The following is a 115,343-nucleotide window of genomic DNA, read 5'->3' as shown; positions in this document are numbered from 1 at the left end:
CTGTTCTGCCGGGTGGGGGCGTTGAGGGTGCAGATTTTAATGCTATAGATACTGTCAACCGTGAGCTTTATGAAGAGCTTTCTATTAAGGCAGATCAATTTACCGTGTACGAAGAAGAGGCTATAGAAATGGAGCCTGATGTATGGGTATTTTTAGCGGTGGCAAACGATAAGAATATAGGACTATCGCTTGGTGACGATAGCCCAGAGGCTTTCAGAAACGGAAATTCTGAGCGCGGATTTTATTATCCTATGTGGCTTCCAGTAGAGAACTTGGCATCTCTAAACTTACGGCCATATCATTTTAGGGACGCTATAGCAGAGGCTATTAGCAAACAATGACCTTCATTAAAAATTTTTCTGACATAGAACATCTAGAACTAGAGCTTGCTGGATATGACTTCTTTAGGCAATATTACAAAAGAGTACCAAGCATAATATCGATAAACAAGAAAGGTCTCTATATAGAATATAGTGACTTATGTGATACCGGCAATCAAACATTATTTCACATTCTTCGTAGTGGCACGGGTATAGATATGTCTGAGTTTTTCAAAGATCTGTCTAGCCTTGCAAACACAATGGGTATTTGGTCTCATGTTGAAGCTGGAGGCACAAAAATTTTTTATATTAATCGATTGCATATGATAGAATCGCCGCAGCTCTTGAAACAATACGAGGAATTTTGTGCGGATGAGTCGCTAAAAAGCGTGAATGACTTAAGCGTCTATATACGAAACGACCTGCTTTATATGGTAAAGAAATACGTTAAAGATATGCAAAAGAACATGAATAATACATACGTTATACCCTCTCAAGGGGATGTTCATGATATGAATATATTTCAAAATGGCTATCTTGTTGATTTTGAGGCGGCTGGATGGAACAGGCTATCTACTGACATATCAACATTTATCCATCACATTATGTGTGGAGGAAACCATTTTGGACCCCTATATGCGAAATGGGCGAATCCTGAGCCTAATCCGCTAAACAGATCTAAAGAAATCACTTATACTGACGGTAGGGCGTGGATAAGACTCAATACATCGCGTCAAAGAATAATTCGTGATTATATGGAGTACTATATAAAAGGCATAGACAAAAGTATTCTTAGCAAAATTAATAGAGAGGTATGTGTAATGATGTCTCTGAGGTTGTTGACTGTTTTTAATGTTGCTGCTATGTCTCCAGAGGATAGAAGTACCATATTTATCCTAGCAAATTACTTTTTCTCGCACTACACCATAGAGGAGTCTGTAAACAGCTGTTGCTTCAGTGATGATACATTTTAATTGCCATGGCAAGAAGTTGTTTCGTGTTTTTGTGGGTGAGGAGTTGAAAAGCTTTTGGTAAGCTGACCCACAAGGGGCGTATATTTTCTCCTGGCTGAAGCTGTTGTTCTTGTCGAGGTACTGAACTATTAATAGACATAGCATAGTATGAAACCTCTTTTGCTACGTGGCCATCACCTGTTGAGAATTCATATATTAGAGTATCAATAAATCCTAGGATCGTTGCGTGGTATCCAGTTTCCTCGAGTATCTCTCGCACTGCAGTGTCACGGCTATATTCTCCGGGTTCTATAGAGCCTTTAGGGAAAGAATATTCCTTGGCTGGCTGTAGTGATTCGATTATAAGAACTTCATTATCTTTAACGATAACCCCTCCCGAACTATAATGGTGAATAATATTTTTTGAAGCCATGTGTATCTAAGTATAGCATAGGATTGTTAGTATTTTCTTAAACACAGCATAAATTTCACGAGGTACTTTTAATAACTTACACTTAGGCGTTTATCCGGGCAATATTTTGACATTTGACCAAAACTCTGCTATATATTTACCTAGAGGTCATTATTAATACACATCTCTGGAGGGCATCTCCAGAGATATTTTATATCAGCCATTCTGCGCCAAATATACATTTACATCAATGGGAGGTAACCATGACAAAAACTACTGTATCCAAAAATCAGTACGCCGATTCGCGCGATTTCATGACAAGCCTACTGTTTCGCAAATGGACTATCGCAATTATTCTTTCGCTTGGTGTTGAGACTAAGCGCTATTCTGCATTGCACCGTTCTCTTCCGGGAGTGACTCAAAAAGTACTCACCGAGCACCTCAAACAGCTAGAACGCGCCGGCATCGTCCGGCGCTTTTTCTATCCGACGATTCCGCCGCGGGTCGAATATGAGTTAACAAAAACCGGTCTCGAATTATTAAAGCTAACAGACGATATAACTACGTGGTTTGATTCTCACTCTGAAGCGCTACACAAATCTCAGAAAATTTACAATAAGAAACGCGTGACTGTATTGCGGCGATTATAATTTATGATTTTTCTCTATCGCATCCAGTACTTCACGGTGCCGCAATTTTGCTTGTTTTTGCTTACGACTACTCCGTCGCAGCAGCCGATATGGAATGAACAAAATTCCAAAAACAACATAAATCAGCACATACCAAAACGCCACAAAAATCCAAGCAAACATAATGAGCACGGCAGCCACCAAACTAAGCAGCACCTTCACCGCTAGATTGTCCACGTCCGTAATTTTCCAAAGGCGTTTTGCCGAACCGCTAAACGATAGCGGCGAAGATATAACAACCTTTTCGGATTTTAGTTTGCCCATGCTTTTAGTTTACTTGTATTTTTTATTGGTGTAAAGTTAGCAGTCAAATATCATTTTTAGTAAGTTCGTTAATTTAATTTTTGACTCAAACTAAAACATAACTCTACCTCTATAAATTTAACGAACCTCCCGGAAACTAACACACTGACACCACTATAGCAGACTTTTAAGTGCCGTCTTGCCAAGTAAATTAATGCCTGCTAACGTAAAAATAACAGAGGTAAACACAAAAGTTCACGCTCTGGTGAAAGGGAGTTTATGGTGTCAAGAAAAACATATTGTTTGGCGGCAATATTTATCGCAGCTGGAGTGCCGTTTGTGTTGGCGAATGTAGCACTAGCTGCGCCAGCGGGTGTCAGTAATGTCGAAAATTTTATACGAAGCGTCATCCAAGTGGTGGCGGGACTAGCCGGTTTGGTGGCGACCGGCTTTTTTGTTGCTGGCGGCTTTACTTATATCACTAGCTCGGGAAATCCTGAGCAGCTCGACAAAGCAAAGCGCACTATCACGTGGTCAGCAATTGGTCTGGCGATTGTCATTGCGGCGTTTGTTTTGGCGAACATCGTAACGACCTTAGCGCGACAAGCCTTCGGAGGATAACCCGTCCATGTTCGACTTTGTCGATATTTTCACTAGCAATTTAGTATTCTTTGCCGATGCGGCTGGCGCCATAAAAACCGTGCGCGACTATGTTTTGCCGACAGCCAAAATCTTATCGGGCATTGCGTCGCTGGCTTGCGCTTTCTTTTTGGCGCATGCTGGCTATATTTACATAACCAGTAGCGGCAAACCAGACCGCATGGAGCACGCTAAAAGTATCGCCAAGAAAGCGGTGATCGGGCTGGTCATCGTACTGGCTGCCGTGACAATAGTTTCTATCCTTAATGGTTCGTATCAAGCGGTGCAAAATCCAAATGACGCAAACCTACCGAACCTACAGGCAGTCACGCCCAAATCAGAAAACAACGGCTTGATCGAGATGATCATCAAAGCTGTGACGGGGCTATTGTCGTCGATCATTAACGCCATAGCCTCGCCATTTTTGAGCGCGCTAGAATTTTTCACCAAATCGACGCCGTTGATGGCGAGCAATAAAGCCGTGTTTAATCTATGGCTAGCGATTGTCGGCATCGCTGATGTGCTGTTAATTTTAGTTGTGGCGCTAGTCGGATTTCAGGTCATGAGCGCGTCGAGTTTTGGTTTTGACGAAGTTGAAGTCAAGCACCTACTGCCACGCATAGCGCTGATATTTTTGCTGATGAACACCTCGATATTTTTGATTGATGGCATCATTAGTTTATCCAACGTTCTCATCTCGGCAGTCAACCAAATTTCGGGTGCATCGACCGTCTGGAGTACGCTCATCAAAGTTGTCGAAAAAACGTCTGGTCAGGGCGTGGCGGCGCTGCTGATCATGGTGGCTTTTCTGATTTGCTCGGTCATATTGTTGGTGTATTATGTTATGCGTTTAATCACTTTATTTATCGGCACTGTTCTGTCACCGCTGGTGAGCATGTTGTGGTTAGTGCCGGGGTTTCGTGATTTTGCCGAAACTTCGATGAAGACGTTCTTATCAACAATTTTCGTTTTGTTTGTCCATGTGGTTATATTGCAATTAGCGTCGTCGCTGTTTTCTGGTATGGCGACTAGCGGCAGTAACAATGCATTTCCCGACACCTTGATGGCGATGGTAGCAGGCATAGCAACTATTCTGACTTTATTAAAAGTTCAAGGCGTGATGATACAATTTAGTTTCGTTAGTATGGGTGCGCGCAATCTAAAGAAGCTGGGTGGTCAGTTTATGAACGGCGTCAGCTACATGACAGGCACTGGCTCGAAAGTGGCGCACAAAACGACCCAGCGCGTGAAGAATACCACTCACGCCGCCAAAAAAGCCCGGGTTCACTCGACTCTAGAAACGGTGGCGCGCCAAACAAAGTCGCCGATGAAAGTAAGTTATCTGAACAAAAAAGGCGATGCGGAAATCACCTACGCCGTAAATCCGCGTAGCAAAAATAATCCAACCGTTGTTAATATGCCCGAATCAAAACCGCCAAAAACTGGCATGACTTACCGCGCCGGATCAAAAATAAAATCGACCAAACAGCGAGGTAAAAAATCATGAAAACGACAGTCGTTCCCGCGCAGGTTACCACCGTAGAAGATCGGATTATCGGCAAACTTGGTTTTTCGCAAATCATACTTTTGATGGTTCCTGTTTTCTTGAGCGCGGGAGTTTTCGCGCTGCTGCCGCCGGTCATGAACGGTACACTTTATAAATACGTTTTGATTGCGTTAAGTTTGATCGTTTGTGGGATTTTGTCGGTTCGCATTAAGGGTAAAATCATCGCACTTTGGTTGGTGACGGTACTACGTTACAATTTACGACCAAAATATTATTTGTTCAATAAAAACACTACTGCGTTTCGTGATGAGTATAAAAGTACTCCGCGCGAGGATGAAGAACCCATAAATAAACCAGCCGAAAAGCCGCAAAAGCCAGAAAAATTAGACAACATATCAACCATCAAAACCCGCCAAATTATAGATGATCCAACCGCTAATGTTCGTTTTGAAACTGACAAGAAAGGAGGTTTGCATGTTCGGTTTACGAAAGTCAAACGCTAAATCTAGTGCTAGGCGACAGATTGTACTAAAGGGTGTGCGCGACGGAATTTTGTTATTACCGCAGAATAATTATCGGGCAATCTTGTCCGTTTCGGCGCTGAATTTTGAACTGCGTAGCGAGGATGAGCAAGACGCAATTATTGATACCTACGAAAGTTTTCTCAATTCAATTGGTTGGCCGATTCAAATTTTAGTACGTACGCGCGAAATTGATATGGACGGATATTTAGAAGATCTGAACTATCGACTGCAAAGCGAGACGATTCCTGTCTATAAAATTCAACTGAAAAATTACGATGAATTTATTCGTTCGCTCATCACCGACAACAAGATTTTGACGCGACATTTTTATATCATCATTCCTTTTCGACCGACCGACAACAAAGCTGATTTTGATTTAATTCGCGAACAACTCAAACTCCGTATTGATATTATCGCCAAAGGTATGGCGCGGCTCGGTATGCGCGCCGACCAGCTTGATAGCCTCGAATTGCTTGATTTGTTCTACAGTTTTTACAGCCCGACGCAGGCAAAAATTCAACCGCTAACTGAACGCGCTTTGCAAACAATTCACACCGCGCTCATGCGAGACGGGAGCGAAATTAAATGATTAGAAAATCACGTACACCAATATTTATCAAAAGAATCAGCAACGCAATTAGCGCCCCGAAACGCCGTCGTGACCGCCAGCGCGAAGAGCGGCAAAAAGAACTCAATATCACGTTTGGCGAACAAGACACTCTGGATATTTTATCCTACGCTGGGCTGGAAGAAAATGTTGATTATCTTTGCATTGATGGGGTGTACATGCGCACGCTATTCATTTCTGGATATCCGTTCGTAGCGAGTTCGGATTGGATGGACAGCTTGATTCATTTTAATCACGACATCGACATTAGTTATCATCTACACGAAGTAGATGCCCGAGCGGCACTGCCAAAACTAAATCGTAAAATTACCGAACTTGAATCCACGCGCCGGGCGATGATGCGCGAAGGACGGATTGTTGGCTCGGAAATTACCGACCCACTTGAATCGGCGATTGATTTGCGTGATAAAATTCAGCGCGGTCAAGAAAAATTATTCCAAATGGCGATATACATTTGCATCCGCTCTGAGACTAAAGAAGAACTTGATAAAACCACCAAGTTGCTTGAAGCGAATCTATCGGCGCGGCTGTTTTACTCAAAAGTAGCGCGCTATCAGCAGCTGGAAGCTTTGCAGTCAATTTTACCACGCGGCGAAGACCAGCTGGCGCAAAAGCGCAACCTTGATAGTTCCAGCGCCGCCCTGACTTTTCCGTTTATGTCGTCAGAATTAGTACAGGAATCGGGTATTCTTTACGGTGTCAATAAATCAAACAATTCGCTGGTTATTTTGGATAGATTTAGTTTGCATAATGCTAATTCAATCACGTTTGCGCAGTCGGGCGCTGGCAAAAGTTACACTACCAAAGTCGAAATTTTACGCCAACTCATGCAAGGCACGCGCGTCATCGTCATCGACCCAGAGCGTGAATACAAGCGCCTCACCGAATCAGTAAACGGTACATACATAAAATTATCTGCCAAAAGTAAGCAGAAAATTAATCCTTTCGACCTAGCAACGACCGTTCACGAAATTAGTGATCTGTCTGAACATACACAAGACTTAATGGACGTAATCGGTTTGATGGCTGAAAGTCTAATGGCGCGCGAAAAAGCCGCCATCGATAAAGCGGTTTTGAAAATCTACAAAAAATCAAAAACCAAGCAGCCACTTTTAGAAGATTTATATGCGGAACTTCGAAAGTTGGGTCAGTTAAAATTGTGCGAAAAATTAGAAAAATATATTTCTGGCTCGTTGGCAGATGTATTCAATGCGCAAACTAATGTTAAATTAGACAACCGCTTGGTCATTTTCGACATCAAAGATTTACCAGAAAATTTGCGCCAAATTATGATGCTGATTATCTCTAATTTTGTGAAAAATCAAGTCATGGCTAAGCCGGAAAAACGGCTGCTGATTATTGACGAAGGCTGGATTTTGTTACAGCACGAGGAGTCGGCGCGATTCGTGGCGGGGCTGGTGCGTCGAGCTCGTAAATATTACCTCGGTGTGTCGATCATATCACAGCAAGCCAACGATTTTCTCAAAAGTGAATACGGCCGCGCCATCGCTTCGCAAAGCGCGCTGCGAATTTTAATGCGCCAGGATACAACGACTATCAAAGGCGTGGTTAACGAATTTAACCTCAGTGAATATGAGCAAAGCTTTCTGCTCACTTGCGAGCGAGGCGATGCTCTGCTTATCGCCGACCAAAACCATGTTGCCGTTAAAGTTGTGGCAGCCGAAAAAGAGCATCCGCTCATTACAACTAACCCTGCGGAGTTGTATTCATCATGAACGGCGCGGTAGTTTTGTTTACAAATTTTGGTTTCAGCATTAAGAAAATTATAGCTATAATCATCGCTACATTATTGCTTATTTTGATGTTTCCGATTTTAGCTATTTCATCACTTGGCTTACCGGCAATGAGCTTTTTAGCAAATGCACCGAGCGCCAAAGCGGCGGAAGAACGTGGTTTTTATAACGGCGGCGTGATGCCCGGAAACACTTACGCCTGGGGTAACTGTACGTGGTGGGCGTATGCGATGCGCCGGTGGGCAAACAGTCCGATTCCGAACACTTGGGGCAACGCTAATACCTGGGATGATAACGCCAAGCGTGATGGCTACATCGTCAACGATACACCAGCGGCTGGTGCAGTTTTTCAGACTGATGAAGGCCCTTATGGACATGTTGCGTATGTGATAGAAGTTAATCAAATCAGCGGTGATTGGAAAATTTCTGAAATGAACGCGCGCGGTTTAAACGTGGTGTCGCAGCGCACTTTTTCCAAAGAAGTCGCCAAATCGTATAAATTTATTCATAATGAACCAGGAGCACAGCCGTGGAATCCACAGCCGATTACCTCGCTACCGCCTTATGGCTTGGGTCGATAGTTTTAATCGTAATCACGCTTACGATTAGCGCGGTCATTTTGTGGTTGGTGATTCGTTTTGTTTTGAATCGTCGATATTTGCGAACACGAGGCATGGTTTGGCTGGAAATTACACCGCCTGCCACGATCGCCAAAACACCTGAAGCAACCGAGCAACTATTTTCGGTAATTCATGGACATCGGGCGGCGCGCTCACTCAAAGAAAAATTGCTCGGTCGGTCGCCAGTTATGAGTTTTGAAATTACATCAACTAAAGAGCACGGCGTGCGGTATTTGGTGCAGGTCGAACGGCGTCACGCTGCGAACATGCAAAAAGTGATTACCTCCTACATCGCCGACTCAAAAGTTCGCGCAGTTGAGCGGAAGAATAACGACAATTACCAAGTTATTGAATTTCGAGAAACTGGACATTATGTTTTGCCGCTAGCTATAAATTCGACGCTAGAGCAACGCGATCCACTCAGCTATGTGATTGGCGCGATGACTAGACTGAATGATGATGAGGAGATTATTTTGCAGCTTATAGCAACACCAACACGCTTACGCGAAGCAGAGATTTTGTCACATAAAATTCTTGGCAATGAAAATATTTTGCAATATGTTAGCGGCAAAAAACTATCAATGCTCGGCAGATTAGCTAGCTTTTTTGGCAAAATTTCTTCTGGCGCAACCGACCTTGTCGGCGAAGTTCATACTAGCCTGACAACTAGCCACCACGATTATTACAATTTAAAAATCAGACCTTCGCGGCATCAAATCAAGGTGTCGCGAGACGACCGCCCGGCACGCATGCTAAGTGCTTTTGAATTAGAACTAATGGAAACCATGCACCAAAAAGTGACTCGTCCGCTATTTTATGTCAACCTACGCGTCATGGTAAGTAGTCCAGAAACAAAGAGACATATCGCCGCGCTTAAATCCGCGCTGGACGGTTTTAGTACGCCGCCATATCAATCACTCAAAGCAAAGTATCGTCTGCCTATTCTGAACAACCTGCTAATTCTTGCATCCATAAAGCGCCTGCCATCGCTGCATAAAAATAGCTCCATGATCCTCGCTTCAAGCGAACTTGCTAGCTTGTTTCATTTTCCTTCAAGTTATCATAGTAAAACCGACAATCTGATAACTTCGCTCAGCCGCACGCTACCCGCGCCGATTTCACTCAAGCAGTCAGAAGGTTTCGATGTGATTATTGGTGAAAATCATCATCACAATACGGTGACGCCGATTGGCTTGATGGAAGCTGAGCGCGAGCGCCACCAGTACATCATCGGCGGTACAGGTAGCGGCAAAACTACGATGTTGCAATATCAAATTGTGCAAGATATTTGTAACGGCAAAGGCGTGGCTGTAATTGACCCGCATGGCGATATGGCGGAGACGATTTTGCGGCACGTTCCGCCAGGGCGCCTTGGTGACGTGATTTATTTCAATCCCGATGATTTGGATTATCCGATTGGCTTGAATTTATTGGAGTTGACGCCCGGGCTAGGCGGTAGCGAATTGATGCGCGAAAAAGATCTTATCACCGAGTCGGTCGTGTCGATTTTTCGAAAAATATTTAGCGACGAGGATTCGGGTGGGCATCGTATCGAATACATTTTGCGCAACACCATTCAAACCGCACTCACGCAGGAAAATCCCACGCTTTTCACTGTGTTTGATTTGCTAAATGATCCTAAGTATCGCCGCAGTGTTGTCAAAAATCTTGACGATACAAACTTGATAAACTTCTGGAAGAACGAGTTCGGTAAAGCTGGCGACATGCAGAAAGTAAAAATGTCGGCGGGAATTACGGCGAAGATTGGACGATTTTTATTTTCGGCGTCAGCGCGGCAAATTCTCGAGCAGCCAAAATCGACAATTGATTTTGATGATATTATCAACTCGGGAAAAATACTGGTTTGTAATTTGTCTAAAGGCTTGCTCGGCGAAGACACATCTGAGCTATTTGGAATCACCGTACTTGCGAAGCTCCAGCTCGCAAGTCTCCGCCGCGCCCGCATCAGACAGGCGGAGCGGCGGACGTTCTATTTGTATGTCGATGAGTTTCAAAATTTCGCCACGACGTCATTTGTACAAATGCTATCCGAAAGCCGCAAATATCGCGTCTTTATGATCATGGCTGAGCAGTCCACTTCGCAGCAAAGCGACCAGCAAACAGTGAATATAATCCTGGCAAATGTTGGCACGATTATCTGCTTTAGAACCGGCAATCCGCAAGATGAACAGCGTTTGCTGCCGATGTTTAGCCCATATATTGAGCCGGGCGAAATCAGCAATCTGCCAGCGTACAATTATTACGCTCGGCTGGCGGCAGTGCATGCGCAAGAGCCGCTATCTGGGCAGACTTTACTGCTAGAAAGCGAAGGTGATGAGACGGTACGAGATGAAATTGTTAAACATTCACGAAAGGAGTTTGCTAAGAAGCGAGAAGAGACTTTTGAACGAAAAAAGGTTGGCAGAACTGTATCAAGAAAAGCCGCCAAAGCCGATAAGCGAACAAGGAAGCAGTCACAGGTTAAGACGGAGCCGATGATAGATGAAATCTGAGACTTTAGCTAGGCACAAGCAGTATATATTGCTATACTGTAAGTATGAATAATAACATTGCCGTCGTAGACCTATTTTGCGGCGTGGGTGGGTTAACTTGCGGACTAAAAAAAGCTGGACTTGATGTCGTTGCTGGTATAGATAATGACGCAACGTGCCGGTACGCCTACGAAGAGAATAACCATACAAGATTTATTGAAGCAGATGTATCAAAGTTACCAAGTTCAGACGTAGATAATATGTTCGGAAAAGCTGATATAAAGGTCTTGGTCGGCTGTGCACCTTGTCAGAGATTTTCGCGTCACGCCAATAAATACCGCAAAAGTATAGACACCAAGACAGACGTCCGCTGGAATCTATTGAGGTCGTTTGCTCAGTATATTGAAGACATAAAGCCAGATATTGTATCTATGGAAAACGTTCCAGAGCTTCACAAGTACGACATATTTGAAGATTTTCTGAAGAAGCTAGATGAATTAGGCTATTATACGAGCTACAAAATAGTTGACTGTAGTAAATACGGGCTACCACAAAAGCGTCGTCGGCTTGTTCTATTGGCATCAAAACACGGTGAAATTCAGCTAATTCCAGAAACCTCTATAGAGAAAAAACTTACGGTCAGAGACGTATTGTCAGGGCTGCCTGTAATATCTCAAGGACAAATTGACGAAAGTGACCCTCTTCATAGAAGTGCTGGATTAACCGAAATAAATCTTAAGAGAATCAAGCAATCAAAACCAGGCGGCACGTGGCGAGACTGGGACGAGCTACTACTGCCAGAATGCTACAAAAAGCCGTCCGGCAAGTCATTCGGCAGTGTATATGGTCGAATGGAATGGGATAAGCCTTCGCCGACTATTACAACGCAATTTTATTCATTCGGTACTGGTCGTTATGGTCATCCTGAGCAAGATAGAGCGATATCTCTCAGAGAGGGTGCACTGCTCCAGACCTTTCCAAGAGATTATAAATTTTTCGAAGATGTTAATAATGTTGCAATCGGCACAATCAGTAGACATATAGGCAATGCTGTGCCAGTTGATTTAGGGAAAATTATTGGCATGTCTATCAATGATCACTTGGAGAATATAGAATTATGAACGCCGAAAACGATGGTCAATTTACTTTTAATATATCGTTAGCAGTACTAAATAGTCTTGGTAGAAATCTCTATCGAAACTTTATAACCATACTAGGCGAGGCTATATCTAATTCTTGGGATGCAGATGCTGATAATGTCAAAATTATCATAAATAGAGAAAAATCAGAAATGCTCGTTATTGATGATGGCGACGGTATGTCCGCATCTGATTTTAGCGGCAAGTTTTTAAGAATTGGCTACTCAAAACGGACAAATGGGTCAAACTCACGAAAAGGTCGTCCGTATATAGGTAGAAAAGGAATTGGAAAACTAGCCCTCCTTTCGTGCGCTAACCGCGTCGTTATAGTGACGAAAAAAGCTGGTGAGCCAGTCACCGGTGGAGTGATAGACAACAGCGAGCTAGATGAGGCTATACAAGATGACAGAGATCACGAATCATACAATCTAGGAGCGCTTTCTAGTGAAGATATAAAGTTGCTTGACGGAATGGAACAAGGGACTATTATCAAGTTCGTTAATCTTAAGGGCGGTATAGTCAATACATTAGAGAATATACGAAAAGCTATTGCACTATATTTTCGCTTCTCTCTCGTTGATGAAAGTTTCAAGATTTACGTTGATGGTAATGAAATAAATCTAGACGACATAAAAGATTTAACCGATAGGACTCAATTTTTGTGGCCAATTAATAAAAATGATCAAGACTCATTTATTTACACCCTCTCAGCATTAGCAGTGCGGACAGCGGATATTGATATTTATAAGAATGTTAGCGGTTTCATAGCCTCGGTTGAAAAGCCAAAAGACCTAAACATACTAGGAGCTCAAGAAAGAGTTGGAGTAGACTTGTTCGTTAATGGCCGGCTTCGCGAGCGAGACATACTAAAGCATATTCAAAGCGCAAGAGTACCAGAAAGTTATATGTATGGACAGATCCACTATAATGATCTTGACGGAGATGGGATTGACAGATTTACTAGTAGCCGCGAGGGAATCGTGTCTGACGACGCACTATTCCGTGAGTTGCTTGAAGATATAAAGCCGGTTGTTAAATCTATAATTGACCAATGGGATAAGTGGCGTATTGAGATCAAGCAAGATGGAGATAATGATAACCCGCGTTTTTCACAGAAGGAGCGTGCCTCAAAGAAATTATACAACGAGACAGTAAACGAATATAAGCCAGATTTGCCCGATAATTCAGAGCCTATTAAAAGAATAAAGAAATGGATAAATGGGCTTGAAGAGGATGCTACTTTTAACCTTCAATCATATACGGAATGCTTCATATTAGAAAACCTCACTCGAAAGTTAATAAGATATCAATCCATAACTATTGATGATAACACAGATCCTGATTGTATAGCGAGGAAGCAAATCAAGCGTTACCGAGAAATGGAAATAAAGAGGAAGAACAAGAGTAATCTATCTATAGATATACGTCAAGATAACGACGATTTATTCTATCTAGATTTGGAGCGGTTGACCTACTTAGCTTACTTATCGCAAAATAATTATGCAGAAGACAGTGGTATATGTGATGAAAAGGCCTTTATGCCAATTCGTAATGCACTAATGCATACATCAAGGCTTACACAAGATGCCAAAGACAGACTATCGGTAATATATACTAACATTAAGTCAAAAATTAAAAACCTACTCTCTAGCTAGACATCATTGAGTATTAAGAGTCCGAAGATTTTTTATATTTCTCCAAAAACCCCTCAAAATCAAACTCCTCATTCTTGCTAGCGACGTGCGCAAACCGCTGCATGAATTTCAGGAATCCGACCGCGTATTCGCGATTGGCATTTTCTGGGTCGTGAAGTTCCAAGTAGTGGATCGTTTTCCGAATCGTTTCTTCGTCCTCGTACAGACGAAGATTCTTGATCGTGTCCTCGTCGTTCATGATTATCTCACCTCCATAAATTTATTTAAGCCGATAAAATCTATCAACATTTCTGCCTCAAGCACAGATATTGTCCTTCTCATTATCTCACAACTGTCACGATATGAGAAAATGTTTAGGCTGCCTTCGTAAATAATTTCTCTGTCGATGATGGCTAATTTGCGGTGATGTTTAACTGTAAAAAGAACTTCGACACCCGCAGATTGTAGTAAACCTAGGGATTTTTGGGCTTGCAATTTGTATATTTCGTCATGTTCTTCGGGCGGCTTGGTATTGAGTAGTATTTCCACACCACGCTTTTTGAGACTATGAAATAACGGGATAAATTTTTTAACTCGAGCGGTTCTGAGAAACGGGCTTTCGATGATAATGCTTTTTCGTGCCTTTCGTAAGTCGCGCATAAACTGGTCGTCGAAAGTATTTTGGTCGTAGAGTTTTGAGTTTGATTTTCGCAAATTAAACATCACGCTCCTCCAAATCCGGCAAATACACCTCACTATTTTTAATGACCATACCGAGCTCCTTGAAGCGATCACACAGCACAAACAAATCGCGAAAAAGGAGTTCCACATTTATATTGGTTGGCTCACCAAACCTTTTCATACCTGCACTTAGGTGATATAAGATTATAATCGCCCGTTTTCCTTGTAAAAGTTTCTGAGTCGTAATGTATAATGACAGTAAGAGAAAAACATTTCTCAAAAAATGAAAGGAGAACAGCTATGAAAAATGAGGTCATGAAAGTATTTAATGCTTATACAGAAGCATTATCAAAGGGAAATGTTGAAGCAGTTTTTGAAACGATGTCTGATGATATTGTATGGCACATGGGAGGAGAGGGTCCACTTTCAGGAATTGTTAAAGGAAAACAGGCGCTAGGAGAGCGTCTAGGAGAATTTATCAAAAGAAGTAATGGTACATTTAGAGTAATTACAAATTGGGCTGCAAGTAATGACTGTTTTGTGGCCGCCAGTGTCGTTTCTTTAGCTGAAAAAGAAGGTGAAAAACTAAATGATCCCGGCATTGATTTATTTAGAATAGAGGATGGCAAGATACAGGAAGTGTGGACTTTTGCAGAACAACAAGACGAAGAAGATAAGTTTTGGGAATAAGTCAAATTCATCCCTAGTAAAACAATTAAAAAATTATATACAATGATATAACAATTGATTTTTGCTAAAGAATAAAAATCAAATCGTTCTATTTAGGTAAGCCTTTTTAGCGACAGCATGAGCTTTACCATTGATACTCCACCATAGTATGATTTCATTATGACAATTCGACCCTTCCACCCCAAAGACCGCGCCGCAATTGATAAGCTGGCGATCAAACTGCACGCATATTTTGCCCAAGTTGACGATACTGCGGAATCGCTGCCGTTTGCCAGTTCGCGAGACGCGCACGGCTACATGCAGCGGATGATCGACGATAGCGAGGATATGGACGGCGCGATGTATGTTGCCGAGGAGAATGGCCAGGTGGTCGGCTTTATTCAGGGCGTGATTATTGATCATCAGCCTGGTCAAGACGCTGTTTTTGATGCGGTGCACGCGCCGCGAAAAGACGGCTGGATCGGACTGCTCTATGTCGAGCCAGAGCAGCGAGGTAGCGGTATCGGGCGAGCCTTGCTGGATGAAATGAAGCGTTATTTCCAGAGTAAAAATTGCGATACCTTACGGTTAAAAGTACTGAGCGGCAACCAGCGCGCCATAGCGTTCTATGAAAAATATGGTCTTATGGCCCGCGAAGTAGAAATGGTAACAAAACTACGGTAGGTTTTTCGGGATCTCGGCTTGAAGCAGCGCCCCACCGCGCGCTATACTGATACTATGGCCCGCGAAATTCTTACCATTGAGCATCTCAGCAAGACGTACGGCTCGGGTGATAGCGCCACGCGTGCGCTCAAGGACGTCAGTTTTTCGATTCGTCACGGTGATTTTCTGATGATCACGGGGCGCAACGGTTCGGGCAAATCGACCTTTATGCATCAGGTGGCGATGTTGGATCGCCCCGATAGCGGCACAATCTGGTTTGATAGTAGGGGTGATGAGACACCAGCGATAGAGATCACTCAGCTGCCAGAAAAACAGCGAATTGAACTGCGCCTGCGCCAAGTTGGCTATATTTTTCAAGAGTACGCCCTGATCCGCGAGCTCACCGCCCTAGAAAACGTCATGTTGCCGCGGCTAATGTGGTGCTCGGCGAAGATTGCTAAGCAAAAAGCTCTGCAAGAACTAGATCGTGTTAGTTTGAAGGACAGAGCGCGCCATCTGCCATCGCAATTATCTGGCGGCGAACAGCAGCGCGTGGCGATTGCCCGGGCGCTGGTCAATGAGCCGCACATTATCTTTGCCGACGAGCCGACGGCTAACCTAGATACGGTTGCCTCAAAGAATGTTATGGAAACGTTGAAGGAAATTAACGCCAGCGGCATAACCTTGGTGATGATCTCGCATGAAGCTGATGAACTAGCCTATGCCAAGCGGCAAATCGTGTTTGAAAACGGCAAATTAAAAGGCGAGCGTCAGCCCGCAGCCGGGAGACTACTATGAGTCAGTCCCGCAAAACGCAGGAAACGCAAACGCCGCGCCAGCCCAAGAACAATCTGTGGCGCGAGTTCTTGCTGGGCTGGCGATTGATGCGGCAGTACATCGTGCGCGGCCGCAAGTGGACGCTGGGCCTGACGACGCTGCTGGTGGCGGTGGCATTCATTAACCTAGCCTTCATATCGTCGCTGCTAGCTGGCGTCACGTCGGCGATTGAATCGCAGATCAAGAACCTGATGGTCGGCGAAGCCTATATCGATGTCAAAAAGCCCGGCGAGTACATCACCAATGTCGATGATAAGCTGGCCGAGATCAAACGCATCGACGGCGTGACGGCGGCTGACAAAATCCTGGCTGTGCCGGCGGTCTTAGGATATAACGATGACAAGCAGGTACAGGCTCGGATCAATGTCGTTAATCCACGAGACTTTCGCCAAACCCTGGAGGTCGCTAACCGCGTGTCGGACGGAACGTTTTTGGCGGGTGACGACGAGATCGTGCTGGGTAGCCGGCTGCTCGAGAGAGGTTCGCTCGAGGGGGTTAAAGTTGGCGATCGGGTAACGATAAATGTTAACGGTAAAAAGGTCGACGTTAAGGTCGGCGGTATTACCTCGACGAAGTTCTATAATGCAGATATTCAGGCGTACATCTCGCGCGGTTTATGGCGCAAGCTCACCAGCGGCATACCGAGCCATTTGACGGCTGGCGAGAACGATGCCAGCATGATCGTCGTGCGCACCAGCCGCGGCAAGGAAGCGTCGGTGCAACGAGCGCTTACTGACCTGAACTATCCGGGCCTGCGCGTTCACGATTGGCGTGACGGAGCGACGGTTATGGATACGATTACCGGTAGTTTTCAGTCGCTCAACGCCATTATGCTGATAGTCGGCATTATCATTGCGGCGGTGACGATCTTCATCGTGATTTACGTTGACATCATCAACAAGCGGCGGCAAATCGGCATTCAGCGGGCGATTGGCGTCAAGCCGCGAGTGATCGTCTTTAGCTATGTTCTACTAGCGCTATTTTATGCGGTGTGCGGTATAGCGGTCGGCTTGGCAATTTTCCTCGGTGGGCTGGTACCATATGTGGTGGCGCATCCGTTCAGTCTACCAATTGCCGACGTGACACTCAACATATCGTGGTGGGAATTGCTATTCCGTGCTGAGGTTGTGCTAGTGGTTGCTATCATCAGTGGTGCCATCCCCGCCATCATGGCCTCGCGAATGAAGATGCTCGAGGCGATTTTAGGGAAGGGGTAAGCGCCCTCAGGGCGGCCAAATGCGTACCATGCTTGACTTGCCGTGACATGGCTCAATGTGGGTATCATTTTTGCTCGTCTCGGTCTATAATACAAGCATGAAGTGGGCGGGGGATATTTCGCAAGTCGGTGAATTGTCGCGATTTTGGCTGCGGCGACTATGCGAGGCAGCCCTGTTCGTCGGGCTGGTCATCGTCCTCCTCTATGCTTGGGCGCGCTTTATCCCGACCGGTTACCGGCTACCCATCGGCGAAGCCATCACCGACCTCGCCGCCGCCATCAGCGCCCTCGTCAGCCTCGCCGCCCTCATCCTCTGTCTGTGGCTACCGCGCCGAGCCATCACCGCCGCATCCATCGCCGTCTACGGCCTGATCATCCTTGCCGTCGGCTCGCTCGTTGCCACCAGCGGCTTTCTAGCCTCGCCATTCGCCGCCGCTTGGCTCAGCGCTGCGGTATTCGCCGGCTTCTTTGGCTGGCCCGTCGTCCTCGGCACCAGCCTCCTCGTCGTCACCGCCATCACCACCGCCGCCATCACCCAGCACGCCAGCCTCATCGCCACGATTGGCGCCCTATTTTTTGGCCTGGCACCCTTAGCTCTTGGCTTTATCATCTGGCGCCATCAGCCGCGCGTCAGCAAGCTCGGTGATATTTCTGAACTCCGCACCAAATTATCCACTGCCGAGGGCACCTCTGACATTGTCATCAATACTATCGACGACGGTGTGCTGGCCATCTCGCGCGAGGGCAATATCGAGCTAATCAACCCCTCAGCTCAGCGGATCATCGGCTGGAACCAAGGCGACGCCCTCGGCCTCAAATGGCAAAGCGTCATTCAACTCGTCACCGCCGACGGCAAAGACGTCACCGTTACCGAAAACCCGGTCATGCAATCACTGATCAATAATCGGCCGGCACACTCCGACAAATTACTCCTCCGCACTGCCTCGGACAAGCAAATCCTCGTCTCCATCGTCGCCTCACCGGTCGGCAAGGACAACGAAGGTATCATTGTCGTCTTTCGCGACATCACCAAGGAAAAAGCCGAGGAGCGCCAGCAAGCCGAATTCATCTCTACCGCTAGCCACGAAATGCGCACCCCCGTTGCCTCCATCGAAGGCTACCTCGGCCTGGCGCTCAACCCAGCCACCGCCCACATCGATGACAAGGCGCGCGATTTCATCACCAAGGCCCATGCCTCGGCCCAGCACCTCGGCCGACTGTTCCAGGACCTGCTTGATATCAGCCGCGCCGAAGACGGCCGCCTCAAGAACGAGCCACAGATTATCAATATCACTACTTTCGTTGGCGAGATTTTTGAGGGCCTGGCGCCACGCGCCGCCGAAAAAGGCCTCGTCTGCACCTTCCGTCCGGACGCCGCCGCCACTGTCCAGCCAGCATACTACGCCAACGTTGACGCCGATCACCTCCGCGAAGTTGTTTCTAACTTGATCGAAAATGCCATCAAGTACACGCCCGACGGGGAAGTAGTCATAGACATCACTGGCGATGACAAAACGATCACCATCAGCGTCCAAGACAGCGGTATCGGCATCCCCGCCGAAGATGTGCCACACCTCTTTCAAAAGTTCTACCGCGTCGATAATTCCGACACCCGCGAGATCGGTGGCACCGGCCTCGGCCTGTATCTCAGCCGCCGCTTGACCGAGGCAATGTCCGGCCGCCTATTCGTCATCAGCGAATACCGCAAGGGTAGCACCTTCTTCCTCGAGATTCCTCGCACCCGAACCGACGAGGCCATGCGCCAATTACCAACCGTCCCCACACCGGCTGCTCCACCACTAACCGCCGAACCGCCAACCGCTGTCGCCGTCCAGCCGACCGTCCCGATCAACGCTACCCAACCGGACGCCGCCGATACCGTCCTAACTAAGCCGGCCACGCCGCCGGTGCCGCCGCCCAACTTTAGTCCGCTGCCGCTGATGCCCGCACCACCAACTGAGCCAACCGCTCCCGCGCCCGCCATGCCATCCACACCGCCCGACCCAGCCCCCGAGCCTCTTGCCACACCCACACCCCCTGAGCCAACCGCTACACCCACGCCATCAGCACCGCTCGCCACCCCAGAGCCAGCTGCCGCCCAACAAAAACCATAACCACTATAGTATTTTGGTGCAAACTTCGGTATAGTAGAGGTAGTTATGACAAAGATTTTACTAGTAGAAGACGACAAAAGCCTGCGCGAGATTTACGGCGTCAGGTTACTAGCTGAGGGCTACGACATCGTTTCGGCGGGCGACGGTGAAGAGGCCTTGGCTATGGCTATTAAAGAACGCCCGGCCTTGATCGTCAGCGACGTGATGATGCCCAAGATCTCTGGCTTTGACATGCTGGATATCTTGCGCTCGACCACCGAGACACGCGACGTCAAAGTCATCATGATGACCGCGCTGTCATCCGAAGACCAGCGGCAACGTGGTGAAGCCCTCGGCGCTGATCGCTACCTCGTCAAGTCACAAGTCGGCATCGAAGACGTGGTGCGCACGGTCCACGAAGTACTCGGCGATGCACCAGCGGCCGCACCAGTCGCACCAGCTCCGGCCACAGAACCCGCGGCAGCCAACGCACCGTTAGCGGCGCCAGCCACCCAGCAAGACGCTCCGGCAGTCACCTTGCCATCACCAACAGAGATAGCAGCTGCCGACGCGCAGGCTCGACAGTTTTTAGATGAAATTTCTGCTGTTCCCGTCGAGCAACGCACAGTCCTCGAAAGCGATAAGTTCGCCGGGCCAATCGCCACACAAGTTGTCACCCCGGCACCAACAACTCCACCGACTCAGGATGATTCAGCCATCGCACCCGCTCAAGCTAATCCAGACAATTCGACCCCTCCAGCAACTGACCCGGCGCCGTTCGTCTTGCCGAGCGCCGCGCTGGCACCGGCAGCTCCATCCGCACCGCCTGAGCAAACCGCTGACCCGACCGCCGGCGAACCGGTGACACCAGCCGACCCAGCGCCAACTCCAGCGCCCGAGGTAGAGCAACCTCCGGTCTCTGAGCCAGCACCAACGCCACCGGCCGACGCCCTGCCACAGTCAACAGCGCCAGTCTCATCACCATCGCCGCAACCGACCAGCCATGGTGGTGAGCGGGTGATCCAGCCACTGAGCCAAGAGCCACAGCCAGACATGTCCAAGATGATGGAGCAGGAGCTCAGCGACCAGCTCGAGTCTATGCAGGCCTCGCCGCAGCCAACGCCAGATTCAGGCGACTTCACGCTGCCGACGTCTGATGCTATGGCGGGGCCGCACGGCGACCTGACACTAGATGCACTCGAGCCGCTACCGACGCCAGCCGATGACCAGCCGCTTGATGCTGGTACCGCGATCAATGCCGAGCTCGCCAACACGGCATCATCACAACCACAAAATGATGATACGCCATTCGTCCTGCCCACCCCAGCACCGATGCCGACCGACCCAGCTCCAGCGTCCGAGCCAGAGCAGACCGTAGCCCCTGAGGGAGAGCCATCGCCCACAGCACAGCCAGCGACACCCCAGTCGCCGACCAACGCCTTTCCGCCGCAGCCACCGGTAGCCTCCTAGTATGACGACACCAACGCAAACATCCGATTCTACCGATTCATCCGCCCAGCGCCTCAACAAATTCGTGGCGCTGGCACTCGGCGTGTCGCGCCGCCAGGCTGACGAGCTGATCAAGCAGGGCAAGGTCACCGTGAACGACCAGCCTGCCAAGCTCGGCCAACGCATCACCAGAGCCGACATTATTCGCCACGGCGACAAACCACTCACCGCCCAAACCCACCAGCTCATCCTCCTCCACAAACCCGTCGGCTACCTCTGTTCGCGCGCCTCTCAGGGCGGCGTACAGACTATTTACGAATTATTACCAAAAAGCCTTCATCACTTGAAACCCGTCGGGCGCCTGGACAAAGATAGCTCCGGACTGATTCTCCTCACCAATGACGGGGACTTCGCCCACCAGATGACACATCCGTCGTTTTATAAAATGAAGCGCTACTTGGTGACGCTCGACAAGCCGCTCCAGCCATTACACCGGCAAATGATCAACGACTTTGGCGTGCAGCTGCCTGACGGGCCCAGCCGCTTGACACTAGAACGCCAGCACGAGGGTGACGACCACCGCTGGATCGTCCAGATGAGCGAAGGCCGCAACCGCCAAATCCGCCGCACCTTCGCCGCGCTCGGCTACACCGTCACCAAGCTCCACCGGACAGACTTCGGTAATTACACCCTCGGCAGTATCAAACGCGGGGAATTTACCGAAGGGCCACTGACTACCTAGGCCTCCTCAGGCGCCAAAAACGCATATAATACCACATTTTTGCTTCAATTTCATTGACATTTTAGTCTATTAGTGATATATATGTATCAGCTTTTGCTCAAGGCTACGCCTAGGGCGGAAGTCGCCCTTTAGCTTTGAGCTTTTTCAAGAAAGGCGTAATCATGGTCGTCATCGCCCTCGTGGTATTCATGCTTAACCTAATAACTGCGATACACTATCTAACTCTAGCGATCAAGGTCAGCCTCATAGCTGACGCATGGATAATCGCCATCTTTGTTGGCGTGGCGACGCTGAACCTCGTCAGTGCCATAATTATGGCTATGGTCGCCAAGGAGGGATTTGAGAAGAGGAAGGGCTAAGCCCACCGGAAAATAGCTCGCCGTATGTGCTCAATCTGATTGAGGTAGGATTTCTATCTCTCGGGTTGAATACTCGCATACAGCTTGAGCTCATTCGGTGGGCTATTTTCATTGCCTTTCGCCAAAACCCCGTGCTACACTACCAGCATGTGTATGCCCGCTGTTAATCCATTTTCGCCCAGTGTCCCGTATCACTGGCGAGAAAGTCATTTTTATCCTCAACATCCGTTTACGCATCCACAGGATTTCGCGATGTTCATCATCACGCCGGTTCGCGAGCGCAAGGTCTGTCTGCTTGACGAAACACGAGCCTACGTCGCCGAGCCGCACGTCATCCCGCTGGGGCATGAGCCAAAATTTGGGCTGAACGTCTATGCATTAGGCATTGAAGTTGTCATCTTGGCTGGACTCATACTATTCGCCATCATCGCCCGGCGTCAGGCAAAACGCACCGAGAAATCATCAACCAAGCACGCCTGGCGCGGCAGCAGCTACCTGGCATTTTTCCTGGCGGCCCTCTTCGTCGGCTGCATCGTCTACTACTCGCTATACCGCCTCGGCCTGCTTGGCTCCAGCATATAACGCTCATCCTCGCCAAAACCCCACACCTCTGGTATAATAAGCATAATTATGCCTAATAAACTACCTACCGTCGCCATCATCGGCCAAGCCAACGTTGGTAAAAGTTCGCTATTCAACCGCTTGACGCGCGCCCGCACCGCCATCGTCGCCCGCGAAGCCGGCACCACCCGTGACAACGTCGTCGGCAAAGTTTCATATCGCCGGCAAAATAGTGACACACACGCCGAATTCTGGCTCATCGACACCGCCGGCCTCAAACCCGCCGAAGACGAATTCGAAGCCACCATCCAAGACCAAATCGCCGACGCCTCCGCCGCTGCCGACGTCATTCTCGTCATGGTCGACTCCACCGTCTATCCATCAGACGCCGACCGTCAACTGGCCAAAAAAGCCCTCAAAAGTGGCAAGCCCGTCCTTCTCATCGCCAGCAAAGCCGACCTCAAAGGCTCGCTCCACACCGACGAATTCAAACGTCTCGGTATCAAAACCATCATCAAAACCTCTGCCGAGCACAACATTGGCATCTCTGAACTGCTCGACAACATCGCCGATCTCATTCCGCCAGCCACTCAAACCGAAGCTGACGACATCATCCGCATCGCCTTGATCGGCCGGCCAAACGTCGGCAAAAGCAACCTGTTCAACACCTTGGCGGGCAAGCAGCAAGCCATCGTCGCCAACGTTGCCGGCACCACCCGCGACGTCAACCGCGTCCAGGTCCGCTACCACGGCCAGACCATCGAGCTACTCGACACCGCCGGCATCCGCCGCCAAGGCAAACAAGAAACCGGCATCGAAAAGTTCTCCGTCCTACGCACCATGCAGGCCATCAACGAAGCCGACATCTGTTTTCTCTTGATGGATGTTAACGAATTGAACGTTCAATTAGATCAACGCCTGGCCGGCATCATCGACGAAGCAGGCAAGGGGCTCGTCCTGGTTGTCAGCAAATGGGACTCCGTCGAAGGCAAAGACGCCTACACTCACGACGAACTAGCACCGCAAATTAGCTATCATTTCAAATTCACACCCTACGCGCCACTGATCTTCACCTCATCAGTCACTGGCCAAAACGTCGTCAAATTGTTCGATCTGGCCCTCGATATTTACAAGCGCCGCCGCCAAGAATGCAAAACCCGCATCCTCAACGACCTCTTACAAAAAGCCGTCACCGCTCATCCGCCAGCCGGCCTAAAGAACTCACATCCAAAACTGCGCTACATCGTCCAGACCGACACGGCCCCGCCATGGTTTGTCATCTACGGCAGCAACCTGAAATTTGTCCACTGGAGCTACAAACGCTACCTCGAGCGCACCCTGCGCGAAGCCTTCAACTTTGCCGGCACTCCCATCAAACTATCTTTCCGCGACGAAAAGCAACTGAAAGCCAACCGCGAACGCGTCGCCCGCGGCCTAGCGCCAGTCACCAAAGCCTACAAACAGGCCAAAAACGCCGAAAAGGGCATATGATACCACATTTTTGACAAAATCCATTGACATTTTATTCTATTAGTGATATATATAATCAGCTTTTGTTGACGAGTTGAGTGAATCCTTGTCCGAAAGTGTAGTTTGACAAGCAGATGCCAAACGAAACGAGGTACAGCAGCTACAACGACAGCACAAGATGATTAATACTAACCCTTGGAGCAGCAGTATCTCGTTTCGTGACAGAGTTAGCTAAACGGAGGCTAACCGCGAAGTGAGAGATTGTCTTGAAAGGAAAGATATCGTGGCGCAAATTACACGCAAGGATATTGATAGATACCGCGATGACCAAGAAAAATACGAAGCCCAGCAGCTTGCCGAGCGGCGGCGCCAGCAAGAGGCCTTCCTGAAGAAGGTCGGGAAGGAGGCCACCAATCTCGGGCAGCAACTAAAGTCGAGCCCTAGATGGATGCGAACAATCGAAAAACTCCGTAGCGAGGTGCTACACACCCTTGCTACAAACACCATTAAGGGGGTGAAGACTGTAACTACAACAATTCTACTGTCCGACATGCCATGGTGGTGGAGACGGAAGTGGAGCCGTCTTGTGGATAGATGTTGTAGCTCCAACGCCGCCTCTTCGGTGTTGGAAAAGGGCCTCCTGGAGGGAGGCCTGAAAAACTGTCTGGAGACTATCCTACCCCTGAACCGTGTGTACTATCACAGAACAGGAAGCACGAGGTGGGAACTTGTTGTTGAGTTCTTGCCCCCGAAAAACTGACCTCCCGCGAACCTCTGTCAGCTCTGCTTGTCATGTTCGCTCCATAGATGCATGTCTATGCTGATGAGTCGGAAACGACGAAAGCGAACTCGATATAGAAAATACCGTAAATCTAGGCCGGCTTTAAGCGAGCGGGGGCGGCCAATACATGTCTATATCTCTCGATAATCCGCCTCGGTGGCAACTCGCATAATCTTTTGGACAGCCTCAACCATGGAAGCAACTGTCTCAATCTTTGGTTCAAACTGATCTAACTCACGTAGGTTCACCCACCGATACTCAGAATACTCATCATTGAGTATAATTTCACCGCCAATAAACCGGGCATAATAATGTGGCAGCACCATGGCCTGTCCATTAGTTTTGACAAAATATTCATTAACACTGATGCTCGTTACCACCGCAATTTTAGCAGCCGAGCCAATTTCCTCATTTTCTCCCGCCGAAGACCATTCACCAGGCCGTCATCCGTCGACTCCAACTTGCCGCCAATAAACGAGAACACGCCATCATAATCAGCCTCCCCGCGGCGCCTAGCGAGTAGCACGGCAGAGCCGTCTTGACTGAATAGCACTATTTTTTGACAGTACTGAAATAATATTGTATCCATATATCGCCTTTCTCGCCTTACGCTTCCTAGAGTCATCATACCATAGGCACGGGCAGATCTTACAGCTGCCTAGATAACGCCTAGAGTGCGATGGTAGCATTCAGTTGCGACAGGGCAGGGCCGCTCGCCAATCTCTGCTTTTTCCTGTAAAATAAAGGCAATGAAGCTCCACAACACCCTCACTCGCCATAAAGACAAACTACAGCCACTCGACGGACAGACGGTTCGCATGTACACCTGTGGGCTGACGGTGTATTCGCAGCCGCACATCGGCAACTGGGTCGGCTATATTTATTGGGATGTGTTGGTGCGACTATTACGTTGGCAAGATATTCCAGTTGTCCGAACACAAAATATCACCGACGTTGGACATTTGACCAGCGATGATGATAATGGCGAGGACAAGATGGAGAAGGGAGCGCGCCGCGAGGGTAAAACCGCCTGGGATGTGGCCGAGCAGTATATCGCCATTGCCGAGCACGAAGCCTACGAGGTACTAAAGCTGGTGCGGCCCGACCATTTGGTGCGGGCAACGGACTACATCCAGCAGCAAATCAACTTTGCCCGCGGGCTAGATGAGAAGGGATTTTTGTATAAGATTGACGGCGACGGCATGTATTTTGATACGTCACTTCTACCGGATTACGGCAAATTAGCGCGGCTGGACGTGGCGGGCTTGGAGGCCGGCGCGCGGGTCAGCGTCGAGGGCAAGCGCAACATCACCGACTTCGCTGTCTGGAAATTTTCACCGACGGACACCAAACGCGACATGGAATGGGATAGCCCGTGGGGCGTCGGTTTTCCGGGCTGGCATTTGGAATGTTCGACGATTGCTCGGGAAACGCTGGGCGATTCAATTGACATTCACACCGGCGGCATTGACCACATTCCGGTACATCACACCAACGAGATTGCTCAGAGCGAGAGTTTGACAGGGCAGCAATTTGCCCACATCTGGCTACACAACAATCACATCAAGGTGGGTGGCCGCAAGATGAGTAAGTCCTTGGGCAATATCATCACTCTCACTGACATCACTGCCCGCGGCTTTAGCCCGATGGCTTTCAAGCTGGCGATTCTCAGCAAGCATTACCAAACCGAGGGCAATTTCACCTGGGATATTTTGGAGGCAGCCCAGGCGCGGCTGGACCATTGGCGCGGCTATGCGGCGCTGCGACACCAGACGCACGACACGCTGGACGATGACGACGAGAAGGATGAGCAGGAAGGCACGGTGTCGCTGCTGGCAGCGCGACAGGCGCTGGTTGAAAAGTTGAATGATGATTTGGATACGCCAGGGGTCTTGGCGCTGATCGACGAGGCGTTTTCACGGCTGGATCACGCGCCGCTAGAGAAAATTCACCGTGGTGGCTTACTGCAGCTACTCGAGGTAATCGACGAGGTGCTGGGCCTAGAGTTAATGGAAACCACGCCAGATATTGATGATGAAGCCAAGCGGCTCATCCTCGAGCGTCAGCAAGCTCGCCGCGCCAAAAACTGGCAGGCCGCCGACGACATTCGCGCTCAACTCGACGAAAAGGGCATCGCCCTACGCGACACCCCATCTGGTCAAGTTTGGTCGTACCGATAATCTCTCGGTACTTACCTTAGCTGGCTTCCTTGGCGGCTTTTTTGAGCGCCTTTTTTAGCGGCGAGCGGCGAGGCGGCGCCTGCGGCTCGCGATTATGCGCCAGATAATCGTCCATCAGCACCTTGAGCGATCCAGCGATCGGAATGGCCACCACACCACCGACCAAGCCGCCAACATACAGCCCGACCGTCACCGCCACCAAGATCGCCAGCGCCGACAGCTCGACTTTCTTACCCTGAATGACTGGCGCAATAAAATTATTCTCAATCTGCTGGTAGATCACGAAATAGATGAGATAGATGACGCCCGCCGACACACTATTGAGCATCAGCATCAGTCCCACCACCACACCGGCGATCGTTGCCCCAAACATCGGGATCAGGCTGAGTAGGAACACCAGCAGAATCGTCGGCATTGCCAAGTTGGCTGCGATCTCCGGAATGAACCAGCTCATGCCAAACACGAACGCCCCGGCACACAGCGAGCCGATCCCCGACACCGTCAGTTGCCCGACGATGTAGCCAGTCACCACGTTATAAATCTTGCCAACCAGCACCTTGTGGTGGTCGCGCCGCTGCTCGTCCCGATACAGTCGCCACAGCCGCTCCATCCATTCCTGGCCTTCGAGCAACATCAAGAATGTCAGCACCAAGACCAGAAAGGCCGATGCCAAAAATGACGCCAGCGAACTGATACTACCGAGGATATTTGCGCCGAAACTCGCCGCCCAACTGGATGCCTGACCGCGGATATTATTCATCAGCGAGTCAATCTGCGACTGCAGGCCATTCTGCTCAATAAAATTCCTCAGCCCATGCCACTGCTCGTTAACACCATTGACCAACCCCGGCAGCGTCTCGGCAAACTTGGCCGATTGCTGTACCAATGGCGGCACCACAAACCAAATCACACTAGTCAAGATGATAATCAGCAGCATAAACGCCAACGCCGTCCCGCCCAGCCGACTCTTGCCGGGTAGCCACGATGCCAACTTACGCACCGGCGCGTTCAGTGCCAGCGCCAGAAACAACGCCGTCCCGAGCACCATCAGCGCATCCCGCGCCGAATAAATCATCAACCCCGCCAGCCCAAAGCCAATCACCACCAGCCAAAACCGCACAAATGTTTTGGTGTCTATTTCAATGCGTACTTTCATACCCTAAACTTTATCAGCTTTTCGCTTCATCCGCAACGCTGACAGAGACAACTTGCTATCATATGACATCGCGCCGTAGCGGAAAATCCGTACCGCCAGCATCATGATCAGTACCGCAGACACCACCAAGACCGCCACGCCGATCAAGGCCTCAACGAGCGACAAATTGCCGACCGTATTCCTAATCATCAACGGAATTGGTGCCGTAAGCGGGAAGTACGACATAACCATCGAGAACGTTGACTCTGGGTACGAGACAAATACTGACGCGGCATACAACGGCCCAAACAGCAGTATCATCACCAGGCCAACCCACGAACTCGCCTCCTTGGCGGTCGGCATCATTGCCCCCATAGCTACCAACAGACCAGTCAGCATGGTAAAGCTCGCACCAAACAGCGCAACAGCGACAGCGATTCTCGTCGGATCAAACACAATTTGCGATAGATCAAAGTTAGACAGGTGCAGCTGCGAACCAAATCCAAAATAGCCAATCAACACCGGCACAACGATAACCATCCCCTGAATCAGCGATAGAGCGATCAACGCCCAAATCTTGCCGATAATCAACGTTCTGGCCTGCACCGTTGTCAGCAACATCTCCACAGTGCGGTTTTCTTTCTCCTCGACAGTACTCGTCAGCATCTGATTACTAAAGAAGGCAACGAGCATATAAAACAGCACCAGGAAGAACCCTGGCACGATCATCTCGTTCACACCGCCGCTTTCTTTACCGTCTTTATAGGTCTTGAGTGACGAATTAATTTTCTGCTTGATCACTGCCGCTTCCGATCCGGTGACCCTACTATCAACCGACTGATTCAGTAGTGTGCGGACAACCGCCTCGTACTTATTGTTCTCAAAAACCCCCGTATCTTGGCCGTATATCCTGATCGTGTCCTTCTCAAGATTCTTCGGTATATAGAAATAAGCATCCGTCTGACGGCGTTTAACTTTTTCGATACCTTCAGCTTCGGAGTCAACTGATTGGACTTTCATCACCGCCGCGACTTCCGGCTTGATTAGCTTTGAATGATCTGTCATAGTAATGCTAAATTTTTGTTCTTGAAGCTTATCGGCCGCCTCTTTGGTCGCCTGATTTGACCAAATAACAATACCGAAAATCAGCCCAATCATGACCGGAAAACCTAGCGCTATCAGCCAAAAGGTTGGCTTCTTCAAGGTACGCAGCACCTCAAACTTAAACACCATCCCCAAATTATGCATCTTACTCATGACGTACCTCCTGCTTCTCGCCGCCATAAACCTTGACGAAAATATCATCCATTGACGCACCGCCGAACTGCTTTTTCACTTCTGCTAGTGTACCGTACGCCGCCGCTCGACCGTCTTTTAATAGAATCAGCCGATCACATAGCCGTTCGACCTCTTCCATCTGGTGGGTGACAAATATCACCGTCGCGCCAGCCTTACGTCGCTCTTCGATGATGTTCATTAGTAGTCGGCGATTGACTGGGTCAAAACCCTTAGTCGGCTCATCCAAAATGAGTAACTCTGGGTCGCCCATGATGGTCACGCCCAGCTGAATTTTTTGCTGCTGGCCGCCTGATAATTTATCCAGCCGAGTTTTTGCCTTGTCGCTCAAACCAACTCGCTCCAAATAATTCATGGAGAATGTGCGCGCTTCTTCTTTGCCGAGTCCCTTCAATCGACCAAAATAAATCATGGTGTCGATGACTTTTTCTTTTTTGTACAAGCCGCGCTCCTCCGGGAGATAGCCTAACTTAACGCTATCCTCGACCGTGTACGGCTTGCCATCAACCAGTAGCTCGCCAGCCGTTGGCTCGTATAGCCCCAATAGTGCTCTAAGCGTCGTCGTCTTTCCCGAGCCGTTGCTGCCTAAGAATCCAAACACCTCGCCGCGCTGCACCTCAAAACTAAGGTCTTGGATGACCACCTTGTCACCAAACGCCATCTGAAAATGACGAATCTCGACAATCGGTCGCTGCTGTTTTGCTGTGTCTCGTCCCATATATCTCCCTTTCTTTCTGCTTATTATACACTATGTGGGCGGAGCAGGGGGCATAAGGCACTATATCTTATTTTCGCTCTACTCCCTCGGCGCTCCGAGCTATCGCCGCTACAACTTCACGCTCTACTCCGTAATGCATAGCTATACCAACCGCGCAGCGCATGACGTCCTGAATCTCTTTGATGAGATTATCATACTGCGGCTGGCCGTGTTTGCGGCGCTTGACGCCCATACCTTCAAGGTGGTTAACGGCGCTAGCGAGCTCGCCACTCTCCTCGCACAACCGCGATACGCGCTGGAATATGTCAGCACCATGAGGGAACTTCGCATCAAGAGCCTGACAAATGATTAGTAGATTGGTAAATGTTTTATCGTCCAGATGCATTGATTATAATTATAAGCCTATATACTGTGTTGAGCAACTCCAGGTATGAGATGCTCACTATACACACTAGCAAAACATTTTATATAATATACTCATGCGCCTCCTCATCATCGAAGACGAACGAAAGATTGCCCGGATCATTGCCGAGGCGCTGCGGCGTGAGCATCATGCTGTGGACGTGACGCATGACGGGGATGAGGGCTTAAATATGGCGATGAGCGAGCCGTACGATCTACTAGTCGTTGATCGGATGCTGCCGGGACGGAGTGGCACTGATATCGTGCGAGCGTTACGCGGGCAGGGCAAGGATATGCCGATTTTGCTGTTAACGGCGCTGGGGACGACCGAGGACAAGACGTTCGGCCTGGACAGCGGCGCTGATGATTATCTCGTCAAGCCCTTCGCCATCGCCGAACTCACCGCCCGCGTGCGAGCGCTCCTCCGCCGCCCGCCGATTCAGCAACCGGACACGCTCCAGATCGCTGATCTCGTGATCGACCAGACAACGCAATCCGTTACTCGCGCTGGCACCGCGATCGACCTGACCAGCAAGGAGTACGCGCTCCTCGAATACCTGGCGCGCCACCCCGGCCAGACGCTTAGCAAAGACAAATTGATCGCCCATGTGTGGGATTTTGACGCTGATATTTTGCCCAACAACGTCGAGGCCTACATCAAGCAGCTGCGCAAGAAAATCGACAAGCCGTTTCGGTGTCCGCTGATTCACACCGTGCGCGGCTTTGGTTATAAATTGGAGGCTGGCGAGTGAAATTATTTTTCTCGGCAACGCTCAAGCTGGCCGGCTGGTACTTGCTCATTTTGATGACCGTCAGCTTACTATTTAGCGGCATCATCTTTCAAGTTGCCAGCTCCGAGCTCGACGTCCAGCTGAATAACTGGAGTAAGCATCACAAAACCGACAGCCACACCGAAACCACCATCATCCGCGACCACCCGTCAATCTCGACCACCAATTTGCTGATCAGCCTCGGCTATCTCAACCTCATCGTGCTCATCGGCGGCGGCGTCTGTGCCTATATATTGGCCCGGCGGACGCTTGAGCCGATCGAGGCAGCACATGACGCTCAGTCGCGCTTCACCGCCAACGCCAGTCATCAGCTGCGCACACCACTGGCTGTCATCAAGGCCGAGGCCGAGCTAGCATTGTCTGACCGTCGCGCCAGCAAAGCATCACTTCGCCAAACGCTCCAGAGCACACTCGAAGAAACTGACCGTTTGACGCAGCTGACTGAGACACTGCTCAAACTATCGTCTGCCAATCAACAATTAGAAACCACGACTGAGACATTCGACATTACTGACCTCACCAAAAAGCTGATCACTGAACGCAAGGTCGATGCGCGCACCGTACTGATCACCGACGAGGCCATCACCCTGACCAGCCATCGCCTCATCGTCCGCGAACTCATCGCCATCATCCTCGACAACGCTCTGCGCCACAGCCCGCGTAAGTCCCGTGTCCAGGTTGATATCAAGGCTACCCATCACCGGATCACCGTCTGCCTGACGAACGATGGCCAAATCGCGGCGCGCGACTTGCCGCATATTTTTGAGCGATTTTTTTCTGGCGATCAGCGAACCGGTGGCTACGGCCTTGGCCTCAGCCTCGCCAAGCAACTAGCCGGCGCCCTCGGCGGCCAACTCACCGCCGCCAGCCGCAAAGACACGACAACGTTCACGATTTCGCTGCCAAAAACCCTGTAATTTACCTCTGGTGGCGTAACTTTTTTTGACATTTTTACAATTTTTCAGCTAATTTTCAGAATGCCATGGTGTAATAAGTTACGGTGAGGTGGGCCTCACCAGAAAGGGTAAGGATGAATACGACAACATATCTCAGTAAAAAAGGCTTCAAAGAATTACACAAGCAAATCAACGAACTCGAAATCCGCGAAAAAGCACTCTCGGCTGAACTACGCGACATCGGCCGCGCCAAATCTCGCGACGACAAACTCCGCCGCAGCGACATTATCATGAATCTCGAAAACGTCCATGGTAAGCTCACCGAAAAACGCGCTGCGCTCAAGACCGCCAAGCCGCTGCCGCGCAAGCGCGATCGGCTGCGCATCGCCATCGGCTCGGTGGTTGATCTCATCGATCAGCAGGGCCAGCTCTTTCGCTACACCCTCGTTGACAGCCTCGAGGCTGATCCGTCTGACGGCCGCATCTCGGTCGATAGCCCCCTCGGACAAAGCCTCCTCAACCGCCACGCCACCGAAACCATCTCTCTCGGTCTCGGTCGCACCACCCGGCGCCTGCAAGTGGTTGGCGTCCGCTGATACGACCCAAGCGTCCCAATTTGACGCTGACCACGCGCCCCATGCCGCTCGTTTACCACGGGCGGCATTTTCGGTATACTACTTATATGACATCAACGATTCTTATTGTTGAAGACGAACCTACCTTACGCACTGGCACCGAGCAATTCCTACGCCAGCAGGGTTTTGTGGTACTGACGGCGACTAGCGGCGAGGAGGCGCTAAAGAAATTTACTCAGGCAGATATGATTATCCTGGATATTATGCTGCCGGGGATGAGCGGTATCGAGACGCTACACCAGATTCGCCAGACGAGCGATGTGCCGGTACTGATGCTGACGGCGCTACACGATGAGCCGACGCAAATTGCCAGTTTTGACGAGCTGGCGGATGATTATATGAGTAAGCCATTTTCGCTGGTGCTTTTGGAAAAGCGAATTAAGGCGCTGCTTCGCCGCCAACAGTCTGTCAAAAAAACCTTGTGGCAGCGCGGCCTGGCTTCGGTGGATTTTATGGCCTATCAGGGATTTTATGATGATACTGACGCGCACCTCAAGCCCAAGGAAGTGCAGCTGCTTAAACTGCTCGTGGATAATCCAAATATGGTCTGGAGTCGGCAGGCTATCATTGACAAGTTGTGGCGTGATGACGAGGTGCCATTCGACCGAGTGATCGATGTCTACATCAAAAACCTGCGCAAAAAATTGCACCTGGATTGCATCACCACGGTAAAGGGAGTAGGCTATCGCTATGAAGCGGCTTAAATTATTTCCCAAAACGTTTTTGGTGTCAATCGGCCTATTCGCAGTAGTGATCATCCTGGCGCACGCGCTGGTCTACACCTTGATGCCACAATTTTATCTGCAGCAAAAAGAGCGCCAGGCAGCAAATAACCTAGCAATGCTGACCACCGAGCTGCGCGGCAAATCGGCTGAGGAAATGCGCCGTCTCAGCCAGGAATTTGCGAGCATGAAAAACGTCAACATCACGCTGACGATTGACGGGCGTGATCAGTATTTTCAAGGCTTTCAATCCGTCAATATCGTGACAGACAGCGGTAAACCAGTCGATACCAGCGTGGTGAAAATCGCTGACGGACAAACGATCGATCCGCGCTCGGTGATTTTGCGGCAGGGTAGCGTGGCGGATAATCACGGACAAACGGCCAGAATCAAGCTACTGGCCGATGTGGCGCCTGTCACTCAGGCCAAGCTCGCCACGCTGCACGTATTGCCATATACCATGCTCGGCTCGCTGTTGGTGGCGCTGATATTTTCTTACATCTACAGTCGTTTTGTGACGCGGCCGATTCGTAAGATGGCGGCAGTGACCACGACTATGCAGCGACTGGAAAAGGATGTGCACTACCCGGTGAACAGCCATGACGAGATCGGCGTGCTGGGGCGAAATATTAATGAGCTGTATCAAAATTTGTGGCAGACGATTCGCTCGCTGGAGCATGAAAATAAGCGGATCACCCAGCTCGAGAAAGAGAAAATCGCATTCCTGCGCGCGGCCTCGCACGAGTTGAAAACGCCGCTGGCAGCCCTCCGGATCATGCTCGAAAACATGCAACTCAATATCGGCGAATATAAAAATCGCGACCAGTACCTGGCGGAATCGGTGGCGCAGGTTGACCGCTTGGCGGCGATGGTGAATGATGTCTTGCGTTCTGGCAGTGTCGCCGAGCAGGCTTTGCGTCAAGAAAAGCGGCTGAGGGTTGATAAGCTAGTCGCTGAAGTGGTTGACGACTATACACTACTGGCAAAAACGCGCGGCATGACTTTCGAGGTTAATGCAGAGCCGACGACCATTCGTGCCAACCGCGACATGATGCGCCACGTCATCTCGAACCTGGCGTCAAACGCGGTGCGCCACGGCGACGCCGGGAGTGTGATAAAACTTACTTGCAACCAGCGTGAACTAGCCATCGAAAACGCCTGCAAACCACTCACCAAGCAGCAACTCCAGCACATCTTTGATCCGTTTTATCGAAGCAGTGCCGCCACGAAGCAACACACCGACAGCAGTGGTATCGGCCTCTACACCGTGAAAATGCTACTCGACGCCAAAGGTCTAGACTACGACTTCACGCCACACGGGCAGGGTATGCGGTTTGTGGTGAGGTTTTTTGGTTAAATAGTTACAATATTCTTTGTATCGCCTTTTACGATAATCGCTTGGGTATTATTGATAGCACATAAATCAATGTCTGGAAATGTTTGCACAATTTGCTCTGTGACTTTTTTAAACGGCGCAGTCAAATAATGTGGTAGAACATAAAAATCAATGATATTTAGCCCCGTATTATCATCTTGGGAATAATCTTTCGGAATTGGATCCATCTTCTCTATATAAGAGATATCAGGTGCACACACGATAGCACCCGCTGACTCTCCGATGAATAGTTTACCATTCTTAAGTTGTTGTTTTAAAAGTTTGTCTGTGCCAGTTCTTCGCAATTGATCAATAAGGAAAAATGAATTACCACCCGTAAAATAAATAACATCAGCTTCTTCGAGTGATTCTTCTGTCTTTGAAAATTCTTCAGTTGAGATTTCAATTTCTATTAGTCGAGCGCCCAAATTTTTGAATAGTTTACGTGCCGATCTAACATAGCCCGTATAACTCTCGCGTATCGATGCCGTGGGAATAAAGGCAATCTTTTTATTGGCAATCTGCTCTTCTATGATAGATCCAACACTTGAGAAGTGCGAACATAAAAATAAATTCATTTTTGTACCTTTTTTATTAATTTACTATTTCTAAGTTATATTATACCTTACTTTTTGGTGTGAATTTATTAGGGCTAGCTAGTTCTCATCGGCTGATACAAAATAGCCATCGTCAAACATGTCATACCGAAGCACTAGCTGTCTGTACTAAAATTAAACCATGGATGATTCATTTTAGTAGCAATAAAATTGTTGATTGGCTTTTCGCACTGACGATAATTATCAATATTTCCGGAAAAGGTAATTTGTCGCCATCGTCTGCCAGCGACCAAGTGCAGAACTATGTGCTGGGTGGTATCATCGGCGGAGTCATTTATAACAATAGCATTCAGATTCTGAACTACATCGGTATTTTGTGCATATGGTGCGCGCTGGTGCTGACATTGAAATGGATAAAACAGTATAACGTGAAAGCGAAGCAGCTGATCGACGGCAGAGCGTTGACTATCATTGATAATGGAAAAATCAACATTGAGAATTGCCAGAAAGTCGGTTTGAGCGCTCATGACGTATCGTTCAAACTGCGAACTCATCATATCTATTCAACGAGAAAAGTGAAAAGAGCCGTGGTAGAGCAAGACGGCGAATTGATCATCACTCATAAAAAGGAGGAAAATCCGAATTTCCCATTGATAACAGATGGACAACTGCAACTGATATTTTGCATGTAATTGGCAAGGACGAGAAATGGCTGCTCAAAGAAATGAACAAGCAGGGATTGAAGGCGTATAGTGACGTATTTCTGGGGGAGTATGTGGACGGGAAGTTAAACTTGACGGCTTATCAATAATAATATTTACGCTATCAATTGCTGAGTGGGAATATGCTGCGGCACAGCAGACACGTACCCATCCCGCTTATTCGTGCTACAATTGAATTATGAAGAGTATTGACGGCTCGACCCAACAGTGCCCAGCAAATTATCGATATCATCGCCGGAGTCGTCCGTGAGTGAACATGTCTTTGACCGAGAGAAGTGGCAGAGCTTAACGATTTTCGAGCAAATGGGCAACATCGGCTCAGAGGTCGGGCGAGCGTTTACCGCCCGGCGCCGCGGCGATACGGTTGCAATGACCGGCGCCTGGCAGCGCGGCTTGGACTTGTTAGACGCCACCGCCGAACAGCTCGCCCGCCAAAAATCACCAAAACTCCGCGAAGTCCTGCGCGCCCGCGAACTATTCGCCGGCATGGAAGACGAATCATTGGAGGATTACTTTATGTGGTTTGCGGTGGCGGCGCGTAAAGACAGGTAGACACAGCAGCAGATTTTCTCTCACACAGAGACAATTGTATATTTGCGCTCCTATATCTCATCTGTTACAATAACAGTGCTAAACTTCTACAAAGAAGCATATATAAATAATGCTTCGAAACGCTGATGCGGCCATATGCGCAGATAGGTTTCGAAGCTTATTTGTAGAAGTTTAGCGACTAGCATGTGGTCGCTTTTTTGATGACCAAATGTACATAATATAATACGAAAAGAGTGTATTATGCAGGATAATCAAAATAAACTTTCTATTGTTGATCAAGATTCAACGTTGCGTATCTATAATCTTGACTTACGCCATAAAGTCAGAGGTCTTTGGGATGAAAATATACCTCTTATCAACCATACGGTTATCGAGGCTCGGGGTCTGCCTGATGAGTTTCTTAATTCTTCAAAATTATTAAAAGACGCTTGCGATGCTTTCTGTAGAGATACTGGTCTTAGTGTAGTTGAGCGACGAATCCATCAGTTTGAACCTATAGGTAAAACGGTATTTTATGTCCTAGAAGAGAGCCATCTATCAATGCACACGTGGCCAGAAAGTGGATATTTACATATGGATTTGGTAACATGTACTAAAAAAGAAAAAGAACCGCTAGATGTTGCAGCAATTTTTAATAGGCATTTCCAACCATCACACATACGCTATATAAAGTTAAAATACTAAAAGCGAGGAGTTTATGAGCCAAAACAGAGATATTCTATGTAGCGCACTAGAGCTAAACAAGTTACGTCCAGAAGCTGATATGAGCATTGAGCAGTACCTTATGACTTCTGAAAGTATGGCACGACAGGTTGATATGATGAGGCCTGTACTTAATGGTAAGAAGGTTTTGTTCCTTGGGGATGACGATCATCTATCGGTATTATTTGGTAAATATTTGAACGTTTCGCCAGTTGTAGTTGAATACGATGCGCGAATACGTCGTAGTTTGCGAGATAATTACGCAAAGAACAACATTAATAGTTACATAATTGAAGAATACGATGCGAGGAATGCTTTGCCTCAACATATCAAGGCTGACGCATTTTATATAAATCCACCATATTCCTCAAAGAATCGCGGCAAAGGCGCAAAGGTTTGGTTAAGCCGAGTAGCTGGTGCAGTGCCTGTTGGCTCGGTCTCCGTGCTAGTCTATCCGATAGACGAAGACCTACAATGGACACTTGATTGTACACATGAGATTCTACAATATGCATACGACTGTGGTTTAATGGTTGCTAATATAGACAAGGATGTTCACACGTACGGTCATCTGCCAAAAGACCCAGGACTACTTTCGTCAAATATATATTTGTATAAATACAAAGATTGCGTTGCCAAAGAAAATGAGGATATAGACGGTGGCTCACTCTATCGATAAGCCGGGCGACCTATTGGTTGTCTGCGGACTATCAGGGTCAGGTAAGAGTACGCTTGCACGCCATGCTTTACGAATGTTCCCGCAAGAATTGAAGTACATGAATACACTAACCACACGCCCACGCCGCCAAGATGAAGACGATATCGAGTATACTTTTGTTGACGTAGGTACGTATCGTCAAATGAAAGCAGCGGCTAATCGGTGGGACGAGTCGTTAATCTATGGAAACTACTACGGACTAAACCCAGATGATTATATTGCTCAACTAGAGCAGGGTACAAATCTTATCGTATGTTCCACGCCTTCAGATAAAGTTGTCGGAGATATGTCGGACATATACGGCGACTCACTAAAGAGCATACTCGTTAAAACCACGCCAGCCACTTCAGCAGAAAGATTACGCCAAAGAAATATCATGCACGACATGTCTCGAGTTGCTCTTGATGCTGTGATGCTAGATGATGGATTTACGGCGGATTTCTCATTTGATCCATCTGGTAGATTAGAAATAGATACGGCAAACTTTGTAGTGTTAATAGAAAGGATTATTCATGACAAAAAGTAAAACGATTTACTTCATCACCTCCAACCATCGGAAATTCACCAGTCTCCAGAAACTTCTGCAGCCGCTTGGCATTGACCTGCAGAGACTTGACTATGATTTTAATGAGGGGCGAGGACTAGACATTCAGACAATCGCCAAAAGCAAGCTGGCGCAAGCTAAAAAAGCCTTTCCAGACAAGCGCCTGATTGTCGATGACCGCGGCTTTTTCATCCCGGCGCTGAAAGGCTTTCCGGGGCCGTTCGTTAAATTATTACTGGACAGCTTTAGTTATTCCGGAATCATCAAATTGATGCAAGGCGAGACCGATCGCCGGGCTATCTTTTCTTTTGCGGTGGGTTATTTTGACGGCGAAAAAGACCACGTTTTCGTGGCTGATGAAGAGGGCTTTATCATCGATGAACCGCGCGGCGACAACCTGCACGGCTGGACGGAATTATTATATATTTACGGGCATCCGCGCTTTCCCGGGCGCAGCCTGGCAGAATTGAACGACGAGGAATGGAAAAAGTACTTGGCGGCAATTGAAACGGTAGATGGGTTTGTGATGGTGAGGGATTATCTAGCAGAAACACAAAACGAGACAAACAAATGAAAATCTCTCGCTTTTCCCGCCCGCCCATGCTAAAATAAAACCATAACCAACATCCGCGCGCTGCCATCAGCAAGGGGGTGTTTGTAATCCGAAAGGAGGTGGGCAGATGACATAGCTTGCGATAAGCTAGTGTTCCAGCGCGGTGTTTTAGCCGCCTCCAAGTACTAATCTGCGGATTATTGCCTGCGGTTTTAAGGGGTGGCTCTCGCCAGACTAAAACCAACGTGGTACTTTTCGAAAAGTACCGTGATAGTTTTGGAAAACCAACGTGGTGGTTTAGAAAAAGTACCGTGGTACTTTGAAAACTTTGCTATAGTACGTTAATTAACTAACGAAAAGGATAATCAAATGACATTGAAGTATAAATCTGTCAAACTAAAAAATCCAGCCAAACCAACCGAACCGGCTAAATATTATGCCCGCGAGTCGGAGTCCGGCCGTATTGACCTCCCCGAGCTCGCCGATAACATCGCCCGCCATTCTACCACTGTTAGCAAAACAGACATCCAGGCGGTTTTGACCATCCTGGGCGAGGAATTGGCAGCGCTGCTCGCCAAAGGCCACAGCGTCCACTTGGGCGAGCTGGGCTACTTCCATGTCACACTCAAATCCAAAGGCATCCTTGAGGAAAAAGATGTTAATCCCAGCCTCATCGAGGAGGCCAAAGTTCGTTTCGTGGCAGGCTCCGTCCTAGAAAAAGAAATCAAGAACGCCAAATTCGAAAAGGCCCCCGAACCAAAGAAAGAGGCGCCAAAACCAAAACCAGGAGCGTAGACCGTCCAGGGATAATGGATAGGTTAGGGCGCGGGGTGGGTGAATGCTTCGCGCCCTTTCGTGTGTTTTATGGTGATGGAATAGATAATGATGAGTAGCGTAATAATACATAAGCTTAAAGAGTGGGTAGAAACAACCCCTCTAAGAAGTAAAATCAAAAAGCAGGCAGCGATAGCTCGCCAAAATAAAATGAAAAAGATTCTAGAGGATCCGAAGAAGATTCGTTCCGCCGCCCAAGGTGCCGTTAGGCGGCAGCAGAAGTTGGCCGGAATTAGGTAAGTAATTTTGTACCCAAAGAGTTAGCCAACGTCAACTTACTAGCCGTACACCATCAGCAGGGTGTATAATTAATCCTATCAATAAATCATAAACAAAGGAATATATGAATATCAAACCTCTAGACATAGTATCTATGATAGGTATTATTATCGTAGTATCAAGTAGCGCTATCTCTATGCATATTGCCGTAAAAGCAAGCAAGAAGCAAAAAGCTCAGCAAGAAAAAGACGCTAAAACTAAAAAGGTAGAACCAAACAGCCCCGCAGCAAACACCAGCGAACTCCGCGCCGAACTGGATGATTTGAAGAAACGGGTTGCAGTGCTTGAGAAGAAATAGCCAGATAACCCCACCCATTTCACATTCCCTTCACATTCGCCTGCTACACTGACATAGAACCAAGAAAGGAGATCTATGTCATTTATACAACGTGCCTGGTTGTATATCACCAGGAAAAAACTCAAAACGCTGATTTTGCTGGCGATTTTGCTGTGTATGTCGACGATTATGCTGAGTGGATTTGCCATCAAGCATTCGACCGACGCGGCGGCGCAGTCGCTGGACAAAACGCTCAAGGCCGGCTTCACGCTGGGCAATAATCCGCGCACCAATCCGGGAACAGCCCGCGGTTCGGGAACGGTGTCGAACAAAGACATCGACGCGGTGAAGAATCTGGAAGGCGTGACGGATTATGTCAAGCGCCAGAATGCCACGGTCGATTTTATCAATACCAAACTGGTGCCACTACCAAGTGGCGGCAGCGGCTATGACGCCGAGAAAGACAAACAGTTTGGCAATGCCGCCACCATCATTGGTGTCAATAAATCTGAGTCCGAGAAAAAGTTCCGGGCTGAGTCGCTCAAGCTCATCGCTGGCCGGCACATCACCGAGAACGATTCGCACAAAATTTTAGTGCACGAAGATTTTGCCAAGGCAAACAACCTGAAGCTTGGCAATAAAATTAAGTTAAAGGCCAATCAATACGACACCGACAACGAGCATCCATCCAAGGACGAGGTTGAAGTGGAAATCGTCGGTATATTTAACGGCAAAAACCCAAAGCAGGCGACGTACCAGGTGGAACTGTTTGAGAATTTATTCCTGACTGACCTCACGACAACTCGCCAGTTGAACGCGTATACCGAGCAAAATGAGATTTACCAAGACGCCACGTTCTTCACCAAAGGCACCAAACAGCTGGACGAGGTGATGGCGCGGGCACAGAAATTGCCGGTCAATTGGCAAAAGTATCAATTGAATAAGAATAGTCAGGAACTGGCTGGTGTGACTGGTGCGGTGAACGGCGTGTACGGCCTGATCGACGGCATGTTGTGGGCGACGGCGCTGGTTAGTGTCGCGGTGATCGGCATGGTGCTGTATTTGTGGATGAACGAGCGCAAGCGCGAAGCGGGCGTACTCTTGGCGACGGGTGTGCCGCAGTCAAAGATTGTGTTGCAATATATCGCTGAGCTGGTGATGATCGCGGTGCTGAGCTTCGGTGCGTCGTACTTTACCGCAGGGCTAATTGCTCAACAAATGGGTGATCACGTGGTATCGCAGGCGGCGCAGAATGCCACACGTCAAGCTGGCAGTTCCCTCAACGGTGCGTCGCTCGGTGCTGACGCCGACTCGGTGACGTCATCACGCACGCTCGACAAGGTGACAGTTGGTGTGCAGCCGACGGATCTGCTGGCGGTGTGGGGCGCTGGACTGGCGGTGATTATTATCGCGGTGCTGCTGGCTTCGCGGCCGATTACCCAATCAACGCCAAAAGAATTACTAACCGAAGTGGACTAGGGGCGAACGATGACGATTATCAAACGAGCCTGGACGGCTGTGGCACGCAAACGACGTCGCAGCCTGACCATCGCCCTGATCATGACGCTGATTTTCACGCTGCTGATCGGCACGCTGACGGTACAGCAGACGATGGCGCAGCTGAAGCAATCGGTCGAGCGTAATATTCGCGCCGGCTTTAGCATCGCTAACAAGCAACCGTCGGGCGAGGTGCCGATGGACATCACGCAGCGAGTGCAGCGCCTGGACAAGGTCAAAGCGCACAATTTCCAGGCAGAAACCACCGCGGGGCTGCCGGGCAAACAATTGGTTGACGTAGCGGGTAGTGGTGTGCAGCTGGACTCTAACGTGGCTGGCGAGGCGAAGGTGACGGGCGCGACAGATAGTAATCTGCTCGGCGAGTTCACCGGTCGATTCTACCAACTAGAGCAGGGTAAGCACTTGACCGAGCGCGATCAAAACGCGGCCCTGATCCACAAAACCTTCGCCGAGAAAAATAACATCAAGCCTGGCGACAAGCTGGACATCACCAAAGACGGCCGGCGGGTGACGGTGACTGTCGCAGGAATTTTCAGCGGCAAAGGCGAAAAGCCAGCGGTCTTACAGTCCGACATGGCGGAGAATCATCTCATTACTAATTTGGCCGCAGCGCAGCAGCTGACAGGTAGCCAGCAGCTAACGCGAGCGACGTATTTCGCCGAAAATCCGCATCAGCTGAAGTCGTTAACGGACCGCGCTAAAAGCCTACCAAACGTCGATTGGCAAAAATTTAGCCTGACTGACAACGGGGCCGTGTTCGCTGGGGTTCTCCAAAACATCGCTGGCATTCAAAACATTTTGACGATTGCCACCATCGGCGCAGCCGCGGCGGGGCTGGCGGTGCTGTCACTGGTGCTGGTGTTCTGGGTGCGCGGCCGCTTGCATGAAATTGGCATCTTGCTGTCTATCGGCACGTCGAAGCGGCAGATCATCGGGCAGTTCTTGGCAGAGCTGGCTATCATCGCCGCAGTCAGTTCGGTGTTTGCGCTCGCCATCGGCTCGATTGCCTCATCGCAAATTTCTACTGCCTTGACAATACAAACCGACCAAAGCCAGCGTGTAGAAAAAACCGTGGTGCAGGCCGCGCCACCGGCGACCTATCTGCAGGCTTTCACCTTCGGCTACATGGTCGTTCTGCTATCAGCCATCGCTGCCACCGCGCCAATCATGCGCCAATCACCAAAGCAAATTTTAGCAAAATTAAGTTAGGAGTTATTATGTCACTACTTACGTTACGCGATATTATCTATTCATACGCCGACGGCACCAGCAATGTGCTCAACGGCATCAATTATCAATTTGAAAAAGGCAAATTCTACGCCATCGTCGGTAGTTCTGGCGCTGGCAAATCGACCCTGCTGGGGCTGCTAGCAGGATTGGACACGCCGACCGGCGGGCAGATTTTGTTCGACGATGAAGACATCGCTGAGCAGGGTTATTCGCACCATCGCAAGCACAATATCTCGCTGGTGTTTCAGAATTATAACCTGATCGATTATCTGACGCCACTGGAAAACTTGAAATTAGTTAATCCCAAAGCCACCAACGAAACACTGCACTCCATGGGTCTGGATGACGATCACATTCACCGTAATGTCATGAAACTTTCTGGCGGACAGCAACAGCGCGTAGCGATCGGCCGGGCACTTGTGTCCTCCGCACCGATCATCTTGGCGGACGAGCCAACTGGCAACCTGGACGAAACCACCGCCGCCGACATCATCGACATACTGCGCCAGGCCGCCCACGAAAACGACAAATGCGTCATCGTCGTCACCCACAGTAAACAGCTGGCCAAAGAGGCGGATGTGGTGTTGAAGCTGAAGGATAAAAAGCTACGGGCATAGCGTCAGGCCTGGTGCAGCCCACGTCACTTACGGTACGTGGAGCGACCGAATCGACTGACGATGATAGAATCATAAAACCCCCATCTCAAGCAAGAGGTGCGCGAGGCAGAAGCCGGAGGCGCACCTTTTTGCCTGTAATTAACTGTCGCAGAATAGCGACCTCAGCTATACCGGGTACAATGACTACCTACTATTTCAAGCTACGTCCCGAACCTCAAATTTCCCCCAAACCACACTTCACGCTATAATAACCATATGCATTTTTATCAATCATCAAGCGACGAGGCGCTGCGGCGACTTAGTTCCTCGGATGGCGGCCTGAGCGCGGCCGAAGTCCAGCGCCGCCAAAAACGCTATGGCCTCAACATCATCAAAGTCCAATCCGAACCACTCTGGCGCATCATCCTTGAGCCATTTCTCGATATCTTTATGCTCGTCCTGCTCATCGCCGCCATCATCAGCCTCTGGCACGGCGAAGCAATTGACGCCATCATCATCTTCGTCATCGCCGCCATCTCGGCCGTTATTTTCTACATTCAGCGCTTCTCAACTGACCGCGTGCTGCGCAGCCTGTCCCGTCACGACGCCCAAAAAGTCGACGTTCACCGCGTCAATCGTACCACGCGCATCGACGCCAGCCAGCTGGTTCCGGGCGACGTCGTCTCACTAGCCGAGGGCGAGAAAGTCCCCGCCGACATCCGCCTCCTCCGCAGCGCCAACTTGCGGGTGGACGAGGCGCAACTGACCGGCGAATCACTGCCAATCTCCAAACAAACCGACGCACTCACCGGCAATAAAGAAATGTACGAGCAAACCAACATGCTGTTTCAAGGCTCATTCGTCGTTAGCGGCACCGGCACCGGCGTGGTCGTTGCCACCGGCAATCAGACCGAGTTCGGCAATCTCGCCATGCTCTCCAAGCGTGAATCGACCCAAAGCCCAGTCCAACGAAAAATCGACACCCTGATCACCAAAGTCATCGCCGCTGTCTCGGCTATCGCCCTCGTCGCCTTTGGGCTGAGTTTGCTGCGCGGCATGGATGTACTAGAGAGTCTGCGTTTTGTCATGGCCCTAGCGGTGAGTGCCGTGCCGGAGAGTTTGCCGATTGCAATTTCCGTGGTGCTAGTCTTGGGGATGCGGCGGATGGCCGCCAAAAAAGCGCTGGTGCATCAAATGCGCGCCATCGAGACCATTGGTGTCATCACCACCATCGCCACCGACAAGACGGGCACGCTGACCAAGAACAAGCTGACCGTACAGCAAACCTGGACGCCGGACGAGGCGACAGAGAACATCGACCGCATCATCGGGCTGGTGGTCAACCGCGCTCACGCCAAGAGCCACGATCCGCTGGATATCGCCCTCAATGAGTACGCCCGCAAGCAGAGCGCCAGCCCACGCCACGCACCAGTTCGCGACCTGCCATTCAGTCAAGCCCACGCCATGTCCGCCACCGTCTGGCATCATGGCCAGCAGTTTCGCTTGTACGTCAAGGGTGCGCCCGAAGCCATCCTGGCGGCCTGTCGCGTGTCGGCCCGCACCAAAAAGCGCGCCCAGCAAATGCTTGATGAGATGACCGCCCGCGGCTACCGGGTGATTGGGCTGGCGACGGGCGAGCTAGACGAGGCAATTGATGGCTTTGATCAGCTCGGCAAGCAGCGCCTGACACTTGCTGGCTTCGTGGCCGTGGCTGACGTGCTGCGACCAGAGGCGCCGCGAGCTATCCGGGCCGCCCTGAAGGCGGGCGTGTCGGTGCGGATGATCACTGGCGATCATTTCGAGACGGCCTATCAGATTGGCCGGGAGCTTGACATGGTTGAAAATCGCAACGAGGTGTTCGATTGCCGTGACATGGCCAAGTTGTCTGATGATCAGCTAGACGCTATCGTCACCAAGACCAAGGTCTTCTCCCGCGTCATCCCCGAGCAAAAATACCGCCTGCTGACCATTCTCAAAAAGCACCACATCACCGCCATGACCGGTGACGGCGTCAATGACGTGCCGGCGCTGACCAACGCCCATGTCGGCGTGGCCATGGGGTCGGGCTCGCACATCGCCAAAGATGCTGGCGATATCATCCTGCTCAACGATAATTTCAAGACCATCATCGACGCCATGCGCGAGGGCCGCACCATCATCGCCAACATTCGCCGCATGCTGTTTTATCTACTATCAACTAACACTGGCGAGCTGATCACCATGCTCGGCGCGCTGCTCATCGGCATCAAGACGCCGCTGGAGCCAGTGCAAATTCTGTGGGTTAATTTGGTGACCGATACCTCAATGGTCATTCCGCTTGGCCTGGAGCCGGGCGAAAAGCAGGCCATGAACCGCTCGCCCGAAAACCCCGACGCACCGATTCTCAGCCGTCAAATGATCTGGCGGATGGTCATCGTCGCTGCCACCATGTCAGTCATGGCCCTGGCCGTCTATATCTTTTTCGAGAAGCATTACGGCCACGACTACGCGCAGACCCTGGCCTTTATCTCGCTGGTGGTCAGCCAGTGGGCCAATGCCTTCAACGCCCGCTCCGACAGCGAGTCAATCTTCACCCGCCTCAGGGTCATGAATGCCAGTTTTTACGCTGGCATCGGCCTGTCGGTCATGTTACAGCTACTCGTCTTCTTCGGGCCGCTTGGCACAATCCTCCACATCACGCCGATCAATTTCTGGCACGGCGCACTCATCGGCCTCGCCTCGTTCGTCATCCCGATCCTCACCTGCGAGATACACAAGTGGTGGGGCAGGAGGAATGACCATGCCTGAGCTCAAAACTATCCGAGCCGCCTATCGCGTGTCAGTCAAGGGACTGATTTATGATAATAATGGAAAGTTGCTATTCGTCCGCGAGAGGAGCGATACGTGGAATTTACCCGGTGGCGGGCTGGAGCACAGCGAGGGCATAGCCGAGGCCTTGCGGCGCGAGTGCCGAAAAGAGCTGGGCGCCGAGATAGAAATTGCAAGCGCAGCGCCAATCATCATCCCGACATGGAGCAAAAAGTTCGACACTCCGGTGCTCATTATCGCCTACCAAGTTCGCCTCGTGTCGCCACCCACAACCACGACAGATGTCAGCGAGCTGCGGTATGTTGGGGCCGATGAGCTAGGGCAGGTTGAACTTGACTCGACACTGTCGGCCAATATAGATCAGTTTTATACATAGGAACGACCCGTGATAACCGGCGTAATAATACGCGGCGTCGATTGAACCGGAAACCGGAGGAGATTTAGAATAATTACGTGTCTTTGCTTGGCTGGGCCGGAGGGATTCGAACCCCCGAATGCCAGGACCAAAACCTGGTGCCTTACCGCTTGGCGACGGCCCAATACCAAGGATTAGTGTAGCATAATAATCACGTAATTACCAGCCTTGCGATCAAGCCAAAAACGCGCTACAATCATCATATGCATAAGCAGTATGGCTTTACTATCGTCGAAATTATCATTATCATCGTGGTCATCGCGATCCTCGCTACCTTGGGCGGTCTCGTGTGGCGCAATACGTATAACACCGCTCGCGACAACGAAACCAAGTCAAATATTTCAATGCTCAAGGAGGCGATCGAGAAATATCGTTCGGACAACGGCGAATATCCATGGCCGACGATCGCCTGCACCATTTATAACACCGCTAATATGAAGATTTGTAATGGCGGCGAGCTCGGCGCACTTCTCATTCCACGCTACATCAAGCAGCTGCCAAAAGACCACGAAGGTCGCGATTATTGGTATCTCGCAGCCACTGACACGACCCACGCTTCCAGCGTCGTACCGACCCGCTACGCCATAAAGGTGCCGCTCTCAGATGGCACCACCTGCCGCACTGGCCGCAATATGCAAAACGGCTGGTTTGGCGGCGTGCCAGAGTGTAATTTCTAATCTGTTATAATAACTCTTGATGAAACGACAGAGTTTTGAGACGCTGACACTGGAGAAGGTCGTTGGCGGCGGGCAAGCACTAGGAACGCTGACCGACGGGCGCAAATGTTTCGTATGGGGCGGACTGCCTGGCGAGACCGTCACCGTTCGCATTACCAAAAAGAAATCGCACCTTGTCGAAGCAGTTGTCGAGGAAGTAATCTCGCCAAGCCCCGACCGCATCCAGCCGCGCGACCCGGATAGTTATCTTTCGACCAGCCCGTGGCAGATTATGCCACTCGAGATAGAGCAGATATACAAAAGGCAACTGATTGACGACGCCTTTACACTGCACAATGTTGCATTACCGGCAGCGATTGATATTTATTGCAACAATGTTGCATATGGTTATCGCAACAAAGTTGAATTTAGTTGGTATAGCGAATCAGTAGTGTCTCGAGCGGTATCTCAGAAAAAATCTGGGCTTGTCTCGGGTCCCGAATTATTTTCTGATAATAACCAAGAGATAGACGCGGATAGCGACCGTGAAGAGTCGTCTATTGACACGCTTGATTTAGCATTTTTTCGCCGCGGCAGCAAAGGTAAGATTATCGTCAATGGCACAAGTTTGGCACGCCCAGAAATCAACAACTTGGCGCGGGCGATCCGCGATTTGCTGCGCCATAAACACATCTCGGCTCGCCAGCTCAAGACCTTGCTCGTCCGCTGCAATCAGTCAGGAAGTTGCGTATGGCAGTTGTATATCAAAGATCGCTTGCCCGAAATAATTACTGCTGATGAAGCCGCCAAGCTACCAGCTCAGGGTGGGGAAGTCATCTACTCCGATCCGCGCTCGCCAGCCAGCCGCATCACCGAGCGCTTGGCGCGTTTCGGTAACACCACCTTGACTGATGCTATCCTTGGCATACCATTCCGCTACGCCTGCGAAGGCTTTTTCCAAGTCAACATCCCGGTTTACGAGCAGGCGCTGCGCGATATGCGGGAATGGGTACCGTACAATAAGGCGCGCCAAGAGCGCCAGCTGGATCAGTTAGCGGCACATGACAACACCGATAGTCAACAGCGAGCAATATCTCAGAAAAAATCTGGGCAACTTCACGTGGGTCCCGGATTATTTTCTGATGATATTCGAGCTGTCAAATTATCAACCATCGACCTCTACGCTGGCGTCGGCACCATCGGCCTGACCATTGGCGGCGACAACATCACGCTGGTGGAAAGCAACGCCGACGCCGTCCGCGAAATGCAGCGTAACATCACCGAACTTGGTCGCACCGACGCCCGCGCCGTTCTCGCCCCCAGCGAACAAGCCCTCGACTACATTACAGGCAAGGAAATCGTCATCGTCGACCCGCCGCGCGCCGGCTTGCATTCCGACGTTATTGCGACATTGTTGCAACAGCTGCCGCCGTGCATCCTCTATCTCAGCTGCAATCCCGTCACCCAAGCCCGCGACATCGCCTTGCTCCAGCAACGCTACCGCATCGCTTGGCACCGCGGCTACAACTTTTTCCCGCGCACGCCGCATAGTGAGCACTTGGTTGTTCTCGACAAGAAATAAACTAACTCGACGGCGTAGCAATGACTGGAGCTGAATTCTCAAAAACTTGACATAGTATTGTACTACTGATATAATCTCAGCACACTAAAATCCATACGAGAGGAGTTATAGCTATGCCAGGAATACCAAAGCCACCTGAGAGAATGCTGAGCGAAGAGCAAAATAATTCTACAACCCCCTGGGGCATGCTTCAGGAAAATTCTGCGGGTATCAAGGAGGAAGTTCAGGCAGATCCAGAAACACCCGTTGGCACTAACGATCATACCGAAGTCACCCCTGAACCTAGCGAACCTGAAATGTATAGCGGTCCGCTGGAAAAAGCCCCATTGCTTGAGTTGGGCAACGACCTTGCTGATGCCAGAATATTTTTCTCTGATGCAGTAGATATAGCCAAATATGCTATCAGTAACGGCCCAGAAGCACCAGAAGAAGGCCAGCCGGTACTACTTATTTTTGGTGGTGTTTGTGTTCCCGTATATGAAAATTCTGATCCCGAAAAACTAGAGGCAGCTTGGGCGCGAGTTATGCGCGGACACTGTGATCAGCAGATAAAAGTTCCTGATCCGTATAGCGAGCATCCTGTAATAGCAGAGACATATCCACTCGTGATAAAAACTCTGGACGATATACCAGAAAAAGTCCTTGCCGCTGAGGCGCGGGAAGATGAAGCTCGGCGCAACGATGAAGACGATTATGATATTCAGCGGGCAGATACCATTATCAACAGAAAAGAAAAATATGAGGGGCTAAAAGAAAAACTCTGGGACGTAGAAATACGCCTTGCTGGAGCAGCGGCGGCGCAGCTACCACCTAATATCTATGGCGACAGAGATAACCCAATACAAGCAGAGCCATTTACGAGTGAGTTTGAGGCAAGAGGAGTCATGTACAGCTCTTACACATTCCTATTGGCAAAGCTCATGCAAGATCATCTCAACAATAACGAGACTGCAACCGTAGCAGATATTGCCGAAGAGGCCCTAAAAATATTGGATATCAGGGTAAATACCTCAGATCCATTGTTTAATGCAGTAACTGGTTATTTATTGCCAGACTCAGCGTGGGGCTGGGATCATGGTCAAGAGCTATTAGGATGGTATAACGAAGTACGCGAGCGACAAAGTGGATACCGCTCACCTCTTCCGCCTGAAGCCCAGTAACAATTGTACGCTTGATATCAAGTGTTTCTAGGCTATAAGAATCCTAACAAAACGCCGACGTACTTATGTACTTGCCGGCGTTTTGATGTTCTTGAAATACCCACACTCCGACCCGTTCTTATCATGCTGCGCCAAGTTACTGTTATCAGAAAGCACCGGCTACTATTTTCTATAAAAAGTTATCTATGATCATAACAGGGGTGAGAAAAAATATTATACCACATTTTTGACAAAATCCATTGACATTTTGTTCTATTAGTGATATATATATCAGCTTTTGTTGACGAGTTGAGTAGATCCTTGTCCGAAAGTGTATTTTGACAAGCAGAGAAAGTTTTGATTTGAGATGGGATGTTGCGGTGTGTCACAAGAAGCACCAAAACACCCCATCTCGAGTCGACCCATTCGGGTGTCGACCAGTGTTTTTCACACGAGCATCCGCTCGGGTGGGGAGGAAGAGTATTATGCCCAACTATAAGGTTATTTCAATTAGTATAAAGTTCAATAATGGCACTAACCTGCTTAGCGCCATTATTGACGCGAAGATGCTTGCTCAATTGCACGACCGGGAGGGGCAGACTGTGGTTAGGTTCAAGTTCAATAAGCACACCATCCAAGTATGTTCCAATTCCGATCCAATCTCCATAACGAAGGCTCTCATGAAAGCAAAGCAAGGGGGGACCATTGGACCGTGACCTACCTGTACATGACTCAAAAGGAGGTGATTGATAGATATACACTAGTTACGAACTGGCGGGCAAAGTTAACTTTCCTCCACCTTCTGCTTGTCAGTTCGCTCCATAGATGCATGTCTATGCTGATGAGTCGGAAACGACGAAAGCGAACAATTTATTCAAACATCACTAGTTGCACCGCCAAAGCTTCACGGGTAATCTCATCCGCCCGTTCGCCGATGAATACGATTTTTGCCGCCTCCTCAGGCCTGGCATTAGTTAGCTGAATCTGCTGCTCGGTTGCCTCCACATGCTGGCGCGCGCCGTTGTCGTTGATGAAGCAGCCCTTCATTCGCCGTAGGCCATACGCCCTGAACAACTCCGGCCACATGCTTTCCAGCGCCATTGCAGAGATACTCATACCAGAAACATCCAGCACCACATACGTCGGATTATCCGGCACCGCCAGCTCGCCATCGTACGTGTCAAAAAACGCCAGCAGCCCCGACGGCGTAGTTATTTTACTGAAGTCAAACCGACCGTGCGGCGCGCTTAAAACCTTGGCGTAGGGCAGGGCGCGGCGCTTTGTTTCGTACGCGGCCCGCTCGCTATCGTTCAATAAATCTTCCTTGGTCACCAAAATCACGTCTGCTGCTTGCAGTTCAACTTCGTGCGCTGGCTCAATCCCGCGCAAAATCTCGTGCGCATCAATCACATAAAAACTCTGCATCAACTCATACTTATTGAAGATTTGTGCATTAATCAATTTCTCGACCAAGTTCATCGTTCGCGCCACGCCCGTCGCCTCAATAAACACCGGCGCCGGCGAATTCCGGCAAAAGTCCAGCAGCATCCGCGTCAACGCATGCTTCGACGAACAACAAACACAATCGCCAGCCAGCGTCGTCACCATCTCCGCCAATCCCTCCAGCCGATAGCCGTCGACATTTTCATTAGCATACTCATTTTCAATTACCCTTGAGCCCTTATAGTCACTTTGTTGCAATAAGAATTCCAACACGCTGGTCTTGCCGGCGCCCAGCGAGCCATTCACCAAATACAGTGGCACTTTATCAACAACCGCCCGCGCTTCGTCAAACGCCGCATTAACACTAAATTCCAAATCATCATCGCGTTTCGCCATACATCTATTATACGTCATCACAGCCAAGGTGCTATACTAAGACTATGAAAGTCATTCTGGCCCTCGGCAATCCTGGCGACAAGTACACCTACACCCGGCACAACGCTGGCTTTCTAGTAGTTGACCAGCTGGCAGCGGAGCAGGGTGCACAATTTAGCAATAAGCCCAAATTCTTTGCGGATATTGCCGAGCTACGTAATTTTACCATTGATTCAGCCACTAGTGCAAAATCACCTGTCACTATACCGCGAGAAAAAATTCTCCTCGTCAAACCGACCACGTACTACAATGACGTCGGTATTTCCGCGCGGGCGATTTTAGATTTTTATAAACTGGCACTGGATGATTTACTAATTATTCACGATGACACTGACCTTGATTTTGGCAAAATCCGTGTCCGAAAAGGCGGCCGCGACGCTGGCAGCAACGGCTTAAAATCGCTTCATGCTCACATTGGTTCTGACTTTTGGCATATTCGTATCGGTACAGACAATCTACTGCGGCGGCAAGTCTCAACCGACCGTTTTGTTATGATGAATTTTAATAGCGATGAATTAACTATTTTGAAAAATTGGGCCATCCCAACGGTGCAAACAATGATTCATGACTTTTTATCCGATCAAATTTCAGCCATAAGCGTCAAATTATAACCCCGACACATCACTATACCATTACGCCTGCGAAATTAAAAATGCTTATTGCAACAATGTCGCAATAGCAAACGCTTCCGCCCGAAACGAAAAATCCCGAAGACTAACTACCGTCGCCTCCGCGGCACAATTTTCGCCGCGCTCTGTTTTAACCGCCGCTCAGCGCTATGTAATTTTGCCGCGGCTGCTTCTTGTAAATTAATCGCTCGCGCCTCCAGTATACTACTACCAACTGCCAAGCTCACAAACAGCAACCCCAAACCGCCCGTCGCCCACTCCGGCAGCTCCAGGTGAAACAACTTAGCGATCATCATCATACCCAGCGCCATGATCGCCCAGTGCGCGCCATTTTCTAGGTATTTATATTTACCAAGCATGCCCGTCCGCAGCAAATACACCGTCAGCGACCGCACCCAAATCGCTCCAGCACCCAAACCCGCCACGATCAGCAGCACGCTACTAGTGATGGCAAAGGCACCGATGACGCCATCGAAGCTAAAACTAGCGTCCAACACTTCCAGATAGAGCAGGCTAGCGAACGCTGCCCAGCCGACCTTGACCTTAACTGACTTAGCATCATCCTCGTGGAAGAATGAGCCGAACAATTCCAGCCCGATGTGCAGTATAATCCCCAACACCGACGAGATCAGCACCAGCGCCCGATGCGGCGGCTCAACCGTAAAGTATAGCACCGCTGCTACGCTAAGCATCAGACACACCTTGAAATTCTCAAACCGCCCGGCCTTAGCCATCCACGGCTCGACATGGCGCATCCAATGCACGCGCTTGTTATAATCAATGAAATAACTGAGGCCAATCATAATCAGAAACGCGCCGCCAAAAGCATCGATCATCGGCGAGGTTTCATGCAAAATATGACCGTATTCCGCCGGCTTATTTAGCGCCAAATCGACCACTTCCATAAAGCCATGACCGCTCGCCACCATCACGATGATAATCGGCAGCACGAACCGCACCACGAACACCGCCACGAAAATCCCAACTGTCAAGAATACCTTTTGCCAAACCTGGCTCATGCCGGCTAGCACCTTGCTGTTGATCACCGCGTTGTCAAAGCTAAACGTAACCTCCAGCACCACCAGAATCGTGAACAACCACAAGCCATTCAAACCCAGCTGGGTGAAAATCAACCCGCCCAACGCTAGCGTCAACAGCGCCGAAAACCAAAAAATCCGAAATGGGTGATGTGAGTGGAGCCAATGTCTCATACTAATTTTTAGTATAGCATGCTAGGCGGGGAGTAGTATAATAGAAACTATGCCGTCACTACAGACAATATATCAGCGCGCTGGCGCCTGGTTCAAAAACCACAGCGACGCGATCCGATGGACTATCGTCGGCTTGTTTGGCATCGTTGTGATGCAGTATGGTTTACAAATTGACCTCTGGCTAATCGCCCATCCACCGCACACGTGGGTCGAGACGTTGGCGCCATTGGCACAGGATTTTCTGACACTAACCTGCAGCGTCATCGTTGAAGCCACACCGTTTCTCATCATCGGCATCATTGTTTCCGCTCTCATCCGCCGCTTCCTACCGCCAGATCGATTGCTTAAAATCCTCCCCAAGCACACGCTCATTCGCCGCATTCTCCTCTCGCTCGTTGGCATCGCGCTGCCAGTCTGCGAGTGCGGCAATGTGCCAGTCGCCCGCAGCCTCCTAGCGCACGGTCTCAAACCCGCCGACGTCATCAGCTTTCTCTTAGCCGCGCCGATCCTCAATCCGATTACCATCATCGCCACCATGACCGCCTTTAGCTTTGAACCGCGCATGGTCTGGTGGCGCATCGGCTTTGGCTTTCTAATCGTCCAGCTGACCGCTCTGATCGTCAGCTTTATTCACCCGAGGCACGTCCTCCAGCCGTCATTTGCTGCCTCTTGCACCGACCGTCATCCAACGACTTTTCGCCACATCCTCGCTGATTCTCGCAACGAATTTTGGCAGCTCACCACCATGCTCGTCCTCGGCGCCATGATCGCTGCCGCCACCCAAGTCTTCGTCCCGCGCTCCATCATCAACGCCGTCGGCGGCGACATCATCCTGTCGGTCATCGCCATGATCGGCCTCGGCTTTGTCGTCTCTATCTGCTCCAGCGTCGATGCGTTTTTTGCGTTGGCTTATGCCCGTATCTTCACCAACGGCTCCGTCCTCGCCTTTCTGCTGACTGGCCCGATGATCGACATCAAGCTGATTCTCCTCATGAGAAGCACCTTCCGTCCGCGATTTATCCTGCTAGTTATGCTCATTATTTTCAGCCTGTCACTGGCGGCAGGAATCGGAGTCAATCTATATGCGCGCTAAGTTCACCCCGTTGTTACGCGCTGGCGGCGGGCTACTCGCCTGTGGCTACATCATTCTCATCGCCGTCCGCGGCCAGCTCGGCTTTTACATTCATCCGCGCTACCATCTGCTCGCCGTCGTGGCGGCCATGACTGGCAGCATGTTACTAATCCTCGATATCATCTTGCAGCTACGCCATAACCCAGCAGGGAAGCGACGAGCCTCCGCCCGCCCGGCACCCACCAAGCATCCAGAAAAGCCGCGGCGTAAAATCTCTCTACTTTCAATCATCACCGCCGGCATCCTCGCCCTGGCCATCATCCTGCCGCCGCGCCCACTGTCCTCGTCCAGCGCTGCCAATCGCGCCACGTCCGGGCCGACCAGCACAACTGGCCGCTGCGACAAACCGGAGCCGCTTGATGGCAAGCCCGTTTCCATGAACCGCTGGCGTAGCGCATTTGATGACTGTCCGAATGACAGCTTTTTTGACGGTGTAACCATTGACGTCACTGGCTTCGTGGCGCGCGACCCAGGCGGCTTTTACGACAACCGCTACTTCGAACTCTCTCGCTTCGTTATCAGTTGCTGCGCCGTTGACAGCACCCCGATCAGCATTCTCGTCAAGACCCCAGACGCCGAGCGTTACCGCAACAACCAATGGCTACGCCTAAGCGGACAGATCAAGCGTGAGCTATCCGGCGGCAAAGCCGTTTACGTCCTCACCAACCCCACCATCACCCCAACCACCGAGCCAGCCAATCCATACGAATTCCTCGGCGTGTAGCTATGTATCATTATTACGACAATGTCTCAATTGGCTTCCAACGCTCTCACGCCTATGCGGCCTACTTGTACACAAAGACTGAATTAATTACCTCATCTGTCGGATGGTATTCCCCCATCAGCTGCACATTCTCAAGGGCATCAGCGTCAAACCCTGGGTAGAGCAGGGTACGCGCCCCATACGCCCCGCGCGCGATTAGTCGCCCGTCTGGTTTAAGCGCTGGTCGTACATGATCAACAATTGCTTGCTTTTCCGCCAGCGTCTCGCCAGCCAGCCCCGCCACATATATCGCATCATATCGCCCCTCATCCAGCGCCACCGACTGACCCAGACCGGTCACAAATTCACCCGGCCAATCAAGCGCTGTCGCAAGGCCGCGCGATAACTCAATTGCCTCGTCCGACGCATCAATATGCGTAATCCGCGCTCCCGTTAGCTGATGTAGCCACCATCCCGTCAGCGGCAACGGCCCGCTACCGATCATCGCAACCTCCGAGGAGTCACACAGCCACAGCCCAGCTCGCCCCAGTAGTCCAATCTCACGCCGCGTCAACTCTTTATAATTCTCATGATACGGAAACTCTTCCAGCTTTGCCCACGGGTTATCCGCCTTCGTGATACGCCTCGACCAGTGTCGTTCCAGCTCTCCCTCGGCTACCGCGCAGCGCTGCTGCACCTGATGGCGCCTATTCTCATCACACAGCAGTGGATCTTCACCGTGCGCCACCACCGTCTTAACTAATTCAGTAAACGCCGCATTCACTTCCTCAGAAGGTGTGAGCTGCGGCAAGCTCAGCACTCGTTCAATACATTCTTTCATAGCTCATCAGTATGGCGTATTGTGTGGCTTATTGCAATTTTGTCGCAATAAGTGCTACAATTGCGACATGGATACCTTACGCGACATCTTTCGCCAAGCCGACCTTCGCCTGACCAAATCACGCTGCGAAGTCTTTACAGCACTCGAATCCATCGACGTGCCACTGACCATCGCCGAAATTGCCAAGCGCTGCCCGAGCACTAACCGCACCAGCATCTATCGCATCCTCGAAACCTTTCACGAGCTCCACATCATTAACACCATCCACATCGGCTGGAAAGTCCGTTATGAGCTCGCCGAGCCATTTATCAAGCATCATCACCACCTCTACTGCACACGCTGTCATAACGCCGAACCGCTAGAGACACCAGAGCTAGAGCGACTCATTGCCTTGATCGGTCAGCGCCATCACTTCCGTGTCGAGCGCCACCACTTTGAACTCGAAGGAGTATGCCAGGCCTGCATGGCAGCTGGTGATACGCAGCCTGGCTCAACCAAGACGACTAGCCAAGCCTAATCGGTCGCCGGCAGCAGTTATCTCAATTCCAACAAACCACACACGGCCAGATATCTCTCCTACAAACTACACCTCAAGCTTTGCCCGTAGCATATCCCGCTCACGTGTCAGCGTCCGGTAGCGCTTGAACGCACCCATCAGTTCGTTGCGTGCTGTCGCGTCTAGGTCAAAAATCGCGAGCAGCACCGAATCAATTTCTTTGACCGCCCGCTGCGCTTCTGACAAATTCGCCACGCCCGGCACCGTATCGAGGTACTCCTCGCGAATCGCTTCAGTCTTTTTCTCATATAGCGCCAGTCGCTTCGCCGGGCTCTCGGCCGCTTTTTTACTCAGCCGGCCCAGCGCCTTTTCGTACTCCTGTCGCGCTGCCAACACCGTCACATAATCAATATTCAGCCCGAACAGCCGCGCCGCCAAGCCGCCGCGCTCCTGCTCAATCGCCGTCATTTCTCGCTCAATCGCCGCCAAGCGCCTCGTTACCTCGCGCCGCAGTTTCTTGACTTGACGACCGGCCCGCAGCCGCTGCCAGCATCGCACCAGTCCCCGGGCCCGCTTGTCCACCACAGTCATACCAACCTCACCGAGCACCGCCCGGTACAGTTCGTACCTCATAAAATCTTCAACCTGCTGCCGACAGACCTCGATTGGCTGCTGAGTAAACGCCAGCGTCCGCTGATACGGCTTTTTCTCTCGCCTTGACGTAAACTGCGACCCCGCAAAGGCCAGTCGCTCCTCCTCGAGCCGCACCGGTATCATCATGGCGATCAGCCGTTGCTGCGACGACGTTTCAGCCAGCAAATCCTCCTGCAAGGCTTGCTGCAACATTGTCGCATTATGCGCCGAGGTGATCGTCTCTAATCTCGGTAACCATTCGTCCCGCCACGCCGTCAACATGTCATGCATCGTGCGCTTGCTACGATTCAGCACCCGCGCGTCTCGTCGAAATCGTCGCGGCACACGTGCCAAGACGGTAGCCGCTTGGGCTCGAAACACCAACGGGCGCTCTTGGCTTAACTTGACTAAGGTATCGTGCTCAATTATCTGCGTCATATGTATTCACTATACTATTTTAGAGACAAAAAGTCAATATTATGCTCACGCATATTCATCTAATGTTTCGCTTTCTGGCAGGTCACCTCACACTAATTCACGCCCAACCTTCACTTACACGGTGCAAGATCACGCCAAAAACCCAACTAAAAAAGCGCCAGGTAAGGGTGGGCATCACCTGGCGCTTTGTTACCCTTCAACCCACCCGAGCTCCCGTCTCAGTGAAGCGTCGTGACTAAAACTCCAAAAGTCCGCGCCTGATTATAATATCAACACCATCCAGTGCTCACCTTAACAGAGGTCGCCTTCAAAAAAGGGCAGTTAAAGGGGTTAGTATGCGCGTAACGTTGAATCGCAAAAAGTGGAGGGTAAGAATACTTAATGCCATTGCGCGCAACCTAACATATTAGTTAGAATAGGGGGTATAAGGTGCTTTTGATTAGCACTTCGGCTAACCAATCGCTCCTGATTATAGCAAGCATTTGACAACATGTCAATACTTTTTATCACAAAAGTCATGGAAATCAATAGAATCCGTCCAGATGAGCATATTTTTACCCAGAGGTTGGCAAGTATTGCTAATCCGCCGAAAAGCTTGTGTTTTATGGGAAAATTACCAACGAGTGGCGCACCGGTAGTAGCGATTGTTGGTTCGCGCAAACCCTCGGCGTACGGCCGGGAGGTGACCGAGCAGCTGGCAAGCGACCTAGCAAAAGCCGGCTGTATCATCGTCAGCGGCCTGGCGCTCGGCATCGACAGCATCGCCCAGAAAGCCGCCCTGGAGGCTGGCGGCACAGTCATCGGCGTCATTCCCAATGAACTGCCCGACATCTCACCGCAAACCAATTACAAACTAGCCATGAATATCATAAAAAACGGCGGTGCTATTCTATCCGAATGGAAAAAAGGCGACGGTAAAGTTGTCAATCGCTGGAGCTTTTTAGAGCGCAACCGCTTGGTCTCCGGCTTGGCTGACGCCGTCATTATCACCGAGGCAGCCGAGCGCAGCGGCACACTCAATACCGCCGCCCACGCCTTATCTCAAGGCCGCGACGTCTTTGCCGTGCCAGGCAACATCACCAGCCCGCTGTCTGCCGGCTGCAACGCGCTGCTCAAACAAGGCGCCCTCGTCGCCACCACTGCCACGGACATTCTCAACGTCATCGCCCCATCAAACGCTCAATCGGCTACCGACCAAGCCGTCATCCCCCTCGGTGAAACCCCGGCCGAAAACACTATCATCGACTTACTCCGGACCGGCCTCAGAGACGGCGACCAACTACAGCAACAATCCGGTCTCAACCCAGCCGACTTCGCCACGGCACTAACCATGCTAGAGATCAACGGCGTGATCAAGCCGCTCGGGGCGAATAATTGGACTCTTAACTAGTATCAACAATGCGTCTATGCTTGTAACATTATCTACTACGATGCTATGCTAGTCCCAATGAGGAGAGAATTATCAAGGCCCAATACAACCATTGAAACGTGCCATAATCCAGACACCCCTATCGACCCAGAGGTATCAGACGACATACTCACGCTACCCAATATCGTTACTACAGTAGGTGGACTATGCAGCATATACGGCATCCGAAACGCTGACACTATTAAGGGTATCGCCGCCTTGATTATTGGCGAACTGTCGGACAAGGCTGATGGAACACTAGCGAGACGCCTCCATCAGCAATCAAAACTCGGTATCAAGCTTGACCCCATCAGAGATAAAGTGGTCGCCGCCACTGCACTCCTAAAGATAGTAGAAGATGGTCTCGCCTCAAAGACTGTCGTTGCATCTATGACCAGCCTCGAGGCGACCAAAGCAATAGCCACGCTCATAGCGGAACAAAAGCACCGCCAACTCCCCAGCCAGGCCGAACCGCTCCGACCAACACAGGTTGGCCGCATCAGTGGCGCCCTCGTGTCGACCGCGACATTATTATACATACTCAGCGGCTCGGTAGAGTCATTTGGCCACGAGAAAACAGCAAAGGTACTCCGTAGCCTCGGTGACGGAGTATCTAAAATATACTTACCAGTTGCCGGCCTAGCAGCTGCTCAATATATGATACGTGCCGCCAAACTCAGTAAGCAAGTCAAGGAAGAAATACGCCAACAGCAATAAGAGGCTCTCGCGCCCAAACACCCTCGGCGGTTGTGGTTGCGAGGTGATTTGATATAATATAGAGTTATGAAAAATCTCGTCATCGTCGAGTCGCCAGCCAAAGCTAAGACCATTGAGAAATACTTGGGCAAGGATTTTCATGTCTTATCAAGCGTGGGACACATCCGCTCAATCGTCAAAAAAACCAAGGACGGCACGCCGCCAATTGATGTGGCGAATGATTTCTTCGCTATCTACGAAGTCGATCCCGAGAAAAAGAAAGTTATCACCGAGCTAAAGAAAAACGTCAAGGCCGTCGGCAAAGACAACGTCTGGCTGGCCACCGATGAAGACCGCGAAGGGGAGGCTATCGCCTGGCACCTCTGTAAAGTGTTGGATTTACCGATTGAGACAACCAAGCGCATCGTCTTTCACGAGATCACCAAAGATGCCATCACCAATGCTATCAAGAACCCGCGCACTGTCGACATGAACCTAGTGCAGGCGCAGCAAGCCCGGCAAATCCTCGACCGGCTGGTTGGTTTTGAACTCAGCCCGGTAGTCTGGCAAAAAGTACCGGGCGGCAAGTCAGCCGGTCGCGTCCAGAGCCCGGCAGTGCGGCTGCTGGTCGAACGCGAACGAGAAATTATGAAGTTCGAGGGCAGTTCACAGTTCAAGGTGACCGCCATATTTATCCACGACAATCAAGAATCCAAAGCCGAACTCAACCAAAAATTTGATTCCGAAGCAGCCGCCCATGAATTCCTAACTGGCCTCAAGCCAGCCACATTCACCGTCAGCGACATCTCCAAGACGCCCGGCACTCGCAACCCAGCCGCGCCGTTCACGACCTCGACTCTGCAGCAGGAGGCCAACGCCAAGCTTGGCTTCAGCTCCAAAGCCACCATGGCCTCGGCCCAGCGGCTCTACCAAGACGGTAAAATCACCTATATGCGTACTGACTCGGTCAATCTGAGCGGGCAGGCCATCGCCAGTGCGACTGATTTCATCAAGCGGTTGTACGGCCCGGATTATTCGACTGTGCGCAAATTCAAAACCAAATCCGCCTCAGCCCAAGAAGCCCACGAAGCCATCCGCCCGACCGACATCACCCGCGAAACCGTCACCTCCAACGAGTATGACCAAAAACTCTACGACCTCATCCGCCGCCGCACCCTAGCATCGCAAATGTCGGCAGCAAAATTAGAGAAGACCACGGTGGTAATTTCTATCGAGAAAGCGCTCGTTTCACCATCCTCCTCCAGAGTACACTCTTCACTCGCATCTCCACCGGAGATGGCTCGTGAGCGTTCGGCTGAAACGTCCGCTCCTCGCGAACGTTTCACAGCCTCTGTCGGAGGAGATGAAACGAGCAGCACCGACTCGACCGATCAGCTGAAGCCTCGAGCGACATCTCAGAAAAAATCTGGGCTGGCTTTAGCGGGTCCCGGATTATTTTATGACGATGTCCGAGAGGCAACCGTGACAGATCTTTACTTTGAAGCCAAAGGCGAAGTCATCACCTTCGACGGCTTCCTGCGCGTCTACGGCGGCGGCAAAGACGAACTCTTACCAAAACTCCACACCGGCGACACGCTTGAAACGCACGACATCACCGCCCGCCAAACCTTCGCCCGGCCACCGGCCCGTTACACCGAAGGTTCACTCGTCAAGAAGCTTGAAGACCTCGGCATCGGCCGGCCAAGCACCTACGCCACCATCATCGACACCGTGCAAACCCGCGGCTACGTCGAAAAAGGTGACAGCGAAGGCCAGCCGCGCGACGTCATCGTCCTCAATTACAACGGCGAAGAAGTCAGTCGCGACATCGTTCAGGAAAAAACCGGTTCCACTCGCGGCAAGCTCATCCCAACACCAAGCGGGGAACTAATCGCCAACTTTTTGACCGACCATTTCACACAAATCGTTGACTATGATTTCACCGCCAATGTCGAAACTGAATTTGATAAAATCGCCGCCGCTGACCTAGCGAAAAGCGCCATGCTGCACGGATTTTACACGCCGTTTCACAAATTAATCGAACAGTCAGGCGGTATCGACCGCAGTAAAGTCGGCGCTAACCGTGAAGTCGGCATCGATCCAAAGTCCGGCAAACCAATCCTGGCGCGCTTTGGCCGCTTTGGCCCAATGTTGCAGCTGGGCGCCACTGACGACGAAGACAAGCCGCGCTTTGCACCACTACCGAAGGGTGCGAAAATCGAGACCGTCACCTTAGAACAAGCACTAGAAATGTTCAAATTGCCGCGCGTCGTCGGTCAAACCGAAGACGGGCAAGACATCAAGGCCAACATCGGTCGCTTTGGCCCGTACATCCAAGTCGGCAAGCTCTTCGTATCCATCAAACCCGAGAATCCGCACCACATCACCCTAGAAAAAGCCCGCGAACTCTACGCCGCCAAGCTCCAGGCCGAAGCCGAGAAGCACATCGCTGAATTCTCAGATGGCGTTAAAATCCTCAACGGTCGCTTTGGCCCGTACATCACCGACGGCACGAAAAACGCCAAAATCCCCAAAGACACCGACCCAAAAACCATCACTCACGAGCAGGCCTTGGAACTCCTAAAAGCCGCACCCGCGAAACCAGCTCGCCGCGGCCGCGCCTCGGCCAAATCATCCAAATCCCCGAGAAAAAGCAGGCGCTCAAAGAAGTAATTGACCCACAAAATAACCCAATCAAGCCACATTTCATTAGTGCTGTATAGACCACATTCCCATAATTCACAAAATTAAAAACTATCACACCATTTCATTGCAAAAATTGTTAAATACATGCTATAATTATGGCGTACTATACGACTTGCTTGACACGAAAATATTTTATTGTATAATAGCAATATCGTCATATATCAACATAACTTCTGAGGTGAGGCAGAGAGGATTTAACATAAAGCCATGAGCGACACACAAGAACAGAGCGCACCAGACAAGCAGCTTCGGCAAGCAGCCGAGGATGTTTTGGCGCAAATTCCGCAGGAGCGTGAGAAAGAGATTATTAGCCGTCGCTTTGGTTTATACGGCAGCAAAGAGACGCTGGAGCAGATCGGCGACATGCTCGGGATCACTCGTGAGCGTGTCCGCCAGCTGGAGAAGGCTATCCTCGTTCGCCTGCGCCTGTTGGTGGCTGATGGCGGTATACCAAGTGCCTCGGCTGCTGAAAAGATGGTCACTTCACACCTGTCGGAAATGGGCCGAGCCGCACCACTACATAATCTCGCCAAGCATGTCCTCGGCCGGGATGTCACCGATAGCGAACGATCCCATGTCGCCTTTATCGCCGAGCTCAATCCATCGATCAACATTATCACCGAAAACGATGACTATTACCACTCAGCCATCATCGGCACGCCAAACGACGAGAAGAATATCAAGAAGCAAGTCGAAGAAATTGTCAAAGCCATCAAACAGCACGGTGAGCCGGTTACCGCTGAGGAACTACACAAAACGCTCAATTACGAACACCCATCCAACATTGCCGCACTCGCCTCGATTAGCAAGAAACTAGCCCATCTCCGTGGTCTGTGGGGCCTGATCAAGTGGCCGCTCGTCAACCCAAAAACCATTCGTGACAAGATCTTCGTCATTCTCGACAGTAACGGTCAGCCAATGCACTTCTCGGACATCGCTAAAGCCATCAAGGACAGTGACTTCAAACGCAAAGATGTCACCATTCAAGCCATCCACAACGAACTCATCAAAGACAAGCGCTTCGTCCTGATCGGCCGCGGTATTTATGCCCTCGAATCGTGGGGTTACGCTCGCGGTACCGTCGCCGACATCATCGCCAGCGTCCTACGCGAGGCCGGCGAGCCGCTGCACCGCGATGAAATCGTGAAGCGCGTCCTCGACAAGCGTCAAGTCAAAGAAACCACCATTCTGCTCAACTTGCAAGCCAAACCGCAATTCCAACGCTCCGCCAAGGCCACCTACATTCTGGTCAGCGAAGCCTAAGTTTGCATTTATCTATAAGGGGTGAGATAATGAAATAGCATGGAAATTATCTCTTCGATGATTAGTTTTTTAACACAGTGGTACGTCTGGATACCCATCACAGCCGTGCTGTCATTCTTGACGTGGCGCAACTATCAGCGGGCCGACGAATTCGAACCGACCGAGAGTGTGTTATTAGTACTCGAAATCCCCAAAGCCAACGACAAGAAAGAGCTGGCCGCCGAGCAATTATTCGCCAGCCTGCACGGCATCTTGCGCGACAAACGCGAACTCAAATTATCAGGCGGGCGGCAGGAGCATATCAGCTTTGAAATCGCCTCGGTCAACGGTCAAATTCGTTTTTACGTCTGGGTACCCCGGACGCTACAGAGCTTCGTCGAGGGACAAATTTACGCCCAATACCCAACCGTTCAAATCCACGTCGCCAGCGAAGATTACACCGAGCACGAGCGTGAGCACTCCACCGTGTACACCACTGAGCTAACCTTGACGGCGCCAGAGTTCTTGCCAATTCGCACCTTTCAAACCTTTGAAGTCGATCCACTGGCGGGAATTACCGGTACGCTAGCCAAGCTAGAATTGACCGGCGAGGAACTCTGGGTGCAAGTGCTCATCAGACCGATCGCCGACAGCTGGCAACAGTCCGCTGATCGCTGGATCGCTAGCGTCAAGAGTGGGCATAAACTTATCCCCGGACTCGGCGGTGGAGGCTTGCAATGGATTGGTACGCTACTCGAGGCCCTCTGGAGACCACCGGGCCAAGGAAGTGATGGCAAAAAAGCGCCCGAGCTATCTGAGCGTGACAAGACGCGCGTCTCTGAGGCAGAGAAGAAGGCCACCAAATTGGGCTACGACGTCAAGATCCGCCTGGCGTACCTTGGCGAAGATCAAACCAGCGCCAAACTACATATGCAGGCGCTGGTCGGTGCTTTTAAGCAATTCAACTCAACCAACCTCAACGGCTTTCGCGCCGTCAAGGGTGCGTTCGGCAAGGAGTTTCTCGACAAGTACCGCAAGCGTGCGTTTTACGGCGATGGCTACATCCTGAACATTGAGGAGCTGGCCTCCGTCTTTCACTTACCGCACACCAATGTCGAGACGCCGAACATCGTCTGGGCCAGCGCCAAAACCGCCGAGCCGCCATCCAAGCTGCCCGTCCTGACCGGCAGCGACGCCAACGACGACCAGATTTCCGCCTTTGGCGTCACCAATTTCCGCGGCATCAACCACCAGTTCGGCATGCTGCGTTACGACCGCTCGCGCCACGTCTACATCATCGGCCAGACAGGAGCGGGGAAATCCGGATTATTGGAATTATTCGCGCTCAGCGACATTTTTCACAGCCAAGGCTACGCTATCATCGACCCACACGGCGACTTCGCCATCAACAACATGAAATTCATCCCCGGCTCACGGCTGAACGACGTCGTCTATTTTAACCCGGCCGACACCGCCTATCCGCTTGGCTTCAACCCGCTGGAAGTCACCAACCCGAACCAAAAAACCAACATCTCATCAGAGGTCATCGGCGTCCTGAAGCGCATGTTTGGCGAGAGTTGGGGGCCGCGACTGGAGTACATCTTGCGCTACACCATCCTGGCACTGCTCGACCGGCCAGAGACGACCATGCTGGACATCACCCGCATGCTAACTGATAAAAACTTCCGCAAGGAAACGCTGGGCTATTGCCGCGACACTGTGGTCTTGCAATTCTGGAATGTTGAATTCGCCAGCTGGAACGACAAGTTCGTCGCCGAGGCCGTCGCACCAGTCCTCAACAAAGTCGGCGCCTTTACTGCCAACCCAATCATCCGCAATATCATCGGCCAGCCCAAATCCACCTTCAACATCCGCCAAATCATGGACGAGGGCAGAATTCTCATCGTCAATTTGTCCAAGGGCCTCATCGGCGAAGACAACGCCGCCATCCTCGGCTCATTCCTAGTCACCAAGATTCAGCTGGCCGCCATGAGCCGCTCGGACATCCCAGACATCCGCGACCGCCGTCCATTTTACCTTTACGTCGACGAGTTCCAGAACTTCGCCACTGACTCATTTGCCACCATCCTGTCCGAAGCCCGCAAGTATGGCCTCAACCTGACCGTCGCCAACCAGTACATCTCACAGATGAATGAAACCGTGCGCGACGCAGTCTTTGGCAACGTCGGCACTATGATTTCATTCCGTGTGTCTGCTGACGACGCACCAATCCTGGCCAAGCAATTTGAGCCGAATTTCGAAGCAGTCGACCTCTTGCAGATGCATAATCGTAACTTCGTCATCAACATGGTCATCGGGGGAGAGAAGACCCCAGCCTTCTCCGCGCGCACCCTCGAACTCCCACCAAGCCAAGCCGACAACACGCCGCACATCATCGAACATTCACGGCGCATGTACTCGCGAAACAGGGAAGACGTCGAGCAAGAAATTGCCGCCGTCATCATGCCGCCACGCCCGCAAAAGCAGCCCACCCAGCCGCGCCCACAAGCCGTCGCCGCAGCTGCACTAGCCCAGCCCGCTCAGGCGGCCACTAGTCAACCGGCACAGGGAACCACGGCCACTAACACCCAACACCCCGCACCACAACCCGAACCCGTCACAGACAGCGGCGAAGTCATCTTGCAAATCCGCGGCAACAGCGCATTTGAATCAGCAGCTACCGACACCGCCACACCAAAGAAACGCCGACGACGACGGAAGAAGAGTTCGACATAAGTATAATTTATGGCTTACACACCAGAGATTCCTCTAGATCGTCTCATTATGAAAAACATCAGCTACCTGCAGTATCCCGATCGTCCTGGGCATTTCTGTTTATAGAAGCACGAATAAGCTCGATGAGTTCTTGATGCCCTTCATAATCTTCCCCCTCCTCGATACGACGCATGATTTCCGCAAATAGTTTATCGTGGAGATCACGACTTTCTTCACTTAGCTCTGGTTCAGTAGGAGTATCGTCTAGGTCCCATTCGCGTAGCGCTGAATCAACAAAAAGATCCGCCCCGCCGTCTGGAACATAGACCCTTGTTTTATCTTTTATCATTTTTTCTTCCGAAAAGCTTCGATAACCCCATCTTATCTCCCTTTATAATTATAGCACATACGAAACGATAGGGAAGTAACCATAATTTAAACTATGTTTAACTATAAACCCCCTTCTCAAACTAGATACAATTCAAGTTACTTGGAAATATATAGAACAAAAAGCGAACTTATCACATTAGCGGTTCGGGCGGCCTCAGACTACCGAGATTAACGCACGTGCAGGCTGTGTCGCCCATATATAGCAAGCCTGGATGGATAATACGGCAACGGGTACGATAACGACCAGAAGCGCTCAATCACCATAAAACATAAAACGCCGAGGTAATAAAACAAATCTAAGTTTTCAGTAAATTCCGCAAAACCACATTTGGTAGATTTATCCGTCAATCACGGTAACAGCACGGGGCGTCCAGTAAAGGGCAGTCAAAACTAGACCAGGCATTATATACAAAACAAAAAATATTATCGCGAAGAGACGATAGAGCATACGTCTTTTCGTAGATAATTTAATGTCGCACAAGGTAGCTTTTACGTATTATAGTTATTTTGATACGCTAAACCTCGTTATACATACACTTAATATACTAATATACCCCCTTTATAACTTTTTCACCTAACACCTCTTTACGGCGGGGGATCTCCTCTGGGTTTTCACCGCACTACGGTGAGTGCTAATACGGGACACGTTCAAGCACCATAAACAAAACGGAGACCACGCCAACCACTTTCAAGCGATCAGGGGACTTTGGGAGACTGAGACGCCAGTATTGTCTCGTCTCTCAAATAAATATCCTTACCGAACTGAACGTCGTTACGGCCTAGGCAAACTCGTAGACTTTTCCACATCACAAGGCACCCAGCACACGGGTATATGGCACTTTTGTTTGTCCACGAGGTGCGCACGCGACAAATACGGCGTCCCGCCGGCTAGGCTCATGACAAATATTTGACTTTTTCCTATTTTATTCCCCTGCTCTATTTTTCCACAAGCACCTTATTTGATTTTCTGCTATTTTGATATTATAACTATGTTTTTCTTAATCCTCTGATAAACGAACAAAAAGCGAACTAGCGGAGTAATGGGCTCCGTCTCTACCCTATTGGTGGCTCGACCTACAACCCGCGCGAACGAGTAATTCACCCCTGCCCGCTACTTATAAAACACTCGCTGATTGACGCGCACATCGATATATGCAGGAGCCGCGCCACTACTCTGGAAGAACGCCATGGCCTTGACCGCTTGCGCTACCTGCGCTGCCGCCTCCCTGTCGGTGGTCATTTTAATGCTATATGGACGGCCCTTGATTGACAGAAGCGCCTGGCGGACGGTGTTTTGCGGCAGGATAATTTCCGTAACCTCTAGCTGGTGCTCACGAAAGCCGGCGACAGCTTGACCAAGAAAGCTAAGGAAATGGCGATTGATAACCTCCTGGCCGGCGGCAGTCGGCACACCGCTCTGGTCTTTGACGATGACTGACGGCGAGCTCGCGTAGGTGGTCGAGAATGTCACGCCTGCATCGTCAACAAAATAGCTTTTATCACCAGAAGTCCACTGGACGACTGGCTGGCGAAAGGTAAGTTTGAGGCGCGGCCTGACGAGCTGATCGGCCTCGAGGCGAACCGTCTTGACCTCCGGGGCTTTCTCGAGGAAAAAACTAGCCAGCGACTGGTGATTCAGTACAAACAAGAATCGCTCGACCGGACGTGCACTGAGATATTCATCAATGAGGCGGTGGTAGCGATCGGCCTCTTTGGCGCTCGCCGCATCTGGCGTTTGCACTGATACCGTGACGGTACATTGCCACGCAAGTAGGGCGGCGATAATAATCACCAGTACACTACTCAATAGGACGATCCACCGCATCTGGCGACGTCGAGATTTCGCATGCTGAACCGTGCGCTCTGAGGTCTCGACTGGCGAGGCGGTGTGCCGGGTGTTGAGGTTACGATTGCGGCGATAGGCTGTTTCAAATGAGCTGTCCTCGTTAATTAGCGCCGCTTGACGACGAGCCGCAATTTCGCGGCGTGTGGTCGGCGTAGATTTTGCCCGAGAAAAGGGTAATTTCACCGACGTCTCCCCTGTCGACGAATGACGGTGAGGAGCATCGCTGCCATGTCCTTGGCGGCGTTGGGCTTGGCAAACGTACCGATGTTTCGCTCGAGGCCGGCCAAGATCCGCGGCGACTTGACGAGGCCAATGACCTTCTTGCTCAGCACCTCTGGTGTCTGCTCCAGCGTCGACTCCTCAATGATCACTGCCGCCAGCGCGTCCTGATATACCTTGGCATTCTTCAGTTGATGACCAGCTGTCAACATACCGTTCGGCACGATCACCGCTGGTTTATGAAGCGCCGCCAGCTCCAGCAGCGTCGTCGCACCGGCCCGCGCCACCACTACATCCGCTGCCGCCAATACTTCGGCCATACCGTGATGGACGAACGCCTCTAAGCGCCAGCCCGCTCTCTCGTCAGTCCGCTCCTTCAGGTCGTCAAACTGATGCTTACCAGAGATCAAGAACACCGACGCCTCAGCCAGCAGCTGCTCGCGCGTGGCTACCGCTGCCTCGTTGAGGCGCGCTGCCCCCAGTCCACCGCCAGTCACCACCACCAGTGGCCGCGCCGGATCAAAGCCAAGCTTTGCCTTTAGCTGCCGCCGCTCAGCCGCGCTATATGGTCGAAATTCCTCAGCCACCGGAATGCCGACATACTCCGCCTTGACGTCAGGATAATTATAGTGCTCCAGCGGCGCCCCGGTGCCGATCTTGGCAGCAAATGGCGCCAATAGCCGATTAGTTAGCCCTGGATGCGCATCCGAATCATGCAGCACCAGCGGAATCTTCAGCAGCCGCGCTGCATAGCCAACCGGCAGACAGACGTAGCCGCCCTTGATAAAAATCACATCTGGCCGCCACCTGAGCAACTTACAAAAGCTCTGAATAAATCCAACCCCCACCAAAAAGATATCGCGCAGATTCGGTAGCAAAATTGATGGACGAAGATGAAACGTCATGCTTTTACCGTGGTAGCGGCGGATTTTGCCAGCGATAATCAACTCAACCGGGATCGCCTCGTCAAATTTACCAAAAATACCGCGAGCACTAGCGCCAAACTTCCGATCACACCAAAACCGCAATTCGTGATCACCCGATGATCGCAACTCCTTACACACTGCCACGACTGGCGTAACGTGTCCGCCCGAGCCGCCGCCGACCGCCAAGATCTTTGCCACTTCCCTCTCCTTCCATTAATGGTTTGTGCGCCGTATAGGCTGACAGTTGAAATGCCAGACCCAGCGCCGCTGCGATAAATAACATGCTGGTGCCGCCATAACTGAGCAGCGGCAGTGAGATACCAGTCATCGGAATAATCCCCGTCATCGAGCCAATATTCATCAGCACATGCGACGCCACCCAGCCAAACACGCCCGCCACCACTAGCCGCAAGTGCATATCAGCCAGCCGCGACGTCACCTTGAGCAGGCTCAGCAGCAGCGCCGAAAACAGTGCCAAGATAACCAACAGACCGACAAAACCAAACGTCTCACCCATCACTGCAAAAATCGAGTCGTTAATCGCCTCCGGCAGGTAGCCCGTCGCCTGCACGCTTTTACCGATGCCGAGGCCCAGTAGGCCACCCGAGCCGAGGGCGATGCGCGCCTGCTGGATATGATAATTATTTTCATCCCGGCTGGCTGATTGATGCGTATCACCCTGGATAAAGGTCATCACCCGCTCGATGCGGTGCGGCGATGAGAACGTCAGCACCAACGCCGCAGCCGCGATCACCAGCACGATGCGTCGCAGTAGCCGAGCGTCCATCCCCGACACCGCTAACACCGACAGTACCAGCGCTACGAGCGACACACCCGTCCCCAAATCTTTCTGCAGCACCACCACCACAAACATTGACACCGCCATAATAATACCAAGCGGGATCAGCGTCTCGTTGATATCGTTGAGTTTGCCTTGGCGCACCCGCTTGGCCAAAAACCCAGCCACAAACAATAGCAAGCCAAATTTCAATAACTCCGCCGGCTGAAAACTACCCAGTCCACCCAGATAAAACCAGCGGTACGCACCGTTGGTGTCCGATGCAAACGGCAGATGCAGCAACGCCCCACAAACCACCAACAAGAAACACGCTGCCAAGCCCGCGATGAACAGCCGCTTGGCCCACGTCTCGGTCAACCACCGATACGGCAATATCGCCGCCACACCAAACGCCACCACAGCAGTGATGACGCTGGCCAGCTGCTTATTAAAAAAGAAGGTGTCGCTATAATTCGCGCCGTGCGTATGATTCAACACATTCGCCCGCTGCGGCCCCAGCGCATACATCACCACCAGCCCCAACATCAACAACAACCCCATATACAGCACGATCTGATACATCGGCCGGTGTCGACGCACCGCCTTGGCGGTTGAGGTGGTAGTGCGGTTATGCAATATGACCCCCCGCCAGAGCCAGCATCACGCCGATAAACGCCATCACACAGCCAATCACCCAGAACCGCATCGTCACTTTAGTTTCCGGCCAGCCGCTGGCCTCTAGGTGATGATGGATTGGCGCTGACAAGAAAATTTTACGCTTAAAGAGCTTTTTGCTCACAATCTGGATCAAGCTCGAGCCTGCCTCAACCACAAACAACAGCCCAATCACCGGCAGCAACAGCAATGAGTTGGTCAGCATCGCCACCACCCCCAAGCTGACCCCATAGGCAAAGCTACCAACATCGCCCATGAAAAACCGCGCTGGATAGATATTAAACCAGAGATAACTCAGCAGCACACCAACTACCGTGAAGCAAAATCCCGCTAGCAGTACCTGTTGCTGCAGCAAGGCAATCACCCCGAAGGCCCCAAAGCTAATCCCCAACAGCCCACCGGCCAAACCATCCATGCCATCAGAAATATTAACCGCATTGCCAGTCGCCACCACCGCAAAGGCAAACAGCGGGATGATCAGCCATCCAATCGCCACGTCGCCCATGAACGGCACGTGAAAACTTGCCACACCGAGCTTAGTATAGAAAAACCAGCCAAGGACGATACCGATAAGCATAATCAGCGCAAATTTCACCGGACTACGTAAGCCGGCTGCACCACCGCCCAGCCCGCGTAGATTAATAACATCATCAATAAGCCCAACCGCGGCACCGCCGATCAACGCCGCTAGTGGCAGCCATGTCTGCGCTCGATCTAAATTACAAGAGAACGTCACCACAAAAATCGAAATAACACCGATAACTCCGGCCATTGTTGGAATATTTCGCCGCAATTTTGCCGCTTGGAATTTAGCAAAAACCTTCAACTCTTTGCCGTCGGTACTCTCTGAGCGCTGCCGCTTCCAGAATCGATATCGATAGGCAAAAAACGTATAAATTGGCGTCAGAAACATCGCTAGTAAGAACGCCCCGACACTGAGCAAAAATACGTGTGTCAATTCGTTGGTCATTGTTTGTAAAGCAGTTGCCATGGCTATCCCTTCGGTGCTAATTTCATATAATCAATCATCCAGTTGGAGATATCAGTAAAAATTGGTGCAGCGTGAATGTTACCCTGTAAGTTCTTGCGCTTGCCAGGCGCCGCGACACGTACCATTATGACATACTCGGGGCGATTTGCGCCACCATAGCCGATATACGTCGCTACTGTTTCGTCCATAGTATAGCTACCATTGATCAGTGTCTCTGAGGTACCAGTCTTGCCGCCGACATCATAGCCCGGCTTATCTTTATCGGGCATACGCTGATTGAGAACCGCCCGCGCCGTTGACAGCATACCACGCATCGTGGCTGATGACTGCTCAGAAATCGTCCTTCGTAGTAGCGAAGCAGCTGTTGGCTTCAGGCCGCCATTTACGTCCACCGTTCCAGCTACCACCGTCGGTCGAAAATACTGCCCGCCATTCACCACCGAACAAAACGCACTGGCTGCCTGCACCATCGTCGCATTCATACCCTGCCCGAACGTAATGTTAGCGTAATTCACCTCCGCCCCCGGCCGATTCGGCGCGTAGAGCAGCCCCAGCGCCTCCGCTAGCTCAATCCCCGTCGCCTCACCGAACCCAAATTTGTCGTGATAATACTCATACAGCGTCTGCCGCGCACCTGGGGTGATCGTCGATCCATCGCCCAGCCGCCGCGCAATCGTGATCATGCCGACGTTGAGCGAATTGTTAAACGCACTCTGCATACTCGTCGTGCCGCCGAGGCCCCTTAGGGCATTACAAATTTTCCGATCCCCCACCTCAGTACAATCAGTGTTCGAGTACGTTGACTGCGGCGTCACCACACCCTTATCAATCCCCGTCGCCATACTGAACGTCTTGACAATGGAACCCGGCTCAAACGGCAGCATCGTCGTCGCGTTACTAAACACTGCTGCATCTTTTTGCTTGGCGTACTCGGCTGGATTATACGTCGGATAATTTGCCATCGCTAGCACCTGCCCACTATTCGGATTCATCACTATCACGCTACCCTCGGCCGCGCCAGCCTTGTCGATACCTCGTTTGAGCGCTTCTTCGGCGTGACTCTGCACATTGCGATCAATCGACAGCGCCACATTCTCGCCCGACTTCGCCTCGACACGCACGTTATCCTTACTCAGCGTCAGCGGTACATTACGCACGTCCGCCACCGTTTTGAGTAGGCCATCACGGCCCTTCAGCCTATCGTTTAGCGCCCCTTCAACCCCGTACTGACCCTTGCCCTCAGCATTCACGAAGCCTAGCACCTGCGCCGCCAGCTGCCCCTCCGGATAGTTGCGAATCGACCCCTTTTGATACAAGATACCGACAAAATCCTTGGCCTTTAACTTCTCGGCCTGGGTGCGTGTGATGTTGCGCGCCAGCACTTCGTAGCGAGAGGTGGTGCGCTCCAGCCGCTTGGCCGCGTCACTCACTACCTCGCCACCGGCAATTTCCTGTAGCGCCGCGATAATCTGCTGGCGCTGCTCCTGCTTGACCGTCTGGGGATCAGCGATAACCGTATAAACTGTTTGGTTGAGCACCACGGGAACGGGCGCGCCGCCATCCATCATATATAGCTTGCCCCGCTCGGCCGGAATGACAAAATGACGCTGCTGACTGGCCTGAGCCAGCGACACGTATTCGCTGTGTTTAATGATCTGTAGATAAAACAGCCGCATCACAAAAATCGCCATCATCCCCAACAGAATGATAGCGAGTACGCCGGTTCGAGATTGCGTTAAGTGACGTTTCATACCGCTTGTCCTATTGTACCACTTTTACCCCCAGGCTAGCGAGCGTAGTTCGTTTGCGTCGGTGTTTTCATCGCCGAGGCGACGTTGCTATGCTTGACCTTTTCGAGTGCTGTCAGCCGCGCATTCTGTACCTCTAGCTCTGACTTTTTCGTCGCCAGCTCATTCAGCTGTGAGTCCAGCCCCTCCGCCTCGTAGCCATAGGCCGTCGTCTTGGTCGCCTGCGTCAAGTACACCAGCCCCAGCACCATAATCATCAGCGCCACCAGCACCGTATGTGCCACTGGCCCGAGCTTGGTCTGTGATCGAAAACGGGTGGCGTTCTGGTTACGGCGAAGCTGCGGCCCAGGACGACGCGGGGTAAATGTGGTGGATGAGCGTGTGTGCATAAATAATTTCTGTGTGTGTTTACTATTGTTACGTTTGGTTTTTGGGTGGCGCGTCATCAAGACACGAGAAAATATAGCCGGTCGGCCCGCCCTCACCTTAGGGGAGCGAGCCGCCGAGCTTGCATACTTTTTCCGGGAAAACTATCAAGCGAGCTTATTAGCCGCGGCGTACCGCAACGGTCTCAGCTGCTTCTGCGTCCTGGAATTGTACTTTGATGTGGATTGGCATGGTGTCGCCCTCCTTCTTTTTGTTTATGTTTTCACGGCGTAGCGAAACTGAGCGCTTCGACTGCGCGGATTGTGAACATCTTCTATTCCAGACACCGGTTTTTTCTCTGGGATGATCAGCTCGGCCTCGTAGCCAGCAGCTGCTTGCTCCCAGAAATATCGCTTGACCAATCGATCCTCCAGACTATGAAAACTAATTATCCCAACTCGCCCGCCCCGATTAAGAAGGCGTGGCAACAGCGGCAATAATTCTTCAATCAGCCGAAGCTCGTGATTGACCTCAATGCGTAGTGCCTGAAAGGTGCGAGTCGCCGGATGATGTTTCATCCCGCCGCGACCGACAGTGTGCTTGATCAGATCAGCCAGCTCGGTCGTCCCCCGAATCGGCCTGACACCAACAATCGCCAACGCAATTCGCCTAGCCCGCCCGGGACTTTCCTCGCCGTAACGAGTCATCAGCCGCGTCAGCTCATCAACCGAATACGAATTGACGATATCCGCTGCTGTGATTTCCGTCCGATTGTCCATCCGCATATCCAGCGGCCCGTCAAACCGAAACGAAAAACCTCTCTCTGCTCTGTCAAGCTGCGGTGACGACACCCCCAAATCAGCCAAAATCACGTCAAATGTACGTCCCTGCTTGACCAAATCCTGCGCTGCGCTCACAAAATCCTTGTGAATTAGCGTCGCGCCTTTTTCAGCCAAATCGCCCAGCGTGCTAATCGCGTTATCATCGCGGTCAACCAGCACTGCGCCCAAGTAATTATCCGTCCTCTGTAAGAATTCCCTGGCATGGCCGCCGTAGCCAGCCGTCAGGTCGAGATACCTCTCGCCTTTAGCTGGCCGCAACCTATCCAAGGTCACCTCAAGGAGTACGGGAACATGAATCGGTTCGCCTACCTGAAGCGCTTCCGACTGTGGTGGATGTTCTTTAATACTCATAGCAAAAGTATACCATCCCGTAAGCCGATCCGCACGAGCGTAAGCGAGCTTTAGGGGGAGGAGGTAGCGCAGACGAATTTAGTTCGGCTGGCTACCGGAGGGGCGAGCCCCTCCTCTTTTGCTGCTCGAGATCACCTAACTGGATATTTAATTCTGGCTGTTTTGTATTTGTGTTTTGTTTGTTTTTGTTGTCTAAGAGTGGAAATGTGATGATTGTCAGTGACAACCATAGTTTCCAAAAGAGACTTATGTGTGAGGTGGAGTTTTTTGGGAGGTGTTTTGAGGAAAGAACGTTGCCGTTTTTATCGTGGAGCAAATTGCCACCTGCCATCTTCAAATACCCAGATAGTTGATCTCGAGAGGTTTCCAAATTGTTAAAGTACTGACCCCGGCTAATCAATCCGCATTCTCAGCCGCCATCAGCCGAAAATACGCGCCCGCCCGCACCGCCACGACTTCCCGGTCAATACCAGCATAGTCGAGTAGATGCTGTTCAATCGTCACTCGCCCCTGTTTCTGGTCGAGCGCCGAGGCGGTTTTACCGCGGCGAAACTTGACGTTCAGGTCGGCCACGCGCTCATCCAGAATACTTCCGGTCAGCGCGCCCTCCACTTCCCGATCCCAGACTTGCTGTGGATACAAGTGAAGATAGTTGCCAAACCCGCGAGTCAACACGACGCCGGATGCAAACTCTGCCCTGAGCTCGGCCGGGATCGTCAAGCGCCGCTTGTCGTCCAACTTTCGCTCAAAGTAATCTGTCTGCACGTCGCCCTTCCTCCGTGGTAGATTAGTTGGTTTTTCGTAGTGGATGTTTGTTTTGGTTGGTGATTTCCATCAACTTTCGTTCCACTGACTCCACTATACTACCCACAACTACCCACATGCAAGCCTTTTTACCCACTTTCTACCCATTTCCCTACCAAACAAAAACTTTTCCACGATTCTGTGGAAAAGTCTAGTGGTGCTGTGCTCGACTAAAACACTATTGGTTACGGTGCACCGCATCACGGGTCGTGCGATATAACTCACGCTTAAGTCGCTCTAGTACATTGCACGTATCAAGATCCGCCCCTTGCGCAGTAATCTCGCGCAAATTTTCATCAGCAGCAACTTTATAGACGTGACAATCACCTCTTTCACCTTCATCGGTATTATCGCAGCAAATACGATACGTGTCGAACTCTGTCTTCGACACATCGCCGTTTTCATCAAACTGACCGAGATCAACGTCCCTAGAGCTAACACCCAAATGACGCATCACACCCGCTATACTATTCAAATAATTCTGCGCCACCTGCTCGCAGTCAATGAGGGTTTGACTCATCTCCTGTGATACTTTGAGTAACTGTTCTCGTAGTGATGGACCGCTGTTTCTTTCTACTGTCTCGCTCATTGGATTTTAACCTCCTCTCTATGCACACGTGTTAACCCGTTTTTAGTTACTGCTGTCATTGATGATGCGTTTATTGTACCCTTGTCTTCTGTGGTGATTTGCATATTGCCTGTTCCCTTTATAATGTAAGAACTTGTTGCCCCGTCCAATCCGCTAATAACCTGCACCCCAGGAAACGCCTTAGATAGCGCTACCGCCGTACCTCTACGTTGCTGTGGCTTGTCACCAACCATAAGAGCATCAAATCTTTTTTCCCGCACAAGTGGATGACACAAGTCTAGTATGATCGTGCCTATCCCCAGCGTCTCTATCAGGCTACGCATACCTTTTTTATTGCACCATTTCCGAGGATTGGGCGGTATCTTCTCGTCCGACGACATGAAAAAATGCTTCTCAGAGCCATGACCAAACAGGACAACTGTATCAAACGTATTACTATCAACACCAGCCTGTTGTAGCTTTGCTACTACACCAGACAGATCACTCGTATGGTTTATTTCAACAGCAAATGTATTGGGGGATTCTATATCTCCATACGTCCCCGCAGCACCGTTATGGTCTCCTGTAGCACCCCTGACGATAATCGTTGCTGGATTACCGGATTCGGTACGTCCAGTTTCTAGTAGCTTCAGCGTACCCCTCAAAGTCTCTGGACTCCAATCACCAAAATGGGTTATCCCAAGTTCTTTCTGCAGCTTTTTGGCGTTGTCTAGTCCAACTCCATCAATAACCTTGTCCATATCGTTAACCCACTGATGCCAATAGTAAATCAGATTCCCATCATAACTACCACAAATTTCGGAGGGAATCATGCCTAGCCAACGCGCCTCAAAATATTTATGCATTACCTCCGCATCTACCCATTCCCCCCTATCTCCTCTGCCATAGTACCTAATTACCAAGTGGTCGATATGGCTTACCGCATCTTCAACAAGTACTTGGCGCAGCGGCTCTGGAAAATCCTCTCGTTCTCTTGCATCTCGCGGCCAGTAGCACGGTGGAAAACCACGATCCTCCAACCACTTCATTGTCGTCTTGTAACCATAATCGCAATTATGGTTCAACATCGTAACATATCTAGCTACCTCACTGAGGACCATGTCCCTAAACTCTTTGGCCACCCCCTCGGGCAACATCCTTTCGACTCCTATCAGTTCAAACATTGAGTGCTGGTATTCATTGTCAAAAATATAGGAGGGATCATAGCTATCAGCCAAAGAGCGTACTGAATTGATCAGCTCCCACATTACGTGACGCAGTTTATCGGTGAGTTTTGGCATATGCTCATACTGTCTCCTAAAAAGCTCCTTAACACTATTTCGTGCTAAGCGCAATAAAGTATCCCCGGCGTAATCAAAATCATAATCTTCCGACTCTGGATTAAGCCGACCATCACTCGCAACCAACTCTCTTATATTAGGTATAAATTTTTCTATTTCTTCATACTTACCAGACATAAGCATATCTGCGATATCACTGTCCTCTAGAAGAATATCAACGTAGAAGTCACACCGCTCCTCAATCTCCTCAATTCTCTGCAGTGTTTCATCGTCAAGTGTTTCTGCTGTTTCTTCCGCACCATCAGAATTTTCACTATCAGCACCACTATTGTCTCTGTTAGCTTGGCCGTCTTTGCCGCGCGCTATAAGCCGCAACGCCAAATTGCCCACAGCCTTTCTTATCCTACCCAAGAAGCCCGGTTTTTCGCCTTTTGTTTCTGACGAGAGAGACTCCTCAACAACCCGGGACGGGGGCATCCCCTCGCCAGCAGCACTAATGTTAGTCGTATTTGTTTCGGTCATTACTAGTTGCATATTAGCATAATATATCAATAATGTCAACTGGCGCTATCCTTGCCCACAGCTTACGCCAGTACCGCCCCTAGATAAGCTACACGCGCAGCTTCTTGATCACCGCCGCGAACCAGCGTGCGCTTGGTCGCACCGTCCGGGTCATGGTTTGCCGATCGACTGCTACCAGGCCAAACTTTGGCCAGTAGCCCTTATCCCATTCAAAATTATCAAGCAGGCTCCAGTGCAAATAACCGATTAGCTTGACATCACGCTTCAATGCCTCATGCATGGCCTTGATCGTCTCGGTCAGCCACCACTGCCGCTGACTATCAGTGCCGTCCGCCAGTCCATTCTCGGTAATCATAATTGGCAACTGGTAGCACTCGGCCACGTCCTCCAGTAGATACTGCAATTTATCCGGCTGCATATCCCAGCCAAGATCACTGACCTTCAGGTACGGGTCATGCACCCGATAGCCATAAATCCGCCGGGCAAAGTAATAATTGATCGCCAAAAAATCACTATGCCGCCGCACTCGACGCAGCACCCACGTATTCAGGAGATAATTTGCCACCCGCGCACTAGCACGACTGAGAATCGCATCATCGCCCGGATAGCAATAGATCAGATGATGCGCCATCGACACCTTCCACTTTTTGCGAGCACGCGTCAATTTATACACTTTTTTATGCGCCGTAACGAGATTATAGAGCACGCGCAGCATATCACGCTTACAAGTTTTATTTGGCGGCCAATGCCCCTCGAGATAACTCTCGCCAGCATAGACAGTCGGCTCGTTAATCGTCACGATCCACTCAATGTCGCGCCCCAGCTCGCTCAAGACTTTTTCAACATAATACACGAAATATTTGATGTTGCGCCGCTTTTCAAAACCACCCTTGGCCATAAACCACTCCGGCAGCGTGAAATGAAACAGCGTCACCACCGGCGTAATACCCATCTTTTTCAGCGTCCGCAAATACGTCCGATAGTGGGTGATCGCCGCCGCATCCCACGCGCCCTCTTGCGGCTCAATTCGCGCCCATTCAATACAGAACCGAAAGGCATTCATGTTGAGGCTCTTGAGAATCGCGAAATCTTCCTCGTAGCGATGGTAATGATCGACACCCCGCCCCGATACGTAGTTGTCAGGCCTAGTCGCCTCTTTTTTGATGCGCGGCCAGCTATCAATATCACCAAATTGATGCGGCGCCTGCACGGACAGCCGCTTGGCATGTTCAAGCTCCCACGTCGTCCACTGATTCACCAGACCGCCCTCGACCTGATGTGCCGACGTCGCTGCACCCCATAAAAACTTCTTCGGAAACACGATGCGTTCAGATTGCTTCGTTGTCATCAAAATATATTATACCAAGTTATCAGCTCATCTGCCAGCCCGGGGCTACTGCACCACATCCTCCCCAAAATGCTTCTGCAACCGCATCTTAATTGAACCTTCGTGGCGACCAAGCTTTTGGCTAAGCTGCTGGATGGTTACACCCTGTAGAAACTCCTGCTTGAGAATGTCGTCATCGGCTTTTTCCCACGGCATGTAGGCTTTGGGGTGGGTTTCGCGCATTTTGGCAATTTTTTGCTGCCAACTACCGGACTGAGATTTCTTACCGGATTTTTTCGGCACTGACTGTTTTCGCTTCATTTCCTCCAACATTGGACGATAGTGCTTGACCGCTTCACTACTTGCCCGCTGCAACACTTCATCAATTGCCAACGCATCGGGCGAGACCTCCAGCGCCTTGCGGTTAATACCATATAGATACAAGTTATCCAAATCTCGCACCCGACTGAGCGCCACATAACCCATACCTTCGACAAACGCTTTTCTCAGGTCAATTTTTGCCGCGTCCAGCGTCATGCCCTGGCTTTTGTGCACGGTGATAGCCCACGCCAGGCGCAGTGGCACCTGCGAGATACTCGCCCGCTTACGCTCACCGTCACGCAGCTCCCACACATCCGGCACCATGGTTACCTGCCGACCGTCACGAAACTCCACAATTGGATAGTCCGTCAGCGGCTCGAAATCCACCACCGTGCCGATACTACCGTTGGCGTACAATTTCTGCGGCGAATTTTTCACCGCCATCACCAACGCGCCCAACTTCAACACAAGTTCACTCGGCGCCAGCACTGACCGCTGCAGACTCTCGACATACACTTTTGAACCCGTCGTCGTCTGCTGATACGTTCGCTCCTCGCCCGCCAGTTCCGCCAGCTTCTGACTGTTAATGGCGTCGACATCAACATTGACGGTATGTAGCTCGGTGATATCACCATCAGGCAGCTCGACCTCCGTCCGCGCCAGCAGCGTCTCGGCATGATGCCGCCTAATATCATCACTTCTTAGTGCCGTCAAGATCTCGAGCAGCTGCTCGTCATTTTGTCGATATTGCCGTTCCAGATACAGCACCGCCGGCTGCAATTCCTGCCACGCTTCCGAATACACCACGAAGCCGCCGCCACGCTCGCCCGGACGATTAATCGGCGGCAATTGGAAAAAATCACCACTCATCACCAGCTGCACGCCACCAAACGGCTGGTCATTTTCCCTGACACCGCGCAGCACCTGATCAACCATATCCAGCCGAAAATCATGCAGCATGGAAATCTCATCAATCACCAGCACATCAGTCTTGGTAATCACCTCACGCCGCGTTTTTGATAGCCGATCAAAAAAGTTGTTCGCCAAATAATCACTGACGCCAATGCCGCTCCAACTGTGAATCGTATTGCCGCCCAAATGCGTCGCCGCCAAGCCCGTCGTCGCTGTTACCGACACCTTTTTACCCTGGTCACGCGCCTGTGCAATAAAAGTATTCAACAGGTGCGTTTTGCCCGTTCCAGCCGCACCCGTCAGCAGTGCCGACCGACCGCTCATCAAAATCGCCAGCGCTAATTCCTGGTCCATAGCTAACCTCGCGGCGGTTCGCCCTCTGGCTCGCCCAGCAGTTTTTTCGACGTAATTTCGTAGCGCTTGCCAGTAATTTTACTCTCAATGTAATCCTCGTTGATCAGGTTCACAAACATGTCGAGATCATTGCCATCCATAATGATAATCGCGCCGTTATCATCACTCATCAGCTCCAACTGCATCTCATCAGCATAGTCCAGCACCTGCTCTTGTTTGACCTCGCCGATCTCTAATTTCTGTAGTTTATTGATGGTCTTTTTGCGCTCCTTGACCAGCGCGTTCAAATCCAACCCTTCAGGAAAACTCAGCTTATACGCTTTTTCAATCTCCGCCACTTTCTTATCGGCAATCACCTGTTTCTTGTACTCATAGCCAAACATCCGCTCGAACTTCGAAGAATTAAAGGCGAAAATGTCCTGACCGATGATCAGCACCTGGTTATCATCTGGCACCTTAAACCCAACCTCCGCCTTAAATGCGCCAAACTTGCCGTCAGAAAACTCCCACGCCAGCGCGCTTTTCAGCGTCTGTCCCTGCTGGATTAGCTTCACCGTGTAAAAGACTTTTTCTGGATCGTTCGGATCAGTAAATCGCGCTATCAGCCCTTTCATCCGCTTGAACTCATGCTCAGTTTCCGAAAACTCCACGATGTCGCCGCGCTCATGCTCAATCAAATGAATCAAGGTTTCCGCCCGGCCAACCCTGGCGAGATCCGTCCGCAGTAGTACGTTGTCTTCTGCTTCGCTCAGTTCATAATCCCGCACGCTAAGGCCAGTACCGGCGCCCAAATTAACTTGATTGATATAATCAAACAAAAATAGCGGCCGGAGCTGCTGCTCAACATCGCCTTTCAAAGGCATAACATACGGCGTATAATTTTTATTAAATAAGAACAGCTCTATCTGTAAATCGTTCTTCTTCGCATCAGTTTGATTGGCCCACAAAAAAATATCAGTCGTTTCCCTCACTTCTTCCATGAGGGTAATTATAGCAATTTTTGTCAGATGTCGCCAGCTGCTATTTAGTTAATCGCTCGCCTTCACGCGCTCGGTTGGCCCACTCATCCGCCAGCTCATTGCCCTCGTCGCCCTCGTGGCCGCGCACCCAGCGGAGTTCCGCCTGCGAATTTGAATACAGCTCATATAGCTCACGCACGATGTCCAGATTCTTGATCTCGCCACCCTTCTTTGTCCAGCCGCGCTGCTGCCAACCCGGTGCCCACTTGGTCACCACGTTGATCCAAAATTCGCTATCAGTATAAATCACACACGGCGCGTCGTCCGCGTCCTGAAGCGCCGCAATCAGCGCCTTGCCTTCCATGCGAATATTGGTCGTCTCGCCGTCCTCTGATCCTAAGATCCACGGCTGGAGGTCACGAATCACCGCAAAGCCACCCGGGCCAGGATTGGGACTAGCTGAACCATCAGTGTAGTAAATTGTCATATTCTGATTATACATAGTTTGCCGAGACTAGGCGAGCTCATGACACAAGAAATGATATAAATCCTCCAGCAACGCATCACGCGCCGGAGTTGAACGCTCATTTACTTCCAGATCATGGCTGGCATAGTCGCGCCGCTGGTGGATCTGCTCGAGCAGCTGAGACATCTCTCTAGCAATGGAATGTTTATCTTTGTCAGAGACTGAGTTCTGCTGCTCTAATTTATCTTCATCAGAGACTGGGCGCTGCCGCTCCAGCTGACGAATATATTTATAAATAATATGCGCCACCTCTCCCGTCCGCGATCGCCGACGCTCATCCTCGGTGACAAACTGCACTTCGACCGGCACGCCCTTGTCTAGCCCTGGATAATCCATCAGGAAAGTCGTCTTGGAAACCTGATATTTCTGACCGCGCTGCTGCACACTTTCAGCATCCTGGACCACAAACTCGCAGCGCTCTGTATCAAACCCGCGTTGCTCCATCTCCCGGCGAACGGTAGTAACATAATCCACCGTACCATGGACACAAATGGCACTGGATTTACTGGCAGCCTTTTTTAGCTGAAACGCTGGGTTCATATCAATTCGCCGCTGTAAAAACTCCACAAAATCACGTGCCTGAGCTTTCACATTCTTTGATATAACGGTCAAGCCCAGCACGTCCATCGGTGTATACTCTGGTTTGTCGTTCTGGTGCGCTTCATGCACCTTGGCTGCCCACGACCCCACAGTTTTCAGGCGATATTTTCCATAGACCGCCTTACCGTTTTGCGCTACAAAATCTCCGATGTGAACTGACCGATTGTGACACGATGCTTCACTGCGCAAACCAACCACTGCTTCGGTCTCGACTTGTTCAGTACCAAAAATTGTATTAACTAAATTACGGACACCAACGTGGCGAGTTTTTTCATACTGCTCGCGGATCTCCTCGATGAGCTTACGCTTGCCCTGCCCCTCCAGCCGAATGATATGTGCCTGTGAACGCAGGCTTGCCGCCAGCCCATCAAACCCCATCACTTCACACAGCGGTGCATAGAACGACTCCGCCTCCAAGACATCCTGCAGTTTGGCAGACTCACGCGATGATGACGGATAGCACATATTGTCGAGTAGCTCACAGGCCTTGATAATCACCGCCTCGATATTGGTCTTATCTAGGAATTCAGCCATCTGCTCCACATCAACAAATGGCTCGATCTGCTGCCATGCTTCAGCCGGCACCGAACCTTCGTAACGATCCGTGATAATCTCTCTGATATTTTCAGGAATAGTATTAGCCACCTGTAGTCGGTGCTGGCCAGAAACCTCTTCTACTAGAATAAAGTCCGCTAGTAGCGACGCTACATATGAACCCTGCTCGCGCGTCATCCCAGTTTTAGGATTCGTAAATACATCGGCCAGAGCCAAGCCGGCAGCCTGTCGACGTTCCGGTGTACACTTCTGGCTATCTCTGTTGTGAAAGCGGTCAACCACGTCATGCAGCAGCACGGCATGAATCGCCTCAGGCGGTAGTTTCAAACCAGCAAACTCCTCCACCAGTTTCATCGTTCGCTCAGCATGCGCCATCAGATCCTTTCGTTCATTCACACCTTCACTTTGAAAATACCCCTCGAGTGTCAACTGAAAAGGAGACTCAAGAGATGGGCGTTCAAGATCGATCTCAAATTTCTTTTGTAGCGTGCCCAGTTCTAGCTGCTCACTGCACGAAGAACATAATTCACTCATAATTCAGTTCGTTATCAAACTGGGATATTATAACAGATGAATTAAATTTAGTCAATAAAATAGGTGCCGGCGTCAGGATACGCATTGTACTGTTTCAGCGACATACTCTGGCAATACGCCCCCGCGTCAAAGATCACTAGCTTATCGCCAATTTCCGCCCGAGCCAGCTGCCGCGATGCGAGATTCTCTGGGTTGCTTGGCGCTGGCGTCAAGATATCGCCCGTCTCGCAGCAGTGCCCCACCACGATGTACTCTCGCTGCTCCTCGCGACCCGCGAGTACCATCATCTCGTGCTGCGCGCCGTACATCCCTGGCCGCGTGATGTCGTTCATGCCGGTATCAAGGCGCAAAAATGTGTGACCATCTGCACCAGTATCAACGATGTCCACTACCTCCGCAACCAACACGCCAGCATGTGCTACCAGCCACGTTCCTGGCTCAATCTCTAGATGTAATTGCCGCCCCGTTTCCTCGGCAAAACGAGCCAATTTCTGAGAAAACACTTCACAAATTGCTGCCAGATCCGCCTCCTGCTCATCGCCAAACCGATGCACCTTAAAGCCACCGCCAATGTCTAAACTGGTCACCTCCGGCAGTCGTCTAACCAGCGCCAGCGCTGCGTCCATCGCCTCGCCCCACAACCGCGGATCAGCACCCGAGCCGATGTGAATATGCAACCGATCGATCGTTATGTTATGACGCCTCGCTAGCTCCAGTGCTTGCTCGGTATAGGCATGCCACAGCCCAAAACTAGAATTAACCCCACCGGTCATCGTCCGGTTATTATGCCCCGAGCCTATGCCAGGGTTAAGCCGCAGACCGACCGTACGTGGACGATATGGGCTCGCCGCAACCAGCTCCAATTGATGAAGCGACGTCGCCACGTAACGCACGCCAGCCCGGAGCAGCTCGTCGAGGTTGTGCGCTGGCTGCTGGCTCGAGAGGCTGATCGTTGGGCCGCTCACCCCTTGCTTGAGCAGCAGCGCCGCCTCGTAGCTTGAGCTGGCATCAAATTGTAACCCCAACTCATCAAACAGTCGTATAATTTCAGGGTGTGAATTTGCCTTGGCGGCGTAACGCACCGTCAAGCCGAACGGCACCTGACACGCCAGCGCCTGCCGCGCCCGCTCCCGTAACATCCGCCGCGAGTATACAAAACTCGGCGTATCAAGCGCTTCGGGCAGTTGATCAATTGGAAAGTTCATACCTATCTACTATCTCAGGAATCTGGCCTAACGCTGTCGCTACTGGCCACGCTGGATGTTCTGGCGCCGCGATGCCGTTATATTCTACCGTTTGAATAAATCGCACAGTATCAGGTAGATCACCGCCAATTGGCTTATCATCAACCATCCACACCTCACCAGTCGGACACTGCTCGCGGAAATACTCGCCTTTTGGCTGCAATGTAGTGATAATCTCTACCCCTTCAAGCGACGGACACAGCGCCGCCTTGAATCGCTGGTAATTCGCTGGCCCATAGGTCAAGACGTGTACCGTTCCACGCTGCCTGGCCCACGCCACCAACTCAGCCACTCCATCGTACTCCATCCGCCCGTCGGCCAACGTCGACTGAAGCAGGAACGCGAATACCGCCTCCTCTCCGAGTCCCGCCGCCCGCACGTGCGCCGCGAAATCATAATAGTATGCTTTCTCAGTGCGCACATGAAAGTCAGTCCGCCGCGCCAGCTCTACCTCGCTATCAATGCCAAACTGCCGCCCAAGCAGCCCCCACTCCGCCTCGTCCAGTTCACTCGTCCGAAACAAGGTGCGATCAAGATCAAGAACCAACTTTAAACTCATGAAAAGTAAATCCTCATTAGTTCTCGCGCGATTTTATCGCTGTCGTGACGGATCAGACTACGCAGCGCCGCCAGCGGATCGGCCTTTTTATTGTGCTGGCGAACGCCGTTAGCGATCAGGTGCTTGCCCGAAGCATAATAATGCTTTTTCTTCAGCTCCGCCTCGTCCCATTCCACCAAATACTCACCATTGTGCGCGTATTTATCAAGCAGCTCCTTTGGTGGACGATAATTGTTATACAGCACATAGTCCATGCTCACCCCGGCAAACCGCTCAATCTCATCGACAAAGTCCGCCACCGTAAAGCCGTCAGTCTGCGTCGGCTTGGTCACCAGATTACAGACATAGACCTTCTTAGCCTTGGTCTCAGCCAAAGCCCGCGTCACGCCGCGCACCAGCAGTGCTGGCGCCAAACTACCGTACAATAACCCCGGTGCTACCACCACGAGATCAGCGTCGAGAATTGCCCGCCGAGCCTGTGGATTGATTGTTGCCGGTGGGCTCAGCTCCAACCACGGCCGCTCATCACCTGGAATATTTGTCACCTCAATGGCGTGCTCGCCCTCGACGACCGTACCGTCACGCAGCCTCAGTGATAGCTTGGTATCGTCCAGCGTAATCGGAAACACCCGTCCGTTTACGCCGAGCACCTCGCTGGCCGTCTCAACCGCTTGCGAAAAGCTCCCCGTCATCTTTTCCAGCGCTGCCATGAACAAATTACCAAATGCATGCCCCTTCATGCTACCCTCGTCAAACCGGTAATTGAACAGATCGCGCACCTTTGGCGAACTGCTCAGCGCCACTAGACATTGCCGCACATCACCCGCCGGCAACACGCCCAGCTCGTCGCGCAGCATGCCTGTCGAGCCACCGTCGTCAACCATGTTAACCAGCGCCGTGATACTATGGGTATACTTTTTCAGGCCCGATAGCAGCGTGAAACTACCAGTTCCACCGCCAATTACTACAATTTTTACTCCAAAATATTCTCTATCCACTTCGTACGTCATGCCCGCATTATAGCACTTCAGCGAGGCTAGACCAACGTGCCCTTTGGTAGTGGCCATTCGAGGAATGTCTGGTACTGCGTGTTAACGGCGGTCAATATATGCTCAGCCACCTTGGCTGGGTCATTAAAGAAAGCATAATCATCCGGCTGATGTCCCCGCCAAAACGGTGTTTTCATCGCCCCGGGCAAGAACAGCGCTACGCGAATCGGTAAATGCTGCTCGTCCGCCTGCAACGCCAAGCTGTGCGCCAGCCCCGCCTGGGCGTGCTTGGTCGCCACATACACGGCTTCATCCCCGCGAGCTTTGATACTGCTGGTCGAGCCGATTACCGTTAGTGTAGAGCGTATCCGCTGCTGCGCCATCCTATGCCAGGCCCACTGCACCAGCGGCAGCGCACCGGCGAAATTCACCTCCGCCATAGAGCGCGCATCAGGCTGATCCTCAAAATTACCGCGCCAACCATAGCCCGCCGCCCAGACAAATTGCTCAATGGCGTCACCGCCCAAAATCTGCTCAATCAGCGCCGGCGCTGCTTCAACCTGCTCGGGATAGTACACGTCCAACGGGAATCCCTCGCCGTGCTCCTGAGCATTATGCGTCTTCCCCAGCACCAACACGTGCTTACCGCTTTCTCTGAGCTGCCGCGCCATCTCCAGTCCAAGCCCACTCGTCCCACCAAGAATAATATGCATGTGGTTATTATAGCAATATAGTTGACACGTGTAAAATATCTTCAAGATAATGGCACATTTATTTCGACTGGACCGATAATATCCGTTTTATCGCCGAAGTTTCTTGCTATGAAATCATTGGCAAATCTGTGAATGACGCTTCAGCCAATCGGCAATCGCATCAATATCGAGATGATCGGTCGCGACGCGGACAGCGAAATTTTCTAGTTCAACAGCCGCCGCAGTCATTCTCCAGCCATTTCTCGCCAAAAAGATGCCAACAATCGTCACCGCTGTGCGCTTATTGACATCGGTAAAGACATGGTCTGCTATACAATTACGCAAATAAACCGCCGCCTTTTCGTGAACTGACACATATTGCTCCTCACCAAAAACAACTGTTTGCGGCGCAGCCGCCAGCGACTTTAACCCCAGTTCATCGCGTACGCCATGCGAGCCGCCAAAATCCTCAATTATCCAAAAATGCAGCTCTAGAATTTCGTCAATCTCCAGATAGCAAATCATCGGTCTGCCAAGTTTTTCAGCGTTTCGCCGTATTGTTTTTTAAAATCATCATAATCCTGGCGAAGCGACGGCTTATTTGCCTGTTTAATTGGTCTTACCTGCTCAACCGTTAATCGCACCTCGTCGCCATCGCGAATCCCCAGTGCCCGCAAATCCCGCGCTGGCAGCGTCACGCCGCGGCTGGACCCAATCTTGATAACTTTTTGAATCGTAGTGATTACCATGCAAACATTATAACAAAATTATAATTTTATTGCAATGTATTTCCTCTATTGTACGCTGCTAGCAAGCTTTATCAAATCTGCAGTCATATCTGAATCAATCAAAGCGTGGTGGGTGGTGCGTCCATTCTTTGACATAATTGACCCTAGTATATCTGTCGTTTTCCGCGCCATAGCATCCAGCCACTCATCCGTCAGCACCTCACCAGTTTGTGGCTGCTTGATATCCTCACATGAGCGCTGGATAGCCTCTTCAAAATATTGTGTCATTTCGCCGTTAAATGAGTCTCCTCCATACTTGGTCTGCCCTATATAGGCGCCTGGGATACCCGCAACCTTCAGACCATAAAGTGTCTCACCGGCACCTATACAGGCCCCATCGTCCCACAAAAACCTCTCGCGCAGTAGTTCAATTGTTTCTTTCAAATCACGATACTCTGAGAATCCCAAAATAAGCGTATCCTGGCGATACCGCTGTGGACCCTCTTGATTATATGGAACCCAAAGTTTTCCATAGTCCGGACGAGCACCTGAATTTACAAGGTCTGCTACCATCTGCAATGATAATAGATCCGTGCGATGTAAATATAATCTGGTTGGAGGCAATTCACCATCCTCGCTCCTATCGTCTCCAAATTGGAAAGAGGGCATCTCTTGTCCTAATTCAAATCCCCCCTTCTCATAGCCAGCTTGATTCAGGGCACTAATTAGACTCTTGGATCCAGTACTAAGCACGTTAATATCATCGGGACTAAAGGCTCTCTCGCAGCGACCCGTCATAGCATTATAAATCGCACGATCCAAATGCGTACGTTCTGGATGCTCCATAACAGTGTTGCCATTCGGCAAGTCTTTCATCGTATGACGACCTTCAACTATAAGAGGGCCTTCGCATTCTACAGGTTCTAACTCCGGACCTATAAGCCACTCCTCCCCAGTGGTAGCATCATACATTAACCGTCTACGGATTATCACGGGTGCAACGGTCACGCCATCGGACTCAAGACGCCCACGGACTGCCTCCATAATTATCCGCTTGATCTCGGTCTTGCTTATAAACTCTGGACTACCCGTATCGTAATCACAGGAGTTACTTAATAATTCCTTTGTCATGCGGTTTATTTTACTATAATATTTGGCTAATGTCAATCTAAGCGCTGCGTACTATTTGTAAATGCCCCTGTTGTATAGCTCCTGCCATTTCTCATGCGCTCCATAGGCTCGAGCTGGCGCGTCAACCTCGCTCTTCTGAAGCAATAGCTCCTCAGGATTAATAAACCTCACTTCGTCGCCCTCTTCACCTGGTATAAAATCAAAATTCTCCGGCCAGACGCGGCAATAAAAACAGATTTGATTGGCGTCAATCCGCTCAATATACATCTCGTCCGACGCGTCAAACAGTTGATAGCGCAAATCACCTTTATAGCCAACTTCTTCGTACAACTCGCGTTTCAGCGATGATTCAAAATCCTCATCATAATCCATGCCTCCACCCGGCAAATCCCAGTACGTCAGATTAATTTCTTTAACGACCAAAATCTGCCCAGCGTCGTTATAGACAAAGTTTTTAAGACCGACTGTATCTTTTCTTCCTCGGGTAAGATCTTCCCCGTCATCTTATAAAAAGTTCGCTTCTGTCCATATTTTCCAACAGTTTAGACCGCTTGGCGAGTATATACGCCGTAAAAACAAATCCGCCAACGATATACGAGCTATTTATTGCATATTATTATATACATCAAACGCATCAATAATTTCTTGGTTGCGAATTACTTCGCTAGCATCGGCTCTTGCTATAATAGCTCTTGTCATTTTATCACTAAAGCCAATATACGTAACTTTTACACCCCGAGCTTTCGCAACCCGAATAGCTGGTAGCAAATCAGTGTCTGAGCTTACCAGTATAACCTCATCAATCCGTCCGCTTAATGAATCAACGACAATATCCACCGCAATACCAACATCAACACCCTTTTCTTGCATACGCAAATCTCTGTGCTGACAGTTATGACACACATCACTGTCGCGCACTTTTAATTTACCGACTTCATTAAAGGTAATTTCTTGATTTTTCAAGGTGTTTCTTAATCGTCGCGCCACATCCGAAAAACGCGTTGTCTTCTCTAGAATTGAATCATCAAGATCCCTACGAACTTGCACCTTAGCACCGTAAAATACAATTTCCACACCGACACCAACAATATTTTCGACAAGCGACCTAATATCTATCTTCGTTAGTTCGTCCTTTGAAGATATTTTGCCATGCTCAATCAAAACCTCGGCAGCCTTATACAAAAAATTTTGGCCATCGACATATACCCTCTTCATGCACCTCATTATACCAAAAACCTCGACGGGGACGAACCCAAGTCGAGGTGCTGTATGTATTATATTAGCAGAGATATGCGTATAAATCAATATTTACGACGCGTCAAATAGTTGATGGCGCAAATCGCCCTTATAGCCGACTTCTTCAAGCAGCTCGCGCTTTGTCTTTCCAATATCCATTATTAACTGCTTATTGGGTGTTAACAAGTTGGAAATTACCTATTCGTGATACTCTTTTATGTTATGTTCATATTCAGTCAAAAGATTCTTTGAATAGATTTTTTCCTTTTTTGAATTTCTAACTTCTTTCCAGAGAATAGCAGCTACTTTTAATTTGTTCGAATAGTTGCGACTATTTTCGTCTGCACAGAAATCCTTTAAAAATTGATTCCATTGACAAACCGAATTATCATACTTGGCATAATCCGACTCTCCATAATACACCTTTAGCATATCTTTGATTGTAAATTTGCCATCCTTTTCTCTTTTTACTTTCCTCCAAGCTGTTGCCATATCAGCAGTAAATTTAAAAGGTGTAATACCTGTTACGGCGGAGAAATATTCTCTGAATTTTGCATTAAAAGAAAAACCACATTCAAGTAATGGTGTATCTGAAGTAATATTTTCAACTTGCTTTGTTTCGTTTTTTATTGGTAATTTTTTAATCAAATTGCCTTTAAAGTACTGTTCAATAATGTGATTAAGTTCTTGTTTTGTACCTCTATATTCTAATCCTAATGACTTGCATATCTGTGAAAGTTCTTCACGATACCAATAGTATTTATGAAACTCATCAAACGATGTGATTTTATCAAACTCAGGCCTACTTTCTATCAATATTTTAGCTCCTCAAAACTAATTTATTTTTTCATATCTAGTATCTACAGCTCCTCAATCTTCACCCGCCGCTGCTCCGTCGTATCCCGCTCGCGCACGGTGACAGTGCCGTCCTCCAGCGTCTGGAAGTCAATAACCACACAGTATGGCGTGCCGATTTCGTCTTGGCGGCGGTAGCGTTTGCCGATGTTGCCGTTGTCGTCCCACATCACTCGGCCGGGGTTGGCTTTGGCGAGTGCAGCGTAGACTTCGCGGGCTTTTTCTACCAGTTCTGGCTTGTTCTTGAGCAGCGGCGAAACGGCAAATTTGACCGGCGCCAAATGCTCTGGCAACGCCAAATACACCCGCTTTTCACCGTTTTGTTCATCCTCACGGTACGCACCCGACAGCACCGCCATCAGCGCCCGCTCCACACCAAACGACGGCTCGATGACGTGCGGAACAAATTTTGTGTTCGTTCCCTTGACGGTGTATTCCATGCTCTTGCCACTGGCGCGCTGGATGTTCATCAAGTCAAAATCAGTCCGATACGCGATACCCATCAGCTCCTCGCGACCAATCGGATAGTCGTATTCGATGTCAATCGTCTTTTTGCTGTAGTGCGCCCGATCCTCCGCCGGCACGTCTAGCTCGTGGATATGTTCCTGCTTCAAACCCAGTTCTGCCAAGAACGCATGCGTCGCCGCCAGCAGCTCATCAAACGCCTCCCGCCAATGCTCAGGGTCGACGAAATATTCAATCTCCATCTGCTCGAACTCCCGAGAGCGGAAGACGAAGTCGCGCGGCGCAATCTCATTGCGAAACGCTTTACCCTGCTGAGCGATACCAAACGGCAGGTTCGGGTAGAAACTATCGACGACGTTTTTGAAATTAGTGAAGATGCCCTGGGCTGTTTCGGGGCGGAGATAGGAAATCGACTGTGGATCGTAGGTAATCGCTTTCATACCATTGAGGCTACGCTTACCATCGACGCCCCCCGTCAACTCATCAATCGCCAGCTCATTTTGCCCGCTAGCACCGACAAATGTCTTGAACATCATGTTAAACTGTCGCGGCTCACTAAAATCACCTCGCACGCCACAGTTAGGGCATTTTATCACCCTCAGTACGTGCGACCACTCTTTCAGCCCAAAATCACTGGCCTCCTCAAGGTCAATCTCACTTGGGCCAAGCTCCATGTCCAGTATTTTCTTGAACAACTCGGGCTCTTTTTCTTTGATCTCGTCATAAAAATTCGGTGCCGTGGCATGCTCGCGATACCATTGGATCTTGTCGGTGAGAGCCTCGTACTCGTCCAACTTTTCCTGTTGATCTTTGAGCAAGTGATCTTCGCGAAAACGCGCCTTGCAGTGGTTACACTCCACCAATGGGTCAGAAAAGGTATCCACGTGCCCACTCGCCTGCCACACCTTCTGATTCATCAAAATCGCCGCATCAACGCCGTACATATCGTCGCGCTCGTCAACAAACCTACGCCACCACAAATTCATGATATTACGCTTCAGCTGCACACCCAGCGGACCGTAATCCCAGGTACCCGACAGGCCGCCATACACATCCGACCCCTGATAAATAAAGCCGCGACGCTTGCACAGGCTGATAATGTCTTCCATTTTTGCTTGACTCATCACACAACCTTTCTCCATGTTGGCAACATGGCGATTCATTAACTAAAGTTTATTATAGCACGCTTGACGTGTCATTAGTGATGGTGGTATAGTCGCCCTAGAACGAGAACTTGGAGGGTCAGAACATGTTGAAAAACCGAGCATCTTCCTGCATTGAGTCAGGCTATTTTAGGCACCCTACTGAGAGAGCAACGAATGAGACCTCTAGTCCCTATCCGCCATATACTCTCGATAACCGCCTTTATCCTATTATTGATGCACAACAGTATCCGAGACAGATGAAACATTTATTGGCTCAATGGCCACTATTGTTTAAATGCAGTATATTTAATGACAACCCGATGCCGTATCTCCAGAACCTCACTGGCGCGCTAATTGATCCAGCGACACCTTATGAACAAACTCGTCTTGTTTCAGGTCTACTCCTCGAAGAACAACTGCACAATACCCCCGAGCCACAATACAACCCACCGACCACTTATATCGACCATGTAAAGAATATCAACACAGAGTATATTCTCGCCGCTACAGAGGCGCTGTGCTCTATCCAAAATTTATTCAATGAAACCAATCCCAAATGTAACTCTGAGCTCACCGACGATGCGCGCCGTGAATTATTTCACAAAATCCAGCAGCAAATTGCTAATTTTTGGGAGCAATTTCCCCGTCAAGATACGAGCCAGCCGACAATAACCAGCACCATCCTCGACATGCACACACATGTCGTGACGCATGATTTAGCACTTTTTTCAAATGAACCGAGCGATCCAGAGGAAAATATCAAGGCAAAAATTAGCGCCATAAAAGGGCTCCAGATAGTTGAACGTGACATTGAATATATCATGAAGCAATCGCAGCAAAACGGGGTTTCTGGAAGGCTATGTTCGTTCCATAATCATGTGAGATATTTCTACTACCTCTATGCTAAGGAAATCGGTTTTGACCCAGAAGCAGGCCGGTTGATCCAGCCAGATACCGAACTTGGAAAGACAGCCGTCGCCACTGTCGTTGCCTCACCGCAATCACCACGGCCACCTAAATTCCTCGTGACTACACCGCCGCATGCTGCCTAGTCACCAGCCAGCAACTAGCGATGACCGGGCCGAGACCGCCGATGTGGGTGAGATTTTCCAGCGGCTTGGCTTGGATGAGGCGCAGCAGCTTGATGTGATCGGCCGTTAGATCACCCTGCTCGCTTGGCCTTAGGGCTTTTTCGCTTGGATCGTACATGTATGATTTATCGCTCGTGAGCGTCCGCCCGGCCACGTCAGTGCGTAGATTCAGCTCGTCACCCAGCAGCCCGGCGTACTGCATATAAAACCACGTCTCGACCAGCAGCCGATCAACCGCCGGCCGATCAAGCCACGCCAACACCTGGCTAAGCACCGCGAACCACTCCGGCCCATCAACGGTCTCGGTCGCCTGCGCCACCAGCTTGAGCGCTTGGTAGGCGAACTGCATCCGCTCATAATCCTCGAGGATATGCCGATAAAACGCACTGAGCCTGGCACTGGTCAGCAGCCCCAGCTCGCCGCGGCCCGAACGAATCACTACATCGCACAGCGCCAGGAGTTCAATGCCGCCAGCCAGCTTGCTCCGCTCGCGGCGCACCCCCTTGGCGATCACCGCCCGCCGCCCCTGGGGCGTTAGTAGCTGCAATACTCGATCAGCTTCCGCATAATCCGTCCGCCGTAGCACAATCGCCTTCAGCCGCTCGCCATCTTTCATTCGACCTCCTCGCCTAGCACGCTGAGCGCGGCTCGCACGTCGTCGGGCGTCATTCGCGCCTTATCGAGCACCGCCCGCACGCCAAATGGCCGCAGCTGATTAGGGTCAAGCACTACATTACTACATACCACCACCGGCAGCCGCGCCAGATCCTCATGACTTTGCAGCTCATTCAGTAGCGCCATCCCCGTCTCACCCGCCAGCAGCATATCAAGCACCAAGCCATCCGGCTGCCACTCATCAATCATCGCCATCGCCTGCCCGGCCGCTACCACTGTTCGGGCTGTATAGCCCGCCTCCAGCGCATACCGCTCCAGCACCGCCGCCCACTGCGGGTCATCCTCGATGATCAGGAGTTTTTTCATAATAAGCTCATCTGCTCGCTGAGCGGCACATCAACATAAAACGTCAGTCCGTCTCGGTGGCGTATCAGCCCGATCTGCCCGCCCATCGCCCGCGCGAACGTTGCAGCGATATACACTCCGAGACCACTGCTATCCGGCCGGGTTCTGACTGATTTGTGCATAGTCATCTCATCCACCAGCCGCCGATACTCAGCCAGGCTCATCATCGGCCCAAAATCCCGTACGCCCAGCCGCACCATCGTCCCTGCCTGGCGAACAGTCACGCGAATTGCGGCCCCAGCCTCGCTGTAGCGCATCGCATTATCGAGAAAATTCATCATGATCCGCCCAAGCAGCAATGGATTAGCCACCACCAGCCGCTTTTTGCCCGTACGCGGCCACGTCACCCGCCGGTCATACAGCCGCAGCATGTCGCGCGACTGGTGCGCCAATTGGGCGAGTAGCGCTAATGGATTAACCGGCTCCAGTGGAAACAGCATTGGCCGCACATTCACGGTACGCGCCAAATCCTGTACCAAAGCCAGCGAGCGCTCCGCCGTCAACGTCAGCCGCCGCTGCATCTGCTGTGCCTCGGCTGAACTGAGCTGACCATCCTCAATCAATAAACTCATCTGCCGAATCAACGCCAGCGGCGCCTTCAGCTCATGCGCTGCCACCGCTATGCTCGGCATTGCGGCAAACTCCTTATCACTCCACTGTGGCTGCGCCATATACCTCTAGTATAGCAAACCGAGGCGCCAAAAAGAACTGCTGCCGCCCCGTGTCATTTCACGCGCCAGCCACGGCCGAGAAAATTACTGTACAAATTTCACTGTCTTAAGGATGGCCTCAAAATCTGGCTTGAACGTATCAGCATCGGTTGAAAAACGCAGCGTCTTGTCGCGCACCTTCATCAGCACCACCGAGCCGCGCAGATCCTTACTAAATGCACCGTCAATGCGCGTGGCGGTGTTACCGTTGTATTCGACGCTACTCGAGGTCAAATCACCCTTTTTCAGCAAGCTGGCGTACTGATCTAGTGTCTTATTAAAGTCACTGTTAAGGATCTCGAGGCGCAGTGCAAACTTGTTTTGGTTGCTACTATGCGTATTCGTCGGTGGCACGATAGCCGGGTGGAGATACGCTTTATAATCACCGCGATCGCTGCCGTCAGCCGCTACGTAAACACTCCAGGTCTTTGGGTACATAAACGACACGCGGCCGTACTGCTCGGGGCCGACAAATTCAATGCGCGGGTTTTTGGCCTCTTCATTAAATTTCTCGCGGTCAGCCTTTGATTGCTCTTCGCGCGCCTTGGCCGAAGCTACCGCCATCCGACTCTCGACCGCAGTTTTTTCCTGTGAATATGCCAGGTACGCCCAGATTGCCGCGCTACCAGCCGCCACGAACAGCACGATCGCGCTAATCGCCACAATCATCCAGCTATTGACATATCCCTGTTCCATCTCTGTTTTTCTACTCATATGCATCAGTATAGCTTATGCTTCGGGCGATGTAAAGCCTCCCGGCAGCTGATAGAGAAAATAGCCGTGGTATTCTTTTGTCGGTTGCGTGCCGGGGACAGAAAATCCGTAGCTCACGAAAGTCAGCGGCTCGGTCTGGGCGGCCGCTTGACGCTCGGCCAGCTGAAACATCTTTGCGATATCGCGACCATCGCCAAAGGCATACATCACCGTCACCTTGTCGAGCACCGGCTGCCGCCAGATATTCGCCCAGTGTACTTGGGCGCCCGGTAGTTTGCGCAGCCGCCAGCGCGATATTAGCACCAGGAATGGATTAATCTCATAGCCAATCGCCCGCGCACCCTGCTGGGCTGCCGCCATCAGCACCACACCGTCGCCCGATCCGATATCAAGCACCACGTCACCTTTACCGAGCGGCAGCGCCTCAGCAAACAGCCGCTGCACTTCGCGCGACCGTGACGGCACATACGGCGCACCAATCAGTGCTGGCAGTGCAAAGATCATCAGAATCGCGCCACCAAGCCACAGCAGCCATATCACGCGCCAAAATCCTCGCTGAGCACTGTAATATCGTGCTGCATATCGTCAAGTACCACCGTAATGTCTTTCGCCAGCTGCCGCGCCTCGATGAACCGCTGCTTGGCCTCATCCAGATTAAATTCCTCGCCCTGAAACCACGCGATGCGTTCGTTCAACTCTGCCATCATCTGCTCAATTGTTTTCTCATTCGTTTTATCGTTTTCCACTACTCTCAATCCTCGCTTTCATAATCATATCTTTTGTTGTAATCTTCACAATACTACCAATCTGACGGTGGCCGCTGATCATCGCATAACCGCGCCGCAGCGCCATCTCTGGATCGTACTCAGCGATCATCCGTTGTTGCGACAATACCATATTTTTAGCAATCTCGACGCGGCGCAACCACTGTTCGAGCACCGCTTGTTGCGACATTGTTGCACGTAAACGACGCTCCGCAATCTGCTGCTGAATTACCTCTGCCACGCCGCCCAGCCGCATCGCTAACTGTCGCTTCAGGTCGTGTTTATCCAGAAATAATAGCTGCGCAGCATTGCTCGGCGTGGCCGCCCGTCGATCAGCCGCCAGATCGCACAAACTCTCGTCAACCTCGTGCCCGATACCAGTCAGCACCGGCACGCGGCTACCAGCCACCGCTCGCGCCAAGCATTCATCATTGAAGCTCGCCAGGTCCTCCGCGCTACCACCGCCGCGAATCAGCACAATCACCTCTGGCGGCTCCGCCAGCTGGTTGCAGTGGGCAATCGCCCGCACCGCCTGATCAGCTGCGCCGTCGCCCTGGACCTTCACGTTAGCGACGATAAACTGCACCCCGCCCCAGCGCTCACCAGCAATTTTCATGAAATCTGCGTAGCCGGCCGCCTGGGTGCTAGAAATAACCGCCACACGAGCAGGATATGGTGGCAAGGGGCGCTTGCGTTCCGCATCAAACAGACCTTCGGCCGCTAATTTCGCCCTGAGTAACTCAGCGCTGCGCTTGAGGTGACCCGCACCCAGTGGCTTGACCTCCTGTACCGTTAGGCTAAACTTACCCTTGGCAGTTAACTTAGCTGAGGCTCGCACCACCACGCGCATTCCCTCCTCGATTGGTGCCCTGAGCTGCCAGGCCATCATGAAACAATTGACCGCACTCTCACTGTCCTTGAGGGTAAAAAAGACAAATTTTTGCTGACGCACCGCGAACTCAGCGACCTCACCTTCAACCTCGATGGCTGGAACGGCCGTCTCCAGCACCTGATTGACGACTGCTACAAAGTCGCTAACGCTAAACCGCGGTGTTATCGTCGTCATCTGGCCGCCCATATTTGATCAGCGCGTGCTGGTAGAACATATACCCAAAGACAATTGTCCCCGTTAGTAAAATCACCCGCGTCAGTACAATCCCAGCGATAGCCACGTCCGGTGCCACACCGGTCATGCTCAAGAAAACGATCATAATTGCTTCGTACACGCCCGCACCGCCCGGCGTAAAGGCCACCAAGCTCGCCAGCCCCGCCACGCCGTAGCCGATAATCAGCACCGCCGGATTGACCGACACGCCCAGCGCCCAAAACGCCACGATGAACATCAACACATCAAAGACGGCATAAATTGCCCCCCAGACCAGCGGCTTGATGAGTAGGCGCCGGTGCTCTGACAGCTCCACGAAATCATCATGCATCTCAGCAAAAAATGCTTCGATTTTTGTCGAAACCAGCAGCCGCTTGATCTTGCCCAGCGTCGCCCACCGCACCACCGCGTTGATCAGCCGCGACACCCGCACCGCCGTGTTGTGCATACGCCTTCGTGACGAGAACATAAAAATCAGCCCAAATGTTAGCGCCAGCACCACCAGCACGAGGAGGAAACTTGACGTCACGATGTAGCGATTTACCTGCCCGTCAATTGACAAGATTAACACCGCCACAATCAGCAGCACCATCAACGACAAAAAGCCCGTCACGTAGCGGATCACCTGGGCAAACGTTGAGCGTGCCGAGCTGACGCCGAGCTTGTGCATCCGCCACGTTGTGTAGGAAATACCGCTGACACCGCCCGACGGAAAAATGTGATTGACCAGATTCAGCTCCAGTGCAATCCGTGTCTGCTCAAACCGCGAGATATGCCCGATCAGTTTTTTGTCGCGAAGATAGGCAAAGATCATCTCGCCGCCCGCAAAATAGACGATAATTTGAAACGGTAGCAGCAACATCAATAGCCAGATATTCGCCCGGCCAAGCAGCTCCCACGCTCGTACCAATTCCGCGCGCGACAGGAAAACGATCAGTACCAGCACCGCCAGCGTCACGACACTCATGATCGTCCGCGGTGATCTCAACGCCTCTAAAAACTGCCGTATCCCTTTCGACACCATATCGCCCATTATATCACGCGGTTTTTGCTATAATCAAACCATGTATATCGCCCTGCTTGGCCGCCAGCCAGAGATCTCGCTCGCCGAACTTGCGGCGGTCTTTGGCGCGGACTACGTCAACCGTATCAGCCAGCAATTTGCCAAAGTTCAAACATCTCAATTTGACATTACTACATTGGGCGGCACTATCAAATGTGCCAAAGTGATCACCGAGCTACCAGCCAGCCGCACCGACAAGGCCTCGCTCCTCGCCGCTTCGCGCTTCATCACCCAGCATTATCAAGCCAAGTGGGCGCACTCGCCACATAAAATCACCCTCGGTCTCAGCGCTTATAACCTAGCCATTACCGCCCGCGATGTCCAGAAAACCGGCCTCATCCTCAAATCATCCCTCAAAAAATCTGACACCAGCCTCCGCCTCATCCCCAACGATCAGTCCGCCCTCTCTACCGCCACCGCGCATAACAATAAGCTCGGCAGTTCGCCGCACAAGGTCGAGCTGTTGCTCGTCAAAACGACCGACCGCCGCCTGATCATCGCCGAAAGCCGCGGCGTCCAGAATATCACCGCCTATACCCGCCGCGACCGCCATCGTCCCAAACGCGACGCCTTCGTTGGCATGCTGCCACCCAAATTAGCGCAGATTATGCTGAATTTAGCGCTAGGTGCCGGGTCGCTGGCTCATCACAGATCGTGCAGCAATTCTGCGGCGGGAGCGGCTTCCAGCCTCTCTGATAAGTCGATGGTTCTGCGGACGACGTTGCCGGATGCATTCAACTTGGAGGAGACGGCTGGAAGCCGACCTGTTGTAACAATCCTCGACCCGTTCTGCGGCACCGGCACCGTCCTGCAAGAAGCGCTGCTTGCTGGCTACGATGTCGTCGGCACCGACCTCAGCCAGAGAATGGTTGATTACACCGCCGAGAACCTGTCATGGCTACAATCGACGTTCACCGCGCCCAGCCGACCAATTAGCCGTGTCATTGACATTCACCAAGCCGACGCCACCACCCACCGCTGGTCAAACAGCGAGAAACTCACTGCCGTCGTCTGCGAGACCTACCTTGGCCAGCCCTTTTCCGCACCGCCCGCACCCCAAAAATTAGCAGAGGTTGTCGGCAACTGTAATCACATTATCACCGGCTTCCTCACTAATATCCGTCCGCAGCTAGCTCCAAACACGCCGTTATGCATCGCCGTGCCAGCGTGGTACGACGCATCCGACCAGGCCACTCATGTGCCGCTGATAAAGCACCTCCGACAGCTCGGTTATCACCACCTCAACCGTCGTACACCACTCATCTACCGCCGCCCTGACCAGGTCGTCGCCCGCGAGCTACTTATCTTGCTGGCTGTCCAAGCACCGGACGATTGAGCCGTAACGCCGGATCATAGTCTGCGAGCTGTCCCAAACGACCCACCAACTCCTTTTCCAAAAGATCAAGCTGCGCTTGACGCGCCTCTGCTGCTTGCTCGGCCACAGAAGGAGTGATCGCCTCCGGATGATACTGCTGACACATTGCTAGTAAATCCCTAGCGCCCAGACCAATCCGCCGCTGATTCAACGCCATGACCAAAAACGCCAAGGTCGGCCGCGCCTGGTTCGCCATTTCCGTCGTCATCTGTTGATCTTTACTGGCAAACATCTCTCGCCCAATCTGGCTCAATAGTCCATCCACCATATTCGCTCCAGCTGACGCATACCGCCCCTCACCCATAGCGTAGTGCGCCAGCGGCTCGGAAAGCGCCACCTCAACCTTTGCTGTTTCACCGCTCTCGTACCGCAGTATCGCTGCAATCGTCTCTTCTGGTGTCGTCTGACCATTGACACCGCGCTCAGCAACCTCTGCCGCCGCCGTCTGTACCGCGTGCAATGCTTGGAGTGCCTCTCCGTCACGAGGCTTCTCTTGAGATTCGTACACAGCACCACCGAATACCACTGCGCCAACAGTACCCAAGCCACCCAGTAGTACCGTTCTTCTATTTACCAACTCGCCCAACCCAGGTTTTCTTTCCGTCATATTCTGCTCGTTCATAGCCCCTAGTTATATAACACCCGCCCAATCAAGTAAAGCCCCTTGACTTTTTATCAGCCGTCACTTATACTGGTACGGATTAGGTTTAGAAAATTTAAGGAGTTTCAATGTCAAAAGTCAAAGCTGGTGGCTCAAGTAAAAACATCCACAACAACCCTGGCCAACGCCTCGGCGTCAAGCGTTTCGGCGGCCAAAAAGTCAACGCCGGTGAGGTACTCGTCCGCCAAACGGGCGCCACGAAAGTCGCTGGTGCAGGTGCATACATGAGCCGCAACTACACCATCCACGCTGCTAAGTCCGGTGTCGTCACCTTTAAGCGAGTCAAGAAAACCAAATTCACCGGCAAAACCGAGCGACGAACCCAGGTTTGCGTCGGCTAGTCAGCACTATTCTCTATTCTATGACGCCGCTATCCCGGCATCCAGATTACACCCATCTATTTAGCTGTTTATTCGGCTACACTAGCAGTATTTGAGCGGCTAATTTCTCCGAGCAACTACGACACACCCAAATGATGCTTTACTCGCGTTACCACGTCGCCAATCACCACCTGTGACTTGACGAGATATTCATCTACGCCCAGCGCCTCCGCCCGCTCTCGGTCTTTCTGCTGGCTGAGCGCCGTCAGCATGATCACCCGCACGTTGGTTGTTTCTGGTGTATTGCGCAGGATATCGAGCACGTCAAAGCCGCTAAATTTCGGCATCATGGCATCCAGTACGATCAAGTCCGGCCGAAACGCCACCGTTGCCGACAGTGCGTCCTCGCCATTATGCACCTCACGAATCTCAAAGCCCTCCAGCTCGAGCCGCGACCGATAGACTGCCGCCAGTGCCGTATCGTCTTCAACTAATAGTATTTTTTTTCTGTGTTGCATGTCCCTTACCCTCCCTTTTTAAGCTAGACACTCTTTGCTTTCTCTAACTGTGGGTCACGCCCATTATCCGCCGCCCCGGTCGTCATCTCGACCTTGACATCCGGCTCGATACCCGACTTATCAATATTCTTGCCATGCGGCGTATACCAGCGCGCCTCGGTCACTTTTAGAACCGAGCCGTCCGCCAGATCAATCGGCCGCTGCACACTGCCCTTACCATAGGTTTTTTCACCAACCAGCGTCGCCTTGCCGTAATCCTTGAGCGCCCCCGCCACGATCTCGCTGGCGCTGGCACTACCACCGTTAATCAACACAACCGTCTTGATATCACCGAGAAGCGGCTGGCCAGTCGATTTCTCCGTCGAGACAACCTGCTCGCCGCGCCGCTGCGTCATCACCACCTGATGATCAAGCCACAGCCCTGCTAGCGCCTGTGCGGCCGCCACGGTACCACCAGGATTTCCCCTGAGGTCGAGGATAACTTTCTTGACACCTGCCGAGCGAAACTCCTCGGCGGCTTGGCGCGCTTGCTTGCCGGTGTCATCATTAAAGCGACTGACTGTCAAAATACCGATCTCACCATCAATCTTCCACTCGGCAGCCGGCGCGACGACTTTCTCGCGCGTCACTGTCACGTCTTTACGTTCGCCACCACGCGACAATACCAACTTGACCGTCGTGCCAACATCGCCACGAATGCGCTGCACCACTTGATCAACCGGCATATCAGTCACCACCGTGTCATTAACCTTGACGATGACATCACCGGCTTTGATGCCCGCCTTTTCGGCTGGGCTATTTTTGAGCGGTCGGATAATCGTCGGCACGTTATGTTTCTTAGCAATTTCCGCCCCGATACCGCCACCAATATTACCCGACAAGCTCTTTTCAAACTCCTTGGCTTCATCCGGATCCATGTACGCCGTGTGCGGATCGCCCGTCGCCGCCACCATACCGCGCGCCGCCCCACGCGTAAGTGCTTGCTCATCCAACTTACCGTCATAATGAGCCTTTAACTCACGGTACACGCGCTGCACCGTTGATACATCCAGCGACCCCGTCGCCGTCCTGAGGCCAAACAGCGACCCGACCTGCGCCATAATCAGATCTGACCGCGTTCCGGCCACAAAACTCACAATCGCGATCAGCAGCCCGCCCAAAAACAAGTGAGCTCGCGTTCCTACCCTCCGTTGCTCTGTCATATATCTATTGTACACAAAAACCCCCGCTGATGCGAGGGTTTTATTGACTCATCGTGCTATTAAAAATACACGTAGGTTAGGCCCGAGGCTAAACGCGTATACTTTCGGTACAGACCGTCCCACGCCAAGTTATAGTCGCTGACCGTAATTGTGCCGTCACCATTAACCGACTCGACGTACATCACGTGTCCATAATAGCCAACATTCATAACCGCTGCTGCGCCAGCCTTTGGTGTCGAACCGCTCTGGATGCCGTATCGCGCCGCTGTTGATGGCCACTGATTAGCGTTACCAGCCCCACCAAAATGCGGCACAAACCGACCGGTACTGTGGATCTTCCACGCCACATAGCTCACACACTCACGTGTATATAAGCCCCATGGATCGACGTAAGCATCCAGTGGTGCGTTTGCCCAGACGCCTGGATAGCCGCCACCACCCGGGATACCACCCGGAATTGACACCCCGCCAAGCGCTCGCCGGTTAGCCGCCGCCTGCTCTTCGCGTAGTTTCGCTGCTTGGTTATTGCGTTGCGTTGCGAGAGCTGCATAGGCATTCTGGTCGTTCTTGGTGTCATTAACCAGCTTGGCCTGCTCTGCCTGCTTGGACGCTAGTTGTGTCTGCTGAGCCTTCTGGTCTTTGAGCACATTCTCAACTGACTTTTTATTCTCTTCTAATTTAGCCTGCAGCGCCTTTATTTCCTTGATCTTATCGTTCAGTGATGATCGCAAGCTACTGCGTTGCTCCTGCTTATCAACATAATCACCGATCGACTTGGAGCTAGCCAGCATCTCAAGCGGCGAAATCTGATCATCGAGGTAAATATCTGACAAGATTTTGCCCATGACCTTGCGGTTCTTTTCAATCGCTAGCTTATTCTTAGCAATTTCCGCAACCAACGTGTCGTGCTTTTGCTGACTCTTGGCAATTTCCGCCCGAATTGAATCGATCTGCGCGTTAATGCGCCCCAGCTCCTCCTCCAACGTCGCCGCCATCGTCCCGAGACGATTGGCCTCGTTCTGCGCCTGTTGCGCCTGTTGGTTGAGAGCGTTAATTTCCGCTTCATAGTCACGCGCGAATACGTGTGGGCCGAGCTGGAACACGCCAGCGCCCAAAACAACAGCACTAACCGCCACGAGAGCTGCCCGTGTGGCTCGTGATGTCGAAACTGGTGTGGTGGACCGTATCTTCATTGCTTTTTATTTTAGCACAAGCGACATATGGACGTCAAGCGCCCTGGCTCAGTAAATATTCAGGGGTCAGCGACAAAATAACTTATAATTTTAAGTATTTGCGCGTCGCGATCAATGACGAGATAATGCCAATCACCGCACCGATCATAATCATCGCTAGCACCACCAGTCCGGCATACGTGGTGCCAATATTCATCAAATTATCCATCGGCAGCCGCACCGCCAGCTTGTCATGCGCCGAAAACAACAACAGATACCCAACCCCTGAAGCCACCAGTGCCGCGATAAATCCATACATAACCGCCTCAACGATAAACGGCCCACGAATAAATCCGCGATCGGCACCGATCAGCTTCATCATCTGGATCTCATCTTTACGATTAAAAATCGCCATCCTGATGGTGTTAAACACCACCAGCGACGAAATCACTACAAACACCACCGTAGCGATCGAGCCAGCGATACTGGCAAACCGCACCCAGTCACCGATGGCATTGATCGCATCGCGCCGATCGCCGATGAACGACGGCTCCTTGGTCGGGTCTTTATGCTTTTTGTACAGTTCATCATGCTTGGTAAACTCAATCAGTGGTCGCTGGTCGTTCAAATCCTTGAGTGAGGCCCGCAGCGACGCCGGCATTTCATTGCTTGATTCTTTGATCGCCTCAAGAAACGCCGGGTCATTCTTGTGCTGCTCAATCTGTTCTTGCCGCGCCTGCTCTGCTGAAATATACGTTACCTTTTCGACATTGTGGAGCTTACTCAGGCGCGATATCAACTCATCAATCACCTTTTGCTCGGTTGAGCCTTTGAGGAAAATTGACATATCCGCCTTGCGTGAAATTGTATCGACCGAGTCAACCAGTACTTGGCGGGCGGCTATAGTGAGGGCGATGATCAGCAGCGTCACCGCCATCACCGCAGTCGCTGCAATCGTCAACCAGGTGTTACGGCTAAAATTATTGATACCATACCGGCACATTCGCCAGAACGTCAGCACCCGACGGCGACGCTGCCGCGTGCGCTTAAGGACTTTGGGATCGACGCGCGCCTTGGCGGCGGCTTTACGTGAAATATCGGTCATTGTTTGTAACTCCCCTTGGCTTGATCAGAGGTGATTTTACCATGATCAATGGTGATCACCCGACGCTTGAGCTTATTGACAATATCAACATTATGCGTGGTCAGCAGCACCGTGGTGCCGTATTTGTTAATTTTTTCCAGCAAGCGCACAATATCCCAGCTGTGCTTGGGGTCGAGGTTACCAGTCGGCTCGTCCGCGATCAAAATCTTTGGCTGGCGCACCACTGCCCGGGCAATTGCCACCCGCTGGCGCTCACCACCAGATAGCTGATGCGGGAAGTTCTTTTCCTTGCCTTTCAGTCCCACCAGTTCAATGACTTTTGGCACCGTTGACTTAATCTCGCGGTTGGTCATCCCAGCAATCTCCAGCGCAAAAGCCACATTTTCAAACACCGTCCGATTCGGCAGCAGCTTGAAATCCTGAAACACCACACCGATTTTGCGCCTGAGCAGCGGGATATGCTTGTCTTTGAGCGTATCATAATCAATCCCGCCGACAACAATCTTGCCACCAGTCGGCTTTTCCTCGCGGGTCAGCAGCTTGAGCAACGTCGACTTCCCCGCGCCCGATGTCCCGACCAGAATCACAAACTCGCCAGGCTTGACATGAACACTCACCCGGTTCAAGGCCGGCTTGTTGTCCTTGCCATATGTTTTGGTAACCCTATCTAACAAAATCATTGCCATTAGTATAGCAGATTTTTTAGGATGATGCGAATTAGCGCGACGAACCATGCTACACTAGACATATGAAAACTTCAGCCACATTACTCAATCGCCTCAGTATCATGTTTATCGCCCTCAGTATCATCGGGGTCGGATTAATGATTATCAGTAATATCAGCGTACCATTCCTGCCGGATACGTTTGACGCGGCGCGACCGCAAGACACCTGGTCATGCTGCGAGGCTCCTGGACAAACTGCCAATGCTCTACGCTGGCCACTCTTCCTGGTCGGTGGACTATTCCTATTTATCAGTATCGTCTGGGGTATATATTACCTCGGACGTGGACTACGACAGCTCGTGGGGCAATCACCTGATGAGTCAGCGCAACCTGTACGGCGCACCTATAGGATACTGGAGATTGGCTTGCGACTATTGGCGCTACTTATGGTCATGTCGCTTAGCGCCACGCTCATATGCCTATTCCTCACACCCCACGTCACGCTACTACAAGACATAGCACAACACAGCGGTATTTTCGTATATATCATGTACACTGCGACTGGACTGCTCCTGACTACTGGCTGTCTCGCCTTGCCGCTTTATACGCTTATTGGCACCAACCGCTGGCAGAACAAGGCAATTACCGATAGTAACAAGTGGCTCGCACGCCACACTTCAACATTAGTATGGTACGGCCTCGCCATGGTGTGCTTTCTGGTGGGTACATGCGCGTGGCTCTATTACATCATCGGCGATGACACCAACCGAAAATATCCGATCGACGTTCTCGTCAGGCAAGCTGCTTGGCCGTTTGGTGTACATTTCTTGTCCGTCATGGTCATCAGCCTCATCGCCTTTGCCGTGATGATCACCATTGCTGTCTTCCGTCAGCCGCGCGATTCGCGCAAATAAGCCGCCATAAACTCATCAACATCCCCATCCAGCACCCCTTGAGCGTTGCGGTTCTCGTGCTTAGTGCGAGTGTCCTTGACCAGCGTGTATGGGTGCAGGACATAATTTCTGATCTGGCTGCCCCAGTTGGCCGACTCGCCAGCCCTGAGGTCAGACAGCGTTTCGGCGTGTTGTTCTAGCTTCATCGCCAGCAACTTGGATCGCAAAATCTTCAGCGCCGTTTCTTTGTTCTGAATCTGCGAACGCTCATTTTGAATCGCCACGGTAATGCCCGTCGGTACGTGCGTCACCCGCACCGCCGAGTCAGTGGTGTTCACTCCTTGGCCGCCCTTACCGCCCGAGCGATACACATCAATCCTCAGATCATTCGGATCAATCAAAATTTCATCCGGCGTATCAATCTTTGGCAGCACCTCCACCAGCGCAAAGCTAGTCTGGCGCAAATTATCAGCATTAAACGGACTGAGGCGCACCAGCCGATGCACGCCATTTTCTGAGCGTAATTTCCCGTAAGCAAACGGCCCAGAAATCTCCAGCACCGCCGTCTTTATTCCGGCATCATCATTGGTCGAACGCTCCAGCGTGTCAACTTTCATCCCCGACCGCTCCGCCCAACGCAGATACATCCGCTCCAACATCGCCGCAAAGTCCTGAGCATCCAGCCCGCCTACGCCCGCCGAAATCCGCACCACCGCCTCGCGGTTGTCGTATGGGCCGCTAAACAGCAAATCGGTCTTGCGCCGGGTAAATTCTTGCTCTAATGCCGTCACCTGCGCCTCAAACTCCGGCAGCAGATCATCGTCGCCCAGCTCCATCAACTCAGCGATATCCGCCAGCTGCACCCCCAGCGTCTGCCACGGCTCAACTGTCTGGCGCAAGCTAGCTGCCTTTTTAGCCAAGGCCTGCGCCTCGTCCGGATTATGCCAAATCTCCGGCTGATTAAGCCGCTCGTCCAGCGCCGCCAGCTCTTGCTCCAGCGCCGCAAAATCCAGCGCCGCCTTGGCCTGTTCTACTTCTGACTGCAGGGTCTGGATGCGTTTTTTAAGTGGCTGCATGGGTACTATTGTAACAATTTTGCTATACTTTTTGTATGAAGATTGGCATATTTGATACGGGAACTGGCGGCAAATTAGTAGCAAAGAGGCTGAAAAAATTACTGCCACAGCATTCGTACATCACGGCGATCGACCGCGAGCACGCACCGTACGGCAATCGTTCACCGGAAGAGATTATCACGCTAACCGATGCCGCCATCCAGCCGATACTATCATGCGACATTATTGTTATAGCATGCAATACCGCCACGACTAACGCGATTAGATCGCTGCGGCAACGTTACACAGACGTATGCTTTATGGGCTTTGAACCGATGATCAAATCGGCCGTCATCTTGACCAAATCACATCATATTACCATGCTGGCGACAAACGCCACCAAACACAGCCAGCGTCTGCGCGCGCTTATCAGTGAATATGCTACTGGCGTTCGCATCGATACGCCAGACACCCGTGCGTGGGCGCAGATGATTGATCAAGGTTTGGCCGACGATATTGTGCTTGATGAAGTATCGGCCAGTGTTGCGGACGGCAGCGATGTTATTGTTCTAGGCTGCACGCATTATCTGGCAATTAAGAGGCGGTTACAACGCCTTTTTCCGCAATGCCGCATTCTTGAACCCACTACAATTATCGCCAAGCGGATTAGCGATTTTGCTAGCTAATTGTTATACTTATCCTAATGAATCAAGACATTGCTAAAATCCTCGTGACTACTGAGCAAATTAACAATGCAGTGGCGCAGCTGGGCCGAGAGCTGACGGCAGAATATCGTGACAAAAACCCGCTGATCATCGGTATACTGCGCGGTGCAGCACCGTTTATGATTGATCTAGTGCGAGCGATGGACTGTTACCTGGAAATCGATTTCATTGACGTCTCTAGCTACGGCGACGCAACTGAATCATCCGGCGCGGTCACTATTCTCAAAGACATTGATAGCGACGTTACTGGGCGGCATATTTTGCTGGTCGAAGACATCGTCGATACCGGTCGAACGTTGGAAAGGTTGCTAGAATTATTCTCTGGTCGCGGTGCGTCCTCAATCAAAGTCTGCTCACTACTCGACAAACCCGAACGACGTATCGCCAACGTTACCGCCGATTACGTCGGCCTGTCAGTTCCTAACGAATTCGTCGTCGGCTACGGCCTAGACTTCCGCCAACAATACCGAAACCTACCGTATATCGGAGTGTTGAGACCTGAGGTGTATCAGGGATAAACTAATACACCACTAGTAATGAACCTGAAGAAGTTCATTACTCTATCTATAGTATAGAGTGGTATCTCACAGCAAACTGACCAGATAGCCTAGAGGCTGATTGCACACGATCACGCCATACTCTTTCAATGACCGACTTATGATCTTCATGCCACTTTTCTAATTCTACAGCTCTGGCCGGGTCAAGCTTACCGATAGCTTCCTTAATCACGAATTCTGCATCAGCAGGACTTAGTGGAGATTCGATCGGCCCAGCCGTTGCCAACTGATCATCACAAAGTAATGCCCTATAAAACCTTCTCGCGTCTATCGTATTCCCCCTAGCGCTATGGCCTGTTTTCCTAATAGAGATATAATACTCTTCGCTACCATAACCTTCAAAATATTCTATTTTCTCAAAATTTCCATATTTATCATAATACGCAGTCGGGGTTTTTCGTTGCAAATCTGCTTCTTCATAGCCACTCAGAATATGCTGAGCATCTTCATCACTCAATTCTCCCATACCAACAGCAAACTCAACAGCTTTTTTAAACTGACAAGGAGATGCAAAGCAGGCCTGAAGAGAATCTTTATCAAGCATCGAATAAGTTGAGCATCCAGACGTATCATCAAACCCCCTAAGGTAGAAATTGTATCCATCTAAGCTAACGATGATACTCTCCTCCTCTTTCCCATGACGAATGGTACGATGTACTTTATTCTCAGAGTCAGCACAACGAGGCTCAGGTATCTCTACAATCGGTAACTGCAGTCTATCGGCATGCATATGCATTGCCTGCGCAAGATGATGATTTACCGGCTCACCTTTTGGTGTTACTTTGTAGAAAAAACCAACGGTTTGCAGCTGGTGACCCTCGTGTTCGGCAAGAGCCACGACTTCATTATGAGCATACTGTGAAGTCCTATTTAAAAGTTCATTCGGATCTATAATACCACAAATATGGCCCTGTTTTATGAGCAGATCTCGATTATTGTTACGAGCACTCGCATCAGCTCCAGAAGTTATGACTATATTCTCTTCAGGAGCATCAATAATAAGCCCACCGCTCCCCCAAGTGGCGGTGTGGTCTTGGTCGATCAATGACATACTAGCAGAAACCCTATCTCCAATGCGCTCAGGTTGTTTATACATAGATATCGATTGGTCTCCTGACGCCTCAGGACCAAACCCCTCCATTGAATCCAAGGCACAACCAGCCATGGCGCCTATTTTGGCAAATGGATTAATAGCGTGAACAAGATATCGGAAATGTTTTGGGCTATGTTCTTTTGGATCAGTCGTTTCACCCCAAAGACGCGGCTGATGATATTGTTCAATAGGCCTATCTTTTTCTGACATGACAACTATTATACATATTTTATTGTAACATGTCAATGTTTTAGTCTAAGATGTTGCTCAACTACGGCAGATCTTTATAACAAAACTACCACCTACAACTTCTCCACCGCCGCCACAAATTGCTCACCGCGGTCGACGTAATTTTTGAACATACCAAAGCTGGCGGCCGCCGGGCTGAGGATGACAACATCGCCTGGGCGAGATAATTGACTGGCTTGGGCGACGACATCCACCATCGTTGTCTGACCGAGTACTACTGTTGTCGCCGCGACCGATGCTTGATGCAGCGACTGCTCAATCTTCGCCGCGTTTTCCCCGATGATAATCACCGCCCGCACCGTTTGTCTGGCAATCTCCGTGGCCATTTCATCATAATCCGCCCCCTTGTCGTACCCACCGACGATCAGCACTTTCGGCGCTTCAAACGCCCGCAGCGCCGCAATGGCACTGCCTGGCGTGGTAGCGATACTGTCATCGTAATACTTCACACCATTTTTCTCAGTAACAAATTTTAATCGATGTGGCAATCCCGTAAAACTCTCTAATCCAGCCGCATACTGCTCGTCGGTCACCGTGATCGGCAATTCTGTCACTGCGCTCATCGCCGCACAGGCGTTCTCGAGGTTGTGCGCGCCCGGCAGCCGTAAATGATCGGTGCGACAAATCCGCCGATCTTGTACGCAAAAGTAGCCATCCCGGACATACACCTGATCCTCATCAGGGACAGCATAGCGGTACGCGAAATTTAACTCATCATCTCCGCAGTATTCGCTACATGTCTCACAGTCACACCCATACAATAGCCTATCAAGCGGCGCGGTGGCTACCTCCCGTGAGTATTTATTCGTTGGATGATATAAACATGTATCAATAATGCCCTGGTGACGACAAATATTTTTCTTGGCATCAAGGTACTCGGCAAAATCCGTATGCACCTCCAAATGGTCCGGCTCAATCATCAATACCACGGCAATAGTTGGCGATTTCTCGAGATCCCACAGCTGAAAACTTGATAGCTCGTACACAACGAAGTCGTCTTTTGTGATGTTTGGTAGTGCGTCCAGTGCCGGCACACCAATATTCCCAACCAGATGCACCGTCTGACCGGCCGCCCGCAAGATCGCCGCGATCAGACTACAGGTCGTACCCTTGCCTTTCGTCCCCGTCACGCCAATAATCGGCGCTGGGCATTTGTCGAAAAACTCATTGGTCGCCGACCATATTTTGCCCGACGTTTTGAGTAGCCGCGGCGGCACACCCGGTGCTCGCACCACCATATCGGCATCCTGCAGCTGCTCGGCGAACACCGACTCACCAGTCCGCACTGCCACGCCATCCGGCGCATTCTCGACCGCTTTCTGGTCAGCAATCACAAATTTAGCATCAGGAAAAGCCTGCCGAAAATATCTCAAACTTGATATACCCTCAAGGCCATAGCCAGCGATAACGATCTTCATAGTTTCTATTATACCACCGAGAGCAGTTGGGACATCAGAAAACGAGCACTCGGATACGGCTTTCTTTTACTAAAACCCGCCCCGAATAGCATGTTCACCAATCTCCCGCAGCCCCACCTCATCACCAGCCGCTACTTCACCCCTTTCTTCTTCGCTGATTTGTCGTGGATATACGTTAGCCCTAAAAATTACCGAGCCATACGGAAGCATTGGGAGCGGGTCATAGCCGCCATCAGTATCCCGTCTAATTGGATGTGCCGTGATAGTGATATCTTTAGGGAGAAGTCCGGAGTCTATATGTGGCTGGATTTGCTTCATCATATAGCCCTCAACGCAGCCCTTCTCACCCTCTGTATCCAACGAATTCCTATCAATATGAGACTCTTCACACACTTTCAGGAGAAAAATTGCGTCCTCCATATGCCGCACACCCCCCTGTTTATATGCATCGGTATTTTCAAGAGGCATTGATACCTCAACCCGACCACGAGAAGGATCGACAGGTTGCCGTCCATCTATAATACTCGTACGCAGATCACGTACTGCACGATACATCGTACCTACGAGCGGCAAGACATCCCGACCCTCTAGTATCTCATGATTTCTAAAAGCCTTCCATATTTGGTCGGCAACTGCATCACTGCGCGCCTGATCAGCAGCCATTTGATCAAGCAATCTCGCTCGCTCCTGCTCAGATATTGCTGGATCGAGGTCGGTCCCTACTAGATTATGTTCACACATGTTCTGCTCCTCTCGCATTGCGACTGAGTAAAC

Annotated in this window: 119 protein-coding genes, 1 tRNA gene and 2 pseudogenes (1 of these 122 running past the window's edge); 60 read left to right on the top strand and 62 right to left on the bottom strand. The window is 51.0% G+C overall.

What is annotated here, in order from left to right:
* Both FBF27_01760 and FBF27_01755 read left to right on the top strand, forming a co-directional pair.
* On the top strand, positions 1–341 hold the 3' portion of the coding sequence (locus FBF27_01760; GenBank protein QJU09142.1) for an NUDIX domain-containing protein. 250 nt of this gene lie to the left of the window's left edge; 341 of the gene's 591 nt are visible here — the last part of the coding sequence; its start codon lies beyond the left edge, outside the window; the stop codon is at positions 339–341.
* Positions 338–1,294 carry a hypothetical protein gene (locus FBF27_01755; GenBank protein QJU09141.1) on the top strand — a complete coding sequence of 319 codons (957 nt, stop codon included), beginning with the start codon at positions 338–340 and terminating at the stop codon, positions 1,292–1,294. The genes FBF27_01760 and FBF27_01755 overlap by 4 nt, the downstream gene beginning before the upstream one ends.
* Here the strand turns inward: FBF27_01755 and FBF27_01750 are convergent.
* On the bottom strand, positions 1,275–1,706 hold the full coding sequence (locus tag FBF27_01750; protein ID QJU09140.1) for an NUDIX domain-containing protein: 432 nt from the start codon (positions 1,704–1,706) through the stop codon (positions 1,275–1,277). The two genes, FBF27_01755 and FBF27_01750, sit on opposite strands and share 20 nt — an antisense overlap.
* Before the next feature lie 242 nt (positions 1,707–1,948).
* Here FBF27_01750 and FBF27_01745 point away from each other — a divergent pair, with 242 nt between their 5' ends.
* Complete coding sequence (locus tag FBF27_01745; GenBank protein QJU09139.1) at positions 1,949–2,335, top strand: helix-turn-helix transcriptional regulator; 387 nt, start codon at positions 1,949–1,951, stop codon at positions 2,333–2,335.
* Here FBF27_01745 and FBF27_01740 read toward each other — a convergent pair.
* Positions 2,330–2,638, bottom strand: a complete 309-nt coding sequence (locus FBF27_01740; GenBank protein QJU09138.1) for a hypothetical protein — start codon at positions 2,636–2,638, stop codon at positions 2,330–2,332. The two genes, FBF27_01745 and FBF27_01740, sit on opposite strands and share 6 nt — an antisense overlap.
* A gap of 258 nt (positions 2,639–2,896) precedes the next feature.
* On the opposite strand from FBF27_01740, the gene FBF27_01735 reads away from it, so the two are divergent.
* Genes FBF27_01735 through FBF27_01695 form a run of 9 tightly spaced genes read left to right on the top strand, consistent with a single transcriptional unit; the run spans position 2,897 to position 13,575 of the window.
* Positions 2,897–3,238, top strand: a complete 342-nt coding sequence (locus FBF27_01735) for a hypothetical protein (GenBank protein QJU09137.1) — start codon at positions 2,897–2,899, stop codon at positions 3,236–3,238.
* A gap of 7 nt (positions 3,239–3,245) precedes the next feature.
* On the top strand, positions 3,246–4,763 hold the full coding sequence (locus FBF27_01730) for a type IV secretion system protein (protein ID QJU09136.1): 1,518 nt from the start codon (positions 3,246–3,248) through the stop codon (positions 4,761–4,763).
* Entirely contained in the window at positions 4,760–5,266 is a 507-nt protein-coding gene (locus FBF27_01725) for a PrgI family protein (GenBank protein ID QJU09135.1), read from the top strand. Before FBF27_01730 ends, FBF27_01725 begins: the two co-directional genes overlap by 4 nt.
* Positions 5,238–5,876, top strand: coding sequence for a hypothetical protein (locus tag FBF27_01720; protein ID QJU09134.1), 639 nt, complete (start codon positions 5,238–5,240; stop codon positions 5,874–5,876). The genes FBF27_01725 and FBF27_01720 overlap by 29 nt, the downstream gene beginning before the upstream one ends.
* Positions 5,873–7,651: a DUF87 domain-containing protein gene (locus FBF27_01715; protein ID QJU09133.1), complete on the top strand. Its 1,779-nt coding sequence runs from the start codon at positions 5,873–5,875 to the stop codon at positions 7,649–7,651. The genes FBF27_01720 and FBF27_01715 overlap by 4 nt, the downstream gene beginning before the upstream one ends.
* Entirely contained in the window at positions 7,648–8,250 is a 603-nt protein-coding gene (locus FBF27_01710; GenBank protein ID QJU09132.1) for a CHAP domain-containing protein, read from the top strand. Before FBF27_01715 ends, FBF27_01710 begins: the two co-directional genes overlap by 4 nt.
* Before the next feature lie 47 nt (positions 8,251–8,297).
* Complete coding sequence (locus tag FBF27_01705) at positions 8,298–10,802, top strand: hypothetical protein (GenBank protein QJU09131.1); 2,505 nt, start codon at positions 8,298–8,300, stop codon at positions 10,800–10,802.
* A gap of 44 nt (positions 10,803–10,846) precedes the next feature.
* Positions 10,847–11,902: a DNA cytosine methyltransferase gene (locus FBF27_01700; protein ID QJU09130.1), complete on the top strand. Its 1,056-nt coding sequence runs from the start codon at positions 10,847–10,849 to the stop codon at positions 11,900–11,902.
* Positions 11,899–13,575: a DNA mismatch repair protein gene (locus FBF27_01695; GenBank protein ID QJU09129.1), complete on the top strand. Its 1,677-nt coding sequence runs from the start codon at positions 11,899–11,901 to the stop codon at positions 13,573–13,575. The genes FBF27_01700 and FBF27_01695 overlap by 4 nt, the downstream gene beginning before the upstream one ends.
* A 13-nt stretch (positions 13,576–13,588) precedes the next feature.
* Here the strand turns inward: FBF27_01695 and FBF27_01690 are convergent, their stop codons facing one another.
* The 3 genes and pseudogenes from FBF27_01690 to FBF27_01680 form a co-directional block, all read right to left on the bottom strand.
* Complete coding sequence (locus FBF27_01690; protein ID QJU09128.1) at positions 13,589–13,813, bottom strand: hypothetical protein; 225 nt, start codon at positions 13,811–13,813, stop codon at positions 13,589–13,591.
* Between the two features lie 2 nt (positions 13,814–13,815).
* Complete coding sequence (locus FBF27_01685) at positions 13,816–14,385, bottom strand: hypothetical protein (GenBank protein ID QJU09127.1); 570 nt, start codon at positions 14,383–14,385, stop codon at positions 13,816–13,818.
* 13 nt (positions 14,386–14,398) lie between these two features.
* Positions 14,399–14,494 (bottom strand): annotated as a pseudogene (locus FBF27_01680) (transcriptional regulator).
* A gap of 41 nt (positions 14,495–14,535) precedes the next feature.
* Here FBF27_01680 and FBF27_01675 point away from each other — a divergent pair.
* The 11 genes from FBF27_01675 to FBF27_01625 all read left to right on the top strand — a co-directional run bounded on the left by FBF27_01675 (position 14,536) and on the right by FBF27_01625 (position 25,054).
* The gene (locus FBF27_01675) at positions 14,536–14,925 is read left to right on the top strand and encodes a nuclear transport factor 2 family protein (protein QJU09126.1); all 390 of its coding nucleotides are present in this window, start codon (positions 14,536–14,538) and stop codon (positions 14,923–14,925) included.
* Between the two features lie 159 nt (positions 14,926–15,084).
* The gene (locus FBF27_01670) at positions 15,085–15,588 is read left to right on the top strand and encodes a GNAT family N-acetyltransferase (protein ID QJU09125.1); all 504 of its coding nucleotides are present in this window, start codon (positions 15,085–15,087) and stop codon (positions 15,586–15,588) included.
* A gap of 54 nt (positions 15,589–15,642) precedes the next feature.
* Positions 15,643–16,365 (top strand): ABC transporter ATP-binding protein, encoded by a 723-nt coding sequence (locus FBF27_01665; GenBank protein QJU09124.1) that lies wholly within the window; start codon positions 15,643–15,645, stop codon positions 16,363–16,365.
* Entirely contained in the window at positions 16,362–17,621 is a 1,260-nt protein-coding gene (locus tag FBF27_01660) for an ABC transporter permease (GenBank protein QJU09123.1), read from the top strand. The genes FBF27_01665 and FBF27_01660 overlap by 4 nt, the downstream gene beginning before the upstream one ends.
* A 55-nt stretch (positions 17,622–17,676) precedes the next feature.
* Positions 17,677–19,734, top strand: a complete 2,058-nt coding sequence (locus FBF27_01655) for a PAS domain-containing protein (GenBank protein QJU09122.1) — start codon at positions 17,677–17,679, stop codon at positions 19,732–19,734.
* Between the two features lie 45 nt (positions 19,735–19,779).
* Positions 19,780–21,183 (top strand): response regulator, encoded by a 1,404-nt coding sequence (locus tag FBF27_01650; GenBank protein QJU09121.1) that lies wholly within the window; start codon positions 19,780–19,782, stop codon positions 21,181–21,183.
* Between the two features lies 1 nt (position 21,184).
* On the top strand, positions 21,185–21,904 hold the full coding sequence (locus tag FBF27_01645; GenBank protein QJU09120.1) for an rRNA pseudouridine synthase: 720 nt from the start codon (positions 21,185–21,187) through the stop codon (positions 21,902–21,904).
* Positions 21,905–22,065: 161 nt separating this feature from the next.
* Positions 22,066–22,263 carry a hypothetical protein gene (locus tag FBF27_01640; protein QJU09119.1) on the top strand — a complete coding sequence of 66 codons (198 nt, stop codon included), beginning with the start codon at positions 22,066–22,068 and terminating at the stop codon, positions 22,261–22,263.
* A 147-nt stretch (positions 22,264–22,410) separates the two neighbouring features.
* Entirely contained in the window at positions 22,411–22,845 is a 435-nt protein-coding gene (locus FBF27_01635; GenBank protein ID QJU09118.1) for a hypothetical protein, read from the top strand.
* 48 nt (positions 22,846–22,893) lie between these two features.
* Positions 22,894–24,315, top strand: coding sequence for a ribosome biogenesis GTPase Der (gene der / locus FBF27_01630; GenBank protein QJU09117.1), 1,422 nt, complete (start codon positions 22,894–22,896; stop codon positions 24,313–24,315).
* A 262-nt stretch (positions 24,316–24,577) separates the two neighbouring features.
* Positions 24,578–25,054, top strand: coding sequence for a hypothetical protein (locus tag FBF27_01625; GenBank protein ID QJU09116.1), 477 nt, complete (start codon positions 24,578–24,580; stop codon positions 25,052–25,054).
* A 152-nt stretch (positions 25,055–25,206) separates the two neighbouring features.
* Here FBF27_01625 and FBF27_01620 read toward each other — a convergent pair whose 3' ends face one another.
* Together FBF27_01620 and FBF27_01615 are read right to left on the bottom strand one after the other, a co-directional pair.
* Complete coding sequence (locus FBF27_01620) at positions 25,207–25,455, bottom strand: hypothetical protein (protein QJU09115.1); 249 nt, start codon at positions 25,453–25,455, stop codon at positions 25,207–25,209.
* Positions 25,449–25,664, bottom strand: a complete 216-nt coding sequence (locus FBF27_01615) for a hypothetical protein (protein ID QJU09114.1) — start codon at positions 25,662–25,664, stop codon at positions 25,449–25,451. Before FBF27_01615 ends, FBF27_01620 begins: the two co-directional genes overlap by 7 nt.
* A gap of 160 nt (positions 25,665–25,824) precedes the next feature.
* Here FBF27_01615 and FBF27_01610 point away from each other — a divergent pair, with 160 nt between their 5' ends.
* Positions 25,825–27,255, top strand: a complete 1,431-nt coding sequence (locus FBF27_01610) for a cysteine--tRNA ligase (GenBank protein ID QJU09113.1) — start codon at positions 25,825–25,827, stop codon at positions 27,253–27,255.
* Between the two features lie 16 nt (positions 27,256–27,271).
* Here the strand turns inward: FBF27_01610 and FBF27_01605 are convergent, their stop codons facing one another.
* The 4 genes from FBF27_01605 to FBF27_01590 form a co-directional block, all read right to left on the bottom strand.
* Positions 27,272–28,411, bottom strand: coding sequence for an AI-2E family transporter (locus tag FBF27_01605; protein QJU09112.1), 1,140 nt, complete (start codon positions 28,409–28,411; stop codon positions 27,272–27,274).
* Between the two features lie 3 nt (positions 28,412–28,414).
* Entirely contained in the window at positions 28,415–29,695 is a 1,281-nt protein-coding gene (locus FBF27_01600) for an ABC transporter permease (protein ID QJU09111.1), read from the bottom strand.
* Positions 29,640–30,347 (bottom strand): ATP-binding cassette domain-containing protein, encoded by a 708-nt coding sequence (locus tag FBF27_01595; protein ID QJU09648.1) that lies wholly within the window; start codon positions 30,345–30,347, stop codon positions 29,640–29,642. Before FBF27_01595 ends, FBF27_01600 begins: the two co-directional genes overlap by 56 nt.
* A gap of 124 nt (positions 30,348–30,471) precedes the next feature.
* On the bottom strand, positions 30,472–30,789 hold the full coding sequence (locus FBF27_01590) for a hypothetical protein (protein QJU09110.1): 318 nt from the start codon (positions 30,787–30,789) through the stop codon (positions 30,472–30,474).
* Positions 30,790–30,883: 94 nt separating this feature from the next.
* Between FBF27_01590 and FBF27_01585 the strand changes: the two genes are divergently transcribed.
* The 5 genes from FBF27_01585 (at position 30,884) to FBF27_01565 (ending at position 35,207) form a co-directional block, all read left to right on the top strand.
* On the top strand, positions 30,884–31,558 hold the full coding sequence (locus tag FBF27_01585) for a response regulator transcription factor (GenBank protein ID QJU09109.1): 675 nt from the start codon (positions 30,884–30,886) through the stop codon (positions 31,556–31,558).
* Positions 31,555–32,514 (top strand): HAMP domain-containing histidine kinase, encoded by a 960-nt coding sequence (locus FBF27_01580; GenBank protein ID QJU09108.1) that lies wholly within the window; start codon positions 31,555–31,557, stop codon positions 32,512–32,514. Before FBF27_01585 ends, FBF27_01580 begins: the two co-directional genes overlap by 4 nt.
* Before the next feature lie 113 nt (positions 32,515–32,627).
* On the top strand, positions 32,628–33,089 hold the full coding sequence (locus tag FBF27_01575) for a hypothetical protein (GenBank protein ID QJU09107.1): 462 nt from the start codon (positions 32,628–32,630) through the stop codon (positions 33,087–33,089).
* An 86-nt stretch (positions 33,090–33,175) separates the two neighbouring features.
* Positions 33,176–33,832, top strand: coding sequence for a response regulator transcription factor (locus FBF27_01570; GenBank protein ID QJU09106.1), 657 nt, complete (start codon positions 33,176–33,178; stop codon positions 33,830–33,832).
* A complete protein-coding gene (locus FBF27_01565) occupies positions 33,819–35,207 on the top strand; it encodes a HAMP domain-containing histidine kinase (GenBank protein QJU09105.1) in 1,389 nt (462 codons plus the stop codon). Before FBF27_01570 ends, FBF27_01565 begins: the two co-directional genes overlap by 14 nt.
* On the opposite strand, the gene FBF27_01560 is transcribed toward FBF27_01565, so the two are convergent.
* The gene (locus tag FBF27_01560) at positions 35,204–35,803 is read right to left on the bottom strand and encodes a peptidase S51 (GenBank protein ID QJU09104.1); all 600 of its coding nucleotides are present in this window, start codon (positions 35,801–35,803) and stop codon (positions 35,204–35,206) included. The genes FBF27_01565 and FBF27_01560 overlap by 4 nt on opposite strands.
* Positions 35,804–35,974: 171 nt before the next feature.
* Here FBF27_01560 and FBF27_01555 point away from each other — a divergent pair.
* The 13 genes and pseudogenes from FBF27_01555 (at position 35,975) to FBF27_01495 (ending at position 47,491) form a co-directional block, all read left to right on the top strand.
* A pseudogene (locus FBF27_01555) lies at positions 35,975–36,593 on the top strand (DUF421 domain-containing protein).
* Between the two features lie 157 nt (positions 36,594–36,750).
* Positions 36,751–37,056 carry a hypothetical protein gene (locus tag FBF27_01550; GenBank protein QJU09103.1) on the top strand — a complete coding sequence of 102 codons (306 nt, stop codon included), beginning with the start codon at positions 36,751–36,753 and terminating at the stop codon, positions 37,054–37,056.
* 240 nt (positions 37,057–37,296) lie between these two features.
* Positions 37,297–37,740, top strand: coding sequence for an adenosylmethionine decarboxylase (speD, locus tag FBF27_01545; protein ID QJU09102.1), 444 nt, complete (start codon positions 37,297–37,299; stop codon positions 37,738–37,740).
* Between the two features lie 13 nt (positions 37,741–37,753).
* Entirely contained in the window at positions 37,754–38,437 is a 684-nt protein-coding gene (locus FBF27_01540) for a putative methyltransferase (protein QJU09101.1), read from the top strand.
* Entirely contained in the window at positions 38,418–39,002 is a 585-nt protein-coding gene (locus FBF27_01535; GenBank protein QJU09100.1) for a hypothetical protein, read from the top strand. Before FBF27_01540 ends, FBF27_01535 begins: the two co-directional genes overlap by 20 nt.
* Positions 38,989–39,594: a hypothetical protein gene (locus FBF27_01530; GenBank protein ID QJU09099.1), complete on the top strand. Its 606-nt coding sequence runs from the start codon at positions 38,989–38,991 to the stop codon at positions 39,592–39,594. The genes FBF27_01535 and FBF27_01530 overlap by 14 nt, the downstream gene beginning before the upstream one ends.
* A 348-nt stretch (positions 39,595–39,942) precedes the next feature.
* Positions 39,943–40,368: a DNA-binding protein gene (locus tag FBF27_01525; GenBank protein ID QJU09098.1), complete on the top strand. Its 426-nt coding sequence runs from the start codon at positions 39,943–39,945 to the stop codon at positions 40,366–40,368.
* A gap of 382 nt (positions 40,369–40,750) precedes the next feature.
* On the top strand, positions 40,751–40,984 hold the full coding sequence (locus FBF27_01520; GenBank protein ID QJU09097.1) for a hypothetical protein: 234 nt from the start codon (positions 40,751–40,753) through the stop codon (positions 40,982–40,984).
* Between the two features lie 75 nt (positions 40,985–41,059).
* Positions 41,060–42,442: an ABC transporter permease gene (locus FBF27_01515; GenBank protein QJU09096.1), complete on the top strand. Its 1,383-nt coding sequence runs from the start codon at positions 41,060–41,062 to the stop codon at positions 42,440–42,442.
* 9 nt (positions 42,443–42,451) lie between these two features.
* Complete coding sequence (locus FBF27_01510; protein QJU09095.1) at positions 42,452–43,690, top strand: ABC transporter permease; 1,239 nt, start codon at positions 42,452–42,454, stop codon at positions 43,688–43,690.
* Between the two features lie 8 nt (positions 43,691–43,698).
* Positions 43,699–44,328, top strand: a complete 630-nt coding sequence (locus tag FBF27_01505; protein ID QJU09094.1) for an ABC transporter ATP-binding protein — start codon at positions 43,699–43,701, stop codon at positions 44,326–44,328.
* 255 nt (positions 44,329–44,583) lie between these two features.
* Entirely contained in the window at positions 44,584–47,094 is a 2,511-nt protein-coding gene (locus tag FBF27_01500; GenBank protein ID QJU09093.1) for a cation-transporting P-type ATPase, read from the top strand.
* Positions 47,081–47,491 (top strand): NUDIX hydrolase, encoded by a 411-nt coding sequence (locus tag FBF27_01495; protein ID QJU09092.1) that lies wholly within the window; start codon positions 47,081–47,083, stop codon positions 47,489–47,491. Before FBF27_01500 ends, FBF27_01495 begins: the two co-directional genes overlap by 14 nt.
* 88 nt (positions 47,492–47,579) lie before the next feature.
* Here FBF27_01495 and FBF27_01490 read toward each other — a convergent pair.
* Positions 47,580–47,654: transfer RNA gene (locus FBF27_01490), tRNA-Gln, on the bottom strand.
* 79 nt (positions 47,655–47,733) lie between these two features.
* On the opposite strand from FBF27_01490, the gene FBF27_01485 reads away from it, so the two are divergent.
* From FBF27_01485 to FBF27_01475, 3 genes are all read left to right on the top strand, one after another.
* Positions 47,734–48,207 (top strand): hypothetical protein, encoded by a 474-nt coding sequence (locus FBF27_01485; protein ID QJU09091.1) that lies wholly within the window; start codon positions 47,734–47,736, stop codon positions 48,205–48,207.
* A gap of 19 nt (positions 48,208–48,226) precedes the next feature.
* Positions 48,227–49,768 carry a class I SAM-dependent RNA methyltransferase gene (locus tag FBF27_01480; protein ID QJU09090.1) on the top strand — a complete coding sequence of 514 codons (1,542 nt, stop codon included), beginning with the start codon at positions 48,227–48,229 and terminating at the stop codon, positions 49,766–49,768.
* A gap of 113 nt (positions 49,769–49,881) precedes the next feature.
* Positions 49,882–50,928: a hypothetical protein gene (locus FBF27_01475; protein QJU09089.1), complete on the top strand. Its 1,047-nt coding sequence runs from the start codon at positions 49,882–49,884 to the stop codon at positions 50,926–50,928.
* Between the two features lie 849 nt (positions 50,929–51,777).
* Here the strand turns inward: FBF27_01475 and FBF27_01470 are convergent.
* Positions 51,778–52,764, bottom strand: coding sequence for a hypothetical protein (locus FBF27_01470; protein ID QJU09088.1), 987 nt, complete (start codon positions 52,762–52,764; stop codon positions 51,778–51,780).
* Positions 52,765–52,790: 26 nt separating this feature from the next.
* Here FBF27_01470 and FBF27_01465 point away from each other — a divergent pair, with 26 nt between their 5' ends.
* The gene (locus FBF27_01465; protein ID QJU09087.1) at positions 52,791–53,396 is read left to right on the top strand and encodes an aminoacyl-tRNA hydrolase; all 606 of its coding nucleotides are present in this window, start codon (positions 52,791–52,793) and stop codon (positions 53,394–53,396) included.
* 107 nt (positions 53,397–53,503) lie between these two features.
* Here the strand turns inward: FBF27_01465 and FBF27_01460 are convergent, their stop codons facing one another.
* Positions 53,504–54,625: a DUF475 domain-containing protein gene (locus FBF27_01460; protein ID QJU09086.1), complete on the bottom strand. Its 1,122-nt coding sequence runs from the start codon at positions 54,623–54,625 to the stop codon at positions 53,504–53,506.
* A 49-nt stretch (positions 54,626–54,674) separates the two neighbouring features.
* Between FBF27_01460 and FBF27_01455 the strand changes: the two genes are divergently transcribed.
* A complete protein-coding gene (locus tag FBF27_01455; protein QJU09085.1) occupies positions 54,675–55,718 on the top strand; it encodes a permease in 1,044 nt (347 codons plus the stop codon).
* Positions 55,708–56,481 (top strand): TIGR03943 family protein, encoded by a 774-nt coding sequence (locus FBF27_01450; protein QJU09084.1) that lies wholly within the window; start codon positions 55,708–55,710, stop codon positions 56,479–56,481. The genes FBF27_01455 and FBF27_01450 overlap by 11 nt, the downstream gene beginning before the upstream one ends.
* A 61-nt stretch (positions 56,482–56,542) precedes the next feature.
* On the opposite strand, the gene FBF27_01445 is transcribed toward FBF27_01450, so the two are convergent.
* A complete protein-coding gene (locus FBF27_01445) occupies positions 56,543–57,301 on the bottom strand; it encodes a methyltransferase domain-containing protein (GenBank protein QJU09083.1) in 759 nt (252 codons plus the stop codon).
* A gap of 67 nt (positions 57,302–57,368) precedes the next feature.
* Here FBF27_01445 and FBF27_01440 point away from each other — a divergent pair, with 67 nt between their 5' ends.
* A complete protein-coding gene (locus FBF27_01440) occupies positions 57,369–57,818 on the top strand; it encodes a transcriptional repressor (GenBank protein QJU09082.1) in 450 nt (149 codons plus the stop codon).
* A gap of 66 nt (positions 57,819–57,884) precedes the next feature.
* On the opposite strand, the gene FBF27_01435 is transcribed toward FBF27_01440, so the two are convergent.
* A complete protein-coding gene (locus FBF27_01435; GenBank protein QJU09081.1) occupies positions 57,885–58,868 on the bottom strand; it encodes a hypothetical protein in 984 nt (327 codons plus the stop codon).
* A gap of 490 nt (positions 58,869–59,358) precedes the next feature.
* Between FBF27_01435 and dprA the strand changes: the two genes are divergently transcribed.
* The 5 genes from dprA to FBF27_01410 all read left to right on the top strand — a co-directional run bounded on the left by dprA (position 59,359) and on the right by FBF27_01410 (position 67,656).
* Positions 59,359–60,258, top strand: coding sequence for a DNA-protecting protein DprA (dprA, locus tag FBF27_01430; GenBank protein QJU09080.1), 900 nt, complete (start codon positions 59,359–59,361; stop codon positions 60,256–60,258).
* 45 nt (positions 60,259–60,303) lie between these two features.
* Positions 60,304–60,993 (top strand): CDP-alcohol phosphatidyltransferase family protein, encoded by a 690-nt coding sequence (locus FBF27_01425; protein ID QJU09079.1) that lies wholly within the window; start codon positions 60,304–60,306, stop codon positions 60,991–60,993.
* Between the two features lie 66 nt (positions 60,994–61,059).
* Positions 61,060–63,645, top strand: coding sequence for a type I DNA topoisomerase (gene topA, locus FBF27_01420; GenBank protein QJU09078.1), 2,586 nt, complete (start codon positions 61,060–61,062; stop codon positions 63,643–63,645).
* Positions 63,646–63,885: 240 nt separating this feature from the next.
* Positions 63,886–64,941, top strand: a complete 1,056-nt coding sequence (locus tag FBF27_01415; GenBank protein ID QJU09077.1) for a hypothetical protein — start codon at positions 63,886–63,888, stop codon at positions 64,939–64,941.
* A gap of 39 nt (positions 64,942–64,980) precedes the next feature.
* Positions 64,981–67,656: a hypothetical protein gene (locus FBF27_01410; GenBank protein ID QJU09076.1), complete on the top strand. Its 2,676-nt coding sequence runs from the start codon at positions 64,981–64,983 to the stop codon at positions 67,654–67,656.
* Between the two features lie 58 nt (positions 67,657–67,714).
* Here the strand turns inward: FBF27_01410 and FBF27_01405 are convergent, their stop codons facing one another.
* From FBF27_01405 to FBF27_01275, 27 genes are all read right to left on the bottom strand, one after another.
* Positions 67,715–67,984 (bottom strand): hypothetical protein, encoded by a 270-nt coding sequence (locus FBF27_01405; GenBank protein QJU09075.1) that lies wholly within the window; start codon positions 67,982–67,984, stop codon positions 67,715–67,717.
* Positions 67,985–69,136: 1,152 nt separating this feature from the next.
* Positions 69,137–70,054: a hypothetical protein gene (locus tag FBF27_01400; GenBank protein QJU09074.1), complete on the bottom strand. Its 918-nt coding sequence runs from the start codon at positions 70,052–70,054 to the stop codon at positions 69,137–69,139.
* Positions 70,051–71,214 carry a hypothetical protein gene (locus tag FBF27_01395; GenBank protein QJU09073.1) on the bottom strand — a complete coding sequence of 388 codons (1,164 nt, stop codon included), beginning with the start codon at positions 71,212–71,214 and terminating at the stop codon, positions 70,051–70,053. The genes FBF27_01400 and FBF27_01395 overlap by 4 nt, the downstream gene beginning before the upstream one ends.
* On the bottom strand, positions 71,147–72,430 hold the full coding sequence (locus FBF27_01390) for a hypothetical protein (GenBank protein QJU09072.1): 1,284 nt from the start codon (positions 72,428–72,430) through the stop codon (positions 71,147–71,149). The genes FBF27_01395 and FBF27_01390 overlap by 68 nt, the downstream gene beginning before the upstream one ends.
* Complete coding sequence (mraY, locus tag FBF27_01385) at positions 72,423–73,460, bottom strand: phospho-N-acetylmuramoyl-pentapeptide-transferase (protein QJU09071.1); 1,038 nt, start codon at positions 73,458–73,460, stop codon at positions 72,423–72,425. The genes FBF27_01390 and mraY overlap by 8 nt, the downstream gene beginning before the upstream one ends.
* A gap of 2 nt (positions 73,461–73,462) precedes the next feature.
* Complete coding sequence (locus tag FBF27_01380; GenBank protein QJU09070.1) at positions 73,463–75,211, bottom strand: penicillin-binding protein 2; 1,749 nt, start codon at positions 75,209–75,211, stop codon at positions 73,463–73,465.
* Between the two features lie 35 nt (positions 75,212–75,246).
* Positions 75,247–75,654 (bottom strand): hypothetical protein, encoded by a 408-nt coding sequence (locus tag FBF27_01375; GenBank protein ID QJU09069.1) that lies wholly within the window; start codon positions 75,652–75,654, stop codon positions 75,247–75,249.
* Between the two features lie 195 nt (positions 75,655–75,849).
* Complete coding sequence (gene rsmH / locus FBF27_01370) at positions 75,850–76,767, bottom strand: 16S rRNA (cytosine(1402)-N(4))-methyltransferase RsmH (GenBank protein QJU09068.1); 918 nt, start codon at positions 76,765–76,767, stop codon at positions 75,850–75,852.
* 396 nt (positions 76,768–77,163) lie between these two features.
* Positions 77,164–77,577 (bottom strand): hypothetical protein, encoded by a 414-nt coding sequence (locus FBF27_01365; GenBank protein QJU09067.1) that lies wholly within the window; start codon positions 77,575–77,577, stop codon positions 77,164–77,166.
* A gap of 172 nt (positions 77,578–77,749) precedes the next feature.
* Entirely contained in the window at positions 77,750–78,160 is a 411-nt protein-coding gene (locus tag FBF27_01360) for a hypothetical protein (protein ID QJU09066.1), read from the bottom strand.
* Entirely contained in the window at positions 78,157–79,974 is a 1,818-nt protein-coding gene (locus tag FBF27_01355) for a hypothetical protein (GenBank protein QJU09065.1), read from the bottom strand. Before FBF27_01355 ends, FBF27_01360 begins: the two co-directional genes overlap by 4 nt.
* Positions 79,975–80,050: 76 nt before the next feature.
* Entirely contained in the window at positions 80,051–81,310 is a 1,260-nt protein-coding gene (locus tag FBF27_01350; GenBank protein QJU09064.1) for a glycoside hydrolase family 1 protein, read from the bottom strand.
* 45 nt (positions 81,311–81,355) lie between these two features.
* Entirely contained in the window at positions 81,356–82,876 is a 1,521-nt protein-coding gene (locus tag FBF27_01345) for an ATP-dependent endonuclease (GenBank protein QJU09063.1), read from the bottom strand.
* Positions 82,877–82,878: 2 nt separating this feature from the next.
* Positions 82,879–83,856: a DUF4868 domain-containing protein gene (locus FBF27_01340; protein QJU09062.1), complete on the bottom strand. Its 978-nt coding sequence runs from the start codon at positions 83,854–83,856 to the stop codon at positions 82,879–82,881.
* 40 nt (positions 83,857–83,896) lie between these two features.
* Complete coding sequence (locus tag FBF27_01335) at positions 83,897–84,322, bottom strand: ribonuclease HI (GenBank protein ID QJU09061.1); 426 nt, start codon at positions 84,320–84,322, stop codon at positions 83,897–83,899.
* 27 nt (positions 84,323–84,349) lie between these two features.
* Complete coding sequence (locus FBF27_01330) at positions 84,350–86,050, bottom strand: hypothetical protein (protein ID QJU09060.1); 1,701 nt, start codon at positions 86,048–86,050, stop codon at positions 84,350–84,352.
* A gap of 47 nt (positions 86,051–86,097) precedes the next feature.
* Positions 86,098–87,255 carry a diaminopimelate decarboxylase gene (locus tag FBF27_01325; protein QJU09059.1) on the bottom strand — a complete coding sequence of 386 codons (1,158 nt, stop codon included), beginning with the start codon at positions 87,253–87,255 and terminating at the stop codon, positions 86,098–86,100.
* The gene (locus tag FBF27_01320) at positions 87,239–87,853 is read right to left on the bottom strand and encodes a hypothetical protein (protein QJU09058.1); all 615 of its coding nucleotides are present in this window, start codon (positions 87,851–87,853) and stop codon (positions 87,239–87,241) included. Before FBF27_01320 ends, FBF27_01325 begins: the two co-directional genes overlap by 17 nt.
* Positions 87,850–88,920 carry a YvcK family protein gene (locus tag FBF27_01315; protein ID QJU09057.1) on the bottom strand — a complete coding sequence of 357 codons (1,071 nt, stop codon included), beginning with the start codon at positions 88,918–88,920 and terminating at the stop codon, positions 87,850–87,852. The genes FBF27_01320 and FBF27_01315 overlap by 4 nt, the downstream gene beginning before the upstream one ends.
* Positions 88,890–89,555: an SDR family oxidoreductase gene (locus FBF27_01310; protein QJU09056.1), complete on the bottom strand. Its 666-nt coding sequence runs from the start codon at positions 89,553–89,555 to the stop codon at positions 88,890–88,892. The genes FBF27_01315 and FBF27_01310 overlap by 31 nt, the downstream gene beginning before the upstream one ends.
* A gap of 114 nt (positions 89,556–89,669) precedes the next feature.
* Positions 89,670–90,059: a type II toxin-antitoxin system death-on-curing family toxin gene (locus FBF27_01305; GenBank protein ID QJU09055.1), complete on the bottom strand. Its 390-nt coding sequence runs from the start codon at positions 90,057–90,059 to the stop codon at positions 89,670–89,672.
* The gene (locus FBF27_01300; GenBank protein QJU09054.1) at positions 90,056–90,283 is read right to left on the bottom strand and encodes an AbrB/MazE/SpoVT family DNA-binding domain-containing protein; all 228 of its coding nucleotides are present in this window, start codon (positions 90,281–90,283) and stop codon (positions 90,056–90,058) included. The genes FBF27_01305 and FBF27_01300 overlap by 4 nt, the downstream gene beginning before the upstream one ends.
* A gap of 45 nt (positions 90,284–90,328) precedes the next feature.
* On the bottom strand, positions 90,329–91,393 hold the full coding sequence (locus tag FBF27_01295; GenBank protein QJU09053.1) for a hypothetical protein: 1,065 nt from the start codon (positions 91,391–91,393) through the stop codon (positions 90,329–90,331).
* Between the two features lie 51 nt (positions 91,394–91,444).
* Positions 91,445–91,819: an NUDIX hydrolase gene (locus FBF27_01290; GenBank protein QJU09052.1), complete on the bottom strand. Its 375-nt coding sequence runs from the start codon at positions 91,817–91,819 to the stop codon at positions 91,445–91,447.
* Positions 91,820–91,996: 177 nt separating this feature from the next.
* Complete coding sequence (locus FBF27_01285; GenBank protein ID QJU09051.1) at positions 91,997–92,617, bottom strand: NYN domain-containing protein; 621 nt, start codon at positions 92,615–92,617, stop codon at positions 91,997–91,999.
* Between the two features lie 210 nt (positions 92,618–92,827).
* Positions 92,828–93,445, bottom strand: coding sequence for a hypothetical protein (locus FBF27_01280; GenBank protein ID QJU09050.1), 618 nt, complete (start codon positions 93,443–93,445; stop codon positions 92,828–92,830).
* 44 nt (positions 93,446–93,489) lie between these two features.
* Entirely contained in the window at positions 93,490–95,091 is a 1,602-nt protein-coding gene (locus tag FBF27_01275; protein QJU09647.1) for a glycine--tRNA ligase, read from the bottom strand.
* 260 nt (positions 95,092–95,351) lie between these two features.
* Between FBF27_01275 and FBF27_01270 the strand changes: the two genes are divergently transcribed.
* Positions 95,352–96,146 carry a hypothetical protein gene (locus tag FBF27_01270; protein QJU09049.1) on the top strand — a complete coding sequence of 265 codons (795 nt, stop codon included), beginning with the start codon at positions 95,352–95,354 and terminating at the stop codon, positions 96,144–96,146.
* Here FBF27_01270 and recO read toward each other — a convergent pair.
* The 8 genes from recO to FBF27_01230 all read right to left on the bottom strand — a co-directional run bounded on the left by recO (position 96,124) and on the right by FBF27_01230 (position 101,531).
* Positions 96,124–96,801, bottom strand: a complete 678-nt coding sequence (recO, locus tag FBF27_01265) for a DNA repair protein RecO (protein ID QJU09048.1) — start codon at positions 96,799–96,801, stop codon at positions 96,124–96,126. The two genes, FBF27_01270 and recO, sit on opposite strands and share 23 nt — an antisense overlap.
* Positions 96,798–97,166 (bottom strand): response regulator, encoded by a 369-nt coding sequence (locus FBF27_01260; GenBank protein ID QJU09047.1) that lies wholly within the window; start codon positions 97,164–97,166, stop codon positions 96,798–96,800. Before FBF27_01260 ends, recO begins: the two co-directional genes overlap by 4 nt.
* Positions 97,163–97,876 (bottom strand): HAMP domain-containing histidine kinase, encoded by a 714-nt coding sequence (locus FBF27_01255; protein ID QJU09046.1) that lies wholly within the window; start codon positions 97,874–97,876, stop codon positions 97,163–97,165. Before FBF27_01255 ends, FBF27_01260 begins: the two co-directional genes overlap by 4 nt.
* Before the next feature lie 84 nt (positions 97,877–97,960).
* Positions 97,961–98,629, bottom strand: coding sequence for a hypothetical protein (locus FBF27_01250; protein ID QJU09045.1), 669 nt, complete (start codon positions 98,627–98,629; stop codon positions 97,961–97,963).
* 15 nt (positions 98,630–98,644) lie between these two features.
* Complete coding sequence (locus tag FBF27_01245) at positions 98,645–99,169, bottom strand: hypothetical protein (protein ID QJU09044.1); 525 nt, start codon at positions 99,167–99,169, stop codon at positions 98,645–98,647.
* Entirely contained in the window at positions 99,166–99,375 is a 210-nt protein-coding gene (locus tag FBF27_01240; GenBank protein QJU09043.1) for a hypothetical protein, read from the bottom strand. Before FBF27_01240 ends, FBF27_01245 begins: the two co-directional genes overlap by 4 nt.
* Positions 99,362–100,471, bottom strand: coding sequence for an exodeoxyribonuclease VII large subunit (xseA, locus tag FBF27_01235; protein QJU09042.1), 1,110 nt, complete (start codon positions 100,469–100,471; stop codon positions 99,362–99,364). The genes FBF27_01240 and xseA overlap by 14 nt, the downstream gene beginning before the upstream one ends.
* Positions 100,434–101,531, bottom strand: a complete 1,098-nt coding sequence (locus FBF27_01230) for a flippase-like domain-containing protein (GenBank protein QJU09041.1) — start codon at positions 101,529–101,531, stop codon at positions 100,434–100,436. The genes xseA and FBF27_01230 overlap by 38 nt, the downstream gene beginning before the upstream one ends.
* Here FBF27_01230 and FBF27_01225 point away from each other — a divergent pair.
* Complete coding sequence (locus FBF27_01225) at positions 101,464–102,897, top strand: hypothetical protein (GenBank protein QJU09040.1); 1,434 nt, start codon at positions 101,464–101,466, stop codon at positions 102,895–102,897. The two genes, FBF27_01230 and FBF27_01225, sit on opposite strands and share 68 nt — an antisense overlap.
* Here FBF27_01225 and FBF27_01220 read toward each other — a convergent pair.
* The gene (locus tag FBF27_01220; GenBank protein ID QJU09039.1) at positions 102,863–103,558 is read right to left on the bottom strand and encodes a hypothetical protein; all 696 of its coding nucleotides are present in this window, start codon (positions 103,556–103,558) and stop codon (positions 102,863–102,865) included. The genes FBF27_01225 and FBF27_01220 overlap by 35 nt on opposite strands.
* A 107-nt stretch (positions 103,559–103,665) precedes the next feature.
* Here FBF27_01220 and FBF27_01215 point away from each other — a divergent pair, with 107 nt between their 5' ends.
* The gene (locus tag FBF27_01215; GenBank protein ID QJU09038.1) at positions 103,666–103,938 is read left to right on the top strand and encodes a 50S ribosomal protein L27; all 273 of its coding nucleotides are present in this window, start codon (positions 103,666–103,668) and stop codon (positions 103,936–103,938) included.
* A 116-nt stretch (positions 103,939–104,054) separates the two neighbouring features.
* Here FBF27_01215 and FBF27_01210 read toward each other — a convergent pair whose 3' ends face one another.
* From FBF27_01210 to ftsE, 5 genes are all read right to left on the bottom strand, one after another.
* Positions 104,055–104,435 (bottom strand): response regulator, encoded by a 381-nt coding sequence (locus FBF27_01210; protein ID QJU09037.1) that lies wholly within the window; start codon positions 104,433–104,435, stop codon positions 104,055–104,057.
* 23 nt (positions 104,436–104,458) lie between these two features.
* Entirely contained in the window at positions 104,459–105,637 is a 1,179-nt protein-coding gene (locus tag FBF27_01205) for a S41 family peptidase (protein ID QJU09036.1), read from the bottom strand.
* 59 nt (positions 105,638–105,696) lie between these two features.
* A complete protein-coding gene (locus FBF27_01200; GenBank protein QJU09035.1) occupies positions 105,697–106,830 on the bottom strand; it encodes a CHAP domain-containing protein in 1,134 nt (377 codons plus the stop codon).
* An 82-nt stretch (positions 106,831–106,912) separates the two neighbouring features.
* Positions 106,913–107,914, bottom strand: coding sequence for an FtsX-like permease family protein (locus FBF27_01195; GenBank protein ID QJU09034.1), 1,002 nt, complete (start codon positions 107,912–107,914; stop codon positions 106,913–106,915).
* Positions 107,911–108,594, bottom strand: a complete 684-nt coding sequence (gene ftsE / locus FBF27_01190; protein QJU09033.1) for a cell division ATP-binding protein FtsE — start codon at positions 108,592–108,594, stop codon at positions 107,911–107,913. Before ftsE ends, FBF27_01195 begins: the two co-directional genes overlap by 4 nt.
* A 68-nt stretch (positions 108,595–108,662) precedes the next feature.
* Here ftsE and FBF27_01185 point away from each other — a divergent pair, with 68 nt between their 5' ends.
* Positions 108,663–109,493 carry a hypothetical protein gene (locus FBF27_01185; protein ID QJU09032.1) on the top strand — a complete coding sequence of 277 codons (831 nt, stop codon included), beginning with the start codon at positions 108,663–108,665 and terminating at the stop codon, positions 109,491–109,493.
* Here the strand turns inward: FBF27_01185 and FBF27_01180 are convergent.
* Positions 109,469–110,548 (bottom strand): peptide chain release factor 2, encoded by a 1,080-nt coding sequence (locus FBF27_01180; GenBank protein ID QJU09031.1) that lies wholly within the window; start codon positions 110,546–110,548, stop codon positions 109,469–109,471. The two genes, FBF27_01185 and FBF27_01180, sit on opposite strands and share 25 nt — an antisense overlap.
* Positions 110,549–110,583: 35 nt before the next feature.
* Between FBF27_01180 and FBF27_01175 the strand changes: the two genes are divergently transcribed.
* Both FBF27_01175 and hpt read left to right on the top strand, forming a co-directional pair.
* A complete protein-coding gene (locus tag FBF27_01175; GenBank protein QJU09030.1) occupies positions 110,584–111,213 on the top strand; it encodes a hypothetical protein in 630 nt (209 codons plus the stop codon).
* 17 nt (positions 111,214–111,230) lie between these two features.
* Entirely contained in the window at positions 111,231–111,770 is a 540-nt protein-coding gene (hpt, locus tag FBF27_01170; GenBank protein ID QJU09029.1) for a hypoxanthine phosphoribosyltransferase, read from the top strand.
* Positions 111,771–111,816: 46 nt separating this feature from the next.
* Here hpt and FBF27_01165 read toward each other — a convergent pair whose 3' ends face one another.
* The 3 genes from FBF27_01165 to FBF27_01155 all read right to left on the bottom strand — a co-directional run bounded on the left by FBF27_01165 (position 111,817) and on the right by FBF27_01155 (position 115,310).
* Positions 111,817–113,112, bottom strand: a complete 1,296-nt coding sequence (locus FBF27_01165) for a hypothetical protein (protein QJU09028.1) — start codon at positions 113,110–113,112, stop codon at positions 111,817–111,819.
* Between the two features lie 92 nt (positions 113,113–113,204).
* On the bottom strand, positions 113,205–114,569 hold the full coding sequence (murD, locus tag FBF27_01160) for a UDP-N-acetylmuramoyl-L-alanine--D-glutamate ligase (protein QJU09027.1): 1,365 nt from the start codon (positions 114,567–114,569) through the stop codon (positions 113,205–113,207).
* A 69-nt stretch (positions 114,570–114,638) separates the two neighbouring features.
* Positions 114,639–115,310, bottom strand: a complete 672-nt coding sequence (locus FBF27_01155) for a hypothetical protein (GenBank protein ID QJU09026.1) — start codon at positions 115,308–115,310, stop codon at positions 114,639–114,641.
* Positions 115,311–115,343 lie beyond the last annotated feature (33 nt).

This window comes from Candidatus Saccharibacteria bacterium oral taxon 488 (assembly GCA_013100805.1).
Taxonomy (GTDB): Bacteria; Patescibacteriota; Saccharimonadia; order Saccharimonadales; family Saccharimonadaceae; genus Nanosynbacter.
This window is presented reverse-complemented; position numbering and strand designations above follow the sequence as displayed.

Excerpts from the sequence above, each read along its gene's own strand:
- FBF27_01755 (QJU09141.1), top strand. The coding sequence starts at position 338 with ATGACCTTCATTAAAAATTTTTCTGACATAGAACATCTAGAACTAGAG.
- FBF27_01750 (QJU09140.1), bottom strand. The coding sequence starts at position 1,706 with ATGGCTTCAAAAAATATTATTCACCATTATAGTTCGGGAGGGGTTATC.
- FBF27_01745 (QJU09139.1), top strand. The coding sequence starts at position 1,949 with ATGACAAAAACTACTGTATCCAAAAATCAGTACGCCGATTCGCGCGAT.
- FBF27_01740 (QJU09138.1), bottom strand. The coding sequence starts at position 2,638 with ATGGGCAAACTAAAATCCGAAAAGGTTGTTATATCTTCGCCGCTATCG.
- FBF27_01735 (QJU09137.1), top strand. The coding sequence starts at position 2,897 with ATGGTGTCAAGAAAAACATATTGTTTGGCGGCAATATTTATCGCAGCT.
- FBF27_01730 (QJU09136.1), top strand. The coding sequence starts at position 3,246 with ATGTTCGACTTTGTCGATATTTTCACTAGCAATTTAGTATTCTTTGCC.
- FBF27_01725 (QJU09135.1), top strand. The coding sequence starts at position 4,760 with ATGAAAACGACAGTCGTTCCCGCGCAGGTTACCACCGTAGAAGATCGG.
- FBF27_01720 (QJU09134.1), top strand. The coding sequence starts at position 5,238 with ATGTTCGGTTTACGAAAGTCAAACGCTAAATCTAGTGCTAGGCGACAG.
- FBF27_01715 (QJU09133.1), top strand. The coding sequence starts at position 5,873 with ATGATTAGAAAATCACGTACACCAATATTTATCAAAAGAATCAGCAAC.
- FBF27_01710 (QJU09132.1), top strand. The coding sequence starts at position 7,648 with ATGAACGGCGCGGTAGTTTTGTTTACAAATTTTGGTTTCAGCATTAAG.
- FBF27_01700 (QJU09130.1), top strand. The coding sequence starts at position 10,847 with ATGAATAATAACATTGCCGTCGTAGACCTATTTTGCGGCGTGGGTGGG.
- FBF27_01695 (QJU09129.1), top strand. The coding sequence starts at position 11,899 with ATGAACGCCGAAAACGATGGTCAATTTACTTTTAATATATCGTTAGCA.
- FBF27_01690 (QJU09128.1), bottom strand. The coding sequence starts at position 13,813 with ATGAACGACGAGGACACGATCAAGAATCTTCGTCTGTACGAGGACGAA.
- FBF27_01685 (QJU09127.1), bottom strand. The coding sequence starts at position 14,385 with ATGTGGAACTCCTTTTTCGCGATTTGTTTGTGCTGTGTGATCGCTTCA.
- FBF27_01675 (QJU09126.1), top strand. The coding sequence starts at position 14,536 with ATGAAAAATGAGGTCATGAAAGTATTTAATGCTTATACAGAAGCATTA.
- FBF27_01670 (QJU09125.1), top strand. The coding sequence starts at position 15,085 with ATGACAATTCGACCCTTCCACCCCAAAGACCGCGCCGCAATTGATAAG.
- FBF27_01665 (QJU09124.1), top strand. The coding sequence starts at position 15,643 with ATGGCCCGCGAAATTCTTACCATTGAGCATCTCAGCAAGACGTACGGC.
- FBF27_01660 (QJU09123.1), top strand. The coding sequence starts at position 16,362 with ATGAGTCAGTCCCGCAAAACGCAGGAAACGCAAACGCCGCGCCAGCCC.
- FBF27_01655 (QJU09122.1), top strand. The coding sequence starts at position 17,677 with ATGTGGGTATCATTTTTGCTCGTCTCGGTCTATAATACAAGCATGAAG.
- FBF27_01650 (QJU09121.1), top strand. The coding sequence starts at position 19,780 with ATGACAAAGATTTTACTAGTAGAAGACGACAAAAGCCTGCGCGAGATT.
- FBF27_01645 (QJU09120.1), top strand. The coding sequence starts at position 21,185 with ATGACGACACCAACGCAAACATCCGATTCTACCGATTCATCCGCCCAG.
- FBF27_01640 (QJU09119.1), top strand. The coding sequence starts at position 22,066 with ATGGTCGTCATCGCCCTCGTGGTATTCATGCTTAACCTAATAACTGCG.
- FBF27_01635 (QJU09118.1), top strand. The coding sequence starts at position 22,411 with ATGTGTATGCCCGCTGTTAATCCATTTTCGCCCAGTGTCCCGTATCAC.
- der (QJU09117.1), top strand. The coding sequence starts at position 22,894 with ATGCCTAATAAACTACCTACCGTCGCCATCATCGGCCAAGCCAACGTT.
- FBF27_01615 (QJU09114.1), bottom strand. The coding sequence starts at position 25,664 with ATGGATACAATATTATTTCAGTACTGTCAAAAAATAGTGCTATTCAGT.
- FBF27_01610 (QJU09113.1), top strand. The coding sequence starts at position 25,825 with ATGAAGCTCCACAACACCCTCACTCGCCATAAAGACAAACTACAGCCA.
- FBF27_01605 (QJU09112.1), bottom strand. The coding sequence starts at position 28,411 with ATGAAAGTACGCATTGAAATAGACACCAAAACATTTGTGCGGTTTTGG.
- FBF27_01600 (QJU09111.1), bottom strand. The coding sequence starts at position 29,695 with ATGATATTTTCGTCAAGGTTTATGGCGGCGAGAAGCAGGAGGTACGTC.
- FBF27_01595 (QJU09648.1), bottom strand. The coding sequence starts at position 30,347 with ATGGCGTTTGGTGACAAGGTGGTCATCCAAGACCTTAGTTTTGAGGTG.
- FBF27_01590 (QJU09110.1), bottom strand. The coding sequence starts at position 30,789 with ATGCATCTGGACGATAAAACATTTACCAATCTACTAATCATTTGTCAG.
- FBF27_01585 (QJU09109.1), top strand. The coding sequence starts at position 30,884 with ATGCGCCTCCTCATCATCGAAGACGAACGAAAGATTGCCCGGATCATT.
- FBF27_01575 (QJU09107.1), top strand. The coding sequence starts at position 32,628 with ATGAATACGACAACATATCTCAGTAAAAAAGGCTTCAAAGAATTACAC.
- FBF27_01570 (QJU09106.1), top strand. The coding sequence starts at position 33,176 with ATGACATCAACGATTCTTATTGTTGAAGACGAACCTACCTTACGCACT.
- FBF27_01565 (QJU09105.1), top strand. The coding sequence starts at position 33,819 with ATGAAGCGGCTTAAATTATTTCCCAAAACGTTTTTGGTGTCAATCGGC.
- FBF27_01560 (QJU09104.1), bottom strand. The coding sequence starts at position 35,803 with ATGAATTTATTTTTATGTTCGCACTTCTCAAGTGTTGGATCTATCATA.
- speD (QJU09102.1), top strand. The coding sequence starts at position 37,297 with ATGCAGGATAATCAAAATAAACTTTCTATTGTTGATCAAGATTCAACG.
- FBF27_01540 (QJU09101.1), top strand. The coding sequence starts at position 37,754 with ATGAGCCAAAACAGAGATATTCTATGTAGCGCACTAGAGCTAAACAAG.
- FBF27_01530 (QJU09099.1), top strand. The coding sequence starts at position 38,989 with ATGACAAAAAGTAAAACGATTTACTTCATCACCTCCAACCATCGGAAA.
- FBF27_01525 (QJU09098.1), top strand. The coding sequence starts at position 39,943 with ATGACATTGAAGTATAAATCTGTCAAACTAAAAAATCCAGCCAAACCA.
- FBF27_01520 (QJU09097.1), top strand. The coding sequence starts at position 40,751 with ATGAATATCAAACCTCTAGACATAGTATCTATGATAGGTATTATTATC.
- FBF27_01515 (QJU09096.1), top strand. The coding sequence starts at position 41,060 with ATGTCATTTATACAACGTGCCTGGTTGTATATCACCAGGAAAAAACTC.
- FBF27_01510 (QJU09095.1), top strand. The coding sequence starts at position 42,452 with ATGACGATTATCAAACGAGCCTGGACGGCTGTGGCACGCAAACGACGT.
- FBF27_01505 (QJU09094.1), top strand. The coding sequence starts at position 43,699 with ATGTCACTACTTACGTTACGCGATATTATCTATTCATACGCCGACGGC.
- FBF27_01500 (QJU09093.1), top strand. The coding sequence starts at position 44,584 with ATGCATTTTTATCAATCATCAAGCGACGAGGCGCTGCGGCGACTTAGT.
- FBF27_01495 (QJU09092.1), top strand. The coding sequence starts at position 47,081 with ATGACCATGCCTGAGCTCAAAACTATCCGAGCCGCCTATCGCGTGTCA.
- FBF27_01485 (QJU09091.1), top strand. The coding sequence starts at position 47,734 with ATGCATAAGCAGTATGGCTTTACTATCGTCGAAATTATCATTATCATC.
- FBF27_01480 (QJU09090.1), top strand. The coding sequence starts at position 48,227 with ATGAAACGACAGAGTTTTGAGACGCTGACACTGGAGAAGGTCGTTGGC.
- FBF27_01475 (QJU09089.1), top strand. The coding sequence starts at position 49,882 with ATGCCAGGAATACCAAAGCCACCTGAGAGAATGCTGAGCGAAGAGCAA.
- FBF27_01470 (QJU09088.1), bottom strand. The coding sequence starts at position 52,764 with ATGACGTATAATAGATGTATGGCGAAACGCGATGATGATTTGGAATTT.
- FBF27_01465 (QJU09087.1), top strand. The coding sequence starts at position 52,791 with ATGAAAGTCATTCTGGCCCTCGGCAATCCTGGCGACAAGTACACCTAC.
- FBF27_01460 (QJU09086.1), bottom strand. The coding sequence starts at position 54,625 with ATGAGACATTGGCTCCACTCACATCACCCATTTCGGATTTTTTGGTTT.
- FBF27_01455 (QJU09085.1), top strand. The coding sequence starts at position 54,675 with ATGCCGTCACTACAGACAATATATCAGCGCGCTGGCGCCTGGTTCAAA.
- FBF27_01450 (QJU09084.1), top strand. The coding sequence starts at position 55,708 with ATGCGCGCTAAGTTCACCCCGTTGTTACGCGCTGGCGGCGGGCTACTC.
- FBF27_01445 (QJU09083.1), bottom strand. The coding sequence starts at position 57,301 with ATGAAAGAATGTATTGAACGAGTGCTGAGCTTGCCGCAGCTCACACCT.
- FBF27_01440 (QJU09082.1), top strand. The coding sequence starts at position 57,369 with ATGGATACCTTACGCGACATCTTTCGCCAAGCCGACCTTCGCCTGACC.
- FBF27_01435 (QJU09081.1), bottom strand. The coding sequence starts at position 58,868 with ATGACGCAGATAATTGAGCACGATACCTTAGTCAAGTTAAGCCAAGAG.
- dprA (QJU09080.1), top strand. The coding sequence starts at position 59,359 with ATGTCAATACTTTTTATCACAAAAGTCATGGAAATCAATAGAATCCGT.
- FBF27_01425 (QJU09079.1), top strand. The coding sequence starts at position 60,304 with ATGCTAGTCCCAATGAGGAGAGAATTATCAAGGCCCAATACAACCATT.
- topA (QJU09078.1), top strand. The coding sequence starts at position 61,060 with ATGAAAAATCTCGTCATCGTCGAGTCGCCAGCCAAAGCTAAGACCATT.
- FBF27_01415 (QJU09077.1), top strand. The coding sequence starts at position 63,886 with ATGAGCGACACACAAGAACAGAGCGCACCAGACAAGCAGCTTCGGCAA.
- FBF27_01410 (QJU09076.1), top strand. The coding sequence starts at position 64,981 with ATGGAAATTATCTCTTCGATGATTAGTTTTTTAACACAGTGGTACGTC.
- FBF27_01405 (QJU09075.1), bottom strand. The coding sequence starts at position 67,984 with ATGATAAAAGATAAAACAAGGGTCTATGTTCCAGACGGCGGGGCGGAT.
- mraY (QJU09071.1), bottom strand. The coding sequence starts at position 73,460 with ATGGCAACTGCTTTACAAACAATGACCAACGAATTGACACACGTATTT.
- FBF27_01380 (QJU09070.1), bottom strand. The coding sequence starts at position 75,211 with ATGAAACGTCACTTAACGCAATCTCGAACCGGCGTACTCGCTATCATT.
- FBF27_01375 (QJU09069.1), bottom strand. The coding sequence starts at position 75,654 with ATGACGCGCCACCCAAAAACCAAACGTAACAATAGTAAACACACACAG.
- rsmH (QJU09068.1), bottom strand. The coding sequence starts at position 76,767 with ATGAGTATTAAAGAACATCCACCACAGTCGGAAGCGCTTCAGGTAGGC.
- FBF27_01360 (QJU09066.1), bottom strand. The coding sequence starts at position 78,160 with ATGAGCGAGACAGTAGAAAGAAACAGCGGTCCATCACTACGAGAACAG.
- FBF27_01355 (QJU09065.1), bottom strand. The coding sequence starts at position 79,974 with ATGCAACTAGTAATGACCGAAACAAATACGACTAACATTAGTGCTGCT.
- FBF27_01350 (QJU09064.1), bottom strand. The coding sequence starts at position 81,310 with ATGACAACGAAGCAATCTGAACGCATCGTGTTTCCGAAGAAGTTTTTA.
- FBF27_01345 (QJU09063.1), bottom strand. The coding sequence starts at position 82,876 with ATGGACCAGGAATTAGCGCTGGCGATTTTGATGAGCGGTCGGTCGGCA.
- FBF27_01340 (QJU09062.1), bottom strand. The coding sequence starts at position 83,856 with ATGGAAGAAGTGAGGGAAACGACTGATATTTTTTTGTGGGCCAATCAA.
- FBF27_01335 (QJU09061.1), bottom strand. The coding sequence starts at position 84,322 with ATGACAATTTACTACACTGATGGTTCAGCTAGTCCCAATCCTGGCCCG.
- FBF27_01330 (QJU09060.1), bottom strand. The coding sequence starts at position 86,050 with ATGAGTGAATTATGTTCTTCGTGCAGTGAGCAGCTAGAACTGGGCACG.
- FBF27_01325 (QJU09059.1), bottom strand. The coding sequence starts at position 87,255 with ATGAACTTTCCAATTGATCAACTGCCCGAAGCGCTTGATACGCCGAGT.
- FBF27_01320 (QJU09058.1), bottom strand. The coding sequence starts at position 87,853 with ATGAGTTTAAAGTTGGTTCTTGATCTTGATCGCACCTTGTTTCGGACG.
- FBF27_01315 (QJU09057.1), bottom strand. The coding sequence starts at position 88,920 with ATGGCCACTACCAAAGGGCACGTTGGTCTAGCCTCGCTGAAGTGCTAT.
- FBF27_01310 (QJU09056.1), bottom strand. The coding sequence starts at position 89,555 with ATGCATATTATTCTTGGTGGGACGAGTGGGCTTGGACTGGAGATGGCG.
- FBF27_01305 (QJU09055.1), bottom strand. The coding sequence starts at position 90,059 with ATGATTTGCTATCTGGAGATTGACGAAATTCTAGAGCTGCATTTTTGG.
- FBF27_01300 (QJU09054.1), bottom strand. The coding sequence starts at position 90,283 with ATGGTAATCACTACGATTCAAAAAGTTATCAAGATTGGGTCCAGCCGC.
- FBF27_01295 (QJU09053.1), bottom strand. The coding sequence starts at position 91,393 with ATGACAAAGGAATTATTAAGTAACTCCTGTGATTACGATACGGGTAGT.
- FBF27_01285 (QJU09051.1), bottom strand. The coding sequence starts at position 92,617 with ATGAGGTGCATGAAGAGGGTATATGTCGATGGCCAAAATTTTTTGTAT.
- FBF27_01275 (QJU09647.1), bottom strand. The coding sequence starts at position 95,091 with ATGGAGAAAGGTTGTGTGATGAGTCAAGCAAAAATGGAAGACATTATC.
- FBF27_01270 (QJU09049.1), top strand. The coding sequence starts at position 95,352 with ATGAAACATTTATTGGCTCAATGGCCACTATTGTTTAAATGCAGTATA.
- recO (QJU09048.1), bottom strand. The coding sequence starts at position 96,801 with ATGAAAGATGGCGAGCGGCTGAAGGCGATTGTGCTACGGCGGACGGAT.
- FBF27_01260 (QJU09047.1), bottom strand. The coding sequence starts at position 97,166 with ATGAAAAAACTCCTGATCATCGAGGATGACCCGCAGTGGGCGGCGGTG.
- FBF27_01255 (QJU09046.1), bottom strand. The coding sequence starts at position 97,876 with ATGGCGCAGCCACAGTGGAGTGATAAGGAGTTTGCCGCAATGCCGAGC.
- FBF27_01250 (QJU09045.1), bottom strand. The coding sequence starts at position 98,629 with ATGAGTAGAAAAACAGAGATGGAACAGGGATATGTCAATAGCTGGATG.
- xseA (QJU09042.1), bottom strand. The coding sequence starts at position 100,471 with ATGGGCGGCCAGATGACGACGATAACACCGCGGTTTAGCGTTAGCGAC.
- FBF27_01225 (QJU09040.1), top strand. The coding sequence starts at position 101,464 with ATGATCGTCCGCGGTGATCTCAACGCCTCTAAAAACTGCCGTATCCCT.
- FBF27_01230 (QJU09041.1), bottom strand. The coding sequence starts at position 101,531 with ATGGGCGATATGGTGTCGAAAGGGATACGGCAGTTTTTAGAGGCGTTG.
- FBF27_01220 (QJU09039.1), bottom strand. The coding sequence starts at position 103,558 with ATGAACGAGCAGAATATGACGGAAAGAAAACCTGGGTTGGGCGAGTTG.
- FBF27_01215 (QJU09038.1), top strand. The coding sequence starts at position 103,666 with ATGTCAAAAGTCAAAGCTGGTGGCTCAAGTAAAAACATCCACAACAAC.
- FBF27_01210 (QJU09037.1), bottom strand. The coding sequence starts at position 104,435 with ATGCAACACAGAAAAAAAATACTATTAGTTGAAGACGATACGGCACTG.
- FBF27_01205 (QJU09036.1), bottom strand. The coding sequence starts at position 105,637 with ATGACAGAGCAACGGAGGGTAGGAACGCGAGCTCACTTGTTTTTGGGC.
- FBF27_01200 (QJU09035.1), bottom strand. The coding sequence starts at position 106,830 with ATGAAGATACGGTCCACCACACCAGTTTCGACATCACGAGCCACACGG.
- FBF27_01195 (QJU09034.1), bottom strand. The coding sequence starts at position 107,914 with ATGACCGATATTTCACGTAAAGCCGCCGCCAAGGCGCGCGTCGATCCC.
- ftsE (QJU09033.1), bottom strand. The coding sequence starts at position 108,594 with ATGATTTTGTTAGATAGGGTTACCAAAACATATGGCAAGGACAACAAG.
- FBF27_01185 (QJU09032.1), top strand. The coding sequence starts at position 108,663 with ATGAAAACTTCAGCCACATTACTCAATCGCCTCAGTATCATGTTTATC.
- FBF27_01180 (QJU09031.1), bottom strand. The coding sequence starts at position 110,548 with ATGCAGCCACTTAAAAAACGCATCCAGACCCTGCAGTCAGAAGTAGAA.
- FBF27_01175 (QJU09030.1), top strand. The coding sequence starts at position 110,584 with ATGAAGATTGGCATATTTGATACGGGAACTGGCGGCAAATTAGTAGCA.
- hpt (QJU09029.1), top strand. The coding sequence starts at position 111,231 with ATGAATCAAGACATTGCTAAAATCCTCGTGACTACTGAGCAAATTAAC.
- FBF27_01165 (QJU09028.1), bottom strand. The coding sequence starts at position 113,112 with ATGTCAGAAAAAGATAGGCCTATTGAACAATATCATCAGCCGCGTCTT.
- murD (QJU09027.1), bottom strand. The coding sequence starts at position 114,569 with ATGAAGATCGTTATCGCTGGCTATGGCCTTGAGGGTATATCAAGTTTG.
- FBF27_01155 (QJU09026.1), bottom strand. The coding sequence starts at position 115,310 with ATGTGTGAACATAATCTAGTAGGGACCGACCTCGATCCAGCAATATCT.